Here is a 115,343-nt window from a genome sequence, read left to right as displayed (position 1 = left end):
CCCCGCAATCCGGTACGACCCTCGGGAGAGCACCACACCATGCAAGCCACGCAGACCACTTGGACCAGCACAGTCGTTGAACATCACCGTCTGCGACACGATCTCGCGGTGATCCGCCTCGTGGGCGACAACGTCCCGTTCGCGCCCGGCCAGTACGTGGACGTGAGTGTGCCGCAAAATCCGCGCCTGCTACGCCGACTCTCCCCGGCACTGCCGCCGTCCCTGGACGGCAAACTCGAGTTCCATGTCCGATCGGTGCCCGGTGGTTGGGTGAGTCGCGGCATCGTGTCCGATACCTCGCCCGGCGACCAATGGCAGATCCTCGGGCCGCGCGGCACCATGTCCGTCGACGGGAACGGGCCGGACGTGATCATGATCGCCGGCGGGACGGGTCTGGCACCATTTCGGTCGATCCTGCTCGACCTGGCGCACCGACCGAATCCGCAGAGGGTGTTCCTGTTCATCGGCGACCGCACCCCACGTGACCTCTACGCTTCGGACATGCTGTACCTGCTGGTGCAGGATTTGCCGTGGCTCACGGTTATACCCGTAGTGGAGAGCGTCGCGAACCCCGACTGGCCCGATGAATGGTACGAGCGCACCAGAGTGGACGTAGGATTCAACGAGAACGATCTGGTCGAGGGCACGCTGCCCGAGATCGTTACGTCTTACGGCGCTTTCACCGACCACCAAGTGTTCGTATGCGGTTCTGCGGCGATGACGCGCGCCACCCTCGACCGCTTACGGGACACCGGAACGCCCACGGAGAACATTCAATTCGACCCGTACTGAGCCCGCGGATCAGTACGACGGATCGTGCCGGATGTTTTCCGGCGGAGTTCCGGCGGCATGGAGTCGGAACTTAGTGGTCTTCATCATCGATTCGGAGCCGATCAGTTGGATATCGCGCTCGGCCCACGTCCCGAAGTCGGCGACAACCTCCCCCACCTTGCCGGTCAACCGGCGGTGCATGCCGGGCAGCGAGGCACTGTTCGGGCCTCGGTACCACCATGGATCCTCGTCCTGCTCGGTGACTGGGACGACGGTCAACCACGGATTCTGCTCCGCGAGCGCCCAAAGGGTACCGAGATCGTAGAGGTCGCATGGATACCGGCCGGCGAAAAACACGTGGACCCGACGGCTTTGGCTACGCTGCGACATCTGGAGGATCTGTGCCCGCAACGGGGCGATACCGGTGCCCGAACCGATCATGAGAATGTCGCGGCTGTTGTCGTTACGGACCCCGAGATCGCCGAGTGGAGAACCGATCAACCACCGCTCATCCACGAGTGTCTGGTTGACGACTGCGGGACTGACCCAGCCGCCCGACACCCTGCGGACATGGAATTCGATGATGCCCTGGTCGTTGGCCGGGTTCGCCGGCGACAGGTAGCGCCACATCCTGGGCCGGGACGGCACCTGCACGCTCACATATTGCCCGGCCGCGTAACTCATCGGCTCGTCGAGTTGCAGTCGGGTAACCGAAACGTCCTCACGGACCTGAAGGTGCTCGATCACCGTCGCCCCCCACGCCGGTGGACCACTCTCGGCATTGGCGGCGTCCATCATGGTGGCTGACAGAAGGGCGAGGACGTCGCGCCACGCTTGCTCGAGTTCGTCGGTCCACGGCTCGGCGGACGGAAACTGCTCGACTGCGGAGATCAGAGCCTGGCTGACGCCCACGTAGTGCGCGTCCTTGACACCGTACTTACGGTGGTCTCGCCCGAGTTGTTCGAGGTAGAGCAGGATCTGCCCGGAATCCTCGAGACGTTCGATGGCGTACTGGATGGCGGAGATCAGCCGATCGCGTTGCACGTCCATCGCTGCCGGAAAGAACTCCCGAACCTCCGGGTGCCACGCGAACAACAGGGCGTAGAAGTTCCGCGCCAGCGTCTGGGGCCCGCCTTGTACTGCGGCTATAGCCTTGAAATTCGACCGGACCAGGGATATTGCCTGTGAATCCACCGCGCATCCTCGTCACTGACTGAACGCGGCTCGGCCGCGAGATACTCGAGCAGACCATAGTCGCGGTCACCATGTCGTAGACTCGGTCCCCGGATCATCGCCCTTTTGCGCTACCCTACCGCCCGGTCTGCGCTTTCCCAAAAACGAGCGCGCAGCGCCTTCTTATCTAGTTTGCCGAGTGGGGTCACCGGCAGTCCGTCCACGAAGTCGACCGATTTGGGTGCGTGGACAGACCCTTTCGCCACCCGGACCCTCTCGACCAACTCGGCAGCGTCCACCGACTGCCCGGCGCGAAGCACCACGCATGCCTTGACGGCCTCGCCCCACTTCTCGTCCGGAACGCCGACCACCGCGACGGAGCCCACAGCAGGGTGCGCGGAGATGACGTCCTCGATCTCTCGGGGGAACACATTGAATCCGCCGGTGACGATCATGTCCTTCTTACGGTCGACGATCGTGAGGAATCCGGCTTCGTCCTTGCGCGCGATGTCGCCGGTGTGCAGCCATCCACCCTTGAAAGCCTCGGCAGTCTCCTCGGGCTTCTTCCAGTACCCCTTCATGACGAGTGGGCCACGAACGCAGATTTCGCCGAGTTCGCCCTGCGGAACCTCGTTCAGATCGTCGTCGAGGAGAGCGACGTTCAGCCAGGGAACCGGCCGCCCGCAGGTCGCGAGGCGACTCGGATCGGTCGCAATGTGTTCTTCTCTGCGCAGAACAGCAATGGTCATGCCACATTCGGTTTGACCGTAAAACTGGAAGAAGATCTGACCGAACTTCTCGATGCCCTCCTTCAGCCTCGCCGGAGAGATACTCGAAGCCCCGTAGAACAGCGTCTGCAGGCTCGAGACGTTCCGCTTCGGCAGGTCGGGATGATCCATGAGCAGGTAGATCATGGTCGGGACGAGCATCGTGGCGGAAATCTTGTGCTTTTCGATCGCCTCGAGCACCGCCCCGGGCTCGAATGCGGGCAACACGATCAGGGCGCCGCCCCGGAGCAGGGTCGGAATGAAGAAGGCCGCGCCCGCGTGCGAGAGCGGCGTGCAGATCAGGAAACGCGGCTCCTCGGGCCATTGCCATTCGGCCATCTGGATCTGATTGAGTGCGGCACCCGAACCGTAAGTACCGATCACGCCCTTGGGTTTTCCGGTGGTGCCGCCGGTGTAGACCATGCTGCTGTTGTCGTCGGCATCCACCTGGGCGGCAACGAGGCGCTGCGGTGTGAAGGTGGCTGCCAGAGCGAGGATGTCGACTCCAACCTCCGAAGGCCCCAACGACAACATGTTCTTGATCGATGGCGAAGCCGCTTTCAGTTCCGCCGCTCGACCCTCGAAGGCGTCGGGATCAAAGATCAGCGTCTCGATTTCGCCATCGCTGACGATGTACAGATGATCGTCGAGCGAACCCATAGGATTGAGCGCGCTCCCGCGGCATCCGGACACCATGGTGGCACCCATGCTGATAAGGACTTCGGGCCTGTTCTTCGACAGCATCGCGGTGCTGGTGCCCTTGCCGACGCCGAGCGAGGCGAGTGCCTGGGCAAAACGGCTGATCTGATCGCTCATCTCACCACCAGTAAGTACGACGTCGCCGATGTACAGCGCCGGCTTGTCGCTGTTGCGGTCCAACGCGGTGATGAGCAGGTCCGCTGCGAAGGCGGGCCGATGCAGATCGGCGAGTTCGTCGGTCATCTGTTGTCCTCACTTCTCCCGCGACATAGGGGCGCGCAGTCTAATGGCGTGAATTCTGTGTCCTGAGTCACCGACACGATAGCCGGAAACCTGAAGAACTGAAACCTATTCCACCTAGCCTGCGGTCTCCTCCGGCTGCCGGGCTATGGCAAGGAACGCCGACGAGGTGGGGGCGCGCCCTGGGCGCGCGACCCCACCACCCTGCCAAGAGACCCTCGGGGATCAATCAATCGATCGACGAGTGCGGCTTGGTACCGATGGATTCCGGGACCGTCACCACCACGCGCGTTCCTGTTCCGGGCGACGAGTCGAGGTCGAACGTGCCGCCCGCGTTCTCTACCCGCTCGATGTGGGACGCCAACCCGATATGCCCCTGCGCCACCCGTTTCGGCACGACTGCGGGATCGAACCCCCAACCGTCGTCGACGATGACGAGCGTGATCTTCCCACTCGAGCCGGTCAGCCTGAGGGTCACCTTGGCGGCGTGGGAGTGTCTGGTCACGTTCGCAAGCAATTCGCGCGCGACGCGGTACACCAGTTCCTGGCAGTCTGGGCGGCCGACTTCGTCGATTTCGACTGACGTCTCGATTTCGGAGCGCCTCGCGTGCGCATCCGCGAGTTCACGGAGCGCCGAACTGAGGCCGAGCTGAGCGAGAACCTGCGGATGCAGCATTGTGACAGTGAATCGCAATTGCGTCGCTGTCTCACGGAGGGCGGACTCGGCGGCGTCGAGCATCGCGTCCGGGTGCCGCTCCATCGCTTCCTCGACGTCCAACCTGGCGGCCAGGACATTCTGGAGCGGACCGTCGTGGAGGTGCTCGGCCAGTTGTCTCCGCTCACGCTCCTCGGCGCCCATCGACTCTGCAATCAACTGCCTGCGAACGTCCAACAACTCGATCACCGTCGCTGAGCGACGGGCCAGGACGTACGAAAGCGCCGTGGTCGCCGCCGCCAGCCACAGCAGGAATCCGAAATACAGGTACACCTCCGAAGGGAATCCCATCGTGTCGTCGCGCTTCGAGTAGACGATCCACGCCAACTGATATCCGAAAGCGGTACAGACACCGACAATCGCGGTCAGGCGTGGTCGATACTGGAACGCCACCGAGATCGGCAACAGGTAGAACACCGGCAACAAGACCGACGTCGCGCCACCCGAGGCGATGGACAGCGACATCACCGCCAATACATCCACGGCGGTCGACATCCAGCCCGCCCATGGCCCGACCTCCCTCACGAGTACGAGGAATATCCAGCCCAGCGCGACGGCCGCGTACATGGTCAGCAGGGCGGCGAAAACGTCGGGTCTCCAGTGTGGCACGCGGACCACCGGACCGAGGAGAGACATCAGACCGATCAGCGGCAACCGGAGAATGGCAGTCACCCGGACCGCCTCGGTGGTATAGCGCCGGACTACCAGACTGTGCGGCTGATTGTGCATACTGTGCGGCTGATTATGCATATCACTCCAGCAACCCGCGTCGCATCGCCTCGGCGACGGCGGCGGCGCGGTCACTCACCCCGAGCTTCTCATACAGCCGCTGCACGTGCGTTTTGACCGTCGACGGCGCGAGATACAGTTCGCTGGCCATCATAGGAATACTCAGGCCGCTTGCGATCAGCGCAAGCACCTCCTCCTCCCGCCCGCTCAGGACCGGGCCGGTCGGTTCACTGCGGCGGCGCACCTCGCCGGCCAAGCCAACCGCAAGGGATGCGGGGAGAACGACCTCGCCCTCAGCACAGTCCCGGACCGCTTTCACGATCTCCGCCCGGGTCGACTCCTTCGGCAGAAATCCCGCGGCCCCAACCTGCAACGCGTGGTAGACGATCGCGGACTCGTCATGGGCCGACAGAAGGAGCACTCGCGTGGCGAGTTCTTCCCTTTTCACCGCTTCGGCCACCTGGGACCCATCCAACTCCGGCATCCGGTAGTCGAGAAGGGCCACGTCGGGGACGAGTTCTCGGATGAACTTCAGTGCGGCGGCGCCGTCGTCCGCCTCGGCGACCACATCGACATCCCCGGTCGCAAGAAGTGCTCGGACGACTCCATCACGGAAGATCGGGTGGTCATCGCCCACCAACACACGCACCCTCGCCACGGAGACTCCGATCCGGCTCGACTCCGACAACATTCACTACTTGCCTCTTACGAGACCCCGCCGACTGTACTCCAATTGGGGGACAATGGATTCAACCCATTTTCTAACCATTTGACGGACGGGCTGGGTCATGGGTTCACGACATACTGAGGTGGCACTGATGCCAGGGCGATCGACAACCGGATCGCCCATCGACAGAGACCCTTCCCGCAATCACGAACTGTCCGAACCAGGAGAAACCCATCGTGCGTACCAAGCGCCATCGCCTTTCACTCCGCATCACACTGCCCGTCATGGCTCTGGCTATCGGCGGCCTGACGTTAGGGGCCACCGGAGTGGCCAACGCCGACTCGGGCACCCCGATCCGGGTGACGAATCCAACCGTCACAATGCCGATCTCCAGTGATATCGACATGGCAGGGGTAATCGCCAGGCTGTCCGACCCAACAGGGCAGTGGGCCGCAGGGCCTGCAGAGTACATCGCGCCATCTGCCAGCGAGTTTGTTGCCGCTGCTGCACACCCGAAACCTCCGCACAAAGCCCCAAAGCACGAGGGATACGGACACGAGAGATACGGGCAAGAGAGATACGGGCACGAGGGATACTGAGGCTGATCTCTCACATCGATACTTTCCGTCACCCCAATTCCAGTACGACCAATACTGACCCAACGATTCTTCTGCGCATGCCCGGTCCTTCAGGTCCTCCGATAGCCGATCCTGCTCTGATCCGGTCTCCGCTGCTGTTCCACGTACTGCCGGATGATCGAGAGGGGTGGACCACCGGAGGCGGCGGCAAAGTTCGACGGCGACCGCAGAGGGTTCCGGTGCGTGCGGAGCCGGTACTGTGGACGCAGTCTCCGGGGGACACCCCTTCGAGGGAGTTCACCGGCTTCGAGAGTTACACAGTAGGTGGGTACTCGACCAGCAGATGCACGTGCTCGTCTTCCCCGTTGAACTCGGTCAGATCTGCGCCGAAGTCGGCGCACACATCCCGCACATGATCGGCCCCCGTTGCGGTCAGATGTTCGCCGACGAACACTTGACCGCGGTATTTGGTCACAAAAATCACATGTGCGTGTAAACCGAAAACATATACTAGGGGAGGAAGAGGCGCATTCCGGAACAGCAAACAGGGACAGCGACGGCTGACCGTGGGCGAGCAGCGACATTGCTGCCCCGCGAACAGATCCCGATGAGAAATGCGGGACGCTCAGCGCTGGTGTCTTGGTTTCCACACCACCAGTGCGTTGCTGCGCGGGATGGGCACGAGGTCGCGACGGTAGCCGGCATGAATCCGAGCGATCTCCTCTGCCAATTCCCGCACGCGGTACTGAAGAGCCTCTACCTGGTTGGTGAGTTCGATGATGCGCTTGATCCCCTCGAGGTTGACACCCTCGTCCTGGGAGAGCCGTTGCACCTCGCGGAGCAACGCGACGTCCCGCGGCGAATACCGTCGCCCCCCACCCGAGGTACGGTGCGGCGTGACCAGACCGAGTCGGTCGTAGTTGCGCAACGTCTGAGCATGCATGCCCGCCAGTTCCGCAGCCACCGAGATCACGAAGATCTGGGCGTCCGGGTCAACGGAGGTTTCGCGTGGACCCTCTTTCCTGTCGGCCATCAGGCACCTGCCCACCCGGCCCTGGGATCGAATCCGCTGGCCTTCTCCGCGTCCAGATACGCCTTCAGTGCTTCTGTGGCCGGGTCGTCGAGCTTCTGAGGAACCGCAACCTTGACCGTGACCAGTAGGTCGCCGGCACCACCGCCGCGCTTCGGAACGCCTCGGCCGCGCACGCGCAGGATCCGGCCGTCGGCCGTTCCCGCCGGAATCTTCAGTCCAACGCGCCCCTCCAACGTCGGAACGGAGACTGTGGTTCCGAGCACGAGTTCGCCGTAGCTGACGGGAGCGACGACGGTGAGGTCGTCACCGGTGCGGCCGAACACATCGTCGGGACGCACCCGGACCGTGACGAAGAGATCTCCGGACGGTGCGCCGCGTAGTCCGGCCTCTCCCTGGCCTGCCAGCCGGATCTTCTGTCCGTCGCTGACACCTGCCGGAACGCGCACAGTGATGGTGCGGGTCCGGTTGGTGATGCCGTTGCCGTGGCACACCTTGCACGGAGAATCGATGATGGAGCCGGTGCCTCGGCAGTCGTCGCACGGCTCACTGAACCCGAACGCACCCTGGTTTCGGCTGACGATTCCAGTACCGTTACAACGCGGACACACTCGTGGGCTGGTCCCCGGCTCGGCACCGCTGCCGTGGCAGGTGGTGCATGCCGACGGGCTGGTGAGCCGCAGCGGAACCGTGACCCCGAGGGTGGCCTCACGGAATTCGAGCGTGGTCTCCGTCTCCACATCGCTTCCGCGACGGGGACGGCTGGCCGTACGGGTCGCCCCGCCACCGCCGGCACCGCGGTTGAACAACCCACCGAAGAGGTCCCCGAGGCCGCCGTCGCCGGCCGCCGCGCCACCACCACCGAACAGATCGCCTACATCGAAGCCACCCTGGCTGAAGCCGCCGGAGCCGGGGTTGAATCCGCCGCCCCGGCCGAACCCTCCGCTGGCGAACAGCCGCCGAGCTTCGTCGTACTCTTTGCGCTTCGTCGAATCCGAGAGCACCGCATACGCCTCGCTGACGGACTTGAAGCGCTCCTCGGTCTTGACGTCGCCGGGGTTCGCATCGGGATGCAGGTCTCGTGCAAGCTTGCGGTACGCCTTCTTGATCTCGTCCGCGGATGCCTTGGACGAGACGCCCAGCTCCTTGTAGAAGTCCTTTTCGATCCACTCCCGCTGACTCACTGGGCGTCTCCTCCTCTCACACTTATTCCCGTTCCGACCCGGCAGGCTTCGCAGCCTGGTCGGAGGTATTCGCGTCGGTGGCGCCGACGCGGTCGGTCACAGCTACCATCGCATGCCGCAGGACGCGATCACCGAATTTGTAGCCCTTCCGCATCACCGTGCCGACGACGGGGTCATGACCTTCGCCATCGTGCTGCACAGCCTCGTGCAGCGACGGATCGAATGCCTCGCCCTCGGCACCGAACTCGCTCAGACCGAGCGAGGTGAGGGCGCCGATAAGCTTGTCCGCCACACCCTTCAGCGGCCCCGAGTCGAGGTCGCCGTGGCTACGCGCGCGGTCGAGGTCGTCCAGCACACCGATGAGCTCACCGGCGACGGACGCCTTGGCGTTGGCAATGTCGGACTGCTTGTCCCGCTGGACGCGGCGACGGTAATTGGCATACTCGGCCTGCAGGCGCTGCAGATCCGCCGTGCGCTCGGCCAACTCGTCCGTCTCCGAAACCACCTCGTCAGCCAGTGCCCCGCCATCCACCGAGCCGGGCTGCGGAGCAGTAGCGTCGCCCGCGAGGGGCTCCACTACCGGTTCCGCGTCCCGCACCGAACCGGTCTCAGGGTCGATCTTCCGCTTGTCCACGAAAGTGACCGGTTCCTGCTCGGTGTTGTCGGACGTCACTTCTTCTCCGCGTCGGACGGCTCGTCCACCACTTCGGCGTCGACGACGTCATCGTCCCCGCTCGCGCCGGAGCCGTCGGTGTTGGCCGCTTCGTCAGCGGCGCTGGCCTCGTAGATCGCCTGGCCGAGAGCCTGCGACTCGGTGGCCAACTTCTCCACCGCGGTCTTGACGACTGCGATGTCGGTGCCGGCGAGGGCGTCGTTGGCTTCCTTAATGGCAGCCTCGACCTTCTCCCTGACGTCGGCGGGCACCTTGTCCTCGCTGTCCTTGATGAACTTCTCGGTCTGATGCACCAGCGACTCGGCCTGGTTGCGGACCTCGGCCTCCTCGCGGCGGGCCTTGTCGTCCTCGGCGTGTGCCTCGGCGTCCTTGACCATGCGGTCGATCTCTTCCTTGGACAGACCGGAGCCGTCCTGGATCTTGATCGTGTTCTCCTTGCCCGTGCCCTTGTCCTTGGCGGTCACGTGCACGATGCCGTTGGCGTCGATGTCGAAGGTGACCTCGATCTGCGGCACGCCCCGCGGCGCGGGCGGAAGGTCGGTGAGCTCGAACGAGCCGAGCAGTTTGTTGTGCGAGGCGATCTCTCGCTCACCCTGGAACACCTGGATCTGCACCGAAGGTTGGTTGTCGTCAGCCGTGGTGAAGGTCTCGGAACGCTTGGTCGGGATGGTGGTGTTGCGCTCGATGAGCCTGGTCATCACTCCGCCCTTGGTCTCGATGCCGAGGGACAGCGGGGTGACGTCGAGGAGCAGCACATCCTTGACCTCGCCCTTGAGAACGCCGGCCTGCAGGGCGGCGCCGACTGCGACGACCTCGTCCGGGTTGACACCCTTGTTGGGCTCACGGCCTCCGGTCAGCTCACGCACCAGGTCGGAGACGGCGGGCATGCGGGTCGAGCCACCGACGAGCACGACGTGATCGATGTCCTTGACGGCGATACCGCTGTCCTTGATGACCGCCTGGAACGGCGCGCGAGTGCGTTCGAGGAGGTCGGAGGTGATCTTCTGGAACTCACTGCGTGAGAGCTGCTCGTCGAGGAACAGTGGGTTCTTGTCGGCGTCCACGGTGATGTAAGGCAGGTTGATCGACGTGCTCTGCGAGGAACTCAATTCGATCTTGGCCTTCTCAGCAGCCTCACGCAGACGCTGCAGAGCCATTTTGTCCTTGGTCAGATCTATACCGTTCTGAGCCTTGAATTTGTCGACGAGCCAGGTCACGATGCGCTCGTCCCAGTCGTCGCCACCGAGATGATTGTCACCAGACGTCGCGCGGACCTCGACGACACCGTCGCCGATTTCGAGCAGCGAGACGTCGAAGGTACCGCCACCGAGGTCGAAGACCAGGATGGTCTGCTCTTTGTCGCCCTTGTCCAAGCCGTACGCCAGCGCAGCCGCGGTGGGCTCGTTGACGATGCGCAGAACGTTGAGGCCGGCGATCTGGCCGGCTTCCTTGGTGGCCTGACGCTGGGCATCCTCGAAGTAGGCGGGGACGGTGATCACGGCGTCCGTGATGTCCTCACCCAGGTACGCCTCGGCATCACGCTTGAGCTTCATGAGCGTGCGCGCACTGATCTCCTGGGACGTGTACTTCTTGCCGTCGATCTCCACGTTCCAGTCGGTGCCGATGTGGCGTTTGACGGATCGAATGGTGCGGTCGACGTTGGTGACGGCCTGGTTCTTGGCGGGCTGGCCGACCAGCACCTCACCGTTCTTGGCGAAGGCGACGACCGATGGGGTGGTCCGCGAGCCTTCGGCGTTGGCGACCACTACGGGCTCGCCGCCCTCCAGCACGGACACGACCGAGTTCGTTGTACCGAGATCGATACCGACGGCACGAGCCATAGTGTTCCTCACTTTCGATTTTTGCAGTCCGTGGGCAGTTGATTCAGTACTGGACTGCAATCTTGGCGCTTAGTGAGCGCCCTCCGCTCAAGTTTGCATCCCGGCACCATCGGGAGTCAATTCCAACTTGAGTCCAGGACGCTCAACGTTGTCGTAGGAGTCAACGGGGGAGCGTCGGGATTTGTTCCCGACGGTCGAAACTTCGCCCCGCAGACATCCCACAGATTCTGCAGGCGCAACGAGCCCCACCCTACTGATCACCGTTCGCGGCAGCGCCGCTCCGCAGTACGCGACAGCTTGAGGAGGATCTGCGTCAACCACTCGCAGTCCTGCTCCTCAGCGGCCCTCCCAACGGCGAAGTCGGGCCTCCCGACAGCCGAACGCCTCCTCACTCGAATTCGAACAACTTCGATCACATTTCCAGAAGGAGGCTCGCCTCAGGAGTAACTCAGATGACAATATTTTGCTACATTCTGTATTGTCAGTTGCACTGAGCAGGCAACCTAACGTGTAGTGCGGAAATATTCGTTCTTGTTGACTCTCCAACGTTCAAGTCCAGATCATGAGCATGGACAGTGGGCGGGGCTCGACAAAGGAGCCTGTGACGAGACCCGCTGAGCATGCCCACCGATGGCCACCGCAAGCCGAAAACGTGGCCCGAAGAAGTGAGGCATTCGCATGATGCTCGCTCGTCAACGCCAGCAGGTGATCCTCGACGAAGTCACCAAGCACGGCGCCGTCAAGGTGGCCGAACTCGGCGCCACCCTCGGCGTCTCCGGTATGACGATCCGACGAGACATCACCGAACTCGTAGAGCAGGGTTTAGTCGACCGCGTGCACGGCGGGGTTACCTTGCCGCGATCGGCGAGTGTGCATGAGCCGGGGTTCTCGGCGAAGTCGGGACTCAACCTCGGAGCCAAGCGAGCCATCGCCCGCGCCGCAGCCCTGTTGGTCCGGCCCGGCACTTCGGTTGGGATCTCCGGCGGGACGACGACGCACGCCCTGGCACACGAGTTGCTCGACATCCCGGACATCACCATCGTCACCAATTCCCTTCCCGTCGCCGATGCATTCCACGAGGACGGTCGTGACGACCAGACCGTACTGCTCACCGGCGGCCAGCGGACCCCGTCGTTCGCACTCGTCGGACCGCTCACGGTCGCCGCACTGCGCGGCATCCACATGGACATGCTGTTCCTCGGGACGCACGGACTAGGCATCGACACCGGCCTGACCTGCCCCAATCTGATGGAGGCGCAGGCCAATCAGGCGCTCGTCGCATCTTCACGGCGCGTCGTCGTGCTCGCCGACCACACGAAGTGGGGTGTGACCGCGCTGGCGAACACCGTTCCCTTGTCCGACGTGGACATCCTCGTCACCGACGACCGGCTAGACCGAGCGGCACAGGAAGCGCTCGCCGACCATGTCGGTGACCTGGTGGTAGCTCACGAAGACCGAGAACGAGGCCTCGACGACGATGGGTGACGAACCCGGAGCCCTCCACGCGTCTGCGCGGAGCAAGGTACGCAAGACCACCACGACACTCGCCGACGGACGCGAGCTGATCTACTTCGACGACTCGGAACCGTACGCATCTGGTGCCGCCACCCGGGAATTGATCGACTCTCGGCCACTCCCGCCCGCGGTGTCGCAGTCGCAGATTCGTTTCGACGTGCTGACTGGCGAGTGGGTGGTCATCGCCGCGCAACGGATGGACCGCACTTTCCTCCCGCCAGTGGACGAGTCGCCACTCGCACCGAGTCGGCGGGGCAAGGCGCCCACCGAAATTCCCGCCGATGACTACGACGTCGTGGTGTTCGAGAACCGATTTCCCTCGCTCTCGGCAATCGCCGGCGACCAGCACCTACCCGACTTCGTAGACAGAGAACCTTTGTGGCCGTTGGCAGCCGGATCCGGCCGGTGCGAGGTTGTGTGCTTCACCAGCGACCCAGATGCCACTTTCGCCACACTCGACGTAGACCGGGTCCGCACCGTCGTCGACGTGTGGGCCGATCGCACGGCCGAACTGTCGGCCCTGCCCGGCATCCGCCAGGTGTTCTGCTTCGAGAACCGCGGCAAAGAAATCGGGGTGACCCTCACACATCCGCACGGACAGATCTATGCGTACCCATTTCTGCCCCCTCGCACGGATGTTCTGATCCGACGCTCGCGCGAGCATGCCGAGCAGACCGGCCGACTACTGCTGTCGGACATACTCGACGCCGAGCGCCGTTCAGGACGGCGAATCGTGCTTTCCGCCGAGCACTGGACGGCCTACGTTCCCGCCGCCGCGCGGTGGCCACTCGAGATACACCTCGCACCCCACCGCGACGTGGGTGACCTGTCCGAACTCGAGGAATCGGAACGGGACGAACTCGCCCGCGTCTACCTCGAACTGCTGCGTCGCGTCGATCGCTTCTTCGATGGAGTCGACGCAGTTCCATACATCGCCGCGTGGCACCAGGCGCCCGTCGGGGATGACCGCCAGTACGGCCGTCTACACCTCCAACTGTTCTCGATGATGCGCTCGCCTGGGCGGATGAAGTACCTCGCGAGCTCGGAGTCCGGCATGGGCGCCTGGGTCAACGACACGACACCCGAACGCATTGCCGACCGCCTTCGCGAGGTGGCCTCGTGACGGTACGGACATGGGTGGATCCCGTCGACGTTCATGCCGTGGCAGATCGTGTGGAAGCGTTGTTCCGCAGCGTATTCGGTGGAACCGCCGATGGTGTGTGGGTGGCGCCGGGGCGGGTCAATCTCATCGGTGAGCACGTCGATTATGCCGGAGGCCTCGTGCTGCCGTTCGCGCTCCCCTATGTCACGACCGTAGCGGTACGCGCTCGAGACGACGACCAACTGCACTGCGTCTCCACCCACACCGAAGAACGCTGGCACGGCGACCTCTCCGAAGTGGCGCCGGGCCACCCGCCGGGATGGGCCGCATACGTCGCCGGTGTGGTGTGGGCGTTGCGCGACTCAGGAACCGTCTCCGCAGGGACAGGATTCGATGTGGCGGTGCACTCTTCCGTCCCTGTCGGGTCCGGACTGTCGAGTTCGGCCGCCCTCGAGTGCGCCTTCGCGCTGGCTGTCGCCGATCTCCTCGGGCTCCCGACCGATGCGGACGGACGCTTCGGCCTGATCGCCGCATGCATCCGCGCCGAGAACCAGATCGCGGGTGCCTCCACGGGTGGAATGGACCAGACGGTGGCGATGCTCGCACATCCAGGTCACGCGCTGTTGCTGGACTGTTCCAGCGGAGCCACCCGACTCGTACCCATCGACTTCGCGTCCGCGAACGGGCGACTCCTGGTGATCGACACCAACGCACCGCACCGACTCGTCGACGGTCAGTACGGCAACCGGCGTGCGGCCCTCGAGAAGGCCTGCGCCGAACTGGGCGTCGAAACCCTGCGGGACATCGATGATGCGGACGCGGCACTCGGATCACTGACTGCACCGGAATCGGTAAAGCGGGTCCGTCACGTACTCACTGAAATCAGGCGAGTGAGCGAAGTCGTCGAACTCCTGACGCAGGCGCGCATCGCCGATGTCGGGAACCTGCTGACCTCATCTCACCTTTCACTACGCGACGACTACGAGGTCAGCTCCGTCGAACTCGACAGCGCCGTCGACGCCGCCCTCGAGGCGGGCGCGTGGGGGGCCCGAATGACCGGTGGCGGATTCGGTGGGTCCGCGCTGGCACTTGTCCCTGCCGACCGCGTTGAGGCCGTGGTCGAGCGCGTACTGCGCAGCGCAGCACGCGCGTCCCTTCCCACTCCCCAGTTCCTGTCTGCCGAGCCGTCGCGCTCGGCCCACCGCCTGCGACCCACCAGTTGTCGCTGGTCACGCTGAGGAAATTCGTCCCAGCCTACAACTCTGTCAGAGTTGCCACACTCGCCAGGCTGGAGCAGACGGACGAGGGCGCGAGCGTCGCTCCCACATCAATCCCGCGGTCGAACCACGGTGCGCTCCCGAGACAGAGCGTGGCCGAGTCTTCCGTCACACCTCGGCGCCTCGCTTGTCCCTCCGTAGCTTAAAGTGGTCGCTGATACCCACCCCACAAGGAGTCCCTTGTGAAGGGATCCGTGCAGAAGGGATTTCATGCGTAACGTGTTGGCGCACCGCGCCGCTCTAGTAGGCGCCACGGCAATGCTTCTTCTAGTTCCATTTTCCGCTCCCGCCCAGGCCGACCCTGTTACGCAGACCCACACAACTCAGCTCAGCGCCGACAAACTGCCGGCTGACCTCGTCGACGCGATCATCCGCGATCTGAAGATCAGCCCGCAGGAATACCTCGACCGCGCTGCGAGAGCACAGGAACTCGGCAATTACGCCGACGACTTCCGGGCACAGCATCCCGACGACTTCGCCGGCGCCTGGATCGGCATCGATGGTCAGCCCGTCGTTGCGGTCACCACTACCGAGGCTGCCGACGCAGCCTCTGAGGCCGGCTACGCCACCCGTATGGCACCCATCTCCGCCAACGGACTGGAGCAGACACTCTCCGATGTGAACGGCTGGATCGCACGTCTGCCCAGGGATTTGGCTTCACAGGTCAACTCCGCATCCATCGACGTCCTGGACAACCGCATTGTCATCGACATCGTCAACAGCCCCATCGGTCGGGCGCTGAACCTGCCGACCCTCCTTGCCAACGTCAAGGTCATGCTGAGTCCCGGCAGCGGCGGTCCGGTCGAAGGCGGTCCCCTCGGTGGCGACACATACATCACCACTGCGGGCGATCTACCGGAAACTCCGTTCTCGGAGATCGGCGTCTGCTCACTGGGCTTCAACGCCGTGGATGGCAGCGGCCAGGCCGTCAACATCAGCGCCGGCCATTGCAACCCGGCCGAGGGTCAGCCGTCACCCGTATTCCTCCCCAACCAGCAAAACGTCGACGACAGCGAGCAGATCGGCACGTTTTCGCGATCTTCGGTAGGCGACCCGACCGACGGGCTCGACTACTCGGTCATCGCACTCAATGAGGCAGGGGTCCGGGCCGGACTGGATCGTCCCGCGATCCGCGGCGCGAACGGCACCACCTTGGAGATCACCGGCATCGCCCAGCCTGTAGTCGGCGCACCGATCTGCAAGTCGGGTCAGACATCGTCGTTCACCTGTGGCGTTGTCGCAGCCGACCACGTCGAGACGCAACTGTTCGTCGCCGACGGCACCAGCCGGGTGATCAACGGGTTCGCCGGCACGGCGTGCACCCTGGCGGGCGACAGCGGCGGCGCCATCGTCACCGGAACCCTCGCACTGGGCATTACGAGTGGTTCCAACGCCAGCGACGCCCCCAACTGCACGGAGGCGAATCTGGTGCTGGCATCCGAGGGGGGCACGGCCAGCCTGGGAATCCCTGTCGCGGACATCGTCTCCACCGTCGGATCCGGACTTCGCGTTCGCACCATCTCCGACTAGTATCTTCCCTGCTCGCAGGCAGTGTGGCCGGTGTCCGTTCTTCGAACATCGGCCACGCTGCTGGGGAGACGAGGCCGTGTTGGAAACGGGGAATAGACGGCGCGACTCATATAGTTACTCCGAACGCCTTCAGCCCCACACGTCGCGTGGGGTAATCGTATTCACCCTGAAGCGAATGCGAACGATCGAGAGAAAGGCCCCCATGCGAAGCTCCATCGCACGTCGTGCCGTCGTGTTCAGTTCTGCCGCGCTGCTGCTCCTCGGTCCGGTCAACGCCTCCGCCGACCCGGTCGAGCCCGGAGTTTCCGACCAATCCGGCAAACTGCCGACGGAACTCGTCGACGCCCTTCGGCGCGATTTGAAGCTGAGCCCGGACCAGTACCTGGAACAATCCGAGCTTGGCCAAGAGCTGGCCGAGTTTGCGAAAGTCGCACGAATCCAGTTTCCTCACGTCTTCGCGGGAGCCTGGCTCGACGACTCCGGCACCCCGATAGTCGGGCTGACCGACGGCGCCGGCAAGGATGCTGCCCGCACCGCCGCCGAAGAGGCGGGCTTCCGGGTCAAGGATGCGGACCGGAGCGAGAAGAGCCTGCACGCCCAGATCGAAACTCTCGGCGGCTGGTTGGATACACAGCCTTCCGCCGTTGCGGATCTGGTTCGCGGTGTGGCCATCGACATCGTGAACAACGGACTCGTTCTCCGTGCCGACAATATAGGCGGGTTGCAGCTTCCGGATTTCATGAAGGGCGCGCGGGTCGTGCAGTCACCCGCCACCGAAATTCCGCAGGCGCCTGCCGAACTGGCGCCCGTTGGACAGGCATTGCCGGAAGACGCCCTACTGGGCGGCGATGCATACGGCTCATTCGGCGGCGGCGTCGGCCTGCGCTGCTCGCTCGGTTTCAACGGCACCGACAGCTCGGGTCGGGCGGTGAACATCACCGCAGGACACTGCGATCCGAACCTTGCCGCTGCCGGCACCGCCGGGGCGTCCGAGGCTTTCTCGCTGTTCCCGGGTGGTACCGGCCCGCGTCTGGGGACCTTCGCGAAGACCAGCCTCGACATGAGCGACTATGCGATCCTCCTCGCCGACGAGAACGCCGCACACCGGTTCGAGAACAACGGGGTCCGCATTCCCGGTTCGGCGCCGCTCGGCATCACCGGAACGGCTGATCCGATTGTCGGCGCCCCGGTGTGCAAGTCGGGCCTGACCACTGGTTTCACCTGCGGTATCGTAACTTCGGTCGGCCAGACCGTCGATGTCGGTGGGCGAATACTCGCGAACAGTTTCTCGACGAGTATGTGCGCGCTGCAGGGCGATAGTGGCGGCACCATCGTCACCGGAACGCAGGCACTCGGCATCTCGAGCGCCTCGAACGTCGGGGAATACTCGTTCTGCCAAATCGCCGACGTCGTCACCTTTATCCTCGGCGAGAGCCCCGAACTGTTCGCCACTCCGATCAACACCGTGCTGGCCGAGAACCCGGGCCTTCGGGTGCGTAGGACATAACTCCGTAGAAACTACGAAGGCCCGCTTCCTCTCGAGGAAACGGGCCTTCGTCATACGAGACGAGTCTGAGGCACAACGCAGATGATCAGGTTGCGGGTTCGGACACGAGCGCCGGTTCGGGAGCGGGCGGCTCGAACGGCGTGTTGACGGTAACGAGGTACTGGGTTCCCAGGACCGCCATGGCCACACCTCCCGCAAGCATGGTTCCGATCAGGGTGCCGGCTGCGAAACCTGGCATCAGACCGCCGAGACCGCCGATGGCGAGACCCGCGACACCGACGATCGCGCCGAAGAGATACGAGCCGATCATCACGGCCAAGTCGAGGTTGCCGCCGAAGCTGGCAAGCGCAGCGGCGTCACGTTCCTCCTGCGTGTCGAATACCTCCGGCACGTCAGGATCCTCCGGCGCATCCAGTCCCTCCTGCGCGTCGAGTTCCTCTTCCATCGACGACTTCAGCTCGGATTGGACGTCATCGGGGATCTTCGGGGTGAGCGTCAACGTCCGAGCATCGAGGTCGACGTCGATCGGGTAGACGCCATCGCCTACCCGAATCGTCAGGGGCAGCGCCGCGACGACGTTGCCGCCCTCGTCCACGACCTCGACGGCATCCCCGGTGTCGGTGATCCGGAAGGCACCCGCGTCGATCGAGGTGACCACGGAGTCACCGTCGAGGTGTGCCTCGTAGCGGAAGTCCGGCGAATCCGGCTGTGTCACCGGAACCGCGTGTGCGGTTCCTGCCGAGATTCCGAGGGCCGCGACAACAAGTGTCGCTGCCCCCGTGATCGCTCTGAGGTGCTGTGCAGCACGGCCCATCATGCGACGGGAGCCGTCTCGCCCGGCGCGACGAAGGGGTTGTTGATCGTGTCGAAGAACTGCATCCCATGCACCGCCAGACCGCCACCACCGGCGAGAACGGTTCCCACGATCGAGACGATGGGTGCGACGAGAAGCGCGCCCGCGATACATCCCCCTGCCGGCCCTCCCAGCAAGGCGAAGGGCAATGTCACCACGGCTCCGGCCACGCAACCGACCACTCCGCCGATCACGGTGGCGACGACTTCGGCGATCGCGGTGGTGATCCCGAACCGCTGCTGGAAGTCGTCGAGTGCGCGTGCGTCACGCTCCTCCTGGTCCAGCGGAGCGGCGACATCAGTGAGGGTCAGTCGTTCCGCCGCCGGAACGGGCGTGGCCGCCGACGGGTCCATGTTCGGGACGAGGCGCAGCACGCGGGCGGTGTCGTCTACGGCAACCTCGAAGGGATGCTGAAGCTCGTCCACTCGGAAGAAGCTCGGAATCGAAGCGAGGACGGTGCCTGCGTCATCGACGACATCGATGGTGTCGTTCCCGGCGTTGATCGAGAAGGAGCCCGCGTCGATGGTGGTCACAGCGGCACCACCGTCGAGGGTGGTCTGGTAGTTGATGTCCGGAATTCCCTGTTCCGCACCGGGCTGTTGTCCGATGGACGGCTCGGCGTAAGAAGTAGCCGATCCAACACCCATCGCCGCGACAACGAGGAGTGAGGTAGCAGTAAACCTTCGGAGGTTCATCGAGATCCGTTCAGAGAGGAGCGCCAAGACGAACGAAGGTTAACTAAGCAATGGTGTCTTGGGTAATTTTGCCTGGAAGGTATGACAAAGCTCACTTCCAAAGGGGCTGCCGGAAGCACCTACTTTTGTAATCGCCCGGGCGGTGAGCCGCGCGGTCTCATTCCGCATCAAATCGGCACGTGCGAGCCGGCGCGACGAGTTAGGGCCACCTTGGGCGCACCCCGCCCTCCCACACCAATTAGCGTGAGCAACCGACATCCCCGTGCGTGGCGCGCACCGCACGCCACCGCGATGCCCAAACTGCAGAGATCCAGCTGACCGGCGGCAAATTACCCACTGGTAGACGTCGCAAGTTACCGACTGGTAACTCAATGTGGTGAGCGCTAGGATTACCAGCAGTCCCGAGGTGGCCGCCGCGCCGCCCTGAACCGAAAGGCCGCGACATGAATGCCCTGACGATCACGTTGGGCACCATCGGCGTGCTATTGAGCCTCGTATGTTGGTTGTCCTTCATCATGGGCGCATCGAAGATGGTCAACGTAGTTCGAATCGGCCAGTCGGCACCGGACCGATGGCGTCCGTTCTTCCCGCGATTCAAGCAGATGTGCGTCGAATTCATTGCTCACACCCGTATGAGCAAATTCCGCACCGTCGGCTGGGCTCACTGGCTCGTCATGGTCGGCTTCATGCTCGGCGCGGCCGTGTGGTTCGAGGCATATGGGCAGACATTCGATCCTGAGTTCCACTGGCCGCTCGTCGGCAATACCGCCGTATACCACTTCATCGACGAGATCCTGGGCCTCGGCACTGTCATCGGCGTCACCACGCTGATCGTCATCCGCCAGCTCAACCATCCACGTGTTCCGGCACGACTGTCGCGTTTCAGCGGATCCGATTTCAAAGCCGCCTACTTCGTCGAAGCCGTCGTCCTCATCGAGGGCCTGGGCATGATCTTCGTGAAGGCCGGCAAGATTGCCACCTACGGTCACTCGAACCCGTGGACCGACTTCTTCACGATGAACGTCGCGAAACTGCTGCCCGCCAGCCCCAACATGGTCGCGTTGTTCGCCTTCATCAAGCTCATGTCGGGCATGATCTGGCTCTACGTGGTCGGACGCAACATCACCTGGGGTGTCGCCTGGCACCGCTTCTCTGCGTTCTTCAACATCTACTTCAAACGTGAGGACGACGGCGACGTCGCTCTCGGTGCGGCCAAGCCCATGATGTCGGCCGGCAAGCCGATCAACATGGAGGAAGCAGATCCGGACACCGACACATTCGGCGCCGGAAACATCGAGGACTTCTCCTGGAAGGGCTGGCTGGACTTCACCACCTGCACCGAGTGCGGTCGCTGCCAGTCACAGTGCCCCGCGTGGAACACCGGCAAGCCGCTGTCTCCGAAGCTACTGATTATGTCCCTGCGCGATCACGGCTACGCGAAGGCGCCGTACCTGCTCGCCGGTGGTCGCAAGGATATGGGCGGAGACGAGATCGGCCTCGTCGACGGCGACGGCAAGGTCCTCGAGGACAAGCTCGCCGCAATTCCCGAGGCCGCCCGCACCGAGGCCGAACGCAAGCTCGTCGGCGATACCGTCGAAGGCGAACTCGCACCCGTCATCGACACCGAAACGCTGTGGAGTTGCACCAGCTGTGGCGCCTGCGTCGAGCAGTGCCCCGTCGACATCGAGCACGTCGACCACATCATCGACATGCGCCGCTACCAGGTGCTGATCGAGTCGGAATTCCCCTCCGAGTTGGCCGGCCTGTTCAAGAACCTCGAGAACAAGGGCAACCCCTGGGGCCAGAACTCCAAGGACCGTCTCAACTGGATAGGCGAGATGGACTTCGACATCCCGGTGTTCGGCCAGGACGCGGACAGCTTCGAAGACTACGAGTACCTGTTCTGGGTTGGCTGCGCTGGCGCCTACGAGGACCGCGCCAAGAAGACGACCAAGGCTGTTGCGGAGCTACTCGCCACCGCCGGCGTGAAGTTCATGGTCCTCGGCGCCGAAGAAACCTGTACCGGTGACTCCGCTCGCCGTGCCGGCAACGAGTTCCTGTTCCAGCAACTCGCGATGCAGAATATCGAGTTGCTGAACTCGGTCTTCGACGGTGTCGAACAGCGCAAGCGCAAGATCGTCGTCACATGCGCCCACTGTTTCAACGCCCTGGGCAACGAATATCCGGAGGTCGGCGGCGAGTACGAGGTGGTTCACCACACCCAACTACTCAACCGGCTCGTCCGCCAGAAGCAGCTGATTCCGGTCGCATCCGTCGGCGAGGACGTCACCTACCACGACCCGTGCTTCCTCGGCCGCCACAACAAGGTCTACGACGCTCCGCGTGAGCTGATGGAAGCCTCCGGCGCGAAACTGAAGGAAATGCCGCGGCACGGCGAACGCTCGATGTGCTGTGGTGCCGGTGGTGCCCGCATGTGGATGGAAGAGAACATCGGTAAGCGCATCAACGTCGACCGAGTCGACGAGGCGCTGGCCACGGATCCGAAGAAGATCGCGACGGGCTGTCCGTTCTGCCGCGTCATGCTCACCGACGGTGTCACCGCACGCCAGGAATCCGGGCAAGGTGCAGGCGTCGAGGTCGTGGACGTTGCGCAACTGATGCTCTCGTCCATCACGCGCCTCGAACCCGAGCAGCTGACCGACAACATCAAAGTGGTCCCGCGGGCAAAGCCCGTCGAGGCAGTCGTGCCAGAGGTCGAGGCCACGGTGGTGATCGAGAAGGAGCGTGTTGAAGAAGTCGAGGGGGCCGCGGGTACACCGATCGCCAAGGATGCTCCGGCGAGCAAGGGACTCGCGATGAAGGGGTTGGCCAAGGCTCCCGGCGCGAAAACTCCCGGCAAGGGTCTCGGCATGGCAGGTGGCGCGAAAGCTCCCGGCGCCAAGAAATCCGCGCCCGCGCCCGCCGAGGATGCCGAGACCGGCACGAAGGCGTCGGCTACCGAAGCACCGAAGCCCAAGGGACTCGGGCTGGCCGACGGCGCAAAGGCACCGGGGGTCGAAGCACCGGGGGTCGAAGCAGCCGAGGCCGTGGAGATTGAGGAGTCGAACGGCGACGGAGCCAACGACAAAGCACCGGAGACCGCATCGGCGCCCCCGGCGGCCAAGCCCGGCGGCCTCGGATTCAAATCCGGCGCCAAGGCACCAGGCCGGAAGAACTAGCCGAACGTATCAACGGAGCGGCGCCCCCACCGCAATCGGTGGGGGCGCCGCTCGCTGTGGCTGCCCAGATCGTCTTGGCCTGCCACGACGAGCACCCCCACTCGCGTGTCCGGCCGGAGCTGAGCGCGGTGCGCTCCTACGACGCCCTGCTCGCGGGGCGTCGTGGTGAGACATTGACTTTCGAGAGGTCTCCGTCGTAGTGCGCGAGCAACCTCGGGTCCATGACTCTGCGCCACAACGGTGGAACCATGGACAGCCAAATCATCACGGCGTAACCGGCGGGCAGTTGAGGAGCCTCAGGAAGGGTGCGGAGCGTCTGATAACGACGGAGGGGATTGGCGTGGTGATCACTGTGCCGCTGCAAGTGGTACAGGAAGATGTTGCTGCATAGGTGATCGCTGTTCCAGCTGTGCTGGTACGAACATTTCTCGTAGCGGCCGTCGTCCAGCGTGCTGCGCAGCAGTCCGTAATGCTCCAGATAGTTGGCGGATTCGAGCAGAACGACCGCGATGACCGCCTGGAAGATCAGCCACGGGGCGACGGCCCAGCCGAAGACTGCGATGAGCGCGGCGAACAACACGACGCTCATCGCCCAGGCGTTGAGGATGTTGTTGCCGGGGCTCCACACCGGCTTGCCTCGACGCCGCACTCGGGCGCTTTCGTGAACCCAACCCGACCGAATGCCGCCATACACCGATCTCGGCAGGAACTGCCAGAACGACTCACCGAACCGGGCCGACGCCGGATCCTCGGGAGTGGCGACCTTCAGGTGATGGCCGTGGTTGTGCTCAACGTAGAAGTGACCATAGAAGGACTGAGCGAGAGCGATCTTGGCGAACCACCGCTCATGGTCGGTGCGCTTGTGGCCCAGTTCGTGCGCGGCGTTGATGCCGATGCCCGCAACGACTCCGACTGTCGATGCGAGCGCCATCCGTTCCGGCCACCCCATCGAGGCGGTCACCCACAGGTAGCACGCGAAGACCAGCCCGGCGTACTGAACAGGGAGGTAGAGGTACGTGCACCAGCGGTAGAAGGGATCGTTTTCGAGTGCTTTGGACTGCTCGTCAGTCGGGTTGCGCTTGTCCGGACCCGTCAACAGGTCGACGAGGGGGATGATGACGATCATCAGCACGACGCCCAGCGCCCACAGGATGCCCACCCCCAACAGTTGCACGGCCAGCCATGCCAGGAAAGGACTGAGGGGCGCGACGACCCCACACAGCCATAGATACCGTTTCGGGTTCCCGCCACTGCTCGACACGCCACCGCTCGACACTGTTTCTCCGCTCGATACCCCTGATACCCCCAGCACTGCTCTATTCGACCTCGAATCCGTTTCAGTCTTTGGCTCCGTAGCAGAGACGCACAGGAGTCGCCCTGTTATGAAAGTAGCGAGCTGCACACTCGGAGACGTCAACCCACACTCGGGCGCCAGAGTTTGAGCTCCGGAATGCCCGGTGGCTCGAATCCCAGCACCTGACCGTAGAAGGAGAGTTCGGCGTTGCGCGAACTGATCAACGTAGCCAGCTTACGGAATCCGTGTGACTCCCCCTCATATTCGAGATATGCGTGCGGGATGCCCTTCGCCACCAGCGCATCCCTGAACCGCTCCGCCTGCGACGGCGGCACGATCGGATCGTCGAGGCCTTGCAGCAGCAGCACCGGACAGTTGAGCCCGGCGACATTGTTCAGCGGCGCGCGCTGCGCGTAGAGGTCGGCAGACTCGGGCAGCGGGCCGATGAGGCCATCGATGTACCTGGACTCGAAGTCGTGCGTCTCCTCGACGAACCCTTCCAGTTCAGCAACGCCGAAGTAAGATGCGCCGCAAGCGAACACGTCCGAGGTAGTCAAAGCCGCGAGGACGGTCCACCCGCCGGCGGATCCGCCTTCGATCGCTAGTCTGCGGGGGTCAGCCATACCCGACTCGGCCAGCCCGGTCACCGCCGTCACCACGTCCTCGACATCGACGACACCCCATTGTCCACGGAGTCGGTTGCGGTATTCGCGGCCATATCCGGTCGATCCGCCATAGTTGACGTCGACGACACCGATGCCACGACTGGTGAAGAATGCGAACACCGGATTCAGAGATGGCGCGACCCGTGATGTAGGCCCGCCGTGCACGAACGCCACGTACGGCGGCAGTTCACCTGCCTCCCCCTCATACCGGGGGTGACGCGGTGGATACGCGATGACGTGCACTTCGCGGTCGGCGCCTTGGAACGTCAACTGCCGGGCCTCCGGTAGATACACCGACTCGGGAAGGTCGGTGACCGAGAGCCGGATGGTGCGGAGCGCGCCGGTGTCGAGGTCCAGTTCGCGCAGGCCCGACGGTGTCTGCGCGCCACCGGTGAGCAGCAGGATCCGATTGTCCCGGCGGTCCCCAAGACTCACGCTGGTGAGCCCGTCCAGCGTGATGTCCACGAGGGAACCGGTGCCGGGATCGAGCACCGCGAGGGTGTCGGTTCCGACTGTTCTGACGGTCAGCAGTGTGCCGTCGGCGCGACGTGTGTGCCACCGCGCTCCGAGCATCCACAATGGGCCACCGAAGTCGGCCTCCATCGGGCACAGCGCGACCACGTCAGAAGCGTCGATACCGACTCGGTAGAGGTTCCACCAGCCGCTGCGGTCGCTGATCGTGTACAGCTCCGCGGGCCCGACCCACTCGGGTTGCAGCACCGATTCTTCCGGGCCACCGAGCAAGGTCTTCACTTCGCCGATCACGCGGCCTTCTACGACCTCTGCCACTCTGAGTTCAGTTCCATCCCAAGGCATCTGGGGGTGATCCCAGGCGATCCACGCGAGATGGCGGCGATCCGGGGACAGCCGTGGGTTGGCTAGAAAGTCCGAACCAGCCACGACGGACCGCGCCCGGTGTTCGTCATCCGCTGCTGATCCGTCCAGTGGGATCACACAGATGTCGCGCGTGACGCCACCGTCTGCGTCGTGCGTCTCGCGCACCGCCCATACTGCGTCGTCGATCACGGACAGGTCGCCGTACCGCAGGGAGCACGTGCGCGGGGGCTCCTGAGTTAGCGGCACCGGGGTTTCGCCTTCCAACAGATACAGGCGCTGATCGTTGAACTCGGCGAAGACGAGCCGACCGCCGTCGGTGACGGTCCAGGCACCGCCGCCGTACTCGTGAACGCGCGTACGCGCGTTCCACGGGACGGGCAGGACGTCCTCGGGTTCGCCGTCCGGTCCGATGCGCCGCACGGCGACTCGACCACCTTCACTCGGGCGCAGTTCCGACCACCACACATCCTCGCCCACGTACCTGCCGCCCTCGACGGGGTGGCCGCTGGAGGCAATGTCCATCGCCGCGATCGGAGAAGGCCACGATCCGTAAGGCGCAGGGGTCATCTGACGAGGATAATCCGCCACGTCCTATTACGCAGATTAGGCAGGTCGTCACGCGCCTCGAAGTCCCGCCGAAACCCGAATCGATAGCTGACCTTCCCTAACGGCCCCGAGCCCGCATCGGCATGTGCGTCCATATCTGCGCCTGCACGGGCCGAAACCGACCAGTAGAAATCCGGTTTCCTGGAAGTGGGACAATGGCGCTCGTGAGCAACCCAGACCACGGCAACCAACGCACGCCGCATCGCAAGCTCGAGCAGTCCACCAAGCTGCAGAACGTGCTGTACGAGATCCGCGGACCGGTACACGCCCACGCCACCCGACTGGAGGCGGAAGGCCACCGGATCCTCAAGCTCAACATCGGCAACCCTGCGCCGTTCGGTTTCGACGCGCCAGACGTGATCATGCGCGACATGATCGCCGCGCTCCCCTACGCGCAGGGTTACTCCGACTCCAAGGGAATCCTGTCCGCCCGGCGCGCGATCGCGACCCGGTACGAATTGGTTGCCGGGTTCCCCGAACTCGACGTCGACGACATCTACCTGGGCAACGGCGTGTCCGAACTCATCACGATGACGATGCAGGCGCTGCTCAACAACGGGGACGAAGTACTGATCCCGGCCCCGGACTACCCGCTGTGGACAGCCATGACGAGCCTCTCGGGCGGCACCCCGGTGCACTACCTTTGCGACGAGGGCAACGACTGGAACCCCGACATCGCGGACATCGAGTCAAAGATCACCGACAAGACCAAGGCGCTGCTTGTCATCAACCCGAACAATCCGACGGGTGCGGTCTACTCGATGGAAGTGCTGCAGCAACTCGTCGACCTGGCCCGCAAACATGAGCTACTGCTTCTCGCAGACGAAATTTACGACAAGATCCTCTACGACGACGCCAAGCACATCTCGCTCGCGTCATTGGCTCCGGATCTGCTGTGCCTGACGTTCAACGGCCTGTCGAAGGCCTACCGCGTCGCGGGCTACCGATCCGGCTGGGTGGCGATCACCGGACCGAAGGAGCACGCCGGCGGTTTCCTCGAGGGTCTCGATCTACTGGCGTCGACGCGGCTGTGCCCGAACGTGCCGGGCCAACACGCCATCCAGGTGGCACTCGGCGGGTACCAGAGCATCGACGACCTGATTCTGCCGGGCGGACGGCTGCTCGAGCAGCGCGACGTAGCCTGGCAACGTCTCAACATGATTCCGGGTGTCACATGCGTGAAGCCGCGCGGCGCTCTGTACGCGTTTCCTCGGCTCGACCCCAACGTGTACGAAATTTACGACGACGAAAAACTGGTCCAGGACCTTCTGCTGCAGGAGAAGATCCTGATGGTCCAGGGCACCGGTTTCAACTGGCCCGACCACGACCACCTCCGCATCGTGACCCTGCCGTGGGCCAGGGATCTCGCTGTCGCCATCGAGCGATTCGGTAACTTTCTGACCAGCTACAAGCAGTAGTATCGGAGATACTGCAGGCGACACACGCGTCGCCTGCGTGTCTTCTGGGGGAGTCGTGGCTACCAGCACTCGCGTGCGTTTCGGACAATTGGTCCACAAGCGACGCCGTTTGCTGAACCTCACACAGGATCAGGTCACTGCTGCCGGCGGCCCGTCCGACGCAGCGCAGACGCGGGCCGAGAACGGCACCGGCGCGGATCCGAGCATCGAGACGCTCCGCAAACTGGATACCGCCCTTCGGTGGGTTCCGGGCAGCGCTGCGCGGACGCTGGACGGCGGTGATCCGACGCCGCTCGAAACGCTCGCGCGAGAGGAACCACTGCCGCGGTCGCATCCGCCGACGCTCGGGCCGTCGGAGATTCCGCTGGATCTGGACACCATCGTCGAGATTCTCGACCCTCACAGCCGGATCGCGAAATTAAGCGCGGCGCACCCGGAAGTGCCTGGACTTGCCGATGCCGCAGACAGCCTCAGCCGAGTGGTGTCCAAGATCACCGGGGCGTACGTGACCCGGCTGCTCGAGGTCAACGGAGGGCCGTCTGGGCCGCGTCAGCCACTGGTGGAATTCGCGTTCGCCCACCTTCTCGAAGCCCCGTCGACCGTCGCCGACCCAAGCGAACGTGAAGAAGTGCACTACCGGCGCTTTCTCTACGGCAAAGAGGAAGAGCTGGACGCGGCCACGCGAGAGCGCTTCTGGCGACGGTGGGAGGAGGCGGTGAAATTCGTTAGGGCCGAGGCTCCTGAACGCAATGGCGGGTCCGAGGTGAACGCATGAACGGTATGCCCACGAACGTGGTCACGGATCGCTACCTGTCTCGACCCGCAAGCGGGCAGAAGACCCGCGGTATCTCCGAGCTGCCACCGCCCTTGAGTGATCCCCCTGGACACAGCACAAAAAATCCTCAGGCCGCCGGTTCGGCAGAACAAGACATCGTGGTAGTTCAAACTCTTTTGGCGATTCAACCCAGACCGGTTGACGAATGCCCCCATCGTGTAGGTAGATTGTCTACCGGCACCTCGAGTGCCGCGAGCACCTGGCGCCCCTCCCCCCCTGTGGGTACCAGGTTGGTGGCGGGGAACACCCCCCCGTACCCCGCCACCCAGCTCGGCACATCTGCCCACTCGGCGGCTCGGCGGACGGCGGAACACACCCCTCGTTCGGAGTTCCGGCCCACCCTCACATGGACCTGCGTTCGCTGCACATTAGCTGCGCGCCATCCATTGACATCTAATCACACCAGCGGCGCATAAGCGACACAAAAGCAATGCGCAGCTGACAGCTTGGCACCACTTTCATCGCTTCTGTCACAGCCTCACTTGTGATGTTCCGAACACTCTCGCCCGTACAGAGACAATCCCTCCGGCGGAGACTCCGGCACGTCGAAAGTGTAAACATCGACGGCGGCGTGAGTTCGTCCACCAGCCACGCCATCGTCGTCAGCGCACAACAGTGGTGTTCGGTGCCTGAAGGGTGCTCACCTGGCCGAAGACCGTTTACCACTAGCGGCGCAACAGAACGGTTCCCTCGCGTACACGAACATTCCGCCCAAGTGTCTCCGACCCACGTTCCTAGCTGTAAAGGCCTGCCTCTCGCAGGACGATGAAGACAATGGTGATCGCCATCAGTCCGTAGACCGTCATCATCGTCACCTTGGCGGTCCACTCGCTGGTGGGCGGAAACATCTTCAGAATGGGCTTCGTATACGCGACGACGCGGCTATCTCCATTCTGCGCGGCAACCGCTCCAACCCTGGGAACACCAGGTGTGCTGTACGACTCCGTTGAATTCGCAATCACTGCGCACGTCCTTTCTTGCGCCCCCGAACCATCCCCATCGTAGGCTCGTCGACTCGGATGCGGCCACTGGGAATTTGACCGTCCGATATCTGCGGCGGCTTTATAGGCCGGGAAGCGAGGGAAGCACGCGCCGTACGGTTGATACTGCTCAGCGGGCGGGGTGGAACCGCGGCCACCGCCAGAGGCGGTTGCTGCATCTGCTGGGCAAGCAGGGCGGGACCCCGAGCCACCACCAGTTCCGGATTATCGGGAACGATGACGGGCAGACCGAGCCACGACTCGAGCACAGACCGAACCAGAGGAATGCGTGCACCGCCCCCGATGACGACTACGGCATCCGGGACACGACCGGATCTCGCGATTACGTCATACGCGAGCCGCGCAGATGATTCAAGGGTGACGCCGATCAGCGAATCGAATGCATCTCACTCACGGTATCCGTGCGCACCCAAAATTCCCGAGGCGTCGAGAAAGGTAAGCGCGGCCAATGTTTCGGGCACGAGCTGATAATTGCCGATTTCCTGACGGGCCATCGCGGCTTGCACGACGCTCGCCTGCGCTTCATCACGGTAGGCAACTCCGGTGGCGTAGCCCTGCCCGGCACCTGCCGAGCCGACAAGGACGGCACTGATCGACTCGGCGGCAACATCCTCGGGCCGTTCGGCGCCGACTGCAATCACCCGGGCTTGGAAATCCGGAAGACGTCCTTTCGTAATGCCTTCAGGGTCAAAGAGATCGGGTCGAATCAAGCGCACAGCACTCGCACCAACCGTCACACCTAGAACCGAACTCATGGGCCGCCTACCTTGACTCTGCACGGGTCCGATCTGGAGTCCCCCCACTTCACGCCGCGCAGTTTGGCGAAGCGTACCTACGAAGTGACCGCCCAGCCCGCTTCCTGTCAGGAATTACTCGCGATGATCACTCCGGCAATACCCGTGCCCAACGGCACGGGGGTGCAGGTCGGACTGACTGCGTGTGCGGGATCCAGAATGTTGAGCACCAATTGTTGGGAGAACGGGTCGTAGGGAAGGTTGAAATGGCCTGTCTCATTCTCCGGGCACAAATCCTGGACGAGGATGTTTGTCGCGCCGGGGCCGCGCAGCGCGACGTTGGTGTACGGCTGGATCACCTCGTCGTACCTGGTGCCGATCGTGGTGTATTCGACACCGGGTACGGTGTCGCCGCCGGCATTGAGGGCTGCGAGGAATGATGAACCCTGGACCTGCTCGGCTAGGGCCTCCGAACCGAAACGGTCAATCAGCCCGGTGCCCCCGGGGAACGACTCGAGAGCCGTGCCCAGCCCGTAGAACGTCCCGCCATACGTGGGGGACGCCAGCCCGATCCACTGGTCCACCTCAGCCGCTCCGCCGAGCTTGTTGATGTAGTACCGAGACACCGTCGCACCCTGTGAATGCCCGATCACGTCGGCCTTGTCCGCCCCCGTCGTGGACAACACCTGCGTGACAAAGTCGGCGAGTTCTGTTGCCCCCTCGGTCATTGTTTCCATCCCGTAGCGCTCGGTGCCTGGTTTCTGCCCGTAGTTCAGAGCGAACACGCAGTAACCGGCGGCCTTCAGTTTCGGACTGAGCCCCGCCCAGCTCGCGTAGGTACTCCCGTCGCTGCCGTGAACCAGCACCACCGGGCGGGGATGCGCGGCATCAGGGCGGCATGTGAAGTCGTTGACGCCGGGGGGTGCAGAGTGCGGGTGTTGCTCGGCGAACTTGATCGCGTCACCCGCCTGCGACTGCTCGGGTCCCGGCTTGGTGGGGATCTCCATGGCGTGGGCGGGTACGGCGAAGGACAGCGCGACCCCAACCAGGAAAAACAATTGAGACAAGCGACGGAAGTTCGCCATGGTTGTACCTCCGCTTGTGGTTATACCCCGCATCGGCAGCGACAATAGCGACGCTACCCGCTGCGAGTGGTAAATGTTGATGATACCGACCCGCCGGTACAGTCCGCACGGACGGACATACTGCTCATCCGAACACTGCTTCCGCTCGCCCGCCGGCCGAGAGCTTCGCCACTTCCAGGGTCGATGTCGACTCCGCGCTGATCATGGCCCAATTCCGCCTTGCCACATCCGTACCTCGCAGGTAGCAGGTTCCACAGACGGTGCAGCGCATGCACCTTGACGACGAGCACGGCGAACGCGGATTCTGCCCGATTGAAGTTCGAGCCCAACAGTGCGTGTGCAGATGACCCGGACCGAGACCCTATGCTTCGCCCATGCATGTTCTCTTCGTCTGCACCGGAAACGTCTGCGGCTCTCCAACGGCCGAGCGCCTCGCAGTGGCATACGCCGAGGAGCTCGGACTCACGGACCTGACAGCTGAAAGTGCAGGTACGGGCGCCCTAGCGGGGGAAACGATGGAGCCCACCGCCGCGCAGGTTCTGGAGGGCCTCGGCGGCGACCCCAGCGAGTTTGCAGCCCGTCCGCTCACCTCAGATCTCGCGGTGGAAGCCGATCTGGTGCTGACAATGACGGAGGGCCACCGCGACCAGGTCTTGGCCTTGGCCCCCGATCAGCTGAAGAAGACATTCACCCTCAAGGAGGCTGCCCGACTCGCCGAAGCGGCGGACGCCAATACGGTGGCGGATCTGGCGTCGGCCCGCCCCCAGTACAAGTCGAGTGGATCCCCGGAGGACATTCCGGACCCGATCGGGCAGGACGAGGAGACCTTTCTGAACGTCGGATCGGAGATCGCCGACCTCCTGGGAGTAATCGCGCGGGGCGTCCGAGCCTGAGCGGCTTTACGCCGATGCACCCAATGATCGGGGCGCAGAATGATCAGGTGATTACAGCCTGATACTCACCTGTTCGTCACCGACGTTCCCCGAATCTGGGGACGCCCCCACTGACACAACTGAGTACGCTTTGTCTGTGACCTGGTCCATTGAGTTTCTACCAAGCATCATCGGTGTGACGGTGCTCGTCGCCATCACGACCGCCGTGCTCTGGGGATTCCGGGCACCACACCATTTCGCTCCGGCTCTCGCGGTACTCCGGGGTGCACTCCAACTCGCTCTGATCAGCGTCCTCCTCTCCGGAGTGATCACGAACCCGCTGTGGGTCGCTCTCGCCCTTCTCGTCATGTTCACGGTGGCGGCACTGACGGCATCGAGCCGGATCGGATGGAGCCTCCAGCACGTCGAGTTGGTCTTCGCGGCAATGGCGCTCGGGATCGCCGTGACACTCGCCGTCACCTTCCTTACCGGTGCCATCGAATTCTCTCCACGGTATGCCTTGGCCATCGGTGGCATCGTCGTCGGCAATGCGATGACCACCGCAACCCTCGCGGGCCGGCGCTTCATGGAGGTCACCGACGAGCGATGGGAATCGGTGGAAGGCTGGCTCGCGCTAGGCGCCACTCCTCGACAGGCGACGCTCGGGCTCACCAGGCTCGCAGTGCACTCGGCCTTGATTCCGTCGACAGACCAGACCAAGACCACAGGACTGGTCACCCTGCCCGGCGCCTTCGTCGGGGCGATCTTCGGCGGTGTATCACCCCTCGAGGCCGGGCGTTTCCAAATCGTGGTGCTCGCCGCGATCATGGCAGCCGGATCGATTACCGCCGTCGTCATAGTCTCGGGCCTTGCGCCGGTACGCACCCGCCCCAAGGTGCCCGCATAAGGTCGACGCAGGGCGGTGCCAGCTCAGAGCTATGTCCGGCAGAGCGGCTTCGTGGGGGCACTTCCGGTGAACAACACGCTCTGCGTGTCATCCTCGGTGCCGGCGACATCAGGTGGCGCCACCGGAACTTCCGTATCGATACACCACTCGAACTCGGTGCACCACTCGTAAGCCAGCTCCGCCAAATTGGTACCCGCGATCGTCGACATCTACTTGTCCCTGTCTCTGTTGTGGTACCTGGATGAGCACTGGCTCGACCAATACTGTCTGGAATGAGGGGCCGTGTGACTCCCCCCGAACAGTCCCTTTTTCGGGTGAACCGGAAGTTCCCCGATCGAACCCCGCGTGGCACGTCGAAACGAAGCAGTGCACATGACTTTCCGTCACACAACGGACCGGTGCCGCGACTCGCCCGGCGGGCGTCGTTCACTCTTGATACGAAAGCTAGGCTGACGGCACACGAGTTTGCTTCGGCCGAAAGCAGAGACGATGCAGGTAACTCCCGCTGCCTGGGGCCTGACGATCGCCGTGATCGTCGCCCTGCTGCTGTTCGATTACTTCGCCCATGTCCGCAAGGCGCACATTCCCACACTGAAGGAATCGGCAATCTGGTCGTCTTTGTATGTGGGTCTCGCGATCCTGTTCGGCGTCGTGGTGTTGATCTTCGGCGGCATCGAAATGGGGTCGGAATACTTCGCGGGCTACGTGACGGAGAAAGCGTTGTCGGTGGACAACCTGTTCGTCTTTCTCATCATCATCGCCAGCTTCCGGGTGCCACGCGAAGATCAGCAGAAGGTACTGCTGTTCGGCATCGTCTTCTCGCTCTTCGCCAGGACTGCATTCATCTTCCTGGGCGCCACCCTGATCAACACATTCGCCTGGGTCTTCTACATCTTCGGTTTGATCTTGCTGGTCACCGCCGGAAACATGCTACGGCCGGAAACTGAAGACTCGCATTCGGCAGACAACTTCATCATTCGCATCGCCAAGAAATTCCTGCACACCAGTAAGCACTACGACGGCGACAAACTGTTTACCATCGAGAACGGCAAACGCGCGATGACGCCGATGCTGCTGGTGATGGTCGCGATCGGCGGCACAGACCTGCTATTCGCCCTCGATTCCATCCCAGCAATCTTCGGACTCACCCAGAACGTGTTCGTGGTCTTCACAGCTACCGCATTTTCGCTGATGGGCCTCCGCCAGCTGTACTTCCTGCTCGACGGCCTATTGGACCGCCTCATTTATCTCTCCTACGGGCTGGCCGCAATCCTCGCGTTCATCGGCGTCAAACTGATCCTGCACGCCCTGCACGAGAACAACCTGCCGTTCGTCAACGACGGCGACCCCATTGACGTCATCGAGGTGAGCACGGGATTGTCGCTGATCGTGATCATCGGCGTTCTGTTCGTCACCATCATCGCGTCGCTAGCCAGCCATCGCGGCAAAGCCCAGTCGGCGATCGCCGGCGCTCGACGGCACGCAACGAACTACGTGGATCTCGACTACACCGCAGATCTGGCTGAGCGCGAAAGGATCTACGACAAGCTGATCGCCGAAGAACGGCAGGTGAAAAGGCTCGACCCGAAGTACCGGAAGATGGTGCGCGAGGAGAGTGCGCTCATGGAACTAATCAAGCGCGCTCACTCCGACCACGACGCGTTCCTGAACCGGTAGGAGACTGATGCGAGTACGCCACTTTCCTAGCACGGCTGTTTGATAACACGGCTGTGCGAATTCGACTTCAGCCGACGGCAACACGCCTGGCGACTCTCGGAAAATCGGCAGGAAATCCTCACACCCCGTAGTAGAGAACCACCGCAGGAGCGTCGACCGCCGACTCTGTCATCCCGGCTCGTGCCGTCCCGGATCGCGTCGTCCCCGATCGCGTCATCTGGGTTTCCGCAGTCCGTGATTGGCTGATCCGGGCACGGACCCGCGCCGTGACCTGCCAGATCTGGGTCGTGTCAATGACGCTGATGCAAGGCACTCCGAGTGCCTCCGCCTGCCGGATGGCGATCAAATCCGTCGGAGAGCAGACACCGTCGAGGACGTCTTCGGTCACGATGACGCAGAGTACGTCGCCCTCGAACTCGCTGATCGGCTCCAGTCCGTGGATCACCGCCCATTGCCTTACCATCGCCCATCGTGACACGTCGTTGTACCGGGTGGGATTTCCGATGAACAACACTCTGTGCGACCGGCGTGCTCGAGCGACCTCGATACTGGAAATGTTTGACATTACGAAAATTCCTGTCCATATTAGCGACCGCTCGGCCCCATTGTAGCGACTGGTCTGACCGGTCATAACTCTCTCTTGGCACAGTACCGGTATTCATCAACCGATCAATCCCTGTATCGGGTGAATTTCCTGTCCCCCAATCGGGGGACAAGACCGCGCGGGTGATGGCGGATGGTGGGCGCACCAATCGCGTCAATAGCCTGCTTGCATGGGCAATGCCACCCGTGCGAGCAGGGGAACCGCCGGGGTGCAGCGCCCTGCAACCAGTCCCATTCGTCTAGGGTGTACCGCCCTCGGCATTCCCACCGCCATCGCCTTCACCTTCCGAAACGTCGCTCGCCGGAGTCTCACCATCAGCGCTCCCGCCACCAGCGCTGCCACCCTCTGAGGTGTCACCACCGGCACCCTCGCCCTCCGGGCTGTCACCGTCAGCGCCCTCACCATCAGCGCCCTCACCATCAGCGCCCTCACCGTCAGCGCTCCCACCGTCAGCACTATCGCCTTCCGGGTCTTCACCCTCTGGGTTGTCACCGTCGGGGCTGTCACCGTCGGGGTTCTCACCATCGGGGTTCTCACCATCGGGGTTCTCACCATCGGGGTTCTCACCCGCCGGCGGATCCTCCACGGGAGGCTGTTCCACCTCGGCAGGACTCTCGACGACCGGCGGCGGAATCGCGGGCGCCTGAACTGGGACCACCGCGTGTCCACCCGCTGCAGACCTGCCCTGGCCGGCCACCGGCGCCCCTCGGTTACCGGCCTCGGGTTCGATCACTGGCGCCGCCCCCTCCGACGCACTCGGTGCGATTGGGGGAAAGGTTTTGGTCGCCACCGCAGTGGTCGAACCCGACGTTTCGGTCTGCGCCACGTCACCGTCCGCCCCACAGGCCGGCAAGGCCAGAAGTGCGCAACTTGTCGCGGTCACGAGCACTCGTCTCACAGAAAATCTCCTTCGTTCAGGTATCTCTAACGATCGAAGGAAACATACAGTCCGTTTAGTACGGTTGCTGCCTCCGCAAAGGAAATTTCCTCGCTCGCCGCGGCGAGCGGATAGTCCTCACATCCCTTGAGATCGGGGTTTACGCGAGCCTCGACGGATGCGGCAGCAAACGGCGGTACCGTCGGGAAGATGATGGGACTGCCCGACGAAATCTCGGCCTGCTTGTTCGATCTCGACGGCGTTCTCACCGAGACGGCGGTGCTACACAGGAAGGCGTGGAAACGCACATTCGACGGCTTCCTGAAGCAACGGGAGGGCTCGAACTTTCGGCAGTTCTCGGACGAGGACTATCTGAATTACGTCGACGGACGCCCCCGCGCCGACGGGGTCCGGACCTTCCTCAGGTCCCGCGGGATCACATTGCCGGACGGATCGCCCGACGATCTAGTCGGCGCGGCGACGATCAATGGGATCGGGAACAGCAAGAACACACTGTTGCTGAAAGTGATCGACGACGAAGGGGTCAGCCCGTACCCCGGTTCCGTCCGATACATCAGCGCCGCGTCCGAGGCCGGCCTGAAAATCGCCGTGGTCACGTCCTCGGCGAACGGCAGGGCAGTATTAGACGCCGCCGACCTCAGCCGGTATGTGCACGTCCGCATCGACGGTGTGGTGATCACCGAGCAGGGCCTGCGAGGCAAACCCGCGCCGGACTCGTTTCTCGCGGGTGCACGCGCACTCGATGTGCGTCCCGGTCAGGCGGCGGTGTTCGAGGACGCACTCTCCGGGGTCGAAGCCGGACGAGCCGGTGAGTTCGGCTTCGTCGTGGGCGTCAATCGCAATGATCAAGCCGACGCTCTGCGCGCCCACGGCGCCGACGTCGTAGTGAACGACCTGTCCGACCTCCTGGAAAGGTGAGCATGGACGACAAGGGTTACGAAATCTCACCGTGGCAACTACGCTGGCGCGGGCTGGATCTGGAAGGACTGCGATCCACCGAGTCCACCTTCGCACTCTCGAACGGCCACATAGGGATTCGCGGCACATTCGAGGAGGGTGAACCGCGGGGGCTTCCGGGTACCTATCTCAACGGGTACTACGAACAACGCCCCCTGCCCTACGCCGAGGCAGGCTACGGCTACCCCGAGGACGGCCAGACGGTCGTGAACGTGACCGACGGCAGCATTATCCGATTGCTGGTACAGGACGAACCCCTGGACATGCGGTACGGGAGCGCGCCCGCTCACGAGAGGGTCCTCGACTTCCGCTCCGGCACCCTGCGCCGCACCACCGACTGGACCTCCCCGACCGGCAGGAAGGTGCGGATCCACTCGGAGCGTCTGGTCTCGTTCACCTCGCGTGCCATCGCGGCCATCCGCTACGAGGTCGAGCCACTCGACGGCGACATCGAGCTCGTCTTGCAATCCGATCTGCTCGCCAACGAGCGTCTACCCGTTCGCACGGACGACCCCCGGGTCGCCGCTGCCCTGGACAATCCACTGGTCTCCGACTTCGCCGCAGCCCACGACTTCAGGGCTGTCCTCGCCCACCACACACGGGCCTCGGGACTGCGAATGGCGACGGGGATGGACCACGAGATCGACTTTCCCGCCAGCGGACGGTGCGGCATCGAGACCGAAGAGGATCTCGCGCGGCTCACCGTCGCGGTCGACGTGCCGAAAGGTGAACGCCTGAAGGTGACGAAATACCTGGCCTACGGCTGGTCGGCGCGGCGGTCGACACCCGCGTTGCGGGGGCAGGTCGAAGGGGCACTCGCCGGAGCGCTCGAAACCGGCTGGGCCGCACTGCTACGCCGTCAGCGCGAGTACCTCGATCTCTTCTGGGAGACTGCGGACGTAGAGATCGAAGGTGATGCGGAACTGCAGCAGGCGGTTCGGTTCGCGCTGTTCCACGTGCTCCAGGCCGGTGCGCGAGGGGAGTCCCGGGCGATTCCCGCGAAGGGCCTGACCGGGCCCGGCTACGACGGACACGCGTTCTGGGACACCGAGGCGTTCGTCCTTCCCCTGCTCACCTATACCGTGCCAGACTCGGCAAGGGATGCGTTGCGGTGGCGGCACTCAACTCTGGACAAGGCGAAGAAACGTGCCGCGCAGTTGGGTCAGGCAGGCGCGGTGTTCCCGTGGCGGTCGATCAACGGCGAAGAATGCTCCGGTTACTGGCCCGCGGGAACGGCCGCTTTTCACGTCGGAGCCGCCGTCGCTGCCGCTACATCCCGGTACCTGGCGGCGACCGGGGACGAGGAGTTCGAATCCGAATGCGGTGCAACATTACTCGTAGAGACCGCGCGTCTGTGGACTTCTCTCGGCCACCACAATTCGCAGGGGGAATTCCGTATCGACGGCGTCACCGGACCCGACGAGTACACGGCCGTGGCCGACAACAACGTTTACACGAATTTGATGGCGCAGAAGAATTTGCGCGATGCAGCAAGCGTCTGCGAGCGCAGGACGGATCTCGCCCGTGAACACGGCGTGGACGACGAAGAATTGGCGCTGTGGCGAGACGCCGCCGAGCACATGCGGATTCCGTACGACGCGGCACTCGGGGTGCATCCGCAATCCGATGGCTTCACGCATCACGCCGAGTGGGATTTCGAAGGCACACCACCCGAGCACTACCCACTGCTGCTCAACTACCCGTATTTCGATCTGTACCGCAAGCAGGTGGTGAAACAGGCCGACCTGGTGCTGGCGATGTACCTTCGCGGCGATGCCTTCACCGATGAGCAGAAATTGGGCAACTTCGCCTATTACGAGGCCCTCACCGTGCGCGATTCGTCACTGTCGGCGTGTGCGCAGTCGGTCATGGCCGCAGAGGTCGGCCAGCTTCAACTCGCCTACGACTACCTCGCCGAGGCGGCGCTGACCGATCTCCACGACCTACACTCGAACGTCGAAAACGGACTACACATCGCCTCGCTGGCGGGGACGTGGATGGCTTGCGTCGCCGGCTTCGGTGGAATGCGCGACCACGGCGGCGACATCACGTTCGCGCCTCGGATACCTCCACAACTGTCCAACCTGAACTTTCGAATGACAGTGCGGGGAAGCCAGATCCATGTGGATATTCGATCGAACTTCGCCACCTACCGGCTGAGGTCCGGCGAACCGGTCCGGCTCGCCCACTACGGGAGTGAATTCACTCTCGACTCCTCCCCGGTGACGAAGCCGATTCCGGAACTGCCGAGCATTCCGCCTGTGCGCCAGCCCTACGGACGTGCGCCCGTGCGGCGTGGGGTGAGTTGATCTCGTCCAGCCTGCCACGCCAGGCCGGCGAGTCCGGACAATTCTGCCGCCGTATTCAAGAGGCTGGGAGCGAGCTCTTCCATGCGCGTGCCGGAGAGCTGAAGGCTCGGGCCTGCGATGCTCACCACACCTAGCGGCTTGCCGCTGCCCGGATCGAACAGAGGCGCGGCCATCGCGGAGATCCCTTCCTCGAAGCTGTCGTGAACCTGGGCCCAGCCCTTCGCCCGCGCTTCCTGGATCCGGGACTGCACCTCTGCCAGTGTCGTTGGGGCGTTGTGCCCCAACAGGTGTCGCTCAACTGGCTTCTGGCGGGCGACACGGCTCAGTGCCTCGTCGTCACTGAGCCGGGACAGCCAAGCGACACCGCTCGCGGTCGACGCGTAGGGAATCTCCGAACCGGGGTCCGGGTCGTAGCGCAGACCGGACTTGGCACCTTGCGATTTGGCAACCCACAGCAACTGCTCACCATCGACCAGGCCCAGTCGAACCAGTTGGCCGGACTCGTTCGCGAGCGCGGACAGCACAGGGATGGCTAGTTCGAAGATAGTGCTGCCGGCCAGATGACGCAGGCCGAGGCTAACGATCCGCAGCGTGAGTACGTATTGTCCAGAGGAGTCCACTCGGCGTACGAAGCCCTCGTCGACCAGAGTGACCAGGATACGGTGAACGGCGCTCTTCGGCAGGTCGACGACCTCGGCGATGCGGGCGAGCGGTAGTCCGTCCGGCGAGCCGACGAGGCACTGCAAAACCCCGAGACCGCGCGATAACGCTCCTACTGCCATAACTCCCACTCTCTGCCACACCAAGGTCCGGTGAGCTTAGCCGAGTGCGGTATCCCACCCTTCGGCATATATCGACGTGATGGTTGACATATATCGACGTGATGGTTGACCTCAATTCGGAATGGTGTTCCACTTTTGAAGGCTGTTCCAGTGTGATGAATTCTTCGGAGAAGGGAAAGAGAGCGATGCCTGCAACCGTTCTCAGCCAGTGCAGCTTTCTACACCTGGTCACCGAGGAATTCGTGGGTCCGGCGGCCGAGGCAGGGTTCGACACGGACTACCTCGCCGACAACCCCGGGGCACGATCATGAGTGTCGGCGACGGAGCCACCGTCTCGAGTGGCGCGGACGACCGCTACCTTTCCGACCCGAATCGGATATCGGCCCGCACCCCCGCCGAAGCCCGTCGGGTCGCTTTCGCCGGCGGCATCGGCACCCTCATCGAGTATTACGATTTCGCACTCTACGGCTATGTGTCCACGATCATCGCGCCGTTGTTCTTTCCCTCCAATGATCCGATCACGTCACTACTAGCGGTGCTGGCCGTGTTCGCTGTGTCCTATGTGGTCCGTCCGATCGGCGGGATCTTCTTCGGCTGGGTCGGCGACCAGCACGGGCGCCGAAAAGCTCTGGTGGTCACGGTAATCGGAATCGGTTTTGCGAACACGGCTATCGGTCTCCTACCGACCTATGCGGTGGCCGGAGTGCTGGCACCGATCCTGCTGCTGGCCATCCGTATCGTGCAGGGTTTCTTCGCCGGCGGCGAAGTAGGCGGCGCCGCGACCGTCATCGCGGAGGCTGCCCCACCGGGCATGCGGGCACGGTACGGAGCATTTACCCCAATGGGTACCAACGGAGGCTTCGCGATCGCGGCGGCGGCCGTCGGGATCGTGTCCGGTGTGCTCGCCACCGACCAGCTGGACACATGGGGCTGGCGTATCCCGTTTCTCTTGGGGCTGCCGCTGACCATTGTCTGCTACATGGCGCGCCGCACGCTACCGGACATCGACAAGAACGTCTCACCCGGCAAGCACGGGTTCCCGCTGCTGTCTACGCTGCGGTCCCATCCCAAGGCGCTGCTACAGGCCACCGCACTCGGCATCGGCGTTCAGGGTGCGGCCTACATCGGGTCCACGTTCGTCAGCATCTACCTGGTCACCAACCTGCACTACGCGAAGTCGCCGGTGTACTGGATCACCGCCGGTGTCACGCTCGTTGCTGTGGGCCTCATGCCATTCACCGGGCGCCTCGCTGACCGCATCGGCTCGCTCGAGGTGGCCGCCATCGGCCTCGTAGGATATGCGGCCCTCACCTACCCAGCGTTTCTGCTCATGGGCGTTGGTAGCCTCGCGCTCGCCGCCCTCGGCTATGTCCTGATCATGGTGAACATGGCATTTCTGCAGGTCGCGTCGTTCACCGTCACACCGCAGCTCTTTCCCCAGGAGGTCCGCTACACCGGCACCGCGCTGGCCACCAACCTCTCGGTCGTGGTCGCCGGCGGTACCGCACCATACGTCGCCACCTGGCTCGTCCGGCAGACGAATGACCTGCGCTCGCCGTACTACTTCGTGGCGGTGACGTGCCTCATCGGCCTGATCGCCGTGACGACGATGCGGAAGCAGAGCCACGCCAGCTCAGCAGCCTGACCCATACCGCCGCTTCGCAAAGCTAGACGTCGAACCCATCTAAACTCGGTGGTTCCGGCTCGGTAGTCGGTGGAAAGGAAGCCCGGCGTGGCAGGTCTGCTGGTAACCGTCGATGCATTGGCGGACATGCTCGACCGCGATGCTCCACCGATACTTCTCGATGTCCGCTGGGCGCTCGGCGACACCGAGGGACGGAAGCACTATCTCGACAAGCACATTCCCGGTGCGGTGTTCGTCGATCTGGAGACCGAGCTGGCCGCGCACGGAGAACCGGCGCTCGGACGGCATCCGCTTCCGACGGTCGCAGACCTCCAGAATGCCGCCCGGCACTGGGGCATCCGATCCGACACCCAGGTCGTGGCATACGACGCCTCAGCCAACCTCGCCGCGGCCCGAGCATGGTGGCTGCTGCGTTGGGCCGGCGTTGCCGAGGTGGCTCTGCTCGACGGCGGTCTCGACGCATGGACCTCGGCGGGCTACGCCACCCGGGCCGGTGACGAGCAACCACGCTCCCCCGGTGACGTCGTGCTCAGCGCCGGCCACCTTCCCACGTTGACGGCCGATGATGCCGCGGGGCTCGCCGACCGCGGAGTGCTCCTCGATGCCCGTGCCGCCGAACGCTATTCGGGAGACATCGAGCCCATCGATCCGCGGGCCGGACACATTCCCGGCGCCCGCAGCGCCCCCACCTCTGAGAACCTCGAGCACGACGGGCGATTCCTCCCCGCCGAGGCACTTCGTCGACGCTTCACCGCTCTCGGGGTCGGGCCGGACACAGCCGTGGGCGTGTACTGCGGGTCTGGGGTCACGGCGGCGCATCAGGTCGCCGCGCTCGCCTTGGCAGGTGTCGACGCAGCCCTGTATCCAGGGTCGTGGTCGCAGTGGTCGTCCGATCCGAACCTCCCGGTGGCCGTCGGCCCATCGACTGTCCTGCCGTAGATCGACGTCTATCCTCGGTGGCCCTTGTGACATATTCGACAGGCCCGAAAGTTACTTGCTTGCGCTAACGATGCATATAGTGACTGGTGATCAAGAAGCCGCACCTCGGGTTTTCCGAGTGTTTCGCGACGCCCTGACGTTGCGGAAATCGGCGAAGTAGCGATACCGGACAAGCGGGCGTTCTCCCAGCCATCCGGACCTCGGCGAAACCCGAACCCGATTGGAATACAAGACATTGACTGAAACGTAGACGAGGCCGGCGACCGCCGAACCACAAAGCATGACGCACCGTCAGATCCTCGAAGCTCTGGTCGGCCTGCTTGCTGCGCTGTTCACCGCGCTGCTGAGTACCACCATCGTCTCCACTGCTCTACCCACCATCATCGCCGACCTCGAGGGCAACCAGACCGCGTTCGCCTGGGTCATCACGTCGGCACTACTCGCCAATGCCGCCTCCACTCCCATCTGGGGCAAACTCGCCGACCTGTTCGACAAGAAGGCCCTCGTCCAGAGTGCGATCGTCGTCTTCGTCATCGGCTCGATCATCGCGGGATTCGCCCACAACGTTCCGGTTCTGCTTGCCGCACGTGTCGTTCAGGGCATCGGCATGGGCGGTCTGACCGCCCTCGTCGTCGCCATTATCGGAAGTATCGTCTCGCCACGTGAACGCGGCCGCTATTCCGGCTACATGGGCGCTGTCATGGCGGTATCGATGTCGGGCGGTCCTATCCTGGGCGGTGTCATCGTCGACAGCCCCCTCGGATGGCGTTGGTGCTTCTTCGTTTGTGTGCCCCTCGCCGTGATCGCGCTCATCCTCCTGCAGCGCACCTTGCACATCACGACCGAGAAGAAGGACGACATCTCGATCGACTGGCTCGGCGCGACACTGCTGACCGCCGGTGTGTCGATCCTGCTGATCTGGGTCTCGTTCGCAGGTAAGGCCGGCTACTACGAGTGGCTCTCCCGCGAGACGGCCATCTACGTGGGCGCCGGCATCGTGTTGCTGCTGGCCACCGTGCTCGTCGAGTCCAGGGTGTCCTCGCCCATAATCCCGCTGAAGATCGTCACCGAAAAGACCACCGGGCTGGCAATCCTCGCGTCGATCGCCGTCGGCGTCGGAATGTTCGGGGCTACCACATTCCTGGGCCAGTACTTCCAGACGTCCCGTGGATTCAGCCCCACCGTGGCCGGTATGCTCACTATTCCCATGGTCACCGGCATGCTCATCTCCTCCGTCGGATCAGGACAGCTGATCACTCGCTTCGGCAACTGGAAGCCGTTCGTGGTCAGCGGAGCCGTACTCCTGATCATCGGATTCAGCTTCCTCGGCACCGTCGATCACGCAACCAGCCTCGTTCTGGTCAGCATCTACATCACCGCGGTCGGTCTGGGCATCGGCATGCTGATGCAGAACCTGGTGCTCGCGGTGCAGAACACCGTCAGCGTCCAGGACATCGGTGCGGCGTCGAGTTCGGTCGCCTTCTTCCGGACGTTCGGTGGCGCGATCGGCGTCTCGGTTCTCGGTTCGGTGTTGGCCACCCGCGTTTCCGACCAGTCGGCGGAGGGTTTCGCCAAGCTCGGCCTTCCCACGGATTCGACTAGTGGGGGCGGCAGCCTGAATCTGGCATCCTTGCCCACGCCGGTGCAGGACGTGATCCGCGCCGCCTACGGTGACGCGACCGGCCGGATCTTCCTGATCGCGGCCGCTGCCGCGGTCGTCACCCTGATCGCAGTCGTCCTGCTGCCCAACCGCCCGTTGCGTCGCACGATCGACATGTCGAGCGAGCAGGAGCCCGCCCGAGAACCCGACTACGCGTCCGTCTCCGATTACGCGCTCGAACCCGATACTGCGGCGATCCGGTGGTCGGAGATCCGCGTGGGCAGGCACCACGCCCCCGCAGATCAGCATGAGGCCTTCGCCGGGCTGAGCGCCGACGCCCGTGCCCGACTCCTCACGATGCTTCCGCCTCGGTCTGGGCAGACAATGGAGGCAATCGACGAGGCGCAGATGATCCTCGACGAGGCCAATCGCCTGCGCAACGATCTCGATACCAAGCTGGTCGAATTCGACGCGGTTTGGGATCAGCTCCGCGAATTGGGACTGAGCGAAGAACAGGTCGCCGACATGCTCGGCCCTCGCACGATGGGCACCGGAAACGGTGTGCTCATCCACTGATTGAGATGATCGTCCAGCTTCACGACGCCGCCGGCCCACCCACGCACCCCCGTGTACGCGAGTCGGCCGGCGGCCTGTTCGGTCAACTGACCCGGTTCATACTCGTCGGCGGCGCGAGCAATGTGCTCTATGCCCTCGCGTTCTTCATCCTCGACGTGTACGGGTTCTTCGTGGCCAACCTGGTCGGAGTGGTGATCAGTTCTATGTTGGCCAACGAACTTCACCGGCGCCACACCTTCCACGCCGCCGACCGCGTCCAGTGGTTCGTCGCCCAATGGGAAGGTGGCACGCTCGCCATGATCGGCCTCGGTATCAGTTCGTTCGCGCTCGCCTTACTTCAGATGCTCCTGCCCGGTGCCGATGGGCTGATGCAGGCCACACTCGTCATCGCCGTCAGCGCCGTCGTCGGTGGCCTGAGGTTCCTCGCACTCCGCGGATGGGTATTTGCCGCCTGAGCCGTCTCTTCTCAGCCCTCGGCGAGGTCGAGAAACGAGCCGACCATTTTCCGCCCGACTGCTTCCACCTCGTCCATGTGCTCTCCCGAAGGTGCAGTCCCCTCAGGCATCTCGGCCTGCATCATCGGCAGTTGGTCGCGGCTCATCTCCGCATGGAACTGGAACCCGTATGCCAGACGGCCGATCGTGAATGCCTGATTTTCATACATCGGGCTCGATGCCAGTCTGACGGCACCAACCGGGAGGTCGAACGTGTCTTGGTGCCAGTGGACGACCGGCAGATCGGACCCGACCGGGCCGAATACCGGATCTCGCGCCCCGTCTTCTGTCACTGTCACGCGTCCCGGCCCAGTCTCCGGGCGACCCCGAAAGACTTCACTACCGAATGCGGTTGCGAGGAGTTGCGCACCGAGACAGATCCCGACCATCGGAAGTCCCGCTGTCACGGTCTCCCGGATAAGGGTTCGCTCACGCGGAAGATGCGCATACGGGAAATCATCCGTGTCATGCAGCGGTCCGCCCATGACTGCCAGGCCGCCAATATCAGTGATCGACGGAAGATCCGGAGACTCATACATCGGGTACTCGATGTAGCGGATACTCCGCTCTTCCAAGAGTGCGCCGACCAGGGCAGGCCCTGCGACCCGCACGTGTTTGACGACTGCCCACGGCTTGTTCACTCCACCGTTCTTACCAGGCTGCGACCCTATCGGCCTTGGGCCAAGTTGCAAAGCGCACTCCCGATACAACGAAGTGGGCAACCGTCCAGTGGCGAGACCTTCCTGGAACCTGTAAAAACACTTGCGTCGCATTTTCCTCATTTGTCCTATGTGTATGTGGTTATCCCCAGGTGGTTTCCGACAAATCGGAGTATCGCCGCGTCCAGTTACCTCCACACCCCGGACGAGCTTCCCCGCATGCGGGATGACGTCTTCGGGAGAGAAAGGGCTTCAAAGATGCTGCTTCCCATGTCCCCGGTCGACTCGATGTTCCTTGTGGCCGAGTCCCGCGAACACCCGATGCATGTCGGCAGCCTGGAGATATTCCAGCCGCCCGAGGGCGTCGATACGCACGACATGTTCGCCATGCTCGACCGCGCACTGACCGAAGGCGACGGACTCCTCCAGCCTCAACTCGCCAAGCGGGCACGCCGGTCTCTGACCTCATTGGGCCAGTGGGGTTGGGAGACTGTGGACGTCGACCTCGGCCACCACATCCGACGCGACGCCCTGCCCACCCCCGGCGGCGAGGACGAATTGATGGCGTTGTGCTCGCGGTTGCACGGGTCGCTACTCGACCGCAATCGCCCCCTGTGGGAAATGCATCTGATCGAGGGACTGAGCGGCGGACGCTTCGCCATCTACGCCAAGATTCACCACGCCGTCACCGATGGCGTCAATTCCATGAAGATGATTCGGCGCGCGCTCAGCGACGACGCCGAAGAACGGAACATGCCCGCCATGTGGCAGCAGCGCGGCCCGAGACCGCGATCGGCGCCCTCCACGGACACGAGTGTGTCGATCACGTCCGACTCTGCGCTCCGCGCCGCAAGCGACGCCGTCGGCGAGGTCGCCGGACTCGTCCCCGCACTCGCTGGCACCGTATCCCGCGCGTTCCGCAATCAAGGTGGACCGCTCACTCTGTCCGCCCCGAAGACTCCCTTCAACGTTCCGATCACCGGCGCCCGCCAGTTCGCCGCGAAGTCATGGTCGCTCGAGCGCCTCCGCCTCGTCGCCAAGCTTTCCGACTGCACCATCAATGACGTCGTACTCGCGATGTCCTCGGGAGCACTCCGCGGATACCTCCAGGATCAGGGCGCATTGCCCACCGACCCGCTGATCGCGATGGTCCCGGTGGCGCTGGCTGCTCAAGGCGAAAGATCTGGCGGCAACAACGTCGGAGTGCTCATGTGCAACCTCGGCACCCACCTCGCCCAACCCGCGGACCGACTCGACACCATCCGGACCTCCATGCGCGAGGGCAAGGAAGCGTACGACGCGAAAACCACCACGCAGATCCTCGCCATGAGCGCTCTCGGCACGGCCGGCCTCGCCGCGAACATTGTTCTCGGGCACAACTCGTGGCTGCGACCGCCGTTCAACCTCATCATCTCCAACGTGCCCGGCCCCAGTTCGCAGCTGTATTGGAACGGCGCGCGCCTCGAGGCCCTCCACTCCCTGTCGGCGCCCGTCGACGGGCAAGGTCTCAACATCACCTGCACCAGCAATGACGACGAGATCTCGTTCGGCGTCATCGGATGCCGCGACGCGGTACCGGACCTGAAGTCGATCCCGAACCGGCTCGGACACGAACTACGCACCCTCGAGCGGATTCTCGGAATCTGAGCGCCGCCGAGATAGCTCCCACTGCACAACAATCTCCGATGGGGTGCGGCCAGCCGGGCCGTACCCCCATCGGAGGATCTGTTCGCTCCCACCCGACACCGGCGTCACACTGAGCCAAATCACCGCACACCCGTCGAGAAGCACCGTTGAGAGATTCCCGATTGGACGACCTGCTCCATCCTCGAGCGAACCCACGCGCCCACCGAAGGGGTGGGCGGGACCGTGGCCGAAAGGCAGGGGAGAAGAAGCTGACCTAGGAGGCCTGCAATGGAGGGAAATTCCACTGCTGATTGAATGCGCCGGTGCAGTCCCAGATCTGCACTTGCACACCGTCTGCGGATTGGTTGTCGGTCACGTCCATGCATTTGCCATCGGCCTGGTTGATGATCGCACCCCCCGGGTTGCCGGGTTCGGTTACCGCTGAGTCCAGCGTCCACTTCTGACCTGGATTTCCACCGCAGGGACTCAACACCACCTGCGATCCGTTTCTCTGCCCACCCGAATCGAACCCGTCCTCCACAACGTCGATGCACTCGTTGTTGAAGGGGTTTCGGATCTCGTGAGCGGACGTGTAGACCCATTGCTGGGAGTCTGTACCGCTTACGAAGTCCTTCATTTGAATGTGCGGCGTGCTCGAGCCTGGGATATCAGCGATTCCCAGGACGCGGTCATCCAGTCCGAAAACGGGGGTATCGGCCACCGTGATCTCCGCTAGCGGTTCGGCGCCCTTGTTCAACCCGGACGTCGGTGCATCCCGAGGCGAGCAACGGATGCTGTGAAATCCAGAGTGCGGGAAAAAGGCGGGATTAGGGCCTGAATTCTTTGTCAAAAAGGTAAAGAAATTTGCCGGATCATCGTAGACGTCAGCCGAATTGGTAACTCTGATTCCGGGAGAGATCGTGGTTCCCACAGAATCGGGTGCCTTCATTGTCACGTCGACGACGGGAAAAACGACAGACCTGGTCGAGGAGCGAAACCCTCCGTCGTCGTGCCCGGAGGCATTGGTCCCATTATCTGAGATCACGCCATCTATGTTTCTCTGCTCTGTAGCGTTATTGACTGCAATTCGCAGGTACTGTGCTTGAGGCCCAGTTGGTTCCGGCTCGAATCCTCGACCAGTGATGCCGATAATTTCCTCTGGTTGCACTGCATCAGAAGACGGAGTGTCCCCCAGGGTATTTTCTCGAACTCCAGCGGAGATAAGTTCAGCACCTCTTGGAATGTCTAGATCGATTTTTATTCGCTCGGCCTCCAACAAATCACCTGCCGCATCAGTATCGTTACTGAACAATTCCTTTACGAGATCAATGGAATCAAATTGAAGGGAGTAGGTGAACTCCTCCCCCGCATGCACAATTTTTGGGTATGTCGCGTGAACCCCCATTTCACTTGTTTTGCCTGTTCTATTGTTGGTGAAGACATCGACCGGTTCGTGAAACTGGACGAAACCACCACCCCCGTTTGCATAGCCGCCACAACTCACCTTGAAATTTGTCACTGTCTGCGAAGGCTCGAATTCTCCGGTGAGAATATCGTCATCTGCCGATGCGACGACATGAGTGAAAGGCAGGACTCCTACACACATGATGAGTGCTGTCGAAAATCGTGACCAATATGTCAAACCCATGGCTACACCCTTGATGCGCAGTGGATGGGGGTTGTGCCCATCCAACCCCCGTCCAACCCCCAGGGGGTTGAACACGTTCGCCACAGAACGTATGCCCACTCTGTGGGTTGGTCAACACACGGAAGTCCGAACAAACCTGTTGTTTTGTTATCCGCCAAGATGATTCAAGTTTGGAGACCTGCGACCTATTGGCACCGCGATCCACACAAGTGTGCCCACCGCCCGGATCCGACTGTCGGGTCGCCTGCGGGTCTGGTGCGGGAGCGAGACCCTCCGATCAGGGTGTGGGGATTCAACACACCACAGCCCCGATCGGATGGTCTCCAGGTCAAACAGACACACCTGATACCACGATCAAGGCGTCATGCCGAGCTCATCGGTGGGCGCCGGGGGGGAAGTTCCACTGCTGGTTGGTCCCGCCGGTGCAGTCCCACAGTTGCAACCGGGTGCCGTTGGCAGACTCACTGTCCGTCACATCCAGGCATTTCCCGCTCGCAGCGTTGACGATTGCGCCACCGGGCGGGTTGCCGTCGGTGACCTCGTCGGCAACCTGCCACACCTGGCTCGAATACCCATTTCGTTCGTGTTGCCAGTTGCGGAGTTGATGAAAAGATTACCGACAGGTTCGTCAATGCCATTAGTATCTCCACCGCCGTTGGCAAACGCGCCACAAGAGACCTTGAAGTTCGTCGTTGACCGCACGGTACCATCGGGTCCGGGAGCAAGATCGTCGTCAGCCGACGCGGCAGCGTGCGTGAAGGGCAGGATTCCCGCAGACAGGATTGCTACCGTCGCAATCCTCGACCAACGAGATCGATTCATAGTCGTACCTCTCGACCTAAAGTTGATGTGGGTGGATGCAGTCGGTCCTCAGGGTCGTACCCGACTCATCGACAGCTACTTTCTGCTCTCCCTGCCGTCCTCCCGGACGACTTCCGCGATCTCCGATAAGCCGACAAACACCCGCGAATCGCGGCAAGTGCGACCCGGAGCAAGTATTGCCGCGAATGCGGGCCGCGGCTGTCCCCCAAACAGACCCCACACCGGACTAACCGAGGTGTCCCCCGATCGGGGGACCACCGCGAGCAGACCAGACGCACCGGACATACTCGGGCATTACGGTGACCAGTCGAAGTCCGATCACCCGAGAGGAAATGAACACCCTCGGTGCCCAAGTCCCCCACCCACAGCACACCGACTGAAGGCGGTTACTTATCGATGCAAGCGGAGGCACCGGCACGAATGCTGTTCACAAGAAGATGCCATGGGCAGAACCCTTGTCAATGACCTCGAAGCACTCTACCGGCGACGATGTGGTCGATGCTGAATTGCCCCGCGGCACTCGAAGGGCCTTCGGTGATCGAGCCACCAACGCGGCCCCAAGTCGGGCCGCTCAGCCGAAGCGCTGGACAATCGCGTCCGCGATTCGGTCGGGGGCATCCTCCTGGCTGAAGTGCTTGGCGTCGGGCAACTCGACCAGGACGTGATCGGGGAAGGCAGCCTGCACGCGGGGAATCATGTGCTTGGGTTTGAACGCGAAATCCTTCATGCCCCACACGATCAGAGCCGGCTTCGTGCCAAGTAGGGTCGGCACGTCCCTGGAGAGCCGCTCGAGCATCGGGCGGGCCGCCAGAAGTTGCTTGGGCATTTCCGCTACACCCCTGCGCGCATCCCGCGAGGGTTGCACGCCGCGGTAGTGCGCCATCTCCTCGGGCTTCAGCGCCCGCGACGTTCCCATCGGAACCAGACGCTCGACGAAGAAATTGTTGTTCAGGATTGCGCGCTGCATAGGACCACTCGACATCACCCTGCTGAACAACTTCATGGTCGGGCTGTCCAGGGGCCAGAACCATGTGTTACCCAGTACGACGCCGCGTACCCGATCCGGTCGGGCGGTATCAACCGCCATGCTGATCGGACCTCCCCAGTCCTGGCCGAACGACACAAACCCGTCCAGGTCGAGGTGGTCGACGAGGGCGCCGACGACAAATGCATGCTCCTCGCTGGTGTACCCGAAAGCCTCAGGATGATCCGACAATCCGAACCCGAGATAGTCAACCGCAATGCACCGGAATCGATCCCGCAGGTTGGCGATGATGTCGCGGTAGAGGAAACTCCATGTCGGGTTACCGTGGCAGAACAGGATCGGCGGGCCGGTGCCTTCGTCGATGTAATGCATCCGTCCGTGTGGGCTGTCGAACCAACGCGAGGTAAACGGATACAACCCGGGATCCGGTGTGAAGTCGATATTCATCGCACCTCCTGCGTCCAATCATTCGGAACCCGCGATCCCGAACGGTCTGCTCAACCCCAGCTCGCGAATCGGCCGACCGCGACGAAGACGGCTAGCAACAGCAGCACGACGTTCACCGGAAGTACCTGAAGTTCCTTGCGTCGGATGTGGAAGATTATTGCCCCCACCTGAACGATCGCCAGTCCGGTCGCGGCCAGCGGCGTGAATATCTCTGCGATACCAGTGGCCTGGGGAAGTATCAGACCGATTGCGCCGAGAAGTTCGGCCACCCCGATCGCGCGGATCGAATTGGCGGAGAAATCCCCGGCCCAGGCCATATTTGGGTTCTCAGTGAGCTTCTTGTACGGCACCGCCACCTTCATCAGGCCGGCGCCGAGATACACGACGGCCAGCACCACGGCGACGACCCACAGGGCAATGTTCACGGCTCCTCCTCAGGTCCGCTCGGGTGTGCGCCCAACTGATTATCCCCTACGAGCGCGCCGGATTGGGAGGAATCACAGGTGGAGGCCCGATTTCGCGAACGCGGCAGGGGCCGTCATCCTTCCGCCAGAGAGTGTCGTCGGGGAGTCGGGAAGTATGCGCGGCACCTGAGGGGTTTCCTGGGCAGCACCGCGCGGCGCGGGCATCCGAACGCAAAGGAGCAATATCATGGCGACATACGCAGCAAACAATGTTCCAGGACATAGTGTTTCAATTCTTGCGCAATCCACGAGAACCGCTGCGATCGGGGCTGTAGCCGGGGTCGGGGCGTCGTTGGTGATGGCGATGTACGCCATGATCGCGGCCGCGACGTATCAGAACTCCGGATTCTTCACCCCGCTCTATCACATCGCGTCCGTATTGATTGCTCCGGACGCGATGATGACGTCGATGGAACGAGCAATGTCCGGAAGCAACTTCTACTTCACACTGGGGCCTGCGGTAGTAGGGGCGGTGATTCACATGATGGTCGGCGCCGCGTACGGAGCAATCCTGGCCCTGATCGCGCGCGCTGCCAAGCTGCATGGAGCCGGACTCATTGCCGCAGGAGCGGCCTACGGACTGATCGTCTTCGCTGTGAGCACCTGGATCGGACTGCCGCTGGCTGCCGCGATCTTCTCCGCCGGAGACCCGATCTCGAACATGGCTTCGATGGTCGGATACCCGACCTTCATCGCAGAGCACGTCCTGTTCGGCTTGGCCGCCGCTGCAATTCTGCTCCCTGCCGCCCGCAGAAACTGGGGACGCAGCTGACACCAGCCGGTCGAAGGAGGGCTACCTCGACCTCACCTCTTCGCGAAGTTGAGGTACGCCTTCGACGGCGTCGGCCCCCGCTGCCCCTGATACTTGGAACCGACGGCCGAACTCCCGTAGGGGTGCTCCGCCGCGCTCGACAGCCGGAGCAAACACAGCTGGCCGATCTTCATGCCGGGCCAGAGCGTGATGGGCAGATTCGCGACGTTGGAGAGCTCCAGCGTGATGTGGCCGTTGAAGCCGGGGTCGATGAAGCCGGCCGTCGAGTGCGTCAGCAACCCGAGGCGTCCGAGCGATGACTTCCCCTCGAGCCGCCCTGCCAGGTCGTCGGGCAGCGAACACACCTCCAGAGTCGAGCCGAGCACGAACTCGCCGGGGTGCAGGACGAACGGCTCCCCCTCGTCCGGCTCGACCAGCGTGGTCAGCTCATCCTGGCGCTGAGCAGGGTCGATATGCGTGTACCGAGTGTTGTTGAACACGCGGAACAGGCCGTCGAGGCGCACATCCACGCTCGACGGCTGGACCATCGAATCATCGAACGGGTCGATGCCCAGACGCCCGGCGGAAATTTCGGCACGGAGATCACGATCGGAGAGAAGCACAGATAGAGGCTATTCGCTGTTAAGGATTAGTCCAACACTCTCGTCGGCTCTCTGCTATCTGCCTCATGCGTATCGGTGAAGTCTCCGGGGGTACTTGGGTTTGTCGATCTCGGAGGTTCGTGGAGCCGCTTCGGATGGTCGTGTGGCGTTTCACCGCAGCGCACCGTGTCGACGGCACGTGAAAACTGAACACGGTATGGCATCCCAATTTTGACCCCTTGCCCACTGATCCTAACTGAAGTTAAGGCCGGAGGGATGAAGGAAATGTTGTCCGTGGAGGATGGGACTGAGATTCGTCGCTTGCATCGCACTGAGCGGTTGCCGATCATGGCGATCGCCCGGGTTTCTGATCCCCACCCGCAGAGCCGAGGATCTGTTCGCGGGGTGGTGGCAGGTCATCGAGGGGCTCGGCGGGGCGACTCGGGTGTTGGTCCGGGACGGCGAGGGCGCGATCGGGCGGTGGCGGCACCGCAAGCCCGAACTGACGCAACCACCACTATCTGGAGACCCCGGTTCTGCCGGGGCGCACGTTCCTGCGCGAAACCGCGAGACGGTTGCTCGCGCGGGCCCGCATCGAGAACTGGGCCCACGAAGAATTCCTCGTCACCTGCCTGCAGCGGAAGGTCTCGGCCCGGGAAAGTCACGGCGGCGAATCCCGGATCCGTTCCGCACGCCTGCCCGCCCGCAAGTCCTTGGAAGAGTTCGACTTCGACCACGCCCGCGGCCTCATCGGGACACCATCGCCCACCTGTGCACCCTCGACTTCGTCACCGCGAAGGACAACGTGGTCTTCCTCGGACCGCCCGGTACCGGCAAGACACGCCTGGCGATCGGGCTCGCGATCCGCGCCTGCCAGGGCGGGCACCGGGTCTTGTTCGCCACCGCCGCAAGGGGTCTCACGCCTGTCCGACGCCCACCACAGCGGCCGGTTGGAACGCCGAGAACTAGCCCACAACCATGCAAAGGGGGTCAAAATTCAGATGCCGTTGACAGGTTAGACACCCTTCGGGAAGAGTTAGAACCCTCCTGATATCCATAAGGGACTCGGCCCAGGTCGACAATTGTGAGGAACAACGTCGGATCTTCCGGAGCTGCCCGGGCCGCCTCGACGTTGGCGATAATGACCTCATCCATGGCTTGCGACGCTCACCTGGAGGAGCGATGACCCAGCCAGATAATCCGTACGGTGCGCGGCCCGGTGGCGGAATCAGTTTGCCCGACTACTACCGGCCGATGACGTCGATCAACAACCGGAACTTCTACTCACCGGGGACCGAGATCCTGCCCGAGGGTGAGATGCGCATCAGCATCTTGGGCAGCACGCCGTGGCCGCCAACCCGCTCTCAGGCAGGAACCTGCATCCTCGTCGAGTGTGGCAACGGCAAGCCCCAACCACGGCGGTTCTTCTTCGATTTGGGAAACGGAAGCGTGAAGAACGCATTGGCCATGCAGGTGCCACCGATGTTCATCAACGACATCTTCATCAGTCACCTGCACGGCGACCACTACGCCGATCTGCCGTACATGTACCCGTTCACGGCCTGGGCAGGACGGTGGCAGCCGTTGCGCCTCTACGGCCCGTCGGGGGCGACGCCCGAGTTGGGGATCAAGCACATGGCCAAGCACATGCGCGAGATGCTGCGCTGGCATGAGGAGAACTTCCTGCACGCGACCATCTCGGCCGGCTACGAAATGGACGTCACGGAGTTCGATTGGAAGGACGAGTACGGTATCTGCTACGACCAGGACGGCATCGTGGTACGGCACTGGCCGCGTTCCCACGTCAAGGACGGGGCCTCCGCCTACCGCCTCGACTGGGAAGACGCCGGGCTCTCGGTGGTGTGGACCGGCGACGGTCGTCCCGACGAGAAGACCGAGAAGTATTCCGCCGGCTGCGACGTGTTCATCACCGAGGGACAGATAGACACCCCGTCGCTGATGTCGTTGAAGTTCGGCGTCCCCGAGCAGCTCGCCAAGTACACGATCGATTCGTGGCACACGATGTACTACGCGGCGGGTTATCTGATGAACAAGGTCCAGCCGCGGATGGGAATGATCGTCCATTACGAGGCCGGCGGAGCGGCACTGGACGCTGAGTCCGTTGCCGAGGTCCGGGCGAACTACAAGGGACTGTTCCAGTTCGGCGGCCCCGACGTCCAGGTCGTCAACGTCACCAAGGACCGGATCTGGTCTCGGGAGGCCGCGATCCCGGAAGGTGCCGCGATCGCACCGCTCGACCCACGGTGGCTGCTGCCCTCACCGTTGCCGGACGAGCTGGAACTGCCACGTCCGGAACTGCCACGCGAGCAGCAACAAGAACCGTTCCTGCGGGAAATGGAGATCGATCCACACAAGTACTATCCGCCTGACGCCGACCGCGAACCCGTGCAGAGCTGGCCGGACGAAGGCTTCAAGATCGACCCGCGCGAGATGCTACGGGCTCGGGGAATCGATCCCGATGAGTCTTGACGCGTCGTCGGCTCCGGAACGGGGTGCAGTCGAAAGCGTCGATTCCGGCGCGACCCCGCTGACGATAATCACCGGATTTCTGGGTGCGGGAAAGACCACGCTGTTGAACCGGATTCTGGGCGGCGGTCACGGTCTACGCGTCGCGGTCTTGGTCAACGACTTCGGATCGATCAACATCGACGCCGACCTCGTCGTCGGCGTCGCAGACGACATGATCAGCCTGGCCAACGGCTGCGTCTGTTGTGAGATCCGCGATGACCTCCTCGGCGCGGTCGAGCGTCTCGTCAGCTCTGCGGCACCGCCGGAGCACATCATCCTGGAAGCCAGCGGCGTGGCCGACCCGGCCAGTATCTGGGCGACGTTCGCCGGCTCGCAGCGACCTGGCTGGGTTCGGCTGGACGGCGTCACCTGTGTGGTGGACACAGAGCAAATTTTCGAACATCTCGACGAGGCCCCCTACTTGTTGATGCTCAAAACGCGCCAGATCGGTTTCGCAGACCTGGTTGTGCTCAACAAGGTCGACCTAGCCGGGCCCGCAACCGTGGCCTGGGTGCGGCGGTGGATCGACACGATGATGGATCGCGTTCGCGTCGTGGAGGCTGTCCATGCCGATGTTCCGCCGGAGATCCTGCTCGGGATGCGACGCGAGGAATCGGGGCCAAGCCTTGTACAGCCCCACGAGGGACTCAGCCATAGGGAACGGTTCCACACGTGGACCTTTCGGACCAGTCGCTTGTTCGACCCGCGATCGCTCCAAGAGATGATCCGCCGCGACTTGCCCGGCGAGGTCTACCGTTGCAAGGGCTTTGTGTGCGTTGCCGGTGACACCCCGAAACGCATGCTGCTGCAATCCGTTGGGCGACGCTCGGAGCTCATCCCCGCAGGGACGAGAGCAACCGAGAGGCATAGCGAGATCGTGGCGATAGGCACGTCCTCGCTGGACCCGAAGCGCCTGCACGGGCTATTCGAACATTGCCTCGTCGCGAGGTGACGCATAGGTGGGCTACCGCATCCAGGCGATAAGCGCTTCAGTGAGGACGCCCCCGCGGTCCTCCTGCACGAAATGACCACCGCCCTCGATGGTCTGGTGTAGTTGTCCTGCGGCACCGTCGATCTTGTGGATGAGGGCTCGATCGCCCCCGGCGGTGATGGGATCCTTGCCGGAGAACAGGCACAGGAACGGCTTGTCGAACTTCGCCAGTTCGGCCCATGCCGCCCGATTGTCAGGGGTGGCGACATTGTCCTCGTCCTGCGGAATGAGGTCAGGGAACGCTCGGGCGTCGGCCTTGTAGGAGGGACCGGGGAACGGGGCCTCGTACGCGGCGATTACCTCAGCGGTCAGCGGCTGCGTGCACCCGCCGGCAATCAGACGGCCGATCGGCAGATCAGGGGTGCTCGCGACGAAGTTGCAAAAGGCCTGCCAGGCGTCCGGAAGTGCCCCGGTCCCGTCCAAGTGTCAGAGATACGTAGACGCTATCGGGTAGGCGTGAGCATCGCGAGCAGCAGTCGACGCAGGTTTCCGCTTGTCCCTCCGACCAGGCCCGAGACACCATCGGCGGCCGTCAGCCCGCGCAACCGGTATCCCGTTTGGCGAGGTTTCGCGTCCTCCTGGTGTGGCGCCGACGATCCCAGATCACGCTCTGATAATGTTTCGGACGCAAGGTGTTGGGCCTTGCCTACGGGCGCCCAATATCGTGCGCGCCGATGTAGTTCAATGGCAGAACATCAGCTTCCCAAGCTGAACACGCGGGTTCGATTCCCGTCATCGGCTCCACCGTCGCAGCAGCTACAAGGGTATTCCCACTCGCGGGAATACCCTTCTTCATTCTCGGGGACGCCGCGAAGGCCCCGTCCCAGCACACAGGCGAAAGATGCGCGACAGCTCCCTAAGTACCTAATGGTCCGTTTGGTTTACTATCCCCTGACTGCTCACCGCGCGACCACGAACGGACCACACATGGCTAGCTCATCGCCCCCCGGCTGGTATCCCAACCCATCGGGAGAACCCAACTCATTCCAGTACTGGAATGGCCAGACATGGGCGGAGACGCGCCAGCAAAACCCCCCAAGCGCAGCCACAAGAGCACCCTCTTTGCGGCAGGCGCAATCATCATTGTTGTCATCGGATTCACAGTGTCCGGCAACAGCACCGAGGATCAAGCCATCGACCGTTGCACGAGCGCCGTGGCTGATCGGATGAAGTCACCGAGCACTGCCAAGTTCATTGACGTGGACGCATTCGACACAGACAGCCTCAAAACCATCGATGAGGACTACTCACAGTTCGATCGATATAGCAGCTACGGCAAACTGAGCCGCTGGGTAGTCACTGGCAAAGTGGACGCCAGCAACTCATTCGGCGCAACTGTCCGCAGCAGGTTCAATTGCAGCGCCATCGTTGGCGACGGAGTTATCGCAGGAATTGAGATGGGCTACATCGAGTAGCCCATCCGAAACGAAAATGTGCCCCCACGCCTGTAGGAGTTCCGGGGCAAAGTAACAGCTAGTCCATGTCTCCTGTATGCATGCCTAGGTGATCCAGGCGGACATGACGATCGCGGCGCGATAGGTGATGGCGAGTTTGTCGTAGCGTGTGGCCAGCCCGCGCCATTACTTGAGCAGGGCGAATGATCGTTCGATCCGGTTTCGCATTGTCATCGTGTCCGGTACCTCCCCCGTACCCCGGGACTCCTATGCAATCGGCAGGTGGCTCGCGATCACTGTGGCGAGAGCTTGCACTTGCTCTCCCGTGAAGAAGTGGCCCGGGTCGTCCACAACGACCAGCGCTCCGCCGTGGGTGCTGCGCTCGCGGCGGATCGCTTTGAGCGGGTACCCACCGAACACCTCTGAGATGGAGAGCGTGGGATCTGCCTTCACCTTGGGGCTGAGCAGGTTCGCGTACTCGGCGCGGCGGCCTGTCAAGTGTCCACGATGCAACGCTCCGCAGAATACCGCCAACCGATCTCATCGAATCCGGTATCCCACCAACCGATTCCACTGCCATCACATAAGATCACCAACGCAGGCCAGGGGAACCTACTCAGGCCACTTCTTTACAAGCAGTTGAAGCGTCACCCTGGCCGATGTAGCCTGCGGACCGGCGGTGAGACCAACGCCACCCACACAAACTTGTGGTCAGCGCTTATCAGTACTCCAACGCTGATCCGCAGCGGGTACGCATCATTACTCAGTGACAACCGGATGTAAGAGGATCGGTGACCGCGACGGATTCGATGTAAACAATGCCGTGGATTGTATGGCTGGACTTGGACACCGAATTCGGTGAGGACGGATCGGTGCGGTCCATACTCCGCCCACCCAAACCCGAGCACATCAACCACAACGGGCACGTCAATGCTCCGGTCATTTACAGAGTGGCCGAAGTCGCGGGAGCCGGCGCGGCGGTAATGGCTGCCGGTGCGGCGGGAACCGGTGCGTACACCGTCATTCGTAGCTCGACAATTGAGTACCAGCGACTGGCGAATGGAGGCATCACCGCCAGCAGCGAGGTCGATCTGGCGGTGGCTGCAGACATACAACGAGCTCTTCAAGCCGGGGAGGGTCGTGACATCGACGTTGACATCTCGTTGACAGACGCGGACGGAACATGTACTGGGGCTTGCGAATTCGTGGTCAGTATGCGGCCGCACAGGACCGAACGCGACTGATCAATCAGTTCAGTTCAGTTCGTTGGACCAACATGTGCCAACCACGGCGGTGCTAGGTTGTGTCTTACCGGTCAGGAAATCGACATCGGATCGCACCGAGTCGTCGGTGACCTCAATGCCAAATCGCTGCTCCGAGTCGAACAGCCGCCGCAGCAACGTCCCAGTCACCGGCCGATTGTCTCAGCGCAGCCAAGGCGGAACGCTCCCGGTTGTAGTACGCCATCGCATTCGCGGCTTCACTCCGGATCGAGTTCAGGTCCACACCGTCGGCGGCCTGGTTCACCAGCACGTCGCCTTCGGTGACATAGCCGGAATCACCACCCCGCGCGAACACCGCGATAGATGTCGCGGCCAGGGCAGGAGGGGACCGGGCGGGCGTTCCAGGAACGATTGTCGGCTAGGTGAGTGGCCATCATTCGTTGCTCCTCGGACCGCACTTGAAACGCTAGAGGCGGAACCATCGCGCAGAGAAGAATCGGGAACCCCGATCACGGATCGGGATCGTGTATCGGCTGCGGGCACCGCCCCGGCGGTGCCGTGCTGCGGCCACTTTACGGCCCACATCCGACCTCACGCCAGCACCACCGCTGTACCTCCGCAGCCGGTGCTCGAGCGGTAGGCAACTGGTGGCCGCAGCCCGGCAACTCGGCCGCGACTCATATCCGATTACCAGCTCAAATGCGCTCTGGTGATACCACAACGATACGATTACCTTACGACTAAGGTACGGTTCGAAACACTTTTCCAAGCTGAACACACGGGTTCGATTCCCGTCATCGGCTCAGTTGAAGGACCTGGTCGGAGTGCTTTCCGGCCGGGTCTTTCGTCTACTCGCGGCGCAACCGCTTGATCTGCAATCAAGAGTGACCCTAGCCCCATCGGTTCAAGACCAGCGCATTGGTGCAGGTCAAGCCGATGCATTGCTTCCGTCTCCATGACTGGCCGTTCGATTCGAGTGGTTGCCCAGAGCCATCCTCGATCCGGACGTCGACAGCCGCCGGGTTGTGACGTCTGCACAGCAGGTGCGGGACCGTCGTCCGCAAGCACCACTTCAACGTCGAGGAAGTCGTCGCCGAAGAAGGTGACGTCTTGAAACTGTGGAACGCCGCGTTGGTCGCGGTCGTGACGCAACTGTTCTCTTGGTGGCCTTGTGACACAACGCCCATCGGATGACGATGGAGTCAGTGCGCATCGCGCACGGTATTGCAAGGGAAGGCTTTTCTCATGACACGCAGAATTTCCTCAGCACTCGCCGCTCTGGCGGTCACCCTCTCTTTGGGCTTGTTCGCCGCGCCGGCCGCGTCGGCCGCGTCATTGTCCGAGGCGCGGACGCCCGTGCAATCGGGTTCGGTGGGGCTTTGCCTCGTCATCCCCCTGGGATCGCTGGTCCTACCGATCTGCATCTGACCCAGTGCCCGCTGCACAACCCATGACGGCTGGCCGGGGCTCACGAGGTCCGCCCGCAGGAATGGCACGGCGCCCGCCGTGATGCGCACAGCATCACGGCTCGGGCGGCACGCTGGTGAACTACCTCGTACCATCCATCAGGCCGCCATGGTCGGCGCGATGACCTCCATCTGCTCGATGACCAGTTTGATGGCCGCCGGCTGCCGATCCGGCGGGTAGCCGTGTCGCGTCAGCAACCGTTTGATCTGCGATCGCAGCCGCGCCTTGACGTCCTCGCGAACGGTCCAGTCGGTCGAGGCGTCGCGCCGCATCACCGCGACGAGATCTCGGGCAATGTCGGCGAGCTTGCCCTCCCCCTGCTCCTCGACCGCCGACTCGTTCTGTGCAACTGCGTCGTAGAACGCGAGTTCGTTCTCGTCCAGCGGCGGCGCGAATCGGCTCCCTCGATCCGACTCGGCTGCCACCTCTTTCGCCATCTCGACCAGCGCCGCGATCACCTCGGCGGAGGTGAGCTGGCTGTTGGTATATTTCACCATCAACGCCTGCAGCCTCTCCGAGAAGGCACGCTGCCGGACGACGTTGTGCTTCGCCACCTTGCGTGACTCTTCGGTGATCAGCTTACGCATTGCCTCGATCGCGAGATTCGGGTTCTTCGCTTCCTGCGCCCGACGGATGAAGTCGACGTTGATGTCCTTCAGGGACGGCTTCGGCATGCCGGCCGCGTCGTAGATGTCGAGCACCTCACCGGATTCGACGGACGCCGCCATCAACTGGCGCAGCGCTCGCTGCACGTCCTCAGGAACCGCCTGGCCCCGCGCGTAGCGTTCCTCGGCATCCCACTTGGCCATGTAGACCCGGACTTCCTCGAAGAACTTCACGACCGGCGCCTGCTCACGCAGCGCCTCGTGGCTGCCGCAGATCGCCCACACCCGCGAGAGTTGTGAGGCGAACTTGCGGTAGCGGGCCGCGAGCGTCTCCTGCCCCTCCTCCACCTGGTTCTCCGGGTTTCGGGGATCACGCAGGTAGTTGACAGTCGAGTTGGCGGCATCGAAGTAGGCTCGGTTGCCGGGCTTTCGCAGCTGTGCGCGCCAGTCGAATCCGTGCAGCAAGTTTTCGAGGACCCGGATGAGATCCTTCGCAGTGTCGATCGCAGAGTCGATGTCCCGTCCGATCGGCTTATTCTCGCGGTCGGCATCGGTGTACTCGGCGAGGGCCTGGGCGAGGTTGTCGGCGATCGGCGCGTAGGCGACGAGGAGTCCGTCGTCCTTCCCGCGGAAGGTCCGGTTTACCCGGGCCAGCGCCTGCATCAGCAGTGCGCTCTTGAGTGGCCGGTCGAGATACATCGTGTGCAGCGGCGGGGCGTCGAAGCCGGTGAGCATCATGTCCTTGACGATGACGAGTTCGAGTTCGTCGTCGACGTCCTTGAGCCGCTTCTTGATCGTGGCGTTCTCGGAGTCGCGGCGCACATGGTCGATGATCGGCGGCTCATCGCTGGGGCTACCGGAGTAGACGACCTTGATTCGGCCGGTGGACAGGTCTTCGGTGTGCCAGTCCGGACGCAGCGCCACGATCTCCCGGTACAGGTTGGCGCAGATCTCCCGGGTCGCGCCGACGATCATCGCCTTCCCGGTGGCCGACGGGTTCTCCTCCGAGTTGACGTACGGGGTCATGGCGGCGCGCCGAGCCTCCCAGTGCTCGACCATATCGTCGGCGAGCTTCTTCAACCTTGTCGGCGCACCATAGACCGCGTTGATGACCGCGACGCTCTTCTCGATGCGATCCCGATCGGTGTCGTCCAGCCCGATCGTCGCCTCGTCCACGGACGCATCGAGATCCTTCTCCGAAACATCTTCGGCGAAAGACACCTTCACAAGCCGACTCTCGAAGTAGACCGGCACCGTGGCACCGTCGTCGACGGCGCGGGTGAGGTCGTAGATGTCGATGTAGTCACCGAAGACGTCCCGAGTGTTGCGGTCCTCGAAGGAGATCGGGGTGCCCGTGAAGGCGATCAGCGTGGCGTGCGGCAGTGCGTCGCGCAGGTGCCGCGCATACCCGTCGAGGTTGTCGTAGTGACTCCGATGCGCCTCGTCGACCATCACGATGACGTTCCGTCGCTCCGTGAGCAAGGGGTGGCTGGCACCTGAGTGCCGTTCGTCCGTGGTCCGCCCGAACTTCTGCAGTGTGGTGAAGTAGATGCCGCCGGTGGTGCGTCCGGACAGCTCCTGCCTCAACTCCTCGCGCCTGCGGATCTGCTTCGGCTGCTCCGGAAGTAACCGGGACCGCAGGAATGTCTCGTAGAGCTGGCCGTCGAGCTCGTTGCGGTCGGTGATGACCACGATCGTCGGGTTGGCAAGCTGCGGGTGCCGGATCACCTGGTTCGCGTACAGCTCCATCTCCATGGACTTGCCCGAACCCTGGGTGTGCCATACGACCCCGGCCTTGCCGCTGCTGCCGACGGCCTGCACCGTGGTGCCCACTGCCTTGGTGACGGCGAAGTACTGGTGCGGCTTGGCGATCCGCTTGAGCCGCCCGTTCTCGTCGTGGTCGAACGCGGTGAAGTTACGCAGAAGCTGCAGGAAGCGTTCCTGATTGAACAGCCCATACAGCGCCGTGCCGAGCGGCGTCGCATCGTCGGGGGTGTCGTTGGTGACCGGATTGCCGTAGTCGTCGACGTTCCACGGCGAGAAGTGGTTGAACGGGGTGAACGGCGTCCCGTACCGCGCGGTGATCCCGTCCGAGATCAGGTTGAACACAGTGAAACGGAAAGCGAGCGGGAACTCCTTCAGATACGTACGCAGCTGGGCATGCGCTTGGACCAGCCCGGCGTTCTCGGCGCCGGCCTTCTTGAGTTCGACGATGCTGACCGGCATTCCGTTCATGTACAGGACGATGTCGAATCGCCGCCGGTAGTCGCCCTTGACGATGGTCACCTGGTTGACCGCGAGCCAGTCGTTCTCGTCGGGGTCTGGCGAGAGCAGCCGAATGGTGGGAGTGACCTCCTCACCTGATTCATCGACGTAGGAGATCTTCCGAAGTCCTTCGGTGAGGAACCCGTGGATCGCCTCGTTCTCGGCGATGGCGTCGGTCGACCCGGCCGACTCGATCGCTGCCACCGCCTGATCCTGGACGTGCTCGGGGAGGTTCGGATTGAATTGCGCGATCGCCTGCTTCAGACGCGGCACGATCAGCAACTCGTCCAGCGAAGCACGTTCACCCGTGCCGGGTGCGATCTCCGTCCCGTTGAGGTGCTTCCACCCCAGTTCTCCGAGGTCATCAAGAGCCATCTGCTCCCAATCGTTCTCGGTCAATCCGCGGCTCCTCTTCACTTTCCTGTCCTCCCTCACAACATCGCAACATCGCAACAGGGCAAAGCGTACCGGCTGGCCGCAGTCGGATTTGATTGTCACATCCGCATCTCTGATAACCCCAGTTATCAGAGATAGACTTGAATAACCTCCCGTCTCGTTTGCAGGATGTGTCCACCGCATCGACCGAACTAGGGAGTCGTTCAGTGACTGTTCCGATTGAACCCAACTTTCCACCCCTTCCCCCTCCCCTACCCGAGCAGCCGACGCCGCATCGGCGTCCGTTCTGTCTGGGAGTGGGAGTCGGCGTGGTGTCCACCGCAGCCGTCGCCGGAATCGCGTTCGGCGTCGTCGGAGCAATCCGGGTAGCGAGTGCGCCGGCGACGTTCGACATCACCGGCATGTTCTCGCTCGACGGCAAGACGACATCGAGCGGGTTGCCGGCCGACTTCGAGTGTGCCGGGGCACGGCGGCTACAGCGATCTGTCTCCCACTGCGACAGTGAAGGTTTCGGACGAGTCCGGGATCCTCTTGGCGAAGGGAAGCTTCACCGGCAGTAGTGGCCGCGGCGGCACCAACGGGTATTGCATCTTCGACTTCACCGTCACCGATGTTCCCCGCGGCAGCAAGTTCTACGAGGTCGAGATCGCCCACCGCGGCGGTCTCTCATACACCGAGACCGAGGCCGAGGAGGGTCTCGCACTCTCTATCGGCGACTGAACCACCACACCCCAAGATCCGTTTCCATCCGAAAGGACTCAGCAATGACGTTTCCCCAGCAGCCCGCTCCGCCCCAGCCGATCCCGCCCGCCCAGCCGCCGAAGAACAAGGCCAAGAAGTGGCCGTGGATCGTCGGTGCCATCGCAGCGGTCGTGGGCATCAGCGCGGTCGCCGGCGGCGGCGAGGACGACACGAAGACGGCGGACGCACCGGCACCCGCAGCTGTCGACGCGGTTGCTCCCGCCGCTGATCAGCTCGAGGAGGTCGCGCCGGCACCGGAGCAGACGCTGCCGGGGTTGGGCACCCCGGTCCGGGACGGCAAGTTCGAGTTCGTCGTCACCGACGTCGAAACGGGACTCAGCTCCATCGGCGACAACCCGTTCCTCACGTCGGAGGCGCAGGGCCAGTTCGTGGTCGTGACGATGACGGTGCAGAACACCTCCGACGAGCCGAAGGGCCTGAGCCCCAGCAGCCAGGACATGTATGACGCACAGGGCCGCAAGTTCACCGCGGACACGTCGGCCGGCATCGCCCTCGACTCGGACGTGTCGATCTGGGACGAGATCAACCCCGGCAACACGGTGACGATGAAGGCCGCCTACGACATGCCCGCCGACGCCGTTCCGGCCGAAATCGAACTGCACGACTCCATGTTCTCCGGTGGCACCCGCGTTGCCCTGCGATAGAAGACCGATCGGGCGGGCGCGAGCGCTGGGGGGTGCACGCGCCCGCCCGATCACCCATTGCGGAAGGAACCAAATGCCCAAATCCGTCGCGGAACTCGTTGCAACACTCCAGTACACAACTGGTCCACACCGTGGCGTCATCCACACTCGGAATCCTGCCCTGTCGGTGGGCGGCTCGATACCGCCACCGTCGATGTCCGCCGGGGAGGCGTCCTCGGTGTCAGCGGCAGCGTCCATGTTCGACTACTCCGATGCCTGCGAGATGTGGCGGCATCTGGCGGATCCGGCACCTGCCAAAACCAAGATCACCTCGATCGATGACGACGCACTCGTCGCCTCACTTGATCCGGAGATGATCTACCACGTCGAGGGGATCGACTGCATCTGGCGAAATGGGCGGGACCCGCGGACGTATTGCGAGGTGCCGGCACGCGCGGTGCTGGACCATCTGCTCGACATGCTCGATAACCAGCACGGTCTGCTCGCCGATCCACCGACGAGAGCCCACGATCTGTGGAACTTCTTCGTCAGGCCCGAAGAGGACGAATACTCTTGGGGGCCATTCACTGTCACCAATTCGCGTGTGACGGAAAGTATCGGCCCGTACACTGGGTGGAGGTTGATTCTCGGAGGACAGGTGCGCGTGGAGCCGCTGGGCCGGAACAACTTCCGCAGTCCCGAGCAGGTTCGCGTCATCCAGGACGTTGTCGACCTGGCCGGCAGCACTGCCGACGACTGGTGTGACGCGCACGACGCTCTGCAGGCGGACGATCTCTCCGGCTCACGCACAGACGCCGTCGCTGCCAAGGTTCTCGCTAGTGGACTCGGTTCGGACGATCGACGCCTGATTCGAGAACTGCTACTGGATCTCGTGCTGTGGCAAGCCGGGGTGACGAGCGGAACGTACCCGTGGAGCTATCGGTACGAATCGCTCGGCAGCTTCATTCCGAGGTCCGAAACTGCGCGCGGATCGACGTACCACTCGATAGGACTCGACGGGTCTGGCCAGAAGATCTACATCCATTCCAGCGAGTCCGGTTTCGAATTCTTGTCATATGTGGGGGAGAGCATACCGGCCATATCCGAACCTGCACTGCGCGTGACAGTTTCACAGGACCACATCAGACGGCTGTGTGAAAGTCTCGGTGTTCCTTCGTATGCGCACCCCCTTCCTGTGGTAAGTCTGTTCGCTGACGAGATCTGCGTGCTGGGGCCGCAGGAGTGGCTGCGGCGCAAGGGGGCCAAGGATTGGACTGAGGATCGTCCTACGCCCGTGCCGACTCCGTCCGCACACGATCTTGCGAGCGATTTCGTCACAGCAATGCATCGGCCTCCTGCAGGCGGGCACGGTTCCGGCGTGGGACTTCCCGGCAAGACGGAGTTCCCGACAACCTGGTCGAATGACACGGTGATGGTCCGGGTCAGGGAGACCACGGTCGAGCCGCACACGCGTAGCGTCATCGGTTGGACGGTGTTCGACGAGGGCGAGTTCGACGGCGTCTGGGTGTGTGTGGTTTGGCGACGTCAGGGCGAGCAGTCGCGCCTCGTCACCGCCTACCCCGTCGCCGGAGACGACGTCGTGTTCAACGAGTTTCCGGACGACTACCCGCAGAACCTGGTAATTCCCGCAGCGTGGGATGTCTGCGACGACGTGAATTCGGCGCCCGAGCAGGACACGCACCTGATCCGCAACGCCGGCGCGTGTAGTGAACCGTATGAGGCGATCCTTGCGGCTCTCCACGTTGCTGAGAAGTTCCAGATACTCCTGCCGCTCGAGCGTATGAACACACTCGCGCAGTTGATGTTCAGCGGCTTCTTCGATGACTCCGACGAAGACGAACTTGTCGAGGTGTTCTCGGGGCTGGCTACTCGCGACTACCCCGACAACAACTGGGGTCCGCACTGACTCACCCAATCGCACAATCATGTACCGCACGACTGAATCGAGGTCCCATGCTTATTTCCCCGACGACCGACCGCATCCCCCATCCGCAGGATGCCCTCGCCACGTTCGCAGTCGCGAAGAAGTGGCAGCGAGCCGCAATTGTCTGGTCATACACCAATGATTCGAACGGAGCGATGACTGTCCAGGAGTTCGCAGATCTCGGCATCGTCAATCTCACTTCGGAACAATTCGTCACGAAGTATCGAGACGCATGGCAGTCGGTCATCGACCGCGGGTTGTCTACGCCGCTGACCTTCGGAGACCAAATCCCCCCTATTCCGCTGGGCTGGTCCCAAACAGGCAACCCACACATGAGCGGATGTACCTGTGGCTGTGGCACACCCTGACGACCTCAGCGGAGCCGCCACACAAGTAGGGCACAGGACGCGAAGGATCACGACAACTTCATGACGCCGACACGCATGCAATGTTGCGAACGAGTGCAGGTGGGGATCGCTCAGGACCGCGGGTTCCACCGTTGCCTGAGATCATCGAAGGTGGGCGTCGGTGGTCGCTTCACTCGTGTGGAGGAACCCTTCTGGGCCCGCTTGCGGGGAGGCGCCGGCACCTGTTGCTGCGAGGTGGCGGACGCTGGCCGCCTACGGGACGCCAGCGCGTGTAGTGCCGCGCGACCTTCAGTACGGATCGTGGCGACGCCTGCGACTTCGCGCGGGACTTCACAGTCGAGTGGCTTCGCGTTCAACCCTGCCAAAGACCTTCGAGCGGAAGCAATCTCCTCCTCGAGACGTAGACAAGTCTCGCACCGCCAACCGTCCTCGAACTCCTGAACCTTGCTGTTCTCGTGACAGACTCCGCATCGTCGGGGACCCCGATCGATCACCTGCATCGGCTCGGGAGCGGGCTCCGGCTTCGTCGTCGATGCGGCGGCCGCAGGAGGGTTTTCGCGCGTCGGCGCGGGTGTTGCTTTGGCGACGGACACCGTATTGATCCGAGCCAGTTCGGACTCGAGCGCTGCCACCTGAGCGCGCGTGCCGGCGAGCAGGCCGGAGAGGGAATCCGTGAGACCGTCTGGCGACTGCTCGAGGTAACGAAGCGCGACTCGCGCCCCTTCGATCTCGGTTTCGAGGTCGGCGACTCGCCGACTGTCCGTAATCGCTGTCTCACAGGCATTCAGGCCGCCGGCCGGGAGGGTGGACTCCCCGAACACCGCCATCGCCAGTTCGGTGCGGGCGCGGTTCCAGTTCAGTACGAGTTGCTGGAGGTCGACTTCGAGGGATTCCTCTTCGCGGACGAGTTCGAGCGCGTACTCGAGTTCGTCTGCCAGCTTTTTCGCTGCCGCCCTAGCCGTCTGCAGCAGGCTGTCGAGCTTGTCTGTTGGCGTGGTCAATTCAGATCGTCTCCAAGCGTTGGATGCACTCGATGCCGAGTTAGGAGCAGTCGCCGGGCTCTCCGGACTTGACGACGGACAGCATGGCGTCACCCTCCTCGATCAGAGCCCCCGGTGCCGGGTTCTGCTCGACGACCACCCAGTTGCGATCGGATAATTGCACACGCCCCTTGCCTGTTGCGTCCTGGCTGCGGGAGTAGAAGACGCCGGCTTCCTGGATCGTGTCTTGAGCGGCCTGCAAATTCATGCACGTGACGTTCGGCATGAGCGCCACGGGCGTCGAGGTGGAGGCGGTCGACGGTGCCACGGACTGCTCGGTGTTCAGGTCCTGCACGGCGGGGGCAACCGGCATCGCCACCGGCGGAGTTGTGGGCTCCGGCGTCACGGCAGTGCTGGACGGCGACTCGGATGATGCTTCGTCGGTTCCACCGCTGGTGTCGCCCAGGATGGCTATCAGAAGCAGTGTGACGGCGACGAGGGACGCGGCGACGACGCCCTTCCGGACGGGCTTCCTTGCTGGTGGCTTGGGCGGGAGTGTGAATGCTGCCGTCGTGTCTCCTGTCAGGAACGCCTCGTGGCCGGCCTGTGCCCTGGCGGCGAGGGCATCGCTCTCGGCCTTGACGCGAGCAAGATGATCGCGAATCGGCCCGCCGACTGCCAGGTACCACAGCCCCCCAGCGAGCAGAAGGCCGATCACGGCCAAACCGATGTCGAGTTGGATGACGCCGTCGATCGCCATCCAGGTAAACAATGCGGCGAAGAAGCCGGCGACGACTCGGAGATAGGGGCGGATGATGTTCATGTTGCTCCTGGTGTACCAAGGTATGGGGCGATGCCCGCCGACTGGATGCGATTGCGGCAGAAACCACCGACATTTCGATGGACTCCGACGGGCGCTCCTTCGCAGAGTCGGTTCGTGAGAACCCACTCCGTCATTGGCCCAAACCTCGCCGACAGAGTAGGTGCCCGTAAAGCCGGCCCCTTGATTCCGTGACCAGCGGACCGGGCCGGTCGCAATCTGCGACGCTGTTCGTCAGATTTCTTTGTACTCGAGGTCGGGCCAGAGATCGAGTAGCGCACCGACGAAGGCCGTGCGCACATACTTTCCACGGAAGTTCGGCCTCTCCCCCAGGGGCTCGAACGCCGATTCGATGTCAGGCACGGTTACCTCGAACTTGGATCTCTGTACGAGGAGGTAGTAGTACCGACGGGGTGGCGAGGCGAAATCGTCGGGATAGGTGTGGACGAGCCTGCCAGGTTCGTTGACGGCCCCGGTTCGGCGGGGACGACCGTTCTTGGTGCCGTCGACGGCGATGATGTACTCGTCCTTGCCGTACATCACCGAGTCCGCGCCGACCCCACAGAACATGTCGATCCGGTAGTCGAGGTTGTCGACGATCCCGTACTCCTCGGAAAGTCTGTCGGCCAGGTCCACTGCCTCTTCCGTCACATCGACGTCCCGGGCCAGCGTGCATAGGTGCAGGAGCCTCGGGCGCGTGGGTCTCTCGCTGTCGTAATCGGGCTCGACCTCGTCTTCACCATCGGATTCAACCCCGACTTCGTCAACGTCCTCGTCGTCCGGTGGCGTGGTTCGATCGATACCGAAATCTGCAATGAGATTCTCGAGCGCGGCCTGTTTGAGCGGTGTTGCCTCTCTGTTCAATTTGATCAGCGCAATACGGACCTCCTCGAGGCATTCTCCGTCGGCGAGGGCTACCGATTCGAACAGTCGCGTAGCCGACGACTGCGACAGGTTTGCCGATCCAATGACTGCGAACGCGTCGTGTTCGGCGCCGACCGCTTCAGCCAAGATCATCTTGGCGTGCAATCCCTTCAGCGAGTAAACCTTGACACCCGCTTTGACCCAGTCGAGCAAGACACGCGGGTCGGTCGAGCCGGACCGAACCGTTTTCCGGTCGGCGTCGACGATAATCGCGGATCCACGTTGAAGACCCAGGATGGTCGACGCACCGCTGCCCACGTAAGCGACGGCAGCGGTGATCGACGTTGAATAGGGCGCGAGCAGAGGGGTTAGTTCGTCCCATATGCTCCGACCTGCAATGACCCGTGCGGTGCGGTCACCGAGTACGTCGGACATTCAGTGGCCTGCTTTCGGTTGGAAGTCGAGCAGACGCTCGAAAAGCGGGGGCAGCGACCCATCCTCGAGAGCGCGACCGGTGGCCCATGCCGAGGTGCGGTCGACACCGATGTTGCTGGTGATCATCCCGAGGACCTCGGCGGAACCGAGATGCGGGGCAAGGTTCCGAATGCCGCGCAGATTCAGTAGGTCCCGGCCCCCTTCCCAGGCAGCCCAGTCGAAACCGGCGACGATCAGGTTGTGGTCGTGAAAGAATCCGGCGGCCTCGCCGATGAGCGGAGATTCAATGTCGGCAAATTGGTCTGCGCCCGTCCGACTCTCGTCGATCACAGCATCTCCTCGACCTGGCGCTCCGCGTCGCGGACTCGGAGTTCGCCGGACATCAGGCGTGGGAGGAGGGCGTCGCGAGTTACAGCAAGGGTTTGCGACTCGGCCTCCGCCGAGCGGACGACCGAATCAAGTTCCGAAAGGCCTGTTTCGAGCTCCTCGAGGTTGCCTTCGCAGACCGGAATTTGCAGGTTATTCAGTTCCTTCCCGTTAATTGAGCCGAAGACCGTGCCACCGCTTTCGAATGGCTCCCACAGACGCGATGATGCCTTCAACGTGTGAAACAGGATCGAGGGCTGACCGACCTCCGAACGAAGTGAGGCAAGGCCACGACCAATACAAGTCGGTTCAGTAGCAACGTTCAATTCGCCAACTGGCGCTCGAACACTCATCAACGTATCGCCGGCCTGTGCCATACGTTTCGGGTCGACCGTCCAGAGACGATTCGTCGGAGATCGGAATCCAAAGTCACGGTTACCCTGATAGAAGACAGTACCGTTTCCCTCCTCATTGAAGGACTCGCCGGGCGGAGACTGCCCCATCGTCACAAGGGCAACTTCCGAAACTGCCACCGTCGCCGAATCGGAGAGACGCGACCGAACCAACGTCAGGGCCAACGCGTCCGCAGTACGTATGAGCTTTCGGTTCGCGGCGATCTTGTCGTCGAGGGCGCCGAGGATCTCGGCGATGGCTCGTTGCTCGGCAATTGTCGGTAGCGCTGCAAGTTTGAATGTCCTGACATCAGCTACGTTCAGGTGCAAAACCGTTGAACCGGCAGCACGTTCATGGAACTGACGCTGCATAGCGCGAGACCCGAGTAGATAGAATAGGTACTCGGAATTGACACGTTCGGCGTCGGGCCGCAACAAGACGGTGCGCTGTCCGGGCGCGACGTTCTCCTCATCCGGAACCCTCACGATCGGTCCAACCGGGGCCTCCCTCGCGAACAATAGGTCCCCAGTCTTCGGACGCATTCGGCGTGTCCAGGCATCAAAGGTGTCGCGTGAAATCCTTCTCGCCTGCGAATAGTCGATCACGCCATCACGCATGGCTGGCGTCCCGACTGCAAAGTAGTCGCCACTCTCGTCGATCGGTGCCGTCTTGTGCTCGCAGTCGACGATCGCCATGCAGACGGATTCAAGAGATACCGTCTCATGCTTCACAGCACCCTCCTCAACTGCTCACGTACGACAGCCTGCAACCGCGCAGACTCGTCGAACTGCTCGTAGAGCTCCTTCGTCAACCGCTCCAGCTTTTCCGCGATCGGTTCACCGTCGTCCTCGATCGGTGCGGCGCCGACGTAGCGACCCGGCGTGAGCGCGTAGTCCGACTCTTTGATCTCCGCCAGTGTGGCCGAGTAGCAGAAGCCCGGTTCGTCGGCGTACTCGACTCCGCTCGCGGATTCCATTCCACGCCAGGCATGGAACGTGCCCGCGATCTTGGCGATGTCGTCGTCGCTCAGGGCTCGTTCGGCGCGATCGACCATGTAGCCCAGGTTGCGGGCATCGATGAACAGCACCTGCCCCTGGCGGTCGATCTTGCCCTTCGGACCGACGGCCTTGTCTTTCGCGAAGAACCACACGCACACCGGAATGCCGGTGCTGCGGAACAACTGCGTCGGCAGCGCGATCATGCACGACACCAGATCGGCCTCGACCAACCGTGCGCGAATATCGCCCTCACCACCGGAGTTCGACGACATCGACCCGTTCGCCATGACGACACCGGCGCTGCCGCGCTCGGACAGCTTCGAGATGATGTGCTGGATCCACGCGTAGTTCGCGTTGCCCGCCGGCGGAACACCGAACTTCCAGCGCCTGTCGTCTTCCTTGCGGGTCCAATCCTTGATGTTGAACGGCGGATTGGCAAGGACATAGTCCGCCAACAGATCCGGGTGCTTGTCCTGCGCGAACGTGTCTTCCCACCGGTCCCCCAGATTGCCGGTGAGTCCGTGGATGGCGAGGTTCATCTTCGCCATCCGCCACGTGCGCTCGTTCAACTCCTGCCCGTACACGGCCACCTCAGTCGGGTTGCCGCCGTGCCGTTCGATGAACTTCTCCGTCTGCACGAACATGCCACCCGAACCGCAGCACGGGTCATACACCCGACCGCTGTACGGCTCGAGTATCTCGACCAGCACCCGCACCACACCGGCGGGCGTGTAGAACTCGCCGCCCCGCTTGCCCTCGGCGCGCGCGAACTTCTCGAGGAAGTACTCGTACACTTCACCCAGCAGATCCCGGGCCCTCGTCGCGCCGTGACCGGTGAACCGGGTGTCGCCCAGCAGGTCGATCAGTTCGCCGAGACGGCGCTGGTCGACACTGTCGCGGTTGAAGATCGTCGGAAGGGTGCCCGCAAGAGTCGAATTGGTCTTCATCAGCTCGCGCATCGCGGTGTCGATCAGCTCGCCGACCGTCTGTCCCTCGACGCCCAGATCTTCCTGAATGCCCTTCGCGTTCTCCGCGAGGAATGACCACCGTGCCGTCTCCGGCACCCAGAACACGCTGCTGCCTACATACTCGTCTTCATCGTCGATCAACGTCGCGATCTGCTCCTCGTTCATCTCCTCCGCGAGCAGTTCCGCACGGATCTGCTCGCGGCGCTCGTCGAACGCGTCGGAGACGTACTTGAGGAACACCAAGCCCAGGATCACGTCCTTGTACTGGGAGGCATCCATGGAGCCGCGCAGTTTGTCCGCGGCCTTCCACAGCGTGTCCTTCAGTTCCTTCATCGTCGACGGCGCGGAAACTGTGTCCTTCATGGCATTCTTCCTCGGGGGCATCGTCAGCCTTTCTCTGTGACGGTCTCGGGTGACGGCGTAACGGTGAGCGCACCGTGCGCCACTCCGTCCGCCAGCGTGGTGGTCAAGTCTTCGAGGGTGTCGAGCAGCGCGCTGGCGGCGGCGCGGCGGGCCCGTAGGTCGGCCAGTGCGGCGGTGACCTCGGCCACATCGTCCGGGCGCACCCGTGGAATCTCCCACTGTCGCCACGCCGACCCGCCACGGATCGCACCGGACGGCTTCTCTGCAGGGCCTCGCGAACGAATTTGTCGGGCAGCGAGTTCCGGGATCAGCCCCGACATCTGAGGATCCGCGATGCGTAGGATCCGTGCGGGCCATTGCACCACCGATGCGCCCTCGTGATCCACCAGGGCACCGAACGCCGAACCGGTGCAGAAGACGATGTCGCCCGGCGCGGTGTAGCGGCCGCTGGCGTACTTCGCGGTGAACGTCAGTCGGTCGATCCCCCTGCTACCGACCGCACAGCGCCCCGACACCTCGTCCACGCCGATCACCGGCACGGTGCCACCCGGTTCGATGTCGTCGGCATCGAGGCGGTTCCCCGACACCACGCGCAGTTCCTTGGCGTCCGCCAGCTCGCCGGCGGTCATCACCCGCCTGCCGTCGGGGTCCCGATATTCGACCCGCAGGTCCAGTCCCGCCTCGACTCCGGCAGCGGCGACGTCGGCGGCACCCACCAGTTCGAGAACCTGCGCGGCGATCTCCGCGGGATTCGGCCGCAGACGGTGGACGCGTGGCAACGCGGTCAGCCTACCGGCCTCCGCCAGAAGATCCGACGTCCGACGCGCATAACCGAACCGGAACGCGTGCGCCCGCACCGCTCCCGACGACCCCATCGCGGCTGTGACGTCGGCCAACACGCCGTGGATCACGTCGTCGGACAGTTCGACGGCACCGAGATCGGCCAGCACGATATGGCGGTCGGTCGCGGGTACCGAATTGTCGACTGCGCCGAGAACCCACAGTGCCATCGACAGGCCGGGGCGCGCGGGCAGCAGCCCTTCCGGCAGCCGGATCGCGGCGCGCAGATGGCCGGATCGGAGCAGCCCCGAGCGGATCGACTCGCACTCGCGATCACGCAGTTGGTCGACGAGCCCGCCGGCCGGACCGATAATCGCCGCCCGGTGGCCCGGCCCCATCTGCATGGCGATGTTGTCGATCTCGCCCAGCATCTGACCGTCGGTGTAGTCGATCGTCGACGGCGACGGGTACTGCATCAGGAACATCGCCGGCCGGTCGAGGCTCAATCTGTCACCGAACCCGCTGTCCGGCGGTGGGATTCGCTCCGCCCGATGCACGGCCAGCCTCCGCCGCGCCAGTCGTGCGCCCGCGGTATTCGACGCCCCGGTCATGAGAGTCAGATCGCTGTACTCGGGCAGCAACTCCCGAAGTGTGACGAGCAGATCCGTACTGTCCGGGGCTGGATCGACGAACAGTGGATGTTCGCCCACTGCCAATGCCGCGCCCACCCGCGCGCACAATGTCAGGGCACCGGCTGTGAGTGTGGTGTCGGCAAGAGCCGACCACCCTTCCCGGAATCTCCTGGCCATCAGCGCTTCGAACGCACGGTCCGGGGTGAACGCGGCGTCGGCCATCCGATCGACGTGCGCGGCGACCATTGCAAGGTGATCGCCCAGCGCGTCGACCTCGGAGCAGAGGAACTCGTCGTCCGGGTCGAGTTCATCGACCTCGTCGAGCAGAGCGTCCGGATCGAGCTCCCCCAATTGCTCACCGAGCAGTGACTTGACACAGAGCAGGGCCGTGATGCCGTCGGCGAACACGACCGGATCCACGCCGGAGGAGTGCTCGAACGCCGCGTGCATAGCAATGTCACGGGCGAACGCGTCGTTGTTGCCCAACCCGCGCGCCTGGACCCACGCGACGACCTCGTCGGCGTCGAACTTCGCGGTCCGACCGTCGACGGTGACCGGGCAGGGAAAGGGAAGATCGCCGCTGCGGAACCGCTTCGCCCACGTCGTGACTACCGGACGCTGCACCTGCGCGAGGGCCGCGATATCCCGCTTGGTGAGTAGGAGCGTCGACGACGAGTCGGTCTGCCGCACGTGTCGCACTCCCTTCTCGTTGTCTACGTCCCCAATCTGTGGCCGCCCGAGGAATCTAGCCGATCGAAGAATCGGTAGGCGAACCAGGTTCGATGATCTGTTGATAACCGGGGGTATCAACGTTATCCATTGTTCTTGTCGTGGATATCAGGCAGTGTGTCCAATGCCTCGAACCTCGACCAGAAGGAGACGCAGTTGCTCGCAGTGATCCACACTCGCCGAAACCATAGTGTCCGAGTCGAACTGGCCCGCGCAGTCGTCGCATGGCACGCCGACGGCGCAGTTGAGACACGACTGTTCGTCCACGAAGACTCGAGCAATGCGTCCCACTACGGCGCGGGGCTGAATGCCTTCGCACTGCTCCTCGAGATCTCGGACGCGGCGTCGGAGCCTATCCTCCTCCACATCAACGAGAACACCCTCCGCAAGGAGATCAGCGCCGTTGTGGACGCATTCCCGTCGGTGACGATCGTCGGGGTCGCGCGCGGTGCGGTCTTGGATCTCACGCGCGCGGCACTTGAGCTCCTCGATGCCGACAGCCGCGAACGTCAGGCCGCGCGCGAGGAGCGCGAGGCCGCACGCGAGGAACTCGAGCGCGAACTGATCGCGGCGCTGCCGGAACTGACGGTCGCCACCGACGCGTCCAAGTCGCACCGCCGGGGAGTCGGCGTGGCTTGCGTCAGCGAGGACGGCGTCCGCTATCAGAGGATGGTCCCGAACGTCACAACGATTCTCGAGGGCGAACTGCTCGCGATCGAGCTTGCCATTGCCCGGTTCCCTGATCGCCGACTGCACATTCTCACCGACAGCCGGGCCTCACTTCAGCACCTCGGCGTGCTGCAAGCACCGCGACCGTTGTGTGCAGGGGGTGGGGTGAAGGCAGCGGTGGACCGTATCCAGGAGTCGATGCGTGGCCGCGAGATCCGCCTGTCGTGGGTTCGCGGACACAGCGGGCACCTGCTGAACGAGACCGCTGACCGGCTTGCCTTGGCAGTGCGTCGCGCCCACGAGTCCGGTATCCCCACCGAGACCGGCCAGGCGATCGCCCAGCGGATCGTCGAGCCCTTGCTCGGCGCGGCCTGATTCGCGAGCAGCAGCGCGCCCGTACGAACCGCCCTCGATCTCGACTCGAGGGCGCGCTCGTGTGGGATCGGCTCAACATGATCCGCAGGCTATGCTGTTTGGCTGGTGACCGGTGGTCGAGTCAGCCGACCCAGCACATCGATCGGCGCAGTCTCACGGCTCACTCAACAAGCAGGCCCTCAATAATCGCGATGATTTCCGCAAAGCTTTCGGTTGTAAGAGCGTCCGCAAGTGCGGCGATCCCCTGTTCAATCTGTTCCTCAATGCTCACAATGTCAACAGCATCCCCGGATTCAACAGCAGCCTCATCGACGATGACGCCACCTTGGTCGAGGAGATCCGCATCCGCAAGTGCGGCATCGTTGACGTTCGGCGCGCTAACGGGCAGATCATCAATTCCGGGTTCAACGGAATCAAGGTCAGTGGATGCATTCCTGAACGCGTCCACTGCGCCGTCTACACCATCGGGGTCGGCGTCGAGCTGGGTCCGAAGAGCCCGGACTGCTGGTCGGGCTTCGGGAGGCAAGAATTCGGAATCTTCGAGGAAGTCCACGCCCCTGAGCTCGGGATCCGCATCGGAATCGGCAAGTTCCTGCCGCATACGGTCCGTGCCTTCGTCAAGGGCTTCCTCGTAAGCATCCTCGCGTGACAACTCGGGAACATCACTTTTCTCCTCGTCCGACAAAGCGGGCGGATCGTTCCGGTACACGCGTTGAAACTGCGCGTACGCGTCGCGAAATGTCGAATCTTCTAGATTCCCGTCAAAAATAAAACCCTGACGACCTAGCACGTCTTCTAGGAAGTCTTCATAAGACCGCACAGCATCCTTGTAAACTTGGGCTTCGTCAGGAAAGCGGTCCGTGATAACCTTTAATTTTCTGACCGCATCCAGGGCAACCTGAAGTTCACTGGGTCCTCCCTCCGCTACATCTATCACAAGGTTCTCGCCAAAGCCTGGGGGTGGGGCTGCCGGATTTCTGAGTCCAGCGATACCCCGAAAATATTGGGATAGCTGAAGGTCGGTCACATTGAGACGAGCCAGATCAAGATCCTGCTGGAACGCGGCGGCCGCGGCCTGCCCGGCACTGGGATCGCCTTCCAACACAAATCTAAGATCCCGCAATCCCGCGTCAAACATACTGCGCAAGGCAATCTCGGACCTTGCAACGTCGATGAGGTCATCGTCCGCATCCACTAATTGTCCTATAAGTTCTACAAGCGCGTCACCTTGGGCTGCTTGGAGTGGATCGATGAGATCATTGAGCTCCTGGCCCAGCTCCGCGAGTCCTGCGGGATCGTTGCTACGGGAAATCCTATCGAGTACGTCTTCGAGTGGTGCAAGTTCTGAATCTGTCAAAAAACCTCCGCCCTCCTCGGTTTCAGAGCCCTCCTCGGTTCTGCAGCACCCCGCTATCCGTGCTCTGAGAAGACCCCCAACTATTGCGAAGACGCCACCAACCGAGACAATTATTATGTCCGTGGTATCGAAGCTATCCCCGCTGCTGTCTCCGTTTCCGGCGGCAGAGACCATGTTCAGGGCTTCGTCGGCGACTGCGTTTTGGGTTTGGGTGAGTTGGGGATCGGTGAGTTCGGCGTTGTCACCGAAGGGATGCTCGGCATCTGCACCGGCTTCGTCGTCCTCACCGAAGGCCACGTCGGCGTCTGGGGCGAAAAGACCCCAGAAGATCTGGGCGAGCCCGATGCGACCGAACGCGGCACCGGCGAGGGCTGCCGAGGCGCTGTGTACTAGGTGCATGGCGTCGGGGTCGATGGTGATGGTGTCGGGGTCGACAGCGACGTCGCCTTCACCTTGGGCTTGGGTGACCTGGTCCTCGGTGAGTACCCCGTCCTCGCCGAAGCGTTGCGTGGCCTCCTCGGGGCTGAAACCCCAGAAAATCTGGGCCAGCGCGGTCGGTGTCAACCGGCCGAGAAGGGCGGATGCGGTGATCAGTTCGTCATTGATGATGGTGTCTCCGGTGGCCAGGAGATCGTGGGCATCGAAAATCGGCTCGAGGGCATCGTGGAAAGCATCTGGATCTCCGTCGAAGTTGTCGTAGGCGAAGGGGCCGCCGACAGCGTAGTAGGACGCGATGTAATCACTGCGAGCCTGCTCGGCGGCGGCGACCTTGTCCTCGGACAGCAGCTCCGAGCGCTCGACACCGAATGTGGCGACGACGTCATCGTCTGGCATGGGCAGCCAGTCGCTATCGGTGGTGCCCTCGATCTGGGCCAGCCACACGGGGGTGAGGGGCTGGTCATCGAGTGCATGGGAGATCACCTGGAGTTCTCGGGCGGCGTAGAAATTGATCTCGGAGGTTGCGAAATCGCTTTCCGGGCGGCGGGCCAGCTGGTCGGTGACCTGTTGTCCTAGGTCGTGGGCCTGCGCGTCGGTGAACACCTCATCATCGGGGTGTTGCGCGGCGGCCTCCTGCTCGCTGAGCCCGGAGAAAACCTGGTCCATCTCCGCGTCGCTGGTCAGCTGGCCGTCGTTGAGGGTGAACATGATGTTCTGCGCGTCGTTGGCGGTGACCAGTGCCTGCCATGTATGGAATCGGGCGATGGGCCCGGGCAGCGGATCGATCGCGGCGATCGCGGTGAAGCCGTCCTGCGCGCCGGTGGAAAGGTTTTGGATCCGAATAGGGCCGGCGCCGGCGTCTTCGAGGACGCCGACCGCGCTCAGGGCCTCGTTGACACGGTCCGGGTCACCTAGCTTGGAAGCGAGCCAGGCGTAGGTGCCCGGGGGATTGTCGCCGGTGTTTTCCATCGTGGCGACCGCGCCGATCGCGTCGTTGAACCCGTCGGAGTCATCGAGCACACGGTCCGGGGCGGTCTGCAGGATGCCGCCCTCCTGCGCAGCGCGCAGGCTCTCGCGCGCGGTAGCGGCCAGACCGTCCCCGTCGGCGGTGATTTGCTGATCCGGTGCCAACGCGGGATCACGCGTTGGTTGCATGGACCCGATCTCGGCGATCGCGTCATTGAACGCCTCCGGGTTGTCGGTCGCCGCGCCGATCGGGTCCTCACCGCCTAGGTCGCTGATCGCCTCTTCCAGTGTGTGTAGCGCGTTGACCCCGGAGATGACGTAGTCGGGGTCGTTCAGCCCGGCGGTGAGCTTGTCGGTGATGCCCTCGGGTGCGGCCCCTGCCGTTTCCAGGGCACCGAGGGTGTTCATCGCGTTGGTGACCTCATAGGGGTCGGCCAGCGCAGCAGCCAGCGGAACCTGTGGTCGCGGGCCTCCTTTAGTGGTGATGTTTCTGATGAGTATGGATTGTTCAGCAGGGCCGAGGTTCTCGACCGCGGCGACATAGGCGCTGCGGGTCCTCGCGGCTCGGATCGCACCGGCCTGTTCGTCGCTGAGGGTGTCGTCGCCGGGGATCGTCAGGGCCGCTTGTGCTTGGGACAGCGGTGCATCCTGACCATCGACAAGCCCGCCCACCTGTGTCATCTGTGCATCGGTGAACGGTTGACCCTGGTGTGCCTGCATCATCGAGGTGTACTCGGCGGTCATCACACCGCTGGCCACCAACATCCGGGCCGCTAAGGCACCGAGCTGCGGAGGGTGCATCACCCCCCCGACTCCCACGGGACCCAAGTCCACCACCGTTTGGTGATAGAGGGTGTCATACCCGAACGCCGATCTGCTGAAATCGGTGACCGCCTGGCGAGCAACAACGGTCTGCGGTTCACTCAGCAGTACCGCATCATCACCGGCTAGCTTCCTGGCCTCCTCCACAGTCAACGACGCCCAGTTACTGTCCGGTGTGCCGAACACCTGCGTTATCTCGTCGGTGTTCAACACCCCCGCCGTGGAGGCCTGATCGTGTTGTTCCCCGGTAACCGCCGACGACTCCGCCGTCCCGTCGGCGGTTACCCCGAAAGCCGCACGGGTGACCGCATTCAACATGCCCAACGCGAACGCGTGGTTGTCGTCGAAGCTGCCCACATCTACCGACCGGGTCAGCGCCGAATACAGATCCCTGCCGATATTGTTCAGCTCGATGCCATACGAATTGGAGACGTCTTTGCCCTCGTCGTCGACCCAGGCATCGCGGAACCTCTCAGGGTGCGCCTCATTATCGGAATCCTCCAGCTTCCCCAGAGAATTCCCATACGAATCCACCAGCGGATCGTTGCCGTGAACCTCATCGCTATACGGACTCTCCTGCCCCGGGGTATTCCCGGTGAAATTGTTTATCACGTCATCGGAAACACCGGGCTTCAACACGGGCACGTACGGCTGAAGAGTCGCCAGCGGAGTCGCACTGGCATACACATGGGTATTGAGCTTCAACGGGGGACCGGCGAAGGTGTCGGATTCCACGGCCACCCGAGCCTGCCCGCCGGCATCCATAAAGGCTTTATAGTCGGTTTGCATCTGCTCCATGGAGGGGGCACCGTCTGGGTGCGCTGGGCGCGGACCACTGGGAAAGGACTGCTTCCCACCGGGCTCGGTCTTTATCACCCCGTCGCTCGGTGCCTCATTGATCTGCATTTGCACAGCACCTGCCATGCCCGGGTCGGCACCGGACATCTCAGCCAAATCCAAAAACAATTGCGCCGCGTCGGGGTTACTGGCGTAAAGGCTGGCTAAGTTGCTATCCTGACCCACGAACTCGTAGTTCGTGTTCAACTCGGCCAACACCAGATAATCATTGTCACCAGCCATCGCCAGCCCCGCCAACTGGATCTGGTCGTCACCCGCGCGCACCGAACGGTGCCCGCGGAGACCGGCCACCGGGGCGAGACCACCACCGGCAGCCACCACCCCAACGGCAGCCACCACCCCAACGGCAATCGTGCTTACCCCGGCAACGATTCGTGAACGCAGAAACATCTGAGAACTCCGTACTCGCAAACAACAAGAAAGTTCTGGTAGCACCAATCCTCAGGAGGTACCGACCCCAGAACTGAACACAATCATCGCGGCGAACCAGGCCCGCGTATGTCCCCCAAACGTGCCTCCTAACGGACCAACGCGATGTCCCCCGATCGGGCCCCTAGCATGCCGCACTCGCCAGGCGCAGATCCGCGGCTCGCAACGGCGACAGACCTCTCGGCCACGCCGACGATGTCGATCCCGCAGGCGACCACCCGACACAGTCGACGTCGTTCCGAGCGTCAAAAATCCTGCAACTGAGAGACCAGTAGACAGGCCGCGGATCCCGGCTCATCTCGTCCCCGCACCTGCATGACGCGTAGCGGAAGGTGTTGCGGATCAAGGCACCAGCACGCCTGTACGGGTCACCGCAATTCTCATCGATCTCTAAGAATCCACCAATGGGACCGCAGTTTTGGGCACATAACTTCTTGGGTGTGGAAGCCACGGAGGCCCACACGAACGAGGAGTTCACCCATGAGAATTGCCAGTTTCAGCAACACGGCCCGACGCCGGACCGCCATCGCCGCAGCCTGCCTCGGTGCGGCCACGATCGCGGTTCCCGGCGTCGCCTGGGCCCAGAATCCGATCGGTAGCAGCTCCCCCACGGCGATCGGCCCTCCTGCCCACGCGAGAGTGATCGACGGCGCCGAAGGCTGCCAGTTCTGGGAGAAGGAGCTCTCCCCGGGCGACGGCACTGTCATGAAGATCGACCGGGATGACGTGGTTGTAGCCGAGTACGAAGACTGGGCCGTAACCGAGCACTACGGGACGTACCCCGAGATCGGTGAGGCCGGCACCGTCTTGCCCTACACAGCCCTCCCCTCCGACCCGGGGACGCCCTACACGATCATCTCCTCCGACTCGGAGATCCCCTACACCCTCGTCCCCTGCTAGCGGCCCGTGGATGCAGGCATGATGGATCGAATGACTGATAGTGCCCGCATCCTGCTCGTCGACGACGACCCCAAGGTCTTGTCTTCTCTGACGCGGGGGCTCCGACTGTCCGGTTTCGAACTCGAGACCGCCGACGACGGAGCCTCCGCACTCCGAGCTGTCACCGAGTCCCGGCCGGACGCAATCGTGCTGGATGTGAACATGCCGGTGCTCGACGGCGTCGGTGTGGTCACCGCGCTGCGGGCGATGGGCAACGACGTTCCGGTCTGCGTGCTCAGCGCACGCAGCACCGTCGGTGACAGGATCGCGGGACTCGAGGCCGGTGCCGACGACTACCTCACCAAACCGTTCGAACTCGGCGAGCTGGCCGCTCGACTCCGTGCGCTGTTGCGCCGGGCACCCCGCGTTTCCGCGCCGGCGGGAACGGTCACGGTCGGTGCGCTCGAGGTCGACCTTCCGGGACGTCGCGTCCACGTCGGCGGCGAACGCGTCGAACTCACCAAACGGGAGTTCGACCTGTTGGCGGTTCTCGCGGAGAACGCCCGGATCGTGCTCAGCCGGGTCCAACTGCTGGAACTGGTGTGGGGTTACGACTTCGACGCCGACACCAATGTCGTCGACGTCTTCGTGACCTATCTACGAAAGAAGCTGGAGGCCGGTGGGATGCCCCGGGTGCTGCACACCGTTCGCGGCGTCGGGTTCGTGTTGCGGGAGCAGCCGTGAGCACGCGCCGCCGCTCGCTGTCGCTACGTGCCCGCGTCGCAGTGGTCTCCGCGCTGGCCGCCACCATCGTCATCGCCGCGATCGGTGTTGTATTCGCTGTCTTCCTACGAGTCAACGGGTCCGAGCAACTCGATAACACCCTCGACTCGGTGTCGCTGAGCGCCCCCACCGAGGTGACCCAGCATTTCACCCTCGTGGAACCAGGCACGCCGGACGAACCGCTCTCATACGATTCGGTGCGGAAGGAGGTCGTCGACGGCAGAGACGTGCGCTTGCGAGAAGTTCCCATCACGGGCGTCAATGGCACTTACGTTGAGATCTCGGTTCCTACGGACACCCTCAGTCGCGCAATTCGCGAACGGCAGTGGCAGGTGGCGGGAATCTCGCTTGCGGCCATCGCCGTGGCAGCCGGTCTGGGCTGGCTACTCGCCGGCCGGGCAGTGCGACCTCTCGAGCTCCTCGCCACCGCCACGCACAACGTCGGCGACGCGCCGCTTGCGGCGCTACCGGATATCCGGGGGGCCCGCGAGGCGGAGGAACTAGCCGATGCCATACGACTCATGCTCCAACGAATAGGTAAGGCCCAGAGTCGAACCCAAGAGGCACTCGGTGCGGCTCGCGACTTCGCCGCAGTGTCGGCTCACGAGTTGCGCACGCCCCTCACCTCGATACGCACCGACCTCGAAGTCCTCGCAACGATGCGTCTCACGGACGAGCAACGTACCGAGATACTAGGCGAACTCCGTGCAACGGAACGGCAGATAGAGGTGACCCTCACCGATCTCGAGAGCCTGGCCGTAGGAGAACTGTTCCAAGCCTCCGATCACGAAGAATTCGACCTCGTGGAACTCGCCGACCGCTGCATACAGGAAGCGACCCGGCGGCTGCCCGACGTGGCCATCGAATTGTCAGCGCCGAAGTCGCTGACGATGCGCGGGCTGCCGTCGGGGCTTCGCCTGGTGCTCGAGAACGCGATCACGAACGCGGTCAGGCACGGGCGCGCAGATCGGGTCGTGATCACAGTCGCTGGGAACGGTGTCGAAGGCAGCACGATTACGGTGGACGACAACGGGATCGGCATTCCCGAGCACGAGAGAGCGACGCTGTTCGAACGATTCGCGCGAGGATCGTCCGCTCACCCAGACGGATCCGGGCTCGGCCTCGCGCTCATCGCGCAGCAGGCATCGCTCCACGGGGGCACCGCCCAACTGACAGACAGCCCACTCGGCGGTACACGGCTGCGACTCGATCTGCCGGCGACCGTGCAACGGTGACGCATTGTTGCGAGTGACCTCCGCACCCGGCGAAATATCAACTCGCCGGGTGCGGGGTCAGATCACGGTCAGGCGAGGTCGAACCGGTCGAGGTTCATCACCTTGTCCCACGCAGAGATGAAGTCCTGCACGAACTTCTGCTGCGAATCGTCAGCGGCATACACCTCGGACAGAGCGCGCAGCTGCGAGTTCGAACCGAAGACCAGGTCGACGCGACTTCCGGTCCACTTCACCTCACCGGTGGCGAGGTCCCGACCCTCGTAGGTGCCGTCGTCGGCAGACGTCGGCGCCCACTTCGTGCCCATGTCGGTCACGTTCACGAAGAAATCGTTCGTCAACGATTCGGCGGCCGAGGTGAAGACGCCCAGCTTCGACTGCTTGTGGTTCGCGCCCAGGACGCGCAGGCCACCGACGAGGACTGTCATCTCGGGAGCGCTCAGGGTCAGCAGGTTAGCCTTGTCGATCAGTTTGTACTCGGCCGGTAGCGGGTTGCCCTTCCCGAGGTAGTTGCGGAAGCCGTCCGCAGTGGGCTCGAGTGCGGAGAACGACTCCACGTCGGTCTGCTCCTGCGTGGCGTCGGTGCGTCCCGGAGTGAAGGGCACCAACACATCGTGCCCGGCGTTCTTGGCGGCCTGCTCCACGGCTGCACACCCGCCAAGCACCACTAGATCAGCGAACGACACCCTCGTGTTCCCGGTCTGCGCGGAGTTGAACGATTCCTGGATCCCCTCCAAGGTGCGCACAACCTGAGCGAGCTGATCGGGGCTGTTGACCTCCCACCCGCTCTGCGGTTGAAGGCGAATACGTCCGCCGTTGGCACCTCCGCGCTTGTCGCCGCCGCGGTGCGAGGACGCCGCCGCCCACGCTGTCGAAACGAGTTGCGGGATGGTCAGGCCCGACGACAAGATCTGGCTCTTCAGTGCCTTGATGTCGGATGCCCCGACGAGGTCGTGCGTCACGGCGGGAACGGGATCCTGCCACAGCAGGGTCTCCTGCGGAACCAGTGGCCCGACGTAGCGGGCGACGGGCCCCATGTCGCGGTGGGTCAGCTTGAACCACGCCTTGGAGAACTCCTCGGCGAGCTCCTCCGGGTGGTCCAACCAGCGGCGGGTGATCCCCTCGTAGACCGGGTCCACCCGCAAGGAGAGGTCGGTCGTCAGCATGGTCGGGGCGCGCTTCACCGACGGGTCGAAGGGGTCGGGAATCGTGCCCGCGCCGGCGCCGTCCTTCGCGACCCACTGGTGGGCGCCGGCGGGGCTCTTCGTCAGTTCCCACTCGTAGCCGTACAGGATCTCCAGGAAGGTGTTGTCCCACTTGGTGGGGGTCGGCGTCCACACGACCTCGATGCCGCTGGTGATCGCGTCCTTGCCAACACCGCTGCCGAAGGAACTCTTCCAGCCGAGACCCATCTGCTCCAGCGGTGCGGCCTCCGGCTCGGGACCGACCAGATCGGCCGGGCCTGCGCCGTGGGTTTTGCCGAAGGTATGGCCGCCCACGATCAGCGCGGCTGTCTCGACGTCGTTCATCGCCATGCGAAGGAACGTCTCGCGGATGTCCGTCGCCGCGGCGAGGGGGTCCGGGTTGCCGTTGGGCCCCTCCGGGTTCACGTAGATCAGACCCATCTGTACCGCGGCCAGCGGATTCTCGAGGTCGCGCTCACCGGTGTAACGCTCGTCGCCGAGCCAGGTGGTTTCCGGGCCCCAGTAGACGTCCTCATCGGGCTCCCACTGGTCCACTCGGCCGCCGCCGAAGCCGAAGGTGTCGAAACCCATCGACTCGAGTGCACAGTTACCGGAGAAGACGATCAGATCGGCCCACGAGACCTTCTTGCCGTACTTCTTCTTGACCGGCCACAGCAGCCTGCGGGCCTTGTCGAGGCTCGCGTTGTCGGGCCAGCTGTTGAGAGGCGCGAACCGCTGCATGCCTGCCCCCGCACCTCCGCGACCGTCGTTGATGCGGTACGTGCCCGCGGCGTGCCACGCCATCCGGATGAAGAGTGGTCCGTAGTGGCCGTAGTCGGCGGGCCACCACTCCTGCGAGGTCGTCATCACTTCCTCGATGTCCCTCTTCAGAGCATCGAGGTCAACGGTTGCGAACTCGGCGGCGTAGTCGAATTCTTCGCCCATGGGATTGGCCACGGCGGGGTTCTTCTGGAGGATCCTCAGGTTGAGTTGATTCGGCCACCAGTCGGGGTTCCCCCCACCTTCAGTGGGGTACTTGAAGCGACCGGCCCCAACTGGGCAACCATTCCCCGCCGCTTGGGCCTCTTCAACAGGTCGGGTGTTCTCAGGCACAGCATTCCTTCCGAGCGTGGATGAATCGAGCACTAATCATTGGTGCGACTGCCTCATTGGTGTGGCTACCGCGTGGGTGACCTCGCGCAGTCGGGGCACATACCCCAGTAGATGACTTCGGCCTCCTCTATGAGGAAACCGCTGTCGTAGGACGCGGTCAAACAGGGCGCCTCGCCGACGGCACAGTCGACGTCCGCAATGACCCCACAGGACCGGCATATGACGTGGTGGTGATTGTCTCCGACCCGCGACTCGTAACGAGCAACGGAGCCGGACGGCTGGATCCGCCGCACCAACCCCGCGGCCGTCACGGCATGAAGCACGTCATACACGGTCTGCCGGGACACACCCTCCAGAACCGTGCGCACCTCTCCGAAAATCGTCTCCGTGTCGGCATGCGGACGCGTATGCACCGCCTCCAGCACCGCGACCCGCGGACGGGTCACGCGAAGCTCAGCCCCACGCAGCAACTGCGCGTACTCCGACATCGACAGCACCCCTCCACTATGGCGCACTTTTCTGGACTCAGCCAAGAATTTGTCCAAACAATTCTCGCGGCCCCCGCTCATGCGCAACTGACGCTGTCCGGTGCACATCGAACCACTCTGCCGTCACCCCGCGAATTTCCGTCAACATGGCACACCGGCAACATGGCATACCGGAACTCTTCCGCCGGTCGCTACCGTCGCCCGCTACAGTTCCCACTCGACAGTCCGTAATTACCGCAGCCTAAATGCATCGATTTCCTGCAACCACTCTTCTTACGCAGTCCACCTTCTGGAGACTTGGACACTTGTTGGATCAAGTTTCAGCGCAAAAGTTTACCTGATGTTGAGACTAGGACGAGTCATGTAAGCCGACGTCCGCCGGAATCGGCGAGACCACTTGCACCAGATTCGGTGTTGTGGGTCAGCAACTTTCGGGATCGATCGCTCCAGAGGCAGGTAGTTCAACTACAGCAGAACCCACTCGTAGTGAACTAACTCTTACAATACCGGGGCATGGGTTTGTTTTTACCTTCAAATGTGGAACACTGGTCTGATCGGACCCCAAGCCGGGAACGCTACCCACGGCAATCTTCGCGGCTGTGCATGAATCACTATGTGCGGTCGGGTGATGAGAGCGCAATCTGCGTGATGCTGTGGCCGAGGCAGGCCGGCACGGCCGGGGCGGGAGATCAGCATGGTGGCGAAATCGGACGTCTCGCAACTGAATAGGCGCGAGGTGTCTTCAACAGGCGGACCCGATACGGATCGGAACCGCCCACCTCCGGTCTCGTTGTGTATTCCCGCCTTCCAGGCGGAGCGTCATCTGGAAGCGACTATCGCCAGTGTGCTGGCGCAGACGTTCACGGACTTCGAGGTCGTGATCGTCGACAACAACAGTTCGGACGGCACCCGAGAAATACTGGAGAGCCTGGGCGACGACCGCATCCAGGTGATCCGTAACGCAACGACCCTATCGATGGTCGACAACTTCAATTTCGTGGTACGCCAGACCAGGGGACGATTCGTCAAACTGATCTGCGCCGACGACACCCTCGAGCCGGACTGCGTCGGGGCGCAAGCCGCAGTGCTCGAGGCAGATTCCGACGTGGTACTGGTTTCCGGCCGCACGGATTTCATCGACGACGAAGGCGGGCTGCTGCGACCCGCGCGTGGACTCGGTGGGATCGCGGGGAGGCATTCGGGGCGGCCCGTCGTTCGGCGAATCGTCCGAAGTGGCAGCAATCCGATCGGCCCACCTGTGGCCGCAATGTTCCGGCGCGACGCCTTCGATCGGTGCGGGGGATTCCGGGGCGAACTACTGTTCCCCATGGAGCTTGATCTGTGGTCTCGGATGATACGAAAGGGTGACTTCGTCGGTGTACCGCGCACACTCGCCTCATTCCGTATCAGCAGCGGTTCGACGACCGCACTGACCCCGGCTCGTTCGCAACTCGCCCAACAACTCGAGTTCACGCGCGGGCTGACCGACAATCCAGAATGGCACATCCCGCGTTCCGATCGCGTGCTCGGCCGCATCAATTCATATGACATGCAACTGCGCAGAAGCCTGCTCTTCACCCTGAGTTCGCTTCGCGCCTCACGGAAACGACGCGCACTCCGTTCAACAAAACGACAAGAACGGCCCGGATGACTACGCGCAAAACATAGTTCACCGCTGGCCGGCGAACTCGAGACACGATTTCGGACCGAACCAGAACTTCTACATCCAATGCGGGCATCTGAAAGCCCCTGAGACGTAACGGACGTGAGTGCCATGGATACACACGTGACTGAGCTACACCCCGAAAACTACCCTACGAAGAGAACGCACCCCACCGTATCGGTGGTGATTCCGGCACTGAACGAGGCGAAAAATCTCCCGTACGTCGCGGCACGAATGCCTGAGGGCATAGACGAAGTCGTCTTCGTCGATGGAAACTCCGTCGACGACACGATTGCCGTTGCGCAACAGTTGTGGCCCGATGCAAAGATTGTGACGCAGTCCCGCAAGGGCAAAGGAAACGCGCTGGCATGCGGATTCAGGCGCGCCACGTCGGATATCGTGGTGATGATCGACGCCGACGGGTCAACCGACCCTGCAGAGATCCCCCTGTTCGTAGAAGCCTTGGTCCACGGCGCAGACTTCGCGAAGGGCAGTCGATTCATTGCGGGGGGTGGAAGCGAAGACATCACCTTCACCCGCCGACTCGGAAATTGGGCGCTCAACGCGATCGTGAACATGGAATTCACTGTCTCCTTCACCGACCTCTGCTATGGCTACAACGCATTCTGGCGCCGACACGTCGCCGTGATGTCCCTGCCCTCGGTAGACACACCCGTCGAGCACTGGGGTGACGGCTTCGAGATCGAGACGCTGATCAACGTCCGGATCGCGGCGTCCGGTCTCGGCATCGTCGAGGTCCCGAGTTTCGAGCGCCGGCGCATCAGCGGCAAGAGCAATCTCAACGTCGTGCGCGACGGACTCCGGGTGCTCCGGACCATCCGGAAGGAATACCGGAACGGGTCGCGGGCGGCCGACGGATCCGCCCAGGCGCGCTCGCTCCCCCGTCGACCGGCCTTGTCTCGGCGTTCTCAGTATCGCGGTGATTTCGTTGCCCGCTGATTTTCCTGTCACCGAACGGTCGCTCGTGAGGGCGACCGGGGAACCCGATGCAGACCGAGCCGAGTCGCTGTCAGTCGTCATTTGCGCCTACACCACCCGGCGCTGGTTCGATCTGTGCCGCTCCGCGCAGTCGGTTCTCGGTCAGCAGTGGCCCACCCTCGAGCTCATCGTGGTGATCGATCATTGTGACGAACTGTTCGTCCGCGCCTGCACACGGTTCAGTTCCGACGAGCGGGTAACCGTGGTGACGAACACCGAAGCTCGCGGACTGTCCGGGGCACGCAACACCGGCATAGGTGTGGCGGACGGCGACGTGATTGCCTTTGTCGACGACGACGCCCGCGCCGAGCCAGGATGGGCGCCGGCCCTGATGCGGCACTACCGGAATCGTGATGTCGCCGGAGTGGGCGGATACGCGGTCCCGAACTGGCCGGGAGGTCGCCCCATGTGGCTGCCACGGGAGTTCGACTGGGTGGTCGGCTGCAGCTACGTCGGCCAGCCGACGCAGGTGGCCAGGGTACGGAACCCGATCGGCTGCAACACGTCGATGCGCCGCTCGGTTCTCGACGTCGTCGGCGGGTTCAGGTCCGAGGTGGGACGAGTCGGTACGATTCCCGTCGGCGGCGAGGAAACCGAACTCTGCATCCGCATCGGTGGGCTCCCCACGTCTAATCAGATCATCTTTGATCCGGATATTTTTGTACACCACAGTGTTTCGACCGACCGCGTAACATTGCGCTACTTCGTCAGCAGATGCCACCACGAGGGTAAGTCGAAGGCCGTCGTCGCCGAACTCACGAGCACCTCGAACGCATTGCGCAGCGAGCACGCGTACACCATGCATGTGCTTCCGCGGGCGGTGCTGCGAGAAGGTGCGTCGATGACTACGGGCGGCCTTAAACGAGCTTCCGTCATGCTGCTCGGGTTTTCCGTCACCGCCACCGGATACGTTCAGTGCAGGACCGGAATCCGACTGCGAAGAGTCTGGAAGCGATGGATGCCTCCGCGCCCGGCCTGACCCTGCGTCCTGCCATGCACAGTCCCGATCAGCCGACCTGGGACGGTGCACTGTGGATCGGCGAGGTCCGGGTCGACGCCGTCGAGAACGCCGACCGGCTGAGCCGCATGGGTGTGCCGGTTCGATGCCGACTGGCGGGGGCGCAGGAATATAGCCGCGCGCGACTACTCGTTCGCGCCGACAGGCGCCCACTCGGATTCCTCGAGATCGGGATATCCGACAGCGAGGTGAACTTCGGTGAACTCAGGAACCGGGTCACTGGTGTGCGTGCCAGCGCCTCGACCCGCGACCCGTTCGACGGCTCGGGGCACTTGGCTGATGAACCCGGTGACTCCGTCAGTGAACTTGATGTCTCCGTCAGTGTGGTGTTGTGCACCCGTGACCGCGTGTCCATGCTGCGGACGGCCCTCGAATCCGTCCTCTCTGTCGACTATCCATATCTCGAAGTACTCGTCGTCGACAACGCCGCCGAGACGACCGACACCCGTGACTACGTGCTCGGACTGCAAGAGCGGCGGGTGCGTCTGATCGATGAGCCTCGACCGGGACTCTCACGTGCACGGAACGCTGGACTGTCGGCGGCGGCCGGCGACATCGTTGCCTTCACCGACGACGACGTGGTCGTCGATCGATACTGGCTCCGAGCCCTCGTCGACGGATTCAGGCGAGGCCGCTCGGTGGCGTGTGTGTCCGGAATGGTTCCGGCCGGCGAGATCCGCACTCCCGCACAGGCGTACTTCGACCGCCGCGTCGGCTGGTCCGACTCGATCCAGAGTCGCATCTTCGATTGGTCGCATCCTCCGGCCGATGTTCCCCTTTTTCCCTTCGCGGTGCGCTGCTACGGCACCGGTGCCAATTTCGCGGTGGACCGCGAAGTGGTTCGCCGACTCGGCGGATTCGACGAGGCGCTCGGCGCGGGGGCTCCGACGGGCGGCGGCGAAGACATAGACATGTTCTTCCGGATACTGCGCTCGGGAAGACAACTCGTTCACGATCCGGCGGCGATCGTGTGGCACCGGCATCGGGCCGACAGCGCCGGACTTCTCGTACAGTCCCGCGGCTACGGACTCGGACTGGGCGCGTGGCTGGCGAAGATGGCCGGTGATCCCCGGATGTTCTGGCTTGCAGCAACCACGGTAGCGCGGCGGGGGCCTGCTCTCGTCCGTCACATCCGCGCCGCATCGGACCAAACCGCGCCGCCGGCGCATCTTGCGGCACTTCTGCCGTCGGGCACCGGTTCCACGACTGTGCGATCCATCGTGAAGGGCCCTTGGGCCTATCGGGCAGCGCGACGCGAGGGCCGGTCGCCGGAACCGCTTTGTGCGAACGTGCCTCCGTACCAACCGATCGGCGAGCCGTGACTGCCGGTGTCCCGAATATCGAGGCGCTGGGTGCCGACGTCGAGCACTCGGCGGAACGGAATCTGCGCCTCAACACTCACTCACTGATCCTCGCCAATGTGCTGGCCGGGGTGCTCGGACTCATATTCTGGGCAGCGGCCGCCCGACTGTTCCCCGCGCGCGAGGTCGGGGTGGCGTCGGCGCTGATCACGTCAGCCGTGATGCTGTCGACATTGTCGATACTCAGCATCGACACGATGTACGAACGATTCCTGCCCTTGGCGGGTACCCGCACCGGCAAATTGCTCGAGCACGGGTTCCTCCTGGTGGTAGCCACTTCGGCGCTGGCAGGAATCGCCCTCGTGGTGTTCGGCCCCCGCGACCCACTGTTCGGATCAGGTTGGTCGATGGCCAGCTTCCCGATCCTGGTGATGGTCCTCGCCGTCTTCACGCTGCTGGACAAGACGGCGGCGGGCCTTGGAGTGGCGCGGTGGTCCGCCGCGAAGAACGCCTTTCATGCTGCGGCCAAGCTCGCCGTCCTGGTAGCGCTGGCCTGGACCGACGTCGCGGTATCCATCGTCTTCGCTTGGGGCGCGATCGCCGCAGCGGCCGCGGTATTCCTTTGGGTGGCACTGATTCGCCGGATACGCTCACATCCTCGGTTCTTGGTGACCCCGACCCTTCCGCCGCGCCGCGAACTCTGGTCGTACTTCCGTTCGTCCTTCGGCATCACCGCCGTGTGGGTGATCGGGCCTCTAGCAGTGCCGCTGATCGTGATCACGCAGGTAGGCGCCGAAGCGAACGCGTACTTCGCGATCGCCTGGGCAATGATCAGCGCCCTCTACCTCACCGTGCACCTGGTGGTCAGTCCGTTCGTTGCAGAAGTGGCGGCCCATCCCGACAGGGTCGCGTCACTGTCCCGGCGACTGGTGCGAACCCTCGCCGTTGTGGCGGGCGTTGGCGGAATCGGCCTGGTGGTCGTCGGCCCACTCATGCTCGATGTGGTCGGAGCCGAGTACCGGGCCAACAGCGTAGGGCTGCTCTACCTCGCCGGGGTGTTCGTTCCCCTCTCCGTGGTGGGTGCAATCTATGAGGGTCTGGCTCGGGTTCGCCGTCGACTGACCTTGGCGCTGGCGGTGCGCTGCGTGTCCACCCTGGTCATTGTGTGCGGATCCCTGATCGGGGCGCGGGTAGTCGGCGTCGTCGGTGTGGGTTGGGCGTACCTCGCGGCCGAGGCAGTCTCTGCGTTGGTGCTGATCGGCCCAGTGGTCCTGTGGCTCAGACGGTCCCCACAAGGAAGCAGGTTCGACAAGGTTCTCGCAATCGATTCGGGAGGTGGGCAAGATGAGTAGACGATCATGGGTCCGGATGGGGCGTGCGTCGCTGATCGGAGTGACCGCCGTATTGATCACGCAGGCAGCGGGTTCGCCCGCCGAGACTCCACCGGCGGCGGCAAAATCACAGACGAATCAGCAAGCCCTCATGTCCGACGACTTCAGCGGCCCCGCCGGTACTGCGCCGAATCCTCAGCTGTGGTCCTACGACTTGGGTGGTGGCGGCTGGGGTAACGGCGAGCTGCAGACCTACACGTCTTCACCCTCGAACGTCGCATTGGACGGTGCCGGGCACCTGGTGATCAATGCCCGGAACGACGGGGGCCAGTACACCTCGGCCCGCCTGACGACGCAGGGGCGGACGTCCTTCGTCTACGGTCGCGCGGAGGCGCGAGCCAAACTCCCGCGTGGTGCGGGAATTCATCCGGCGTTCTGGCTGCTCGGTACGGACCTCAACCGCGTCGGGTGGCCGGAAAGCGGTGAGGTCGACGTGATCGAGACGATCAACGAAGCCGGCCAACTCTTCAGCACGGTGCATGGACCGAAGGTGAATGGGGGCGACTGGCAGGTTGGCCCCACCACCAACGTGTCGACGACCTTCGTCGACGACTTCCACACATACTGGGTGGACAAGGCTCCCGGACGGATCACGTTCGGCGTAGATGGCAGCGTGTCCGGCGAGGTCCTCGCCGCCAACCTCCCACCGAACCAGCGGTGGGTGTTCGACAAGCCCTTCTTCCTGCTTCTCAACGTCGCCGTCGGCGGAGACTGGCCCGGCCAGCCCAACGGCACCACCCAGTTCCCTGCAGCGATGGTGGTCGACTGGGTGCGAGTGACAAGTGACTAGATCCACGATTCAGCTCGAAACACCCAGGCAGGCTGCGAGCGTCGCCGGCGAGCCGCCTCCGACGGCGACGGGCGCCCGTTTCGACACCCTTGCGCTCATGTCGGCTGTGGTCGGCGTACTCGCACTGACCCCACTGCCACCGGCGCTGCGGGCGATTCTCCTCGCCATATTCGTCCTCACCGGCCCCGGGTTGGCGGTGGTCACCTGGATGCGGTTGCAGGCTCCTGCCGTCGCCGCCGCAATACCCGTGTTGGGTCTGACCATGATGACAGGATTCACTGCCATCCTTGGTTGGTGGGATCTTTGGATTCCCATCCCGCTACTACTGGCACTCGCTGTCGGCGTGACTTTCTCAGCACTCTTACATGCGCAACACACCGGTGGTCTCGCCACTCTCGCACCGGCGGTTCCTCGCGGAACCACACCGACCGCCAACGGGCCCCTACTTTGGACCCTCGCTGCTTTGGGCGTCTGGCTCGCACTGCTGCCCGGCTTGATCGACGTGCCATACTCCGAATTCGGCCTCCTAGCCGCGGGCACCGGCCCGGGACTCGTCGTCGTGGCTGTGCTCGTAGGGAACTTCCTCTGGGCACTCCGAAAGAACCACCTCGCGACTGCCGCAATCATCGTCGGTGCCACTATCCTCGTACAACGGGCGACGGCCAGTCTGATCACCGAAGCACCTATCTACACGTGGACCTACAAGCACATCGGCGTCGTAGACTATATCCAGCAATTTCAGACCCTTCCGCCGCGCGACATCGACGTCTACGGCGAATGGCCGGCATTCTTCACTGCTTTCGCGTGGTTCGGCGACGTGTCGGGCCTCGATTCGCTGGCCACCGCTCAATGGTTCGCACCATTGATGCACGCGCTGCTGGCGCTACTCGTCGGGGCACTGGCGATGTTGGTGGGGTTGGAGATTCGGCATGCGATCGCCGCGGCGATGATCATCGAATTGGTCAACTGGGTGGGCCAAGACTATTTCGCGCCCCAAGCACTGGCACTGCTCATGACGGTCGGCGTGCTGGCGCTACTCGTCGCCTCCAGACACCGCCACCAGGCCGGCTACATTGCCCTCGTTGCGTTTGCTGCACTCATCCCGACGCATCAACTGACGCCGTACTGGCTACTCGGGGTCATCATCGCGCTGTCCGTGACGCGTCAGATCCGGCCCTGGTGGCTACCCATCCCTTACCTGGCGATGCTCGTCGGATATCTGCTCCCACGCATGTATGTCTTGCTCCCTCACGGGTTGTTCTCTGGGCTGAATCCTATGGACAACGGATCCAGCAACGTGGAGTACGCCGGTTCCGTCGGAAAGATCTTCACCTCCACCGTCTGCCGCGGACTGTCCGCCGCAGTGGTGGTGGTCGCTGTCGTCGCCATCGTCGTGTGGTGGCGGCAGGGAAGGCCATTCGGCATCCCCGTGATCATTGCGTTCAGTTCGTTCACTCTGCTGTTTCTGCAGAATTATGGCGGCGAGGCGATCTTCCGGGTCTATCTCTACGCGCTGCCGGGGTGCGCGATCCTCATCGCCCCGTTGCTCGTCGACGCAGCAACCGGCACCGGTCGCTCCGTCGCGGTCGAACGAGCGACCGCCGTCCTCGCTGCTGTTACCTTGAGCGCTGCGGCAACCGCAGGGTTGCAAGGTTATTACGGTTTGTGGCCGCTGATCGTGGAATACCGTTCGCAAGTACAACTTTTCGAGGAGCTGTCAGCGGACATCCTGGGTCCCGCCATGATTACGAGTCTGGACTCGGCCGGATTCTCGACTCGATCCACGTTCGACTACGCCGAACTTGCCATGTTCGATCCAGATTTCGATGCGCCGATCGTGATCCGCTGGCCGGAGTTCGCCAAGGGATTCCCCGACACCAATCAGTTCGAAGACATCACTCTGTCTGCTGAATCAAGTAGTGCAGAAACTTATTTCGTGTTCACCGAGCAGGCGAATGATGCTGTCAACTACTACCGCTACTTCTCTCCGGGAGCGGTGGCGGAATTCGAGGACCAGTTTCGCAGTAGCCCGCTCTGGTCGATCCGACTGCAAGACAACCACACGACGGTCTATCACTTCGATCGCACTGCGCCCGTAGTCACAGTCAACGCTGACGACTCGGTAACCGAAACAATGACTATCGAACAATTAGACGGACAATAACGGGGAAGCGGTTTGTTTACTGCCATGAATGTGGAAGACTGGTTTGATCGGAACCCGAGCCGCGGATGCTCCAGAGAGTCGGCGTGTACGGGCCCGGGGCGGGAGATCAACACTGTGACCAGATCGGACGCCGCGCAAGCGGCGACGGGCGAGGCCGTGACGCCTCCGAACCGGTCCGCTACGCAATTCGCGGCGGAGAGCACTGTCTACCAGCGAGATGATGCTCTCGTGGAAAGGCTCTCGTGGACAGGCTCTCGTAGACAGCAAACGAATATCGACAAAGCGTAGGGACAGAATCATGGCATTTGTGATTTCAGCCCAGTCCGACATCACGGATGAGGACCGACGTTCACGCATCTATTCGGGCGAAGTGTTCTGCCTACCTTCCCGCGACTCGATCCGCGCCTTCGGCGAATTCGCCTGGGATCTGATCGATGCCGCGTTCGGCGGTCACGATCCACTGACCGCGCACGATGACCTGTCCGTCGAAGAGTACGTCCGCATTCTCGGTCCACTGAAGACCGGATTCACTCATCATCCCCATTCCAAGGCACTTCTCCGAGATGTACTTCTGGATCTCGGAGCAGACATCACCCAGACGTACTTCGACGTACCCAAACTGCGGGTCGTTCCACCGACTTCGTATCTCACCGCCGGCCTCGGCTACAACTACTCCCCGCACCGCGATACCTGGTATTCCGCACCCCAGTGTCAGAACAATTGGTGGACACCGATTCTCGGAGAGACAGACAAGAGCTGCATGGCGTTTTATCCCGAATACTGGCAGAAGCCTACTGACAACTCCAGCGCGGATTTCGATGCATACGAGTGGAACCGCTCGTCTCGCCGCGATGCCGCGCGCTACATCAAGGACGACCCGCGGCCGCACCCCCGGCTCAGCGGGCAAGAACCGGGTAGTGAGATCCGGATCGTCGGGGAAGCCGGCTCGATCTTGTCCTTCTCGGGTGCTCAACTGCATGCAACGGTGCCGAACACCACCGGTCACGCCAGATTCAGCTTCGACTTCCGCACGATCAGTCTCGACGATCTGATCGCGAAAGCCGGTCCTGTGAACGTTGATTCCCACTCGACCGGAACGTCGTTGCGCGACTACATTCGCGCCGACGACTACGAACGACTTCCCGACGACGTGGTCGCACTGTATGACCAGGGTGGAAGCCCCGAGGGTGTACTCGTTTTCAACCCATCCGTACTCGAAGTCAAGTAGAGGATCGCTCGAGCAAGAAACCACTCGAGCAAGGACCACTGTCGAGGAGGCGGTGAAATGACGGACAGCACATCGACCAAGAGAATTCTGGTCACCGGGCATCTGGGCTACCTCGGGGTCGAGATGACTCCGGTACTAGCCGGCCTGGGCCACGAGGTTGTGGGTCTCGATACCGACTACTACCGCGGATGCGACTTCCTCGCCCAGCCTGATCCGTTGCCGATGCTCGACATCGACGTGCGGGATGTCACCCCCGCAGATCTCGTCGGATTCGATGCTGTCGTTCACTTGGCAGCACTGTCGAATGATCCACTCTCCGACATCGACCCCACTCTGACGTATGACATCAACCTGGACGCATCCGTTCGGCTGGCGGAAGCGGCAAAATCGGCGGGCGTCGTCCGGTTCGTTTTCTCGTCGTCGTGCAGCCTGTACGGCGCGGGCAGCGATCTCGAATTGGACGAGAGGTCGGCCTTCAATCCCGTCACCCCGTACGGAGAATCGAAGGTTCGGGTGGAGCAGGAGTTGTCCCGGCTCGCGGACGCTGACTTCTCGCCGATCTACCTACGCAATGCCACCGCGTACGGTTTTTCGCGTCGGCTACGCGCGGACATCGTCGTCAACAATTTGCTCGGACACGCCGTCACCACGGGTAAGGTGCTGCTGCAGAGCGACGGCACGCCGTGGAGGCCCCTCGTCCACGTCCTCGACATCGCGCACGCGTTCGCTCAGGTGCTCGAGGCGCCCAGGCAGGCCATCCACAACCAGGCATTCAATGTCGGGAGAGTCGGCGAAAACTATCAGGTGCGTGACATTGCCAATCTGATAGCCGATGTGGTTCCCGATTGCGTGGTCGGCCACACCGAGGGTGCCATGCCCGACATTCGCAACTACCGTGTCGACTTCTCCAAGATCGCCCGGGAACTACCCGGCTTCACACCCCGGTGGACCCTTCGTCGCGGAATCGAACAACTCTGGGCCGCGTACTCCGATGGCGGAATGACGGCGGAACGCTTCGAAGGAAGACGCTACTTTCGGCTGCGCACCATCACGCAACACCTCGATCGCGGTGCTCTTGGCAACGATTTGCGCTGGGTGACAGCATGATCGAGCCGACGATGATGCGTGGTGTCGACGAAGATACTCGACAGCCCGCGCCGGAACGGATTCCAGTCGCCGGGCCCTGGGTGACGGATCTCGAAGTCCGGTACGTCGCCGAGGCGGCGGCGGGCGACTGGTACTCCAATGCCGGAAGGTCCGTCGGCCAGTTCGAGACCGAGTTCGCCGACTACCTCGGGACCGGCTTCGCCGCGGCCGTGCCTCACTGCACCTCTGCGTTGCATCTCGCGATGCTCGCGCTCGGCATCGGCCCGGGCGACGAGGTGATCGTGCCGGAGGCGACGTGGGTTGCAACGGCAGCCCCGATCACCTACGTGGGGGCGACACCGGTCTTCGCCGACATCGACGTGGACACCTGGTGCATGTCACCCGAATCCCTCACGAAATGCCTGAGCCCGCGCACCAAAGCGATCGCCACCGTCGACCTGTACGGGGGTATGCCAGACATGGCGGCGCTCACCTCGGTCGCGGAAGGTATACCGATCATCGAGGATGCTGCACAATCCATCGGCGGGAAACTGCACGGCCATCTTGCGGGCACCCTCGGCGACATCGGCACATTCAGCTTCCACGGCACGAAAACGTTGACGACCGGTGAGGGCGGAATGGTCGTGACGAATCGAAGCGACCTGGCCGAACGGATTTTCCGGTTGCGCGACCATGGGCGGACCCCTGCCGACCATCGATATTTCACCACCGAGGAGGTGGGGTTCAAATACCGAATGAGCAGTCTGCAGGCCGCATTCGGCCGGGCCCAGTTGGCCCGGATCGACGAACTGCTGGACAAGAAGCGGCAGATCTTCGAGTGGTACGAATACCGTCTCGCCGATGTGCCCGGGGTTCGGCTCAACCATCGGCAGGACGGCGTCAGGAACACCTTCTGGATGGTCACCGCCGTCTTCGACCGATCGTATGGGCTCACTGCTCGTCGACTGATGGAGTTCTTCGATCTGCACATGGTCGATACCCGCCCGTTCCTGCCGCCCCTGAGTTCACTGCCGGCCTTCGCGGGATACGAGACCGCGACTGACGCGGCCTACAGAAACCCAACCGCATACGACATCGCAGCCCGCTCAATCAATCTGCCGTCAGCCCTCGTCCTCACCGAAACACAGGTGGACCGGGTGTGCGACCTCATCCACACCGTTCTTCTCTCGAGTTAGGAAAGCGAATGAAAGCCGTCATTCTCGCCGGTGGACGCGGTACCCGCATCAGCGAAGAGTCGCAGACCCGGCCCAAGCCGATGGTCGAGATCGGTGGGCGCCCAATTCTCTGGCACATCATGAAAATTTACGGCCAGGCCGGTGTCACCGAGTTCATCATTTTGCTCGGTTACAAGGGCTACATGATCAAGGAGTATTTCGCCAACTACTTCCTGCACATGTCCGACGTGACGATCGATCTGTCCACAGACACGACCAAGACTCTCTCGTCCAAGACCGAACCGTGGTCTGTCACACTGCTCGATACGGGCGCCGCGACCATGACCGGTGGACGTTTGCTGCGGGCCAGGGAACACATCGGCGACGAGGTCTTTTCCTTCACGTACGGCGACGGTCTCACGGATGTCGACATTCGCAAGGTAGCCGAGTTCCATCGAGCGTCCGGTTCGACTGCGACGGTCACGGCGGTCCAACCGCCCGGCCGCTACGGCTCTCTCCGGCTCGACGAAGACCAGGTGCAGTTCGAGGAGAAGCCTCGCGGCAGCAGTGGCTGGATCAACGGCGGGTTCTTCGTGGCGTCACCTTCGATCCTCGACTACATCGACGGCGACGACACCGTCTTCGAAAGGACGCCGCTGGAGCGTCTTTCGTCCGATGGTGAACTCTCCGCCTACCAGCACCCCGGTTTCTGGCGTGGCATGGACACGTTGTGGGACAAGATCTACCTCAACGAACTCTGGGACAACGACAAGGCTCCGTGGAAGATCTGGAACGACGGACTCGGCTGCGAAGACAACGCCTCATGAGTACCCTCTGTAGACATTGCGATACGCCTCTGGCGCAGTCCTTCTGCGATCTCGGGATGTCGCCACTGGCCAACTCGTACCTGTCTGCCGATCAACTGGATCGACGAGAGGTTTTCTATCCGTTGCATGCGTATGTGTGCTCGGAGTGCCTTCTCGTCCAACTCGCCGAGTTCGAATCGGCCGAGTTCATCTTCACCGACTATCTCTACTTCTCGTCGTATTCGCAGAGTTGGCTCGATCACGCCCGAACCTACGCCCGCGACATGACGACTCGGCTCCGCCTCGACAGTTCGAAGCAGGTTATCGAGATCGCGAGCAACGACGGATATCTGCTCCAGTACTTCGTCGAGTCCGGCATCCCGTCGCTCGGCATCGAACCCGCGGAGAACGTGGCGGCTGTCGCGCGTGCGCGCGGGATCGACACCCGAATAGGGTTTTTCGGTACATCGATGGCGAGCAAACTGGTCGGGGAGGATGTTCGCGCAGATCTCCTGGTCGGCAATAACGTCCTAGCGCACGTTCCTGACCTCAACGACTTTGTCGCGGGAATGTCGATAGTGCTCGCGGCAGATGGCGTGATCACCATGGAGTTCCCCCACCTACTCCAACTCATCGAACACAATCAGTTCGACACGATCTACCACGAGCACTTCTCCTACTTCTCGCTGTTGAGCGTCACGCGTGTGTTCGCAGCCCACGGCCTGCGAGTGTTCGACGTCGAACAACTCCCGACGCATGGTGGATCCTTGCGAATCCATGCCTGCCACTCCGACTATCCGCGTCACATCACGTCACGCCGAGTGCGCGAGTTGCTCGAGGTCGAACAAGCCGCCGGCCTCCATCTTGCGGACGGATACACCGCGTTCCCGGACCGGGTGAAGCGCACCAAACGAGCATTGCTCGAATTCCTCATCGACGCACGCAATCGTGGACTGACGACGGCCGCCTACGGCGCCCCCGCAAAGGGGAACACACTCCTCAACTACTGCGGAATCCGAGACGATTTGCTCGACTACACCGTCGATCGGAGTCCGCACAAGCAGGGAAAGTTTCTACCGGGCACCCATCTACCTATCTACGCGCCCGATCACATTCGGGAGACTCGCCCCGACTATCTGTTGATCCTCCCGTGGAACCTGCAGGACGAGGTTGTGCAGGACATGTCCTATATCCGAGAATGGAGTGGAAAGTTCGTCGTCCCCGTTCCCGAACTCGTCGTGCTCTGAGCCCACGGGTCAGCGGGCTAGTCGAAGTTCACTCACCGCTGGAACTCGATCCGTACACTGCGCAAATGGACACGACCGATCATGAGACCGATCATGAGACCGGTCCGCGACGGTGCCTGCAAGGAATTGTCCCTGCACCGAATTTTCTGAGCAACGAAGAACGGCATACGGGTATACGCACTGCATGAAAGGATAGGTCAGTGAGCGCAGCGGGAGAATACGGGGAGAGGCGGCAGCCTCTCCCGGACACCGCGATGGGCTACCTCGAACAACTACCGGCTCTGGTCCTGCTTGAGCGCCTGCCAATCCCTGTCTTGGCAGTGGAGCACGACGGGACCGTCGTCCACGCAAACACCGCGTTCGAGGAGATGCTGGGACGTTCACTCGAATCACTTCGTGGACGCTCGGTGTCGGAAATCCTCGTCCTCGATGAAACGACCACCGGTCGGGCTGCGGTGGAATACCTCCAAGATTGCGCCACCGCACCGGTCGGGCTCGTCCACTCCGACGGATCCACCGTTCACGCACTGGTCAGCCAGTCCATCCTGCGCCGAAGCGACGACCCCGTGACGCTCGTCTGCTTTCACGACGTCACCGAGCAATTGTGGAACAGTGGTCGCGCACCTCTCTTCGAGTGATCCGCTCCTCCGTTCGCTTCACCGCGAAACCGCCCGATGGTGATCGGGGGCGGATTAGGTTGGCGGTATGGCAGCCGGCACGGGCAAGTCTCCCGCGGTGGAGTTGGAGGTCGGTGACCGGATCGTGCCGATCTCACATCCGGAACGCGTCTACTTCCCCGCCACCGGCGCCACGAAGCTCGATCTCGCGAACTATTATCTCAGCGTCGGCGACGGCATCGTGCGCGCGCTGCGCGAGCGGCCCTGCATGATGCACCGTTTCCCGGACGGGCTGAGTGGCGAGAAGGTCCACCAGAAACGATTGCCGCACGGTGCGCCGGACTGGGTGCAGACGGTGCGGGTGAACTTTCCGCGTTACAACCGCCACGCCGACGAACTGTGCGTGACACATCTGGCGGACGTGATCTGGTCGGTACAGATGTCCACAGTCGAGTTCCACCCGTGGAACTCGCGCCGCGACGATGTCGAACGTCCCGACGAGTGGCGGATCGATCTCGATCCGATGCCCGAGTGCGGATTCGACACGGTGCAGCGCGTTGCCGGGGTGGTGCGCGAGTTACTCGACGAACTCGGTGCGACGGGCTGGCCGAAGACCTCGGGCGGAAGCGGCATGCACATCTACGTCCGGATCCGGCCTGACTGGGGGTTCGGCGACGTCCGGCGGGCTGCGCTGGCCTTCGCACGCGAGGTCGAGCGCCGGGCACCACAGGACGTGACGACCGCCTGGTGGCGCAGGGACCGCGATCCACACAAGTTGTTCGTCGACTACAACCAGAACGCCCGCGATCACACCATGGCCTCCGCGTACTCGGTGCGGGGTGTGCCCGATGCGACGGTGTCCACCCCGGTCACCTGGGATGAAATCGACGACGTGACTCCCCACGATTTCACCATCGCGACCGTGCCCGCGCGCTTCGCGGAACTCGGCGACCTGCACGCAGGGATCGACGATGCGGTGTACTCGATAGAGCAGCTACTGGAATGGGCCGAACGCGACGAGGCCAAAGGCCACCCCCAACCCGGTGGTGCAGAGAACTAGCAATCGGGACCGAGGTCGCCGGCGCGCCCGACGTCAACGCGACGCAAGCCCCGACCGTACGGCCGACGCTTGCATCTCGCATTCAGGGACTGTTACAGCGCCTACCGAGGCGGCTGGCGTGGTGGTCATGGTGTTCTCGTGCCCGACTTGCGAGTTCCTCCGGTGAGTCGCGGAATCGTGTCGCCGTCCCTTTGAGCTTCGAGGACAGACGCGACTGCGGCCAGGCACCCTGGGCGTGGAATCGCCCCACCCTTCGGTCGTGGAATCGCCCCACCCTTCGGTCGTGGAATCGCCCGGCCCTTCGGTCGTGGAATCGCCCGGCCCTTCGGTCGGAAAATCCACAGCCTTCATCCCACCCGGCCGATCACTTCCAACACGTCGCGGAGCGCGGACAGCGAGTGCGCCGGCAGGATGGCATCGCAGAAGGGCAGCGCAGCCGCCATGGATCCCGCGAGCGGCCGGAAGTCGGGGTCGCCAGCGCGAGGGTTGAGCCAGACGACACTGTGCGCCCGACGCCTCACGCGCACGAGCGCGTGTGCGAGACGGTCCGGGTCGTCGCTGTCCCACCCGTCTGAGGCGATGACCACGAGCGCGCCCCGTAACGCATTACCGTACGGCGAAGACAGCAGTTCGCCCAGGCTGCCGGCGATGTGTGTGCCCCCGAACCGGTCGGCCACCTTCTCGTTCGCCCTCCGGACTGCGGTCTCGGCACTGCGATGGGCCAGCACCGGAGTCAGTCGCGTCAGGGACGTAGAGAAGGCGAACACCTCTGGCCTGCCTGCGGTCTGCCGCTGCACGGCCGCCCGCATCAGGTGCAGATAGATCGCCGCGTACGGCTGCATCGATCGGCTCACGTCGCAGAGCATCACGATGCGCCGCGGGCGGGTACGGGTACGGGACCTCGCGAGAACCACCGGTTCCCATCCCGTGGCCCTCGACCGGTTCATGGTGGCGCGCAAGTCGATACGGCGACCACGGCGATGCACTTCGCGGCGGCGGGTACGGCGGCGCGGCCACTGCGCAGTGGCCCGCTCCAGCCATGATCCGAGGAGTCGGAGATCGTCGGCGTCGAACCGCGCGAAGGGTTCCTCCGCACGTGCCACGAGACGGCTGGGTAGGGTGTCCGGCACAGAGGTGAGGGCATCGTCGAAGTTATCGCCGGATCCGTCGTCGCCGCCCGTCATCGTCGGCCGGGTCACCCACGGCACACCGTCGACGTCCTCGGCCTCGTCTGCCCGGTGGCGGCCGTCGCGGATACCGGCCAGCGACGTCTCCAGTGCCGGCGCCGCGCGGCGCGCAATCGGATCCAGCGACACGAGTGCGTCGTCGAACACCGCGGAAAAAACCGCATCGAAGGCGGCGAGATCGTCCACGCGGTTGACGAGAGTCAGACGCGCCGACCAGTACAGCGGTGCCCGGGAGGTCGGCGGCGACAGATGTAGAGACTTCACGAAAACAGCTGGGCCACTTGCAGAGACGACAACTCCGCTGGATCGAAGCCTCGCGACCAGTGCCACGGCGAACGCTGCCAGATCGACTCCTCGCAGTATGCCCGTAGCGGTCATCGCCCTCGGCGGCCGACCAGCACGGCGACCACGATTCCCGCCAGCACGGCGACCACAATAGGGGCGAAGCGTTTCCACGTCCCGGCACCGGAAAGTTCGAGCAGATCCAGCGGTTCCGGCTCGGCTACCGGGTGGACGGCGGTGAGCGTGGAGGTGCCGACGGCCGTTTCTGCCTCCGGTTGCGCCCGATCAACGGCTCCGTCTGTCAACCTCGCCTCCAGCGACTGCGCGAACTGTCCGAGAAGTTTCTCCGACACCTGCGTGAGCATGCCGCTGCCGAATTGCGCGAGCTTGCCGACGATCTTCATGTCGGTGTCCACGGTGACCCGGGTGCCGTTGTCCACCTCGTACAATTGCGCGGTGATGGTCGCGGACGCGTTGCCCGAGCCCCGTGAATCCCGGCCGATCGCGTCGATCACAGCGCGATGCTCTTTCTCGTCACGGACGACGAAGGCGGCCTTGCCCTTGAACTCGCTCGTCACCGGACCGACCTTCACCTTGACCTTGCCCAGGTAGTCGTCCCCCTCCCGCCCGGTCATCTGTGCCCCCGGTAGCAGCGGGGCGACCTCGTCGAGGTCACTGAGCACCGCCCATGCCTTGTCGATCGGTGCGTTGACGGTGAATTCGTGGGCGATCTTCATCTCACGTGCCTCTCATCGTGTGTCCAGGCCGTGCGCGTAGTCGGCGAAAGAGTCCTGGATTGTCGTGCGATCGTCCGGGGTCTTGGCAAGCGCACTCAGGCTCCGGACCGCGTCGTCTTTGACCAGATCGGCGACACCGAGCGCGGCGAGTGCTGAAACCCAGTCGATCGTCTCCGCGACACCGGGCGGCTTGTCGAGATCGAGTTCGCGTGCTTGGCCCACGAATCGAGTGGCGTGCTCGATGAGGAGCGCCTCGGCCCCTGGAACAGTGCGACGCACGATGGCGGCGGCCCGCGCGGGCTCGGGATAGTCGATCCAGTGGTACAGGCAGCGCCTGCGGAGGGCGTCATGCAAGTCTCGACTCCGATTGGACGTCAACACGACGACGGGGTGATGCTCGGCGGTGAACGTTCCCAACTCAGGGACAGTGACCGATGCCTCGCCCAGGAATTCCAGGAGAAGAGCCTCGAATTCGTCATCGGCTCGATCTATTTCGTCGATCAGGAGCACCGGCGGGGTCGGGCCCTGATACCTCACACACTGCAGAATCGCACGTTGCAGCAGAAAATCCTCGGTGAAGAGGTCATCCTCCGTGAGTCCGTCGCCCCGCGATTCAGCCAACCGGATGGTGAGCAACTGCCGCTGATAGTTCCAGTCGTAGAGTGCCTCGTTTGCTGTGAGGCCCTCGTAACATTGCAATCGAATCAGGGGTGCACCAAGTACATTGGCGAGTGCCTTGGCTGCGGTAGTCTTCCCGACCCCGGGTTCCCCTTCGAGTAGGAGCGGACGGCGCAGCACCGTCGCGAGATACAGCGCCGACGCGGTACCGAGGTCGAGAAGATAGTCCTCGAGATCGAAGCGGCGCACCACATCCGCCACATCCTCGAAAACCTCCGTCATAGCGCTCCCCCCGCCTGCGCGAACGACGCTCGACAACCTGGCCAGCAAAACCAGAAGTCCTCGTTGCCTCGGCTCAGGTGCAGAGTGTCCGCACCAACCACCACACTCATTCCGCACACCGGATCGATCGCCTCGGTCGCCACCGCCGGCTGGGCCGATTCGGCCGCCGGAACGCGGAGTCCGCCGATCCGCAATTCTCTCACCAACTCCGCCGCGATCGACACCGCGATCTCGGCCGCAGTCTTGGCGCCGATGTCCAGACCGACGGGGGTGTGTACCCGAGCCCGCTCGGCCACCGTCAGACCTAGAGTGTCGAGGATTGCCCCGCCTCGGACCCGACTGGCGACGAGGCCGATATACCCGACACCGGCATCGAGCGCCGCGCGGATGATCTCGGGTTCGGGTCCACCGTGACCGGCGAGTACCACCGCCGTCGTACCGGAGAGGCTCTCGATGTCGGCGTCGTCTCGCTCGAGGTCGAATCCCAACATCGCGGACATACCCACCAGATGATTCGCGATCGGCGTGGACCCACAGATCCTCACCAGCGGCGGCGGCAATTGTGGCTCGAGGAAAATCTCCATGGCGCCGCCGGACAGGCACGGATTCACCACGACGGACGCGCCCGGCGTCTCAGGGAAATGCACGGCGCCGTCCGGAAGGACGCGCAGCAGCACACTCTCGTTGGTCTCCAGCGCGGCCAAGGCCGCCTGGCGCACCGAGTTCTGCGCGCACTGACCGCCCACGAAGCCCTCGATCGACCCGTCTTGCAGAAGGATCGCCTCGTCGCCGGAGTGGCTGGACGTCGGCTGCTGCGCCCGCACCACGGTGGCGTGAACGAACGGCCTGCGGTCGCGCGTCAGTTGCGCCACATGCTCTTTCAGATCCATCAGACCTCCTGCCGATTCGATGTACACGACTCAGATCGGTGGAGTCGCACGGCCCTGCATGGCTTCCCATACTCGCGACGGGGTTAGCGGCATGTCGGCATGCCGGACACCGAACGGGGCGAGCGCGTCCACGACGGCATTCACCACGGCTGCAGGCGATCCGACGGTCGCGGACTCGCCGACGCCCTTCGCGCCGATCGGGTGATATGGCGACGGCGTGACGGTGAAGCCCGTCTCGAGTGTCGGAACCTCGAGCGCGGTGGGGATCAGGTAGTCCATCAGCGACCCGCCGAGGCAGTTGCCGTCCTCGTCGAACTCGATGATCTCCATCAGAGCCATACCGATACCGTCGACGATTCCGCCGTGCACCTGCCCCTCGATGATCATCGGGTTGATGCGAGTGCCGCAGTCGTCGACGGCGAGGAACCGCCGCACCTTCACCTCGGCAGTGCCGGGATCGACGTCGACGACGCAGAAGTAGGCGCCGTAGGGATACGTCAGATTATCGGGGTTGTAGCAGATCTGTGCCTCGAGCCCGCCCTCGATGCCCTCCGGCAGGTCGCCCGCTCCGTGCGCCCGCATCGCGATGTCCTGAATGGTCACCTTCGCCGAGGGATCGCCCTTCACATGGAACTCGCCCTTCTCCCATTCCAGATCCGCGACCGAGGCCTCGAGCATTCCCGACGCTATGATCTTCGCCTTGTCTCGCACCTTGCGGGCGACCAGTGCCGCGGCCGCCCCCGACACCGGCGTCGACCTACTGCCATACGTACCGAGTCCGAACGGCGTGTTGTCGGTATCGCCGTGCACGACGTCGATGTCTTCCGGCGGAATCCCGAGTTCCTCCGCCACGATCTGCGCGAACGTCGTCTCGTGGCCCTGTCCCTGAGTCTGCACCGACAACCGCACCACGGCCTTGCCCGTCGGGTGCACGCGCAGTTCGCATCCGTCCGCCATGCCCAGTCCGAGAATGTCCATGTCTTTCCGAGGCCCGGCACCGACTGCTTCGGTGAAGAACGACATGCCGATTCCCATCAGTTCACCGCGCTCCCGGCGCTCCCTCTGCTCCCCCCGCAACTGTTCGTACCCGATCAGGTCCATGGCCTTGCGCATGGTGGTCTCGTAGTCGCCCGAGTCGTACACCCACCCTGTCTTGCTGGTGTAGGGGAACTGCTCCGGCCTCAGCAGGTTGTTCAGCCGAAGTTCCGCGGGATCCATCTTCAGATCGAACGCGAGGCAGTCGACGAGGCGTTCGACCAGGTAGACGGCCTCGGTGATGCGGAACGAACAGGCATATGCCACGCCGCCGGGTGCCTTGTTCGTGTACACCGCCGTCATCGCGCAGTGCGCGGCCTCGATGTCGTAACTACCGGTGAAGACGCCGAAGAATCCCGCCGGGTACTTCACGGGCGCCGCCACGCCGTTGAACGCCCCGTGGTCGGCCAGCACCTTCGTACGGATCGCGAGTATCTTCCCTTCGGACGTCGCCGCAATCTCGCCGACCATGATGTAGTCGCGTGCGAATCCGGTGCTCATCAGGTTCTCGCTGCGGTCCTCCATCCACTTCACCGGTTTGCCCGTCACGAGCGACGCGACGATCGCGCACACGTACCCGGGGTAGATCGGAACCTTGTTCCCGAATCCTCCGCCGATGTCCGGGGAGACCACCCGGATCTTGTGTTCCGGGATACCCGCGACCAGGGCGTAGAGCGTCCGGTGTGCGTGCGGGGCCTGAGAGGTGGAGTACAGGGTCAGCTTGCCGGACACCCGGTCGACGTCCGCCACCGCGCCGCACGTCTCCATCGGCGCCGGATGCACTCGGGGGTAGACGATCTCCTGTTTCACCACAACGTCCGCTTTCGCGAACACGGCCTCGGTAGCCTCGGCGTCGCCTGTCTCCCAGTCGAAACAGTGATTGTCCTTCTTGCCCTCGAGGTCGGTGCGAATGACGGGGGCGTCCGGGGACAGTGCCGTGCGGACATCGACGACGGGATCGAGCATGTCGTACTCGACGTCGATCAGTTCCAGCGCGTCCCGGGCAGAATATCGATCCTCGGCGATGGCGAACGCCACCTCCTGGCCCTGGAAGCGCACCTTGTCGGTAGCGAGGACGGCCTGCACATCATTGGATAGCGTCGGCATCCATGCGAGGTTCTTCGCGGCAAGATCGGCGCCAGTCACCACCGCGATCACCTTCGGATGCGCCTGCGCCGCACTGGTATCGATACTCACGATTTTCGCGTGCGCGACTGGTGACCTCAGGATCGCCAGGTGCAGCATCCCGGGGAGGGTGATGTCGTCGACGTAGTTGCCGAGTCCCCGTATGAACCGAGGATCCTCCTTGCGGAGCATGCGGCCGTGGCCGCAGGGCTTCTTGTCGTTGTCTTCCAGTTCGGCGCCGTCTAACGGCGGACGTGATTCGACTGTGGTCATGACGCACTTCCCGCGTGTTCATCGGCTGTGATCGGCGCGCCCGGTGTCTCGGCTTCTTGCTCGGACTCGGCGGCCCCATTCTGACGGTGCTCTGCGGCCCACTGGATCGAGCGCACGATCGTGGTGTAACCGGTGCAACGACAGATCTGCCCGGAGATCGCTTCCCGGATGGTGGCCTCGTCCGGACTCTCGTTCTCGTCCAGCAAAGCCCGTGCCGTCATCATCATTCCCGGGGTACAAAACCCGCACTGCAGTCCGTGGCACTGCATGAAACCCTGTTGGACCGGATCGAGTTCGCCGCCTTGCTCGAGACCCTCGACAGTGCGGACGTCGTGTCCGCCGGCCATCGCCGCGAGCATCGTGCACGACTTCACCGGATCGCCGTCCACGGTGACGACGCAGGTTCCGCAGTTGCTGGTGTCGCACCCCCAGTGGGTCCCGGTCAGACCGAGTTGGTCGCGGAGGAAGTGAACCAACAGCATGCGCGGTTCCACCTCGGCGGTCACCGACTCCCCGTTGACGGTCATCTTCACCTGCATGGCTATGCCTCTTCCTGAGTCGGCTCGTGCCCGACGTTTTCCTGGGTCGGACCGTGCCCGACGTTGCTGCGGAGCACCCGGTCGACCGCTGTACGGAGTGTGCGGATCGTGAGTTCTGACGCGAGATGACGTTTGTAGTCGGCCGTGCCCCGCGCATCCCCGACAGGCTCGCAGGCCTGCGCGGCGAGGCGTCCGGCCTGCGCGAAGGTCTCCTCGGACGGGGAGCTACCGACGAGGTAGTCAGCGACGGACACGAGCCCGGACGGTTCCGGGTAGACCGCCGTCAGACCGACTGCCGCACGTGCGATCTCACCACTCTCCACGGTGACAGCGGATCCGGCCGCCGTTACCGCCCAATCCCCGGTTCGCCGTTCGACCTTGGCATACGCGCTCGAACTGTGGCTGCGCACCGGTATCACGATTTCGATGAGCATCTCGTTGTGCGCAAGCGCTGTCTCATACGGTCCGACGACGAACTCGGACACGGGGATCTCGCGGCGCCCGCGGGGGCCTCGCACCACACACGTCGCGTCGAGTACCTCACACACCGTCGTGAGGTCTTCGGCTGGATCGGCCTGGCACAGCGATCCACCGATGGTCCCCCGGTTGCGCACCACCGGATCGGCGATCACCTTCTCCGCGTCGCGGAACACGGGAAACACCGCCGCGAGTTCGTCCGATTCCAGAAGCCGACGGTGCCGTGCCATCGCGCCGATTCGCATCTTCTTCGGCTCTGTCGTGATATACCCGAGTTCGCCCTCGAGGTCGTTGATGTCGATGAGGTACTCAGGGTTGGCGAGGCGGAGCTTCATCATGGGAAGCAGACTGTGACCGCCCGCCACCAGTCGAGCTTCGTCGCCCAGTCGATCGAGCAGACCTATGGCGTCTTCGACGCCCGTTGCACGCTCGTACTCGAAATTCCCTGGAACTTGCATTGTGGCCTTCCTCACAAAGGGGGATCCTTTCAGACTGCGCAAGAACCGGTTGCCCGTCAAGCCCAGGAGAATCTCCACATCCGGCACGCGCTGATCCCGCAGAGGGGCGAAGTGAGTCGTTCCGCCGGAATGCCCTGTCTTGGTAAGAAAATGAGGATTCCGGAGGTTCGTGTCGTTCGAAGTCAGGCTGGATCTACGTGGGAGCCGACGGGCTCCTCGTGGTGAATCCGGCCACTCGACTCCGCAAGCCGGCGTCCGGTGCCTCCCCACCGGTGGGCAATGATCTCGGCCGCGATCGACACGGCTGTCTCCTCCGGCGTCCGGGCACCGATGTCCAGTCCGATCGGACTCGACAACCGGGCAAGTTCGGTGTCACTCAGACCGACCTCGCGAAGGCGTTCGCGCCGGTCCAGGTCGGTTCGGCGTGATCCCATGGCTCCGATGAACGCGACGTCGGGCAGGCGCAGCGCCGTCTCGAGCAACGGGACGTCGAACTTCGGATCGTGGGTGAGCACGCAGATCACCGTCCGGCCGTCGATCGCGTCGGCCTCGGCCTGCTCAGCGAGATAGCGGTGCGGCCAGTCGACGACCACCTCGTCCGCCGTCGGGAACCTCGATGTCGTCGCGAACACGGGACGAGCATCGCAGACCGTCACCCGATATCCCATGAATGCGCCCTGTCGGGCCACTGCAGCCGCGAAGTCGATTGCCCCGAACACCAGCATGCGCGGCCTCGGCGCATAGCTGGCAACGAACACCTCCATACCCTCACCACGACGCTGCCCGTCCGTGCCGTACGTCAGCACCGTGTTGACACCCGCCGCGAGCAGGCCACGGGCATCGTCGGTGACGGCTGAATCGGCACGGGCCGAGCCCACCGAGCCGCTGACATCCTCGGGATGAACGACCAACCGAAGCCCGATCCGCGCCGCATCGGGATGTGAGATCACCGTGGCCACCGCGACCGGGCGATGATTCTCGACGTCGTCGGCCACCCCGCCCAGCTCCTGAAAACTGTCACGCGATACCGATTCGACGAAGATGTCGATGATTCCACCGCAGGTGAGACCAACGGAGAACGCATTTTCGTCAGTGACGCCGTACCGCTGCAATACCGGCACTCCCGAAGCCGTGACTTCCGCGGCCAAGTCGTAGACGGCTCCCTCGACGCACCCACCCGACACCGACCCGGAGACGCTCCCGTCCGGTGCCACGACCATCGATGCCCCGGCCGGTCGCGGTGCCGAGTGGAACGTGCGGACCACGGTTCCGACCCCCGCCGTTCCACCTGCAGTCCACACCTGCAACAGATCTGCCAACACGTCGCGCATCAGCATCCTTCCCAGCCGAGTCCGACACCCGCTTGGTTTCAGCCTATTGCCGAAGAGGCAGATTTGGCTCAGGAGCCGGGAACCTCGATGTCCACGGGCGCGAGCGGATACGGATGTCGCACCGACCCCGGCGATCCGGTAGTGACCCCACGGATCACGATCGACGAGTGCGGCTGGTACCTCGGGGCATCGGGCCCGCCGCCGAGAGCCGTCAACGAACCGAAATGACGCCGCCACCCGCAACTGTCGAGGTGGCGGCCTCATCCGGTTTCAGGGTGCGGGTGTCAGCTGAAAACGCTGCCCCAGCCGCTGCCTGAGCCTGTGCCCGAACCGAAGTCGAAGCACAACGATCCGGTGCACTTGCCGATGGCGATCACCGACACCGTGTTGTCGCCATTGTTGGTGACGTAGGCGCGGGAACCGTCCGGCGCGATCGGCACCCCGAACGGGAAGGTCCCGACCGGGACGGTCTCGATGCCGGTGTCGGTGCCGGTGTCGATCACCGACACCGTGCCGTCGGTGGCGTTGGTGACGTAGGCGCGGGACCCGTCCGGGGTGATCGCCACCCCTTCCGGGTCGGGCCCGACCACGATGGGGCCGCCGACCACCATGTCGGTGCCGGTGTCGATCACCGACACCGTGCCGGTGCCATCACGGTTGGCGACGTAGGCGCGCGACCCGTCCGGGGTGACCGCCACCCCTTGCGGACCGTTCCCGACAAGGATGGGGCCGCCGACCACCATGTCGGTGCCGGTGTCGATCACCGACACCGTGCCGTCGGTGGCGTTGGTGACGTAGGCGCGGGTTCCGTTCGGGGTGATCGCCACCCCGAACGGGTTGGTCCCGACCGGGACGGTCGCGGTGACCATGTTGGTGCCGGTGTCGATCACCGACACCGTGCCGCCTCCAAAGTTGGTGACGTAGGCGCGGGTTCCGTTCGGGGTGATCGCCACCCCGATCGGGTTGGTCCCTACCGGGATGGGCGCGCCCACGACCGTGTTGTTGGCGGTGTCGATCACCGACACCGAATTGCCGACATTGTTGGTGACGTAGGCGCGGGACCCGTCAGGGGTGATCGCCACCCCCAGCGGGGCGGCCCCGACGGTGATGGTGCCGATGACGGTATCCGCTGCCGCGGTCGCCGTCCCCATCCCGGCAATACCGAGGACCATCGCGGCGGTGGCCGTCAATCCGAGCAACAGACGCTGGGCGCGCCCCTGGACCGTTCGGTGGCGGCGCATCGTATCGTGCTGATTCACATTCGTCTCCTGACTCAGAGGAACAAACCGGATCAACCTTCGTCACTTCGGGAACCGGCGGTCGGAACCGAACACCAGCCCACCGGAGGCTAACAACCGGATGCCGATTCCGACTCAAAACCACCGAAATCCTGACGGCCACAAGGACACACGAAGTATCATCGAGCATTCGGATCCCGGCGTTCCGGGTTGACTCCGCCTAGTACTCCGTGGTGCACAAGTTCCTGTACGAACATGCGAGATCCTGTCTCCCGCGACCGGAGTGCACGATCGCTGCGATCGGATCACGTTGCTCGGACTGAGTTATGCACGGGCCGACACCCACGGGCCGACACTGCACGTGAGGCCTTAA

General features: G+C 63.3%; 94 protein-coding genes, 1 tRNA gene and 6 pseudogenes. 53 read left to right on the top strand and 48 right to left on the bottom strand.

Annotation, left to right across the window (positions count from 1 at the left end):
• Positions 1-39 precede the first annotated feature (39 nt).
• The gene (locus tag RM2_RS13175; protein ID WP_072689906.1) at positions 40-792 is read left to right on the top strand and encodes an FAD-binding oxidoreductase; all 753 of its coding nucleotides are present in this window, start codon (positions 40-42) and stop codon (positions 790-792) included.
• A 9-nt stretch (positions 793-801) separates the two neighbouring features.
• On the opposite strand, the gene RM2_RS13170 is transcribed toward RM2_RS13175, so the two are convergent.
• The 4 genes from RM2_RS13170 to RM2_RS13155 all read right to left on the bottom strand — a co-directional run bounded on the left by RM2_RS13170 (position 802) and on the right by RM2_RS13155 (position 5,785).
• Positions 802-1,965 (bottom strand): FAD-binding oxidoreductase, encoded by a 1,164-nt coding sequence (locus tag RM2_RS13170; RefSeq protein ID WP_072689904.1) that lies wholly within the window; start codon positions 1,963-1,965, stop codon positions 802-804.
• Positions 1,966-2,075: 110 nt separating this feature from the next.
• Positions 2,076-3,653: an AMP-binding protein gene (locus RM2_RS13165; RefSeq protein WP_072689903.1), complete on the bottom strand. Its 1,578-nt coding sequence runs from the start codon at positions 3,651-3,653 to the stop codon at positions 2,076-2,078.
• Positions 3,654-3,879: 226 nt separating this feature from the next.
• Positions 3,880-5,094, bottom strand: a complete 1,215-nt coding sequence (locus tag RM2_RS13160; RefSeq protein WP_072689901.1) for a sensor histidine kinase — start codon at positions 5,092-5,094, stop codon at positions 3,880-3,882.
• Positions 5,095-5,116: 22 nt separating this feature from the next.
• Positions 5,117-5,785, bottom strand: coding sequence for a response regulator (locus RM2_RS13155; RefSeq protein ID WP_072689899.1), 669 nt, complete (start codon positions 5,783-5,785; stop codon positions 5,117-5,119).
• Positions 5,786-5,997: 212 nt separating this feature from the next.
• Between RM2_RS13155 and RM2_RS13150 the strand changes: the two genes are divergently transcribed.
• On the top strand, positions 5,998-6,360 hold the full coding sequence (locus tag RM2_RS13150; RefSeq protein ID WP_072689897.1) for a hypothetical protein: 363 nt from the start codon (positions 5,998-6,000) through the stop codon (positions 6,358-6,360).
• A gap of 89 nt (positions 6,361-6,449) precedes the next feature.
• Here RM2_RS13150 and tnpA read toward each other — a convergent pair.
• The 5 genes and pseudogenes from tnpA to dnaK form a co-directional block, all read right to left on the bottom strand.
• Positions 6,450-6,883, bottom strand: a pseudogene (gene tnpA, locus RM2_RS13145) (IS200/IS605 family transposase).
• Between the two features lie 81 nt (positions 6,884-6,964).
• Positions 6,965-7,372, bottom strand: a complete 408-nt coding sequence (locus RM2_RS13140; protein ID WP_072689895.1) for a heat shock protein transcriptional repressor HspR — start codon at positions 7,370-7,372, stop codon at positions 6,965-6,967.
• Positions 7,372-8,553 carry a molecular chaperone DnaJ gene (gene dnaJ, locus RM2_RS13135; protein WP_072689893.1) on the bottom strand — a complete coding sequence of 394 codons (1,182 nt, stop codon included), beginning with the start codon at positions 8,551-8,553 and terminating at the stop codon, positions 7,372-7,374. Before dnaJ ends, RM2_RS13140 begins: the two co-directional genes overlap by 1 nt.
• Positions 8,554-8,575: 22 nt before the next feature.
• Positions 8,576-9,226 carry a nucleotide exchange factor GrpE gene (gene grpE, locus RM2_RS13130; protein ID WP_072689891.1) on the bottom strand — a complete coding sequence of 217 codons (651 nt, stop codon included), beginning with the start codon at positions 9,224-9,226 and terminating at the stop codon, positions 8,576-8,578.
• Complete coding sequence (gene dnaK, locus RM2_RS13125; RefSeq protein ID WP_072689889.1) at positions 9,223-11,067, bottom strand: molecular chaperone DnaK; 1,845 nt, start codon at positions 11,065-11,067, stop codon at positions 9,223-9,225. The genes grpE and dnaK overlap by 4 nt, the downstream gene beginning before the upstream one ends.
• A 678-nt stretch (positions 11,068-11,745) precedes the next feature.
• Between dnaK and RM2_RS13120 the strand changes: the two genes are divergently transcribed.
• The 5 genes from RM2_RS13120 (at position 11,746) to RM2_RS13100 (ending at position 17,998) form a co-directional block, all read left to right on the top strand.
• Positions 11,746-12,552, top strand: coding sequence for a DeoR/GlpR family DNA-binding transcription regulator (locus tag RM2_RS13120; RefSeq protein ID WP_072689887.1), 807 nt, complete (start codon positions 11,746-11,748; stop codon positions 12,550-12,552).
• Entirely contained in the window at positions 12,545-13,705 is a 1,161-nt protein-coding gene (gene galT / locus RM2_RS13115) for a galactose-1-phosphate uridylyltransferase (protein WP_072689886.1), read from the top strand. Before RM2_RS13120 ends, galT begins: the two co-directional genes overlap by 8 nt.
• Positions 13,702-14,922 carry a galactokinase gene (gene galK, locus RM2_RS13110; protein WP_072689885.1) on the top strand — a complete coding sequence of 407 codons (1,221 nt, stop codon included), beginning with the start codon at positions 13,702-13,704 and terminating at the stop codon, positions 14,920-14,922. Before galT ends, galK begins: the two co-directional genes overlap by 4 nt.
• A 249-nt stretch (positions 14,923-15,171) precedes the next feature.
• Entirely contained in the window at positions 15,172-16,491 is a 1,320-nt protein-coding gene (locus tag RM2_RS13105; protein ID WP_084721779.1) for a S1 family peptidase, read from the top strand.
• Positions 16,492-16,693: 202 nt separating this feature from the next.
• Positions 16,694-17,998 (top strand): S1 family peptidase, encoded by a 1,305-nt coding sequence (locus RM2_RS13100; RefSeq protein WP_072689884.1) that lies wholly within the window; start codon positions 16,694-16,696, stop codon positions 17,996-17,998.
• An 85-nt stretch (positions 17,999-18,083) separates the two neighbouring features.
• Here the strand turns inward: RM2_RS13100 and RM2_RS13095 are convergent, their stop codons facing one another.
• The gene (locus RM2_RS13095; RefSeq protein ID WP_245813906.1) at positions 18,084-18,713 is read right to left on the bottom strand and encodes a DUF8020 domain-containing protein; all 630 of its coding nucleotides are present in this window, start codon (positions 18,711-18,713) and stop codon (positions 18,084-18,086) included.
• Positions 18,714-18,811: 98 nt separating this feature from the next.
• Entirely contained in the window at positions 18,812-19,546 is a 735-nt protein-coding gene (locus tag RM2_RS13090; RefSeq protein ID WP_072689882.1) for a DUF8020 domain-containing protein, read from the bottom strand.
• A gap of 443 nt (positions 19,547-19,989) precedes the next feature.
• On the opposite strand from RM2_RS13090, the gene RM2_RS13085 reads away from it, so the two are divergent.
• Complete coding sequence (locus RM2_RS13085) at positions 19,990-22,725, top strand: heterodisulfide reductase-related iron-sulfur binding cluster (RefSeq protein WP_245813905.1); 2,736 nt, start codon at positions 19,990-19,992, stop codon at positions 22,723-22,725.
• A gap of 136 nt (positions 22,726-22,861) precedes the next feature.
• On the opposite strand, the gene RM2_RS13080 is transcribed toward RM2_RS13085, so the two are convergent.
• Together RM2_RS13080 and RM2_RS13075 are read right to left on the bottom strand one after the other, a co-directional pair.
• Entirely contained in the window at positions 22,862-24,001 is a 1,140-nt protein-coding gene (locus RM2_RS13080) for an alkane 1-monooxygenase (protein WP_072689881.1), read from the bottom strand.
• Positions 24,002-24,138: 137 nt separating this feature from the next.
• Positions 24,139-26,088: a S9 family peptidase gene (locus RM2_RS13075; RefSeq protein WP_072689880.1), complete on the bottom strand. Its 1,950-nt coding sequence runs from the start codon at positions 26,086-26,088 to the stop codon at positions 24,139-24,141.
• A 194-nt stretch (positions 26,089-26,282) separates the two neighbouring features.
• Between RM2_RS13075 and RM2_RS13070 the strand changes: the two genes are divergently transcribed.
• Together RM2_RS13070 and RM2_RS13065 are read left to right on the top strand one after the other, a co-directional pair.
• Positions 26,283-27,545, top strand: a complete 1,263-nt coding sequence (locus RM2_RS13070; RefSeq protein ID WP_072689879.1) for a pyridoxal phosphate-dependent aminotransferase — start codon at positions 26,283-26,285, stop codon at positions 27,543-27,545.
• 55 nt (positions 27,546-27,600) lie between these two features.
• Positions 27,601-28,320, top strand: coding sequence for a helix-turn-helix domain-containing protein (locus tag RM2_RS13065; RefSeq protein ID WP_072689878.1), 720 nt, complete (start codon positions 27,601-27,603; stop codon positions 28,318-28,320).
• 794 nt (positions 28,321-29,114) lie between these two features.
• Here the strand turns inward: RM2_RS13065 and RM2_RS13060 are convergent.
• From RM2_RS13060 to RM2_RS13045, 3 genes and pseudogenes are all read right to left on the bottom strand, one after another.
• Positions 29,115-29,342 (bottom strand): hypothetical protein, encoded by a 228-nt coding sequence (locus RM2_RS13060; protein ID WP_072689877.1) that lies wholly within the window; start codon positions 29,340-29,342, stop codon positions 29,115-29,117.
• Between the two features lie 152 nt (positions 29,343-29,494).
• Positions 29,495-30,136, bottom strand: a pseudogene (locus tag RM2_RS26065) (DUF7159 family protein); the annotation flags it as partial.
• 107 nt (positions 30,137-30,243) lie between these two features.
• Positions 30,244-31,200: an esterase/lipase family protein gene (locus RM2_RS13045; RefSeq protein ID WP_072689873.1), complete on the bottom strand. Its 957-nt coding sequence runs from the start codon at positions 31,198-31,200 to the stop codon at positions 30,244-30,246.
• 374 nt (positions 31,201-31,574) lie between these two features.
• Between RM2_RS13045 and RM2_RS13040 the strand changes: the two genes are divergently transcribed.
• From RM2_RS13040 to RM2_RS13030, 3 genes are all read left to right on the top strand, one after another.
• On the top strand, positions 31,575-32,093 hold the full coding sequence (locus RM2_RS13040; protein ID WP_072689871.1) for an arsenate reductase/protein-tyrosine-phosphatase family protein: 519 nt from the start codon (positions 31,575-31,577) through the stop codon (positions 32,091-32,093).
• A 136-nt stretch (positions 32,094-32,229) separates the two neighbouring features.
• Entirely contained in the window at positions 32,230-32,979 is a 750-nt protein-coding gene (locus RM2_RS13035; protein ID WP_072689869.1) for an ABC transporter permease, read from the top strand.
• Positions 32,980-33,468: 489 nt separating this feature from the next.
• A complete protein-coding gene (locus RM2_RS13030) occupies positions 33,469-34,656 on the top strand; it encodes a TerC family protein (protein WP_072689867.1) in 1,188 nt (395 codons plus the stop codon).
• Positions 34,657-34,891: 235 nt separating this feature from the next.
• Here RM2_RS13030 and RM2_RS13025 read toward each other — a convergent pair.
• A pseudogene (locus tag RM2_RS13025) lies at positions 34,892-35,221 on the bottom strand (hypothetical protein); the annotation flags it as partial.
• Positions 35,222-35,498: 277 nt separating this feature from the next.
• On the bottom strand, positions 35,499-36,158 hold the full coding sequence (locus RM2_RS13020) for a chromosome condensation regulator RCC1 (RefSeq protein ID WP_174553856.1): 660 nt from the start codon (positions 36,156-36,158) through the stop codon (positions 35,499-35,501).
• Between the two features lie 192 nt (positions 36,159-36,350).
• On the opposite strand from RM2_RS13020, the gene RM2_RS13015 reads away from it, so the two are divergent.
• Both RM2_RS13015 and RM2_RS13010 read left to right on the top strand, forming a co-directional pair.
• Entirely contained in the window at positions 36,351-37,076 is a 726-nt protein-coding gene (locus tag RM2_RS13015; protein WP_084721782.1) for an HAD family hydrolase, read from the top strand.
• A 2-nt stretch (positions 37,077-37,078) separates the two neighbouring features.
• A complete protein-coding gene (locus tag RM2_RS13010; RefSeq protein ID WP_072689863.1) occupies positions 37,079-39,424 on the top strand; it encodes a glycoside hydrolase family 65 protein in 2,346 nt (781 codons plus the stop codon).
• On the opposite strand, the gene RM2_RS13005 is transcribed toward RM2_RS13010, so the two are convergent.
• On the bottom strand, positions 39,388-40,206 hold the full coding sequence (locus tag RM2_RS13005; protein ID WP_072689862.1) for an IclR family transcriptional regulator: 819 nt from the start codon (positions 40,204-40,206) through the stop codon (positions 39,388-39,390). The two genes, RM2_RS13010 and RM2_RS13005, sit on opposite strands and share 37 nt — an antisense overlap.
• Before the next feature lie 185 nt (positions 40,207-40,391).
• On the opposite strand from RM2_RS13005, the gene RM2_RS25630 reads away from it, so the two are divergent.
• The 5 genes from RM2_RS25630 to RM2_RS12985 all read left to right on the top strand — a co-directional run bounded on the left by RM2_RS25630 (position 40,392) and on the right by RM2_RS12985 (position 45,421).
• Entirely contained in the window at positions 40,392-40,517 is a 126-nt protein-coding gene (locus RM2_RS25630; protein WP_281250414.1) for a hypothetical protein, read from the top strand.
• Entirely contained in the window at positions 40,514-41,851 is a 1,338-nt protein-coding gene (locus tag RM2_RS13000) for an MFS transporter (protein WP_084721778.1), read from the top strand. The genes RM2_RS25630 and RM2_RS13000 overlap by 4 nt, the downstream gene beginning before the upstream one ends.
• A gap of 99 nt (positions 41,852-41,950) precedes the next feature.
• Positions 41,951-42,790: a sulfurtransferase gene (locus RM2_RS12995; protein ID WP_072689946.1), complete on the top strand. Its 840-nt coding sequence runs from the start codon at positions 41,951-41,953 to the stop codon at positions 42,788-42,790.
• 280 nt (positions 42,791-43,070) lie between these two features.
• Positions 43,071-44,966 carry an MDR family MFS transporter gene (locus RM2_RS12990; RefSeq protein ID WP_072689861.1) on the top strand — a complete coding sequence of 632 codons (1,896 nt, stop codon included), beginning with the start codon at positions 43,071-43,073 and terminating at the stop codon, positions 44,964-44,966.
• A gap of 5 nt (positions 44,967-44,971) precedes the next feature.
• The gene (locus RM2_RS12985; protein WP_072689860.1) at positions 44,972-45,421 is read left to right on the top strand and encodes a GtrA family protein; all 450 of its coding nucleotides are present in this window, start codon (positions 44,972-44,974) and stop codon (positions 45,419-45,421) included.
• 11 nt (positions 45,422-45,432) lie between these two features.
• Here RM2_RS12985 and RM2_RS12980 read toward each other — a convergent pair whose 3' ends face one another.
• Complete coding sequence (locus tag RM2_RS12980; protein WP_072689859.1) at positions 45,433-46,101, bottom strand: type 1 glutamine amidotransferase; 669 nt, start codon at positions 46,099-46,101, stop codon at positions 45,433-45,435.
• Positions 46,102-46,377: 276 nt separating this feature from the next.
• On the opposite strand from RM2_RS12980, the gene RM2_RS12975 reads away from it, so the two are divergent.
• Entirely contained in the window at positions 46,378-47,766 is a 1,389-nt protein-coding gene (locus tag RM2_RS12975) for a WS/DGAT/MGAT family O-acyltransferase (protein ID WP_072689858.1), read from the top strand.
• A gap of 253 nt (positions 47,767-48,019) precedes the next feature.
• Here the strand turns inward: RM2_RS12975 and RM2_RS23475 are convergent, their stop codons facing one another.
• From RM2_RS23475 to RM2_RS12955, 4 genes are all read right to left on the bottom strand, one after another.
• On the bottom strand, positions 48,020-49,468 hold the full coding sequence (locus tag RM2_RS23475) for an RICIN domain-containing protein (RefSeq protein WP_169846728.1): 1,449 nt from the start codon (positions 49,466-49,468) through the stop codon (positions 48,020-48,022).
• 298 nt (positions 49,469-49,766) lie between these two features.
• Entirely contained in the window at positions 49,767-49,952 is a 186-nt protein-coding gene (locus tag RM2_RS12965) for an RICIN domain-containing protein (RefSeq protein ID WP_084721776.1), read from the bottom strand.
• 834 nt (positions 49,953-50,786) lie between these two features.
• Positions 50,787-51,647 (bottom strand): haloalkane dehalogenase, encoded by an 861-nt coding sequence (locus RM2_RS12960; RefSeq protein WP_072689856.1) that lies wholly within the window; start codon positions 51,645-51,647, stop codon positions 50,787-50,789.
• A gap of 50 nt (positions 51,648-51,697) precedes the next feature.
• On the bottom strand, positions 51,698-52,072 hold the full coding sequence (locus RM2_RS12955; protein ID WP_072689855.1) for a DoxX family protein: 375 nt from the start codon (positions 52,070-52,072) through the stop codon (positions 51,698-51,700).
• 226 nt (positions 52,073-52,298) lie between these two features.
• Between RM2_RS12955 and RM2_RS12950 the strand changes: the two genes are divergently transcribed.
• Positions 52,299-52,883: a hypothetical protein gene (locus tag RM2_RS12950; protein ID WP_245813903.1), complete on the top strand. Its 585-nt coding sequence runs from the start codon at positions 52,299-52,301 to the stop codon at positions 52,881-52,883.
• A gap of 32 nt (positions 52,884-52,915) precedes the next feature.
• Here the strand turns inward: RM2_RS12950 and dcd are convergent, their stop codons facing one another.
• The gene (gene dcd, locus RM2_RS12945) at positions 52,916-53,485 is read right to left on the bottom strand and encodes a dCTP deaminase (RefSeq protein ID WP_072689854.1); all 570 of its coding nucleotides are present in this window, start codon (positions 53,483-53,485) and stop codon (positions 52,916-52,918) included.
• Positions 53,486-53,831: 346 nt separating this feature from the next.
• Here dcd and RM2_RS25200 point away from each other — a divergent pair.
• The 4 genes and pseudogenes from RM2_RS25200 to RM2_RS12930 form a co-directional block, all read left to right on the top strand.
• Positions 53,832-53,972: pseudogene (locus RM2_RS25200) on the top strand (IS21 family transposase); the annotation flags it as partial.
• A gap of 13 nt (positions 53,973-53,985) precedes the next feature.
• Positions 53,986-54,420, top strand: a pseudogene (locus RM2_RS12940) (ATP-binding protein); the annotation flags it as partial.
• A gap of 226 nt (positions 54,421-54,646) precedes the next feature.
• Entirely contained in the window at positions 54,647-55,954 is a 1,308-nt protein-coding gene (gene gntH / locus RM2_RS12935; RefSeq protein WP_174553855.1) for a guanitoxin biosynthesis MBL fold metallo-hydrolase GntH, read from the top strand.
• Complete coding sequence (locus RM2_RS12930) at positions 55,944-56,945, top strand: CobW family GTP-binding protein (protein ID WP_072689853.1); 1,002 nt, start codon at positions 55,944-55,946, stop codon at positions 56,943-56,945. The genes gntH and RM2_RS12930 overlap by 11 nt, the downstream gene beginning before the upstream one ends.
• 12 nt (positions 56,946-56,957) lie before the next feature.
• On the opposite strand, the gene RM2_RS12925 is transcribed toward RM2_RS12930, so the two are convergent.
• On the bottom strand, positions 56,958-57,407 hold the full coding sequence (locus RM2_RS12925; RefSeq protein WP_072689851.1) for an alpha/beta hydrolase family protein: 450 nt from the start codon (positions 57,405-57,407) through the stop codon (positions 56,958-56,960).
• A 247-nt stretch (positions 57,408-57,654) separates the two neighbouring features.
• On the opposite strand from RM2_RS12925, the gene RM2_RS12920 reads away from it, so the two are divergent.
• The 3 genes and pseudogenes from RM2_RS12920 to RM2_RS25195 all read left to right on the top strand — a co-directional run bounded on the left by RM2_RS12920 (position 57,655) and on the right by RM2_RS25195 (position 58,399).
• A tRNA-Gly gene (locus RM2_RS12920) sits at positions 57,655-57,728 on the top strand.
• Between the two features lie 123 nt (positions 57,729-57,851).
• Positions 57,852-57,983: pseudogene (locus RM2_RS25915) on the top strand (hypothetical protein); the annotation flags it as partial.
• Between the two features lie 8 nt (positions 57,984-57,991).
• Entirely contained in the window at positions 57,992-58,399 is a 408-nt protein-coding gene (locus RM2_RS25195) for a hypothetical protein (RefSeq protein ID WP_245813901.1), read from the top strand.
• Between the two features lie 246 nt (positions 58,400-58,645).
• Here the strand turns inward: RM2_RS25195 and RM2_RS12905 are convergent, their stop codons facing one another.
• Positions 58,646-58,876 carry a hypothetical protein gene (locus RM2_RS12905; RefSeq protein ID WP_072689845.1) on the bottom strand — a complete coding sequence of 77 codons (231 nt, stop codon included), beginning with the start codon at positions 58,874-58,876 and terminating at the stop codon, positions 58,646-58,648.
• A 320-nt stretch (positions 58,877-59,196) separates the two neighbouring features.
• Between RM2_RS12905 and RM2_RS12900 the strand changes: the two genes are divergently transcribed.
• Positions 59,197-59,622 carry a DUF4442 domain-containing protein gene (locus RM2_RS12900; RefSeq protein WP_072689843.1) on the top strand — a complete coding sequence of 142 codons (426 nt, stop codon included), beginning with the start codon at positions 59,197-59,199 and terminating at the stop codon, positions 59,620-59,622.
• Between the two features lie 112 nt (positions 59,623-59,734).
• On the opposite strand, the gene RM2_RS12895 is transcribed toward RM2_RS12900, so the two are convergent.
• Positions 59,735-59,956 (bottom strand): hypothetical protein, encoded by a 222-nt coding sequence (locus RM2_RS12895; RefSeq protein WP_072689841.1) that lies wholly within the window; start codon positions 59,954-59,956, stop codon positions 59,735-59,737.
• 890 nt (positions 59,957-60,846) lie between these two features.
• Here RM2_RS12895 and RM2_RS12890 point away from each other — a divergent pair.
• Positions 60,847-61,029: a hypothetical protein gene (locus RM2_RS12890; protein WP_072689944.1), complete on the top strand. Its 183-nt coding sequence runs from the start codon at positions 60,847-60,849 to the stop codon at positions 61,027-61,029.
• Between the two features lie 137 nt (positions 61,030-61,166).
• On the opposite strand, the gene RM2_RS12885 is transcribed toward RM2_RS12890, so the two are convergent.
• A complete protein-coding gene (locus RM2_RS12885) occupies positions 61,167-64,337 on the bottom strand; it encodes a type I restriction endonuclease subunit R (protein ID WP_281250413.1) in 3,171 nt (1,056 codons plus the stop codon).
• A 498-nt stretch (positions 64,338-64,835) separates the two neighbouring features.
• Here RM2_RS12885 and RM2_RS23910 point away from each other — a divergent pair, with 498 nt between their 5' ends.
• The 4 genes from RM2_RS23910 (at position 64,836) to RM2_RS12865 (ending at position 68,032) form a co-directional block, all read left to right on the top strand.
• Positions 64,836-65,054 (top strand): hypothetical protein, encoded by a 219-nt coding sequence (locus tag RM2_RS23910; protein WP_169846727.1) that lies wholly within the window; start codon positions 64,836-64,838, stop codon positions 65,052-65,054.
• 44 nt (positions 65,055-65,098) lie between these two features.
• A complete protein-coding gene (locus RM2_RS12875) occupies positions 65,099-65,740 on the top strand; it encodes a DUF4352 domain-containing protein (protein WP_072689839.1) in 642 nt (213 codons plus the stop codon).
• A 73-nt stretch (positions 65,741-65,813) separates the two neighbouring features.
• Complete coding sequence (locus RM2_RS12870; RefSeq protein ID WP_072689837.1) at positions 65,814-67,646, top strand: EndoU domain-containing protein; 1,833 nt, start codon at positions 65,814-65,816, stop codon at positions 67,644-67,646.
• 47 nt (positions 67,647-67,693) lie between these two features.
• Positions 67,694-68,032 (top strand): hypothetical protein, encoded by a 339-nt coding sequence (locus tag RM2_RS12865; protein ID WP_072689835.1) that lies wholly within the window; start codon positions 67,694-67,696, stop codon positions 68,030-68,032.
• A 110-nt stretch (positions 68,033-68,142) separates the two neighbouring features.
• Here the strand turns inward: RM2_RS12865 and RM2_RS12860 are convergent, their stop codons facing one another.
• The 7 genes from RM2_RS12860 to RM2_RS12830 all read right to left on the bottom strand — a co-directional run bounded on the left by RM2_RS12860 (position 68,143) and on the right by RM2_RS12830 (position 76,321).
• Positions 68,143-69,033 carry a hypothetical protein gene (locus tag RM2_RS12860; protein ID WP_072689833.1) on the bottom strand — a complete coding sequence of 297 codons (891 nt, stop codon included), beginning with the start codon at positions 69,031-69,033 and terminating at the stop codon, positions 68,143-68,145.
• Between the two features lie 40 nt (positions 69,034-69,073).
• Entirely contained in the window at positions 69,074-69,835 is a 762-nt protein-coding gene (locus RM2_RS12855) for a PASTA domain-containing protein (RefSeq protein ID WP_072689831.1), read from the bottom strand.
• Between the two features lie 231 nt (positions 69,836-70,066).
• On the bottom strand, positions 70,067-71,131 hold the full coding sequence (locus tag RM2_RS12850) for a phospholipase D family protein (protein WP_072689829.1): 1,065 nt from the start codon (positions 71,129-71,131) through the stop codon (positions 70,067-70,069).
• Positions 71,132-71,461: a DUF6508 domain-containing protein gene (locus tag RM2_RS12845; protein WP_072689827.1), complete on the bottom strand. Its 330-nt coding sequence runs from the start codon at positions 71,459-71,461 to the stop codon at positions 71,132-71,134.
• Complete coding sequence (locus RM2_RS12840; RefSeq protein ID WP_084721773.1) at positions 71,458-72,585, bottom strand: restriction endonuclease subunit S; 1,128 nt, start codon at positions 72,583-72,585, stop codon at positions 71,458-71,460. Before RM2_RS12840 ends, RM2_RS12845 begins: the two co-directional genes overlap by 4 nt.
• Positions 72,586-72,617: 32 nt before the next feature.
• Complete coding sequence (locus RM2_RS12835; RefSeq protein WP_072689825.1) at positions 72,618-74,240, bottom strand: class I SAM-dependent DNA methyltransferase; 1,623 nt, start codon at positions 74,238-74,240, stop codon at positions 72,618-72,620.
• A gap of 2 nt (positions 74,241-74,242) precedes the next feature.
• Positions 74,243-76,321, bottom strand: a complete 2,079-nt coding sequence (locus RM2_RS12830; protein ID WP_072689823.1) for a hypothetical protein — start codon at positions 76,319-76,321, stop codon at positions 74,243-74,245.
• A 156-nt stretch (positions 76,322-76,477) separates the two neighbouring features.
• Here RM2_RS12830 and RM2_RS12825 point away from each other — a divergent pair, with 156 nt between their 5' ends.
• Complete coding sequence (locus RM2_RS12825; RefSeq protein ID WP_072689821.1) at positions 76,478-77,404, top strand: RNase H family protein; 927 nt, start codon at positions 76,478-76,480, stop codon at positions 77,402-77,404.
• A 160-nt stretch (positions 77,405-77,564) separates the two neighbouring features.
• Here the strand turns inward: RM2_RS12825 and RM2_RS12820 are convergent, their stop codons facing one another.
• Positions 77,565-82,235, bottom strand: a complete 4,671-nt coding sequence (locus RM2_RS12820; RefSeq protein ID WP_139277758.1) for a hypothetical protein — start codon at positions 82,233-82,235, stop codon at positions 77,565-77,567.
• A 519-nt stretch (positions 82,236-82,754) separates the two neighbouring features.
• Here RM2_RS12820 and RM2_RS12815 point away from each other — a divergent pair.
• From RM2_RS12815 to RM2_RS12805, 3 genes are read left to right on the top strand one after another with little or no spacing between them, the layout of a single operon-like run.
• Positions 82,755-83,174 (top strand): hypothetical protein, encoded by a 420-nt coding sequence (locus tag RM2_RS12815; RefSeq protein WP_072689816.1) that lies wholly within the window; start codon positions 82,755-82,757, stop codon positions 83,172-83,174.
• A gap of 21 nt (positions 83,175-83,195) precedes the next feature.
• Positions 83,196-83,897 carry a response regulator transcription factor gene (locus tag RM2_RS12810; RefSeq protein WP_072689940.1) on the top strand — a complete coding sequence of 234 codons (702 nt, stop codon included), beginning with the start codon at positions 83,196-83,198 and terminating at the stop codon, positions 83,895-83,897.
• Positions 83,894-85,171, top strand: a complete 1,278-nt coding sequence (locus RM2_RS12805; protein WP_072689814.1) for a sensor histidine kinase — start codon at positions 83,894-83,896, stop codon at positions 85,169-85,171. The genes RM2_RS12810 and RM2_RS12805 overlap by 4 nt, the downstream gene beginning before the upstream one ends.
• A gap of 68 nt (positions 85,172-85,239) precedes the next feature.
• Here the strand turns inward: RM2_RS12805 and katG are convergent, their stop codons facing one another.
• Together katG and RM2_RS12795 are read right to left on the bottom strand one after the other, a co-directional pair.
• Positions 85,240-87,465: a catalase/peroxidase HPI gene (katG, locus tag RM2_RS12800; RefSeq protein WP_072689812.1), complete on the bottom strand. Its 2,226-nt coding sequence runs from the start codon at positions 87,463-87,465 to the stop codon at positions 85,240-85,242.
• 65 nt (positions 87,466-87,530) lie between these two features.
• Positions 87,531-87,953, bottom strand: a complete 423-nt coding sequence (locus RM2_RS12795) for a Fur family transcriptional regulator (RefSeq protein WP_373863333.1) — start codon at positions 87,951-87,953, stop codon at positions 87,531-87,533.
• A 694-nt stretch (positions 87,954-88,647) separates the two neighbouring features.
• Here RM2_RS12795 and RM2_RS12790 point away from each other — a divergent pair.
• The 14 genes from RM2_RS12790 to ligD all read left to right on the top strand — a co-directional run bounded on the left by RM2_RS12790 (position 88,648) and on the right by ligD (position 104,498).
• Positions 88,648-89,604, top strand: coding sequence for a glycosyltransferase (locus RM2_RS12790; protein ID WP_084721771.1), 957 nt, complete (start codon positions 88,648-88,650; stop codon positions 89,602-89,604).
• Positions 89,605-89,727: 123 nt separating this feature from the next.
• Positions 89,728-90,576: a glycosyltransferase family 2 protein gene (locus tag RM2_RS12785; RefSeq protein ID WP_084721770.1), complete on the top strand. Its 849-nt coding sequence runs from the start codon at positions 89,728-89,730 to the stop codon at positions 90,574-90,576.
• Positions 90,557-91,594: a glycosyltransferase family 2 protein gene (locus tag RM2_RS12780; RefSeq protein ID WP_245813896.1), complete on the top strand. Its 1,038-nt coding sequence runs from the start codon at positions 90,557-90,559 to the stop codon at positions 91,592-91,594. The genes RM2_RS12785 and RM2_RS12780 overlap by 20 nt, the downstream gene beginning before the upstream one ends.
• Positions 91,570-92,955: a glycosyltransferase family 2 protein gene (locus RM2_RS12775; RefSeq protein ID WP_072689810.1), complete on the top strand. Its 1,386-nt coding sequence runs from the start codon at positions 91,570-91,572 to the stop codon at positions 92,953-92,955. Before RM2_RS12780 ends, RM2_RS12775 begins: the two co-directional genes overlap by 25 nt.
• Positions 92,952-94,286, top strand: a complete 1,335-nt coding sequence (locus RM2_RS12770) for a polysaccharide biosynthesis protein (protein WP_245813894.1) — start codon at positions 92,952-92,954, stop codon at positions 94,284-94,286. Before RM2_RS12775 ends, RM2_RS12770 begins: the two co-directional genes overlap by 4 nt.
• Positions 94,279-95,115 carry a glycoside hydrolase family 16 protein gene (locus RM2_RS12765; protein WP_245813892.1) on the top strand — a complete coding sequence of 279 codons (837 nt, stop codon included), beginning with the start codon at positions 94,279-94,281 and terminating at the stop codon, positions 95,113-95,115. Before RM2_RS12770 ends, RM2_RS12765 begins: the two co-directional genes overlap by 8 nt.
• Positions 95,108-97,279 carry a hypothetical protein gene (locus tag RM2_RS12760; RefSeq protein WP_072689807.1) on the top strand — a complete coding sequence of 724 codons (2,172 nt, stop codon included), beginning with the start codon at positions 95,108-95,110 and terminating at the stop codon, positions 97,277-97,279. Before RM2_RS12765 ends, RM2_RS12760 begins: the two co-directional genes overlap by 8 nt.
• A gap of 298 nt (positions 97,280-97,577) precedes the next feature.
• On the top strand, positions 97,578-98,507 hold the full coding sequence (locus RM2_RS12755; protein ID WP_072689805.1) for a hypothetical protein: 930 nt from the start codon (positions 97,578-97,580) through the stop codon (positions 98,505-98,507).
• 57 nt (positions 98,508-98,564) lie between these two features.
• Positions 98,565-99,614 (top strand): NAD-dependent epimerase/dehydratase family protein, encoded by a 1,050-nt coding sequence (locus RM2_RS12750; RefSeq protein ID WP_072689803.1) that lies wholly within the window; start codon positions 98,565-98,567, stop codon positions 99,612-99,614.
• Positions 99,611-100,789, top strand: a complete 1,179-nt coding sequence (locus RM2_RS12745) for a DegT/DnrJ/EryC1/StrS family aminotransferase (protein ID WP_218017223.1) — start codon at positions 99,611-99,613, stop codon at positions 100,787-100,789. Before RM2_RS12750 ends, RM2_RS12745 begins: the two co-directional genes overlap by 4 nt.
• An 8-nt stretch (positions 100,790-100,797) precedes the next feature.
• A complete protein-coding gene (gene rfbF / locus RM2_RS12740) occupies positions 100,798-101,595 on the top strand; it encodes a glucose-1-phosphate cytidylyltransferase (protein WP_072689802.1) in 798 nt (265 codons plus the stop codon).
• Entirely contained in the window at positions 101,592-102,821 is a 1,230-nt protein-coding gene (locus tag RM2_RS12735) for a class I SAM-dependent methyltransferase (protein ID WP_072689800.1), read from the top strand. The genes rfbF and RM2_RS12735 overlap by 4 nt, the downstream gene beginning before the upstream one ends.
• Positions 102,822-103,075: 254 nt before the next feature.
• A complete protein-coding gene (locus tag RM2_RS12730) occupies positions 103,076-103,459 on the top strand; it encodes a PAS domain S-box protein (RefSeq protein WP_072689798.1) in 384 nt (127 codons plus the stop codon).
• Between the two features lie 67 nt (positions 103,460-103,526).
• Positions 103,527-104,498, top strand: coding sequence for a non-homologous end-joining DNA ligase (gene ligD, locus RM2_RS12725; protein WP_072689797.1), 972 nt, complete (start codon positions 103,527-103,529; stop codon positions 104,496-104,498).
• A 347-nt stretch (positions 104,499-104,845) separates the two neighbouring features.
• On the opposite strand, the gene RM2_RS12720 is transcribed toward ligD, so the two are convergent.
• From RM2_RS12720 to RM2_RS12680, 9 genes are all read right to left on the bottom strand, one after another.
• The gene (locus tag RM2_RS12720; RefSeq protein WP_072689795.1) at positions 104,846-106,063 is read right to left on the bottom strand and encodes a vWA domain-containing protein; all 1,218 of its coding nucleotides are present in this window, start codon (positions 106,061-106,063) and stop codon (positions 104,846-104,848) included.
• The gene (locus tag RM2_RS12715) at positions 106,060-106,704 is read right to left on the bottom strand and encodes an SRPBCC family protein (protein WP_072689793.1); all 645 of its coding nucleotides are present in this window, start codon (positions 106,702-106,704) and stop codon (positions 106,060-106,062) included. Before RM2_RS12715 ends, RM2_RS12720 begins: the two co-directional genes overlap by 4 nt.
• A gap of 12 nt (positions 106,705-106,716) precedes the next feature.
• Positions 106,717-107,604 (bottom strand): AAA family ATPase, encoded by an 888-nt coding sequence (locus tag RM2_RS12710; protein WP_072689792.1) that lies wholly within the window; start codon positions 107,602-107,604, stop codon positions 106,717-106,719.
• On the bottom strand, positions 107,601-108,494 hold the full coding sequence (locus RM2_RS12705; RefSeq protein ID WP_072689933.1) for an XdhC family protein: 894 nt from the start codon (positions 108,492-108,494) through the stop codon (positions 107,601-107,603). Before RM2_RS12705 ends, RM2_RS12710 begins: the two co-directional genes overlap by 4 nt.
• A gap of 30 nt (positions 108,495-108,524) precedes the next feature.
• A complete protein-coding gene (locus RM2_RS12700) occupies positions 108,525-110,927 on the bottom strand; it encodes an aerobic carbon-monoxide dehydrogenase large subunit (RefSeq protein ID WP_072689791.1) in 2,403 nt (800 codons plus the stop codon).
• Positions 110,924-111,466, bottom strand: a complete 543-nt coding sequence (locus RM2_RS12695; RefSeq protein WP_072689790.1) for a (2Fe-2S)-binding protein — start codon at positions 111,464-111,466, stop codon at positions 110,924-110,926. The genes RM2_RS12700 and RM2_RS12695 overlap by 4 nt, the downstream gene beginning before the upstream one ends.
• A 2-nt stretch (positions 111,467-111,468) precedes the next feature.
• Positions 111,469-112,401, bottom strand: coding sequence for an FAD binding domain-containing protein (locus RM2_RS12690; protein ID WP_072689931.1), 933 nt, complete (start codon positions 112,399-112,401; stop codon positions 111,469-111,471).
• Positions 112,402-112,583: 182 nt separating this feature from the next.
• Positions 112,584-113,732 (bottom strand): XdhC family protein, encoded by a 1,149-nt coding sequence (locus tag RM2_RS12685; RefSeq protein ID WP_072689929.1) that lies wholly within the window; start codon positions 113,730-113,732, stop codon positions 112,584-112,586.
• 284 nt (positions 113,733-114,016) lie between these two features.
• A complete protein-coding gene (locus RM2_RS12680; RefSeq protein WP_245813890.1) occupies positions 114,017-114,991 on the bottom strand; it encodes a beta-propeller fold lactonase family protein in 975 nt (324 codons plus the stop codon).
• Between the last annotated feature and the right edge of the window lie 352 nt (positions 114,992-115,343).

The sequence above is a fragment of the Rhodococcus marinonascens NBRC 14363 genome, assembly GCF_001894885.1.
In the GTDB taxonomy this organism is placed as follows: domain Bacteria; phylum Actinomycetota; class Actinomycetes; order Mycobacteriales; family Mycobacteriaceae; genus Rhodococcus_F; species Rhodococcus_F marinonascens.
This window is presented reverse-complemented; position numbering and strand designations above follow the sequence as displayed.

What these genes read in the sequence shown, in the direction of transcription:
- RM2_RS12720 (WP_072689795.1), bottom strand. Translation starts at nt 106,063, where the DNA reads ATGACCGCTACGGGCATACTGCGAGGAGTCGATCTGGCAGCGTTCGCC.
- RM2_RS13155 (WP_072689899.1), bottom strand. Translation starts at nt 5,785, where the DNA reads ATGTTGTCGGAGTCGAGCCGGATCGGAGTCTCCGTGGCGAGGGTGCGT.
- RM2_RS13140 (WP_072689895.1), bottom strand. Translation starts at nt 7,372, where the DNA reads ATGGCCGACAGGAAAGAGGGTCCACGCGAAACCTCCGTTGACCCGGAC.
- galT (WP_072689886.1), top strand. Translation starts at nt 12,545, where the DNA reads ATGGGTGACGAACCCGGAGCCCTCCACGCGTCTGCGCGGAGCAAGGTA.
- RM2_RS12790 (WP_084721771.1), top strand. Translation starts at nt 88,648, where the DNA reads ATGGTGGCGAAATCGGACGTCTCGCAACTGAATAGGCGCGAGGTGTCT.
- rfbF (WP_072689802.1), top strand. Translation starts at nt 100,798, where the DNA reads ATGAAAGCCGTCATTCTCGCCGGTGGACGCGGTACCCGCATCAGCGAA.
- RM2_RS13000 (WP_084721778.1), top strand. Translation starts at nt 40,514, where the DNA reads ATGAGTGTCGGCGACGGAGCCACCGTCTCGAGTGGCGCGGACGACCGC.
- RM2_RS12750 (WP_072689803.1), top strand. Translation starts at nt 98,565, where the DNA reads ATGACGGACAGCACATCGACCAAGAGAATTCTGGTCACCGGGCATCTG.
- RM2_RS12700 (WP_072689791.1), bottom strand. Translation starts at nt 110,927, where the DNA reads ATGACCACAGTCGAATCACGTCCGCCGTTAGACGGCGCCGAACTGGAA.
- RM2_RS12930 (WP_072689853.1), top strand. Translation starts at nt 55,944, where the DNA reads ATGAGTCTTGACGCGTCGTCGGCTCCGGAACGGGGTGCAGTCGAAAGC.
- RM2_RS13010 (WP_072689863.1), top strand. Translation starts at nt 37,079, where the DNA reads ATGGACGACAAGGGTTACGAAATCTCACCGTGGCAACTACGCTGGCGC.
- RM2_RS12850 (WP_072689829.1), bottom strand. Translation starts at nt 71,131, where the DNA reads ATGTCCGACGTACTCGGTGACCGCACCGCACGGGTCATTGCAGGTCGG.
- RM2_RS12735 (WP_072689800.1), top strand. Translation starts at nt 101,592, where the DNA reads ATGAGTACCCTCTGTAGACATTGCGATACGCCTCTGGCGCAGTCCTTC.
- RM2_RS12710 (WP_072689792.1), bottom strand. Translation starts at nt 107,604, where the DNA reads ATGACGGAGGTTTTCGAGGATGTGGCGGATGTGGTGCGCCGCTTCGAT.
- RM2_RS12745 (WP_218017223.1), top strand. Translation starts at nt 99,611, where the DNA reads ATGATCGAGCCGACGATGATGCGTGGTGTCGACGAAGATACTCGACAG.
- dnaK (WP_072689889.1), bottom strand. Translation starts at nt 11,067, where the DNA reads ATGGCTCGTGCCGTCGGTATCGATCTCGGTACAACGAACTCGGTCGTG.
- RM2_RS12835 (WP_072689825.1), bottom strand. Translation starts at nt 74,240, where the DNA reads ATGCCCCCGAGGAAGAATGCCATGAAGGACACAGTTTCCGCGCCGTCG.
- RM2_RS12960 (WP_072689856.1), bottom strand. Translation starts at nt 51,647, where the DNA reads ATGAATATCGACTTCACACCGGATCCCGGGTTGTATCCGTTTACCTCG.
- RM2_RS13090 (WP_072689882.1), bottom strand. Translation starts at nt 19,546, where the DNA reads ATGAACCTCCGAAGGTTTACTGCTACCTCACTCCTCGTTGTCGCGGCG.
- RM2_RS13160 (WP_072689901.1), bottom strand. Translation starts at nt 5,094, where the DNA reads ATGCACAATCAGCCGCACAGTCTGGTAGTCCGGCGCTATACCACCGAG.
- RM2_RS12950 (WP_245813903.1), top strand. Translation starts at nt 52,299, where the DNA reads ATGGCGACATACGCAGCAAACAATGTTCCAGGACATAGTGTTTCAATT.
- RM2_RS12900 (WP_072689843.1), top strand. Translation starts at nt 59,197, where the DNA reads ATGCCGTGGATTGTATGGCTGGACTTGGACACCGAATTCGGTGAGGAC.
- RM2_RS13015 (WP_084721782.1), top strand. Translation starts at nt 36,351, where the DNA reads ATGGGACTGCCCGACGAAATCTCGGCCTGCTTGTTCGATCTCGACGGC.
- RM2_RS13040 (WP_072689871.1), top strand. Translation starts at nt 31,575, where the DNA reads ATGCATGTTCTCTTCGTCTGCACCGGAAACGTCTGCGGCTCTCCAACG.
- RM2_RS12875 (WP_072689839.1), top strand. Translation starts at nt 65,099, where the DNA reads ATGACGTTTCCCCAGCAGCCCGCTCCGCCCCAGCCGATCCCGCCCGCC.
- RM2_RS12890 (WP_072689944.1), top strand. Translation starts at nt 60,847, where the DNA reads ATGACACGCAGAATTTCCTCAGCACTCGCCGCTCTGGCGGTCACCCTC.
- RM2_RS12705 (WP_072689933.1), bottom strand. Translation starts at nt 108,494, where the DNA reads ATGGATCTGAAAGAGCATGTGGCGCAACTGACGCGCGACCGCAGGCCG.
- RM2_RS12715 (WP_072689793.1), bottom strand. Translation starts at nt 106,704, where the DNA reads ATGAAGATCGCCCACGAATTCACCGTCAACGCACCGATCGACAAGGCA.
- RM2_RS12690 (WP_072689931.1), bottom strand. Translation starts at nt 112,401, where the DNA reads ATGCAAGTTCCAGGGAATTTCGAGTACGAGCGTGCAACGGGCGTCGAA.
- RM2_RS12730 (WP_072689798.1), top strand. Translation starts at nt 103,076, where the DNA reads ATGGGCTACCTCGAACAACTACCGGCTCTGGTCCTGCTTGAGCGCCTG.
- RM2_RS12685 (WP_072689929.1), bottom strand. Translation starts at nt 113,732, where the DNA reads ATGCGCGACGTGTTGGCAGATCTGTTGCAGGTGTGGACTGCAGGTGGA.
- RM2_RS13105 (WP_084721779.1), top strand. Translation starts at nt 15,172, where the DNA reads ATGCGTAACGTGTTGGCGCACCGCGCCGCTCTAGTAGGCGCCACGGCA.
- RM2_RS12865 (WP_072689835.1), top strand. Translation starts at nt 67,694, where the DNA reads ATGCTTATTTCCCCGACGACCGACCGCATCCCCCATCCGCAGGATGCC.
- ligD (WP_072689797.1), top strand. Translation starts at nt 103,527, where the DNA reads ATGGCAGCCGGCACGGGCAAGTCTCCCGCGGTGGAGTTGGAGGTCGGT.
- RM2_RS12985 (WP_072689860.1), top strand. Translation starts at nt 44,972, where the DNA reads ATGATCGTCCAGCTTCACGACGCCGCCGGCCCACCCACGCACCCCCGT.
- RM2_RS25195 (WP_245813901.1), top strand. Translation starts at nt 57,992, where the DNA reads ATGGGCGGAGACGCGCCAGCAAAACCCCCCAAGCGCAGCCACAAGAGC.
- RM2_RS12840 (WP_084721773.1), bottom strand. Translation starts at nt 72,585, where the DNA reads ATGGCGATCGTCGACTGCGAGCACAAGACGGCACCGATCGACGAGAGT.
- RM2_RS13030 (WP_072689867.1), top strand. Translation starts at nt 33,469, where the DNA reads ATGCAGGTAACTCCCGCTGCCTGGGGCCTGACGATCGCCGTGATCGTC.
- RM2_RS12815 (WP_072689816.1), top strand. Translation starts at nt 82,755, where the DNA reads ATGAGAATTGCCAGTTTCAGCAACACGGCCCGACGCCGGACCGCCATC.
- RM2_RS13100 (WP_072689884.1), top strand. Translation starts at nt 16,694, where the DNA reads ATGCGAAGCTCCATCGCACGTCGTGCCGTCGTGTTCAGTTCTGCCGCG.
- RM2_RS12975 (WP_072689858.1), top strand. Translation starts at nt 46,378, where the DNA reads ATGCTGCTTCCCATGTCCCCGGTCGACTCGATGTTCCTTGTGGCCGAG.
- RM2_RS13165 (WP_072689903.1), bottom strand. Translation starts at nt 3,653, where the DNA reads ATGACCGACGAACTCGCCGATCTGCATCGGCCCGCCTTCGCAGCGGAC.
- RM2_RS12695 (WP_072689790.1), bottom strand. Translation starts at nt 111,466, where the DNA reads ATGCAGGTGAAGATGACCGTCAACGGGGAGTCGGTGACCGCCGAGGTG.
- RM2_RS12775 (WP_072689810.1), top strand. Translation starts at nt 91,570, where the DNA reads ATGGATGCCTCCGCGCCCGGCCTGACCCTGCGTCCTGCCATGCACAGT.
- RM2_RS12785 (WP_084721770.1), top strand. Translation starts at nt 89,728, where the DNA reads ATGGATACACACGTGACTGAGCTACACCCCGAAAACTACCCTACGAAG.
- RM2_RS12855 (WP_072689831.1), bottom strand. Translation starts at nt 69,835, where the DNA reads ATGAACATCATCCGCCCCTATCTCCGAGTCGTCGCCGGCTTCTTCGCC.
- RM2_RS25630 (WP_281250414.1), top strand. Translation starts at nt 40,392, where the DNA reads ATGCCTGCAACCGTTCTCAGCCAGTGCAGCTTTCTACACCTGGTCACC.
- RM2_RS13175 (WP_072689906.1), top strand. Translation starts at nt 40, where the DNA reads ATGCAAGCCACGCAGACCACTTGGACCAGCACAGTCGTTGAACATCAC.
- RM2_RS12795 (WP_373863333.1), bottom strand. Translation starts at nt 87,953, where the DNA reads ATGTCGGAGTACGCGCAGTTGCTGCGTGGGGCTGAGCTTCGCGTGACC.
- RM2_RS13085 (WP_245813905.1), top strand. Translation starts at nt 19,990, where the DNA reads ATGAATGCCCTGACGATCACGTTGGGCACCATCGGCGTGCTATTGAGC.
- RM2_RS13045 (WP_072689873.1), bottom strand. Translation starts at nt 31,200, where the DNA reads ATGGCGAACTTCCGTCGCTTGTCTCAATTGTTTTTCCTGGTTGGGGTC.
- RM2_RS13120 (WP_072689887.1), top strand. Translation starts at nt 11,746, where the DNA reads ATGATGCTCGCTCGTCAACGCCAGCAGGTGATCCTCGACGAAGTCACC.
- RM2_RS12755 (WP_072689805.1), top strand. Translation starts at nt 97,578, where the DNA reads ATGGCATTTGTGATTTCAGCCCAGTCCGACATCACGGATGAGGACCGA.
- RM2_RS13070 (WP_072689879.1), top strand. Translation starts at nt 26,283, where the DNA reads ATGGCGCTCGTGAGCAACCCAGACCACGGCAACCAACGCACGCCGCAT.
- RM2_RS13005 (WP_072689862.1), bottom strand. Translation starts at nt 40,206, where the DNA reads ATGGCAGTAGGAGCGTTATCGCGCGGTCTCGGGGTTTTGCAGTGCCTC.
- RM2_RS12990 (WP_072689861.1), top strand. Translation starts at nt 43,071, where the DNA reads ATGACGCACCGTCAGATCCTCGAAGCTCTGGTCGGCCTGCTTGCTGCG.
- RM2_RS12820 (WP_139277758.1), bottom strand. Translation starts at nt 82,235, where the DNA reads ATGTTTCTGCGTTCACGAATCGTTGCCGGGGTAAGCACGATTGCCGTT.
- gntH (WP_174553855.1), top strand. Translation starts at nt 54,647, where the DNA reads ATGACCCAGCCAGATAATCCGTACGGTGCGCGGCCCGGTGGCGGAATC.
- RM2_RS12810 (WP_072689940.1), top strand. Translation starts at nt 83,196, where the DNA reads ATGGATCGAATGACTGATAGTGCCCGCATCCTGCTCGTCGACGACGAC.
- RM2_RS12870 (WP_072689837.1), top strand. Translation starts at nt 65,814, where the DNA reads ATGCCCAAATCCGTCGCGGAACTCGTTGCAACACTCCAGTACACAACT.
- RM2_RS13075 (WP_072689880.1), bottom strand. Translation starts at nt 26,088, where the DNA reads ATGACCCCTGCGCCTTACGGATCGTGGCCTTCTCCGATCGCGGCGATG.
- RM2_RS12765 (WP_245813892.1), top strand. Translation starts at nt 94,279, where the DNA reads ATGAGTAGACGATCATGGGTCCGGATGGGGCGTGCGTCGCTGATCGGA.